This window comes from Shinella sp. HZN7 (assembly GCF_001652565.1).
In the GTDB taxonomy this organism is placed as follows: domain Bacteria; phylum Pseudomonadota; class Alphaproteobacteria; order Rhizobiales; family Rhizobiaceae; genus Shinella; species Shinella granuli.
On sequence record NZ_CP015736.1, the window covers coordinates 4,405,508 to 4,515,293 of the forward strand.

Annotated in this window: 111 protein-coding genes, 1 tRNA gene and 1 pseudogene (2 of these 113 cut by a window edge); 62 read left to right on the plus strand and 51 right to left on the minus strand. The window is 66.8% G+C overall.

Features of this window, described 5'->3' with window-relative positions; genetic code table 11:
* From shn_RS21085 to shn_RS21120, 8 genes are all read left to right on the plus strand, one after another.
* Positions 1-29: the final stretch of a prepilin peptidase gene (locus shn_RS21085; RefSeq protein WP_064332147.1), read on the plus strand. The gene continues 475 nt to the left of window position 1, outside the view; only the last 29 of its 504 coding nucleotides appear in the window; its start codon lies beyond the left edge, outside the window; the stop codon is at positions 27-29.
* Between the two features lie 192 nt (positions 30-221).
* The gene (gene cpaB, locus shn_RS21090) at positions 222-1,028 is read left to right on the plus strand and encodes a Flp pilus assembly protein CpaB (protein ID WP_064332148.1); all 807 of its coding nucleotides are present in this window, start codon (positions 222-224) and stop codon (positions 1,026-1,028) included.
* A gap of 14 nt (positions 1,029-1,042) precedes the next feature.
* Positions 1,043-2,590, plus strand: a complete 1,548-nt coding sequence (locus tag shn_RS21095) for a type II and III secretion system protein family protein (RefSeq protein WP_064332149.1) — start codon at positions 1,043-1,045, stop codon at positions 2,588-2,590.
* Between the two features lie 11 nt (positions 2,591-2,601).
* A complete protein-coding gene (locus shn_RS21100) occupies positions 2,602-3,318 on the plus strand; it encodes a CpaD family pilus assembly protein (protein ID WP_371328575.1) in 717 nt (238 codons plus the stop codon).
* 61 nt (positions 3,319-3,379) lie between these two features.
* Positions 3,380-4,663, plus strand: coding sequence for a CpaE family protein (locus shn_RS21105; protein WP_064332725.1), 1,284 nt, complete (start codon positions 3,380-3,382; stop codon positions 4,661-4,663).
* A gap of 36 nt (positions 4,664-4,699) precedes the next feature.
* Positions 4,700-6,172 carry a CpaF family protein gene (locus tag shn_RS21110; protein WP_064332151.1) on the plus strand — a complete coding sequence of 491 codons (1,473 nt, stop codon included), beginning with the start codon at positions 4,700-4,702 and terminating at the stop codon, positions 6,170-6,172.
* Between the two features lie 9 nt (positions 6,173-6,181).
* Positions 6,182-7,192, plus strand: coding sequence for a type II secretion system F family protein (locus tag shn_RS21115; RefSeq protein WP_064332152.1), 1,011 nt, complete (start codon positions 6,182-6,184; stop codon positions 7,190-7,192).
* A gap of 10 nt (positions 7,193-7,202) precedes the next feature.
* Complete coding sequence (locus shn_RS21120) at positions 7,203-8,186, plus strand: type II secretion system F family protein (RefSeq protein ID WP_064332153.1); 984 nt, start codon at positions 7,203-7,205, stop codon at positions 8,184-8,186.
* A gap of 136 nt (positions 8,187-8,322) precedes the next feature.
* Here shn_RS21120 and shn_RS21125 read toward each other — a convergent pair whose 3' ends face one another.
* Positions 8,323-9,138, minus strand: a complete 816-nt coding sequence (locus shn_RS21125) for a tetratricopeptide repeat protein (RefSeq protein ID WP_084438353.1) — start codon at positions 9,136-9,138, stop codon at positions 8,323-8,325.
* A gap of 135 nt (positions 9,139-9,273) precedes the next feature.
* Between shn_RS21125 and shn_RS21130 the strand changes: the two genes are divergently transcribed.
* The 3 genes from shn_RS21130 to shn_RS21140 all read left to right on the plus strand — a co-directional run bounded on the left by shn_RS21130 (position 9,274) and on the right by shn_RS21140 (position 11,987).
* Positions 9,274-10,665: a M17 family metallopeptidase gene (locus shn_RS21130; RefSeq protein WP_064332154.1), complete on the plus strand. Its 1,392-nt coding sequence runs from the start codon at positions 9,274-9,276 to the stop codon at positions 10,663-10,665.
* Between the two features lie 67 nt (positions 10,666-10,732).
* Positions 10,733-11,083, plus strand: coding sequence for a helix-turn-helix domain-containing protein (locus shn_RS21135; RefSeq protein WP_064332155.1), 351 nt, complete (start codon positions 10,733-10,735; stop codon positions 11,081-11,083).
* Between the two features lie 37 nt (positions 11,084-11,120).
* The gene (locus shn_RS21140) at positions 11,121-11,987 is read left to right on the plus strand and encodes an NlpC/P60 family protein (RefSeq protein WP_064332156.1); all 867 of its coding nucleotides are present in this window, start codon (positions 11,121-11,123) and stop codon (positions 11,985-11,987) included.
* A 37-nt stretch (positions 11,988-12,024) separates the two neighbouring features.
* Here shn_RS21140 and shn_RS21145 read toward each other — a convergent pair whose 3' ends face one another.
* From shn_RS21145 to shn_RS21165, 5 genes are all read right to left on the minus strand, one after another.
* The gene (locus shn_RS21145; protein WP_064332157.1) at positions 12,025-12,984 is read right to left on the minus strand and encodes a glyoxylate/hydroxypyruvate reductase A; all 960 of its coding nucleotides are present in this window, start codon (positions 12,982-12,984) and stop codon (positions 12,025-12,027) included.
* A gap of 11 nt (positions 12,985-12,995) precedes the next feature.
* Entirely contained in the window at positions 12,996-14,630 is a 1,635-nt protein-coding gene (locus shn_RS21150; protein WP_064332158.1) for an ABC transporter ATP-binding protein, read from the minus strand.
* On the minus strand, positions 14,627-15,766 hold the full coding sequence (locus tag shn_RS21155) for an ABC transporter permease (RefSeq protein WP_064332159.1): 1,140 nt from the start codon (positions 15,764-15,766) through the stop codon (positions 14,627-14,629). Before shn_RS21155 ends, shn_RS21150 begins: the two co-directional genes overlap by 4 nt.
* Positions 15,766-16,845, minus strand: a complete 1,080-nt coding sequence (locus tag shn_RS21160; protein ID WP_064332160.1) for a microcin C ABC transporter permease YejB — start codon at positions 16,843-16,845, stop codon at positions 15,766-15,768. The genes shn_RS21155 and shn_RS21160 overlap by 1 nt, the downstream gene beginning before the upstream one ends.
* A gap of 152 nt (positions 16,846-16,997) precedes the next feature.
* Positions 16,998-18,848: an extracellular solute-binding protein gene (locus tag shn_RS21165; protein ID WP_064332161.1), complete on the minus strand. Its 1,851-nt coding sequence runs from the start codon at positions 18,846-18,848 to the stop codon at positions 16,998-17,000.
* Between the two features lie 197 nt (positions 18,849-19,045).
* Between shn_RS21165 and mepA the strand changes: the two genes are divergently transcribed.
* From mepA to shn_RS21195, 6 genes are all read left to right on the plus strand, one after another.
* Positions 19,046-20,101 (plus strand): penicillin-insensitive murein endopeptidase, encoded by a 1,056-nt coding sequence (gene mepA, locus shn_RS21170; RefSeq protein ID WP_064332727.1) that lies wholly within the window; start codon positions 19,046-19,048, stop codon positions 20,099-20,101.
* 97 nt (positions 20,102-20,198) lie between these two features.
* The gene (locus shn_RS21175) at positions 20,199-20,579 is read left to right on the plus strand and encodes a methylglyoxal synthase (protein WP_064332162.1); all 381 of its coding nucleotides are present in this window, start codon (positions 20,199-20,201) and stop codon (positions 20,577-20,579) included.
* Between the two features lie 50 nt (positions 20,580-20,629).
* The gene (locus shn_RS21180; protein WP_064332163.1) at positions 20,630-21,655 is read left to right on the plus strand and encodes a glucokinase; all 1,026 of its coding nucleotides are present in this window, start codon (positions 20,630-20,632) and stop codon (positions 21,653-21,655) included.
* 120 nt (positions 21,656-21,775) lie between these two features.
* On the plus strand, positions 21,776-23,572 hold the full coding sequence (locus shn_RS21185) for an ABC transporter ATP-binding protein (RefSeq protein WP_064332164.1): 1,797 nt from the start codon (positions 21,776-21,778) through the stop codon (positions 23,570-23,572).
* A gap of 78 nt (positions 23,573-23,650) precedes the next feature.
* Complete coding sequence (dapB, locus tag shn_RS21190) at positions 23,651-24,469, plus strand: 4-hydroxy-tetrahydrodipicolinate reductase (RefSeq protein WP_064332728.1); 819 nt, start codon at positions 23,651-23,653, stop codon at positions 24,467-24,469.
* A gap of 84 nt (positions 24,470-24,553) precedes the next feature.
* Positions 24,554-25,189 (plus strand): 2,3-bisphosphoglycerate-dependent phosphoglycerate mutase, encoded by a 636-nt coding sequence (locus tag shn_RS21195; RefSeq protein ID WP_064332165.1) that lies wholly within the window; start codon positions 24,554-24,556, stop codon positions 25,187-25,189.
* A gap of 180 nt (positions 25,190-25,369) precedes the next feature.
* Here shn_RS21195 and shn_RS21200 read toward each other — a convergent pair whose 3' ends face one another.
* Positions 25,370-26,242 (minus strand): bifunctional helix-turn-helix domain-containing protein/methylated-DNA--[protein]-cysteine S-methyltransferase, encoded by an 873-nt coding sequence (locus tag shn_RS21200; protein ID WP_064332166.1) that lies wholly within the window; start codon positions 26,240-26,242, stop codon positions 25,370-25,372.
* A 71-nt stretch (positions 26,243-26,313) separates the two neighbouring features.
* A complete protein-coding gene (locus shn_RS21205; RefSeq protein ID WP_064332167.1) occupies positions 26,314-26,814 on the minus strand; it encodes a DUF2244 domain-containing protein in 501 nt (166 codons plus the stop codon).
* 76 nt (positions 26,815-26,890) lie between these two features.
* Here shn_RS21205 and nth point away from each other — a divergent pair, with 76 nt between their 5' ends.
* Positions 26,891-27,646 carry an endonuclease III gene (gene nth, locus shn_RS21210; RefSeq protein WP_064332168.1) on the plus strand — a complete coding sequence of 252 codons (756 nt, stop codon included), beginning with the start codon at positions 26,891-26,893 and terminating at the stop codon, positions 27,644-27,646.
* On the opposite strand, the gene shn_RS21215 is transcribed toward nth, so the two are convergent.
* Positions 27,636-28,211 carry a TetR/AcrR family transcriptional regulator gene (locus shn_RS21215; RefSeq protein WP_064332169.1) on the minus strand — a complete coding sequence of 192 codons (576 nt, stop codon included), beginning with the start codon at positions 28,209-28,211 and terminating at the stop codon, positions 27,636-27,638. The two genes, nth and shn_RS21215, sit on opposite strands and share 11 nt — an antisense overlap.
* Positions 28,212-28,350: 139 nt before the next feature.
* Between shn_RS21215 and shn_RS21220 the strand changes: the two genes are divergently transcribed.
* Positions 28,351-28,776 carry a VOC family protein gene (locus tag shn_RS21220; protein WP_064332170.1) on the plus strand — a complete coding sequence of 142 codons (426 nt, stop codon included), beginning with the start codon at positions 28,351-28,353 and terminating at the stop codon, positions 28,774-28,776.
* Here shn_RS21220 and shn_RS21225 read toward each other — a convergent pair.
* The gene (locus shn_RS21225; RefSeq protein ID WP_064332171.1) at positions 28,759-29,484 is read right to left on the minus strand and encodes a sulfate transporter family protein; all 726 of its coding nucleotides are present in this window, start codon (positions 29,482-29,484) and stop codon (positions 28,759-28,761) included. The genes shn_RS21220 and shn_RS21225 overlap by 18 nt on opposite strands.
* A 155-nt stretch (positions 29,485-29,639) precedes the next feature.
* Between shn_RS21225 and shn_RS21230 the strand changes: the two genes are divergently transcribed.
* Positions 29,640-31,679, plus strand: a complete 2,040-nt coding sequence (locus shn_RS21230) for a methyl-accepting chemotaxis protein (protein WP_064332172.1) — start codon at positions 29,640-29,642, stop codon at positions 31,677-31,679.
* 60 nt (positions 31,680-31,739) lie between these two features.
* Here the strand turns inward: shn_RS21230 and shn_RS21235 are convergent, their stop codons facing one another.
* Positions 31,740-32,456: a GntR family transcriptional regulator gene (locus tag shn_RS21235; RefSeq protein WP_084438218.1), complete on the minus strand. Its 717-nt coding sequence runs from the start codon at positions 32,454-32,456 to the stop codon at positions 31,740-31,742.
* Positions 32,457-32,646: 190 nt separating this feature from the next.
* Here shn_RS21235 and shn_RS21240 point away from each other — a divergent pair, with 190 nt between their 5' ends.
* A complete protein-coding gene (locus tag shn_RS21240) occupies positions 32,647-33,678 on the plus strand; it encodes a proline racemase family protein (RefSeq protein WP_064332174.1) in 1,032 nt (343 codons plus the stop codon).
* A gap of 5 nt (positions 33,679-33,683) precedes the next feature.
* On the opposite strand, the gene shn_RS21245 is transcribed toward shn_RS21240, so the two are convergent.
* Positions 33,684-34,304 carry a cupin domain-containing protein gene (locus shn_RS21245; protein ID WP_168168939.1) on the minus strand — a complete coding sequence of 207 codons (621 nt, stop codon included), beginning with the start codon at positions 34,302-34,304 and terminating at the stop codon, positions 33,684-33,686.
* Positions 34,305-34,528: 224 nt separating this feature from the next.
* On the opposite strand from shn_RS21245, the gene shn_RS21250 reads away from it, so the two are divergent.
* The 8 genes from shn_RS21250 (at position 34,529) to shn_RS21285 (ending at position 44,022) form a co-directional block, all read left to right on the plus strand.
* Positions 34,529-36,109, plus strand: a complete 1,581-nt coding sequence (locus shn_RS21250; protein WP_064332175.1) for an ABC transporter substrate-binding protein — start codon at positions 34,529-34,531, stop codon at positions 36,107-36,109.
* Positions 36,110-36,173: 64 nt separating this feature from the next.
* Positions 36,174-37,115, plus strand: coding sequence for an ABC transporter permease (locus shn_RS21255; RefSeq protein ID WP_064332176.1), 942 nt, complete (start codon positions 36,174-36,176; stop codon positions 37,113-37,115).
* The gene (locus shn_RS21260) at positions 37,112-37,978 is read left to right on the plus strand and encodes an ABC transporter permease (protein WP_064332177.1); all 867 of its coding nucleotides are present in this window, start codon (positions 37,112-37,114) and stop codon (positions 37,976-37,978) included. The genes shn_RS21255 and shn_RS21260 overlap by 4 nt, the downstream gene beginning before the upstream one ends.
* Before the next feature lies 1 nt (position 37,979).
* Positions 37,980-38,984 carry an ABC transporter ATP-binding protein gene (locus tag shn_RS21265; protein WP_245337335.1) on the plus strand — a complete coding sequence of 335 codons (1,005 nt, stop codon included), beginning with the start codon at positions 37,980-37,982 and terminating at the stop codon, positions 38,982-38,984.
* The gene (locus shn_RS21270) at positions 38,981-39,976 is read left to right on the plus strand and encodes an ABC transporter ATP-binding protein (protein WP_064332179.1); all 996 of its coding nucleotides are present in this window, start codon (positions 38,981-38,983) and stop codon (positions 39,974-39,976) included. The genes shn_RS21265 and shn_RS21270 overlap by 4 nt, the downstream gene beginning before the upstream one ends.
* A gap of 33 nt (positions 39,977-40,009) precedes the next feature.
* Positions 40,010-41,815 carry an aminopeptidase P family protein gene (locus tag shn_RS21275; protein ID WP_064332180.1) on the plus strand — a complete coding sequence of 602 codons (1,806 nt, stop codon included), beginning with the start codon at positions 40,010-40,012 and terminating at the stop codon, positions 41,813-41,815.
* A 255-nt stretch (positions 41,816-42,070) separates the two neighbouring features.
* The gene (locus tag shn_RS21280; protein ID WP_064332730.1) at positions 42,071-42,748 is read left to right on the plus strand and encodes a FadR/GntR family transcriptional regulator; all 678 of its coding nucleotides are present in this window, start codon (positions 42,071-42,073) and stop codon (positions 42,746-42,748) included.
* Positions 42,745-44,022: an MFS transporter gene (locus shn_RS21285; RefSeq protein ID WP_064332181.1), complete on the plus strand. Its 1,278-nt coding sequence runs from the start codon at positions 42,745-42,747 to the stop codon at positions 44,020-44,022. Before shn_RS21280 ends, shn_RS21285 begins: the two co-directional genes overlap by 4 nt.
* On the opposite strand, the gene shn_RS21290 is transcribed toward shn_RS21285, so the two are convergent.
* The 4 genes from shn_RS21290 to shn_RS21305 all read right to left on the minus strand — a co-directional run bounded on the left by shn_RS21290 (position 43,986) and on the right by shn_RS21305 (position 46,987).
* Positions 43,986-44,699 carry a 5-formyltetrahydrofolate cyclo-ligase gene (locus shn_RS21290; protein ID WP_064332182.1) on the minus strand — a complete coding sequence of 238 codons (714 nt, stop codon included), beginning with the start codon at positions 44,697-44,699 and terminating at the stop codon, positions 43,986-43,988. The two genes, shn_RS21285 and shn_RS21290, sit on opposite strands and share 37 nt — an antisense overlap.
* Before the next feature lie 47 nt (positions 44,700-44,746).
* A complete protein-coding gene (metB, locus tag shn_RS21295; RefSeq protein ID WP_064332183.1) occupies positions 44,747-45,913 on the minus strand; it encodes a cystathionine gamma-synthase in 1,167 nt (388 codons plus the stop codon).
* Positions 45,914-46,032: 119 nt separating this feature from the next.
* Entirely contained in the window at positions 46,033-46,380 is a 348-nt protein-coding gene (locus shn_RS21300; protein ID WP_064332184.1) for a DUF488 domain-containing protein, read from the minus strand.
* Complete coding sequence (locus shn_RS21305; protein ID WP_064332185.1) at positions 46,352-46,987, minus strand: carbonic anhydrase; 636 nt, start codon at positions 46,985-46,987, stop codon at positions 46,352-46,354. Before shn_RS21305 ends, shn_RS21300 begins: the two co-directional genes overlap by 29 nt.
* 360 nt (positions 46,988-47,347) lie before the next feature.
* Between shn_RS21305 and rnk the strand changes: the two genes are divergently transcribed.
* Positions 47,348-47,770, plus strand: coding sequence for a nucleoside diphosphate kinase regulator (gene rnk / locus shn_RS21310; protein ID WP_064332186.1), 423 nt, complete (start codon positions 47,348-47,350; stop codon positions 47,768-47,770).
* 178 nt (positions 47,771-47,948) lie between these two features.
* Positions 47,949-48,455, plus strand: a complete 507-nt coding sequence (locus shn_RS21315) for a hypothetical protein (protein ID WP_064332187.1) — start codon at positions 47,949-47,951, stop codon at positions 48,453-48,455.
* A gap of 17 nt (positions 48,456-48,472) precedes the next feature.
* Here the strand turns inward: shn_RS21315 and gdhA are convergent, their stop codons facing one another.
* Positions 48,473-49,828, minus strand: coding sequence for an NADP-specific glutamate dehydrogenase (gene gdhA, locus shn_RS21320; RefSeq protein WP_064332188.1), 1,356 nt, complete (start codon positions 49,826-49,828; stop codon positions 48,473-48,475).
* Between the two features lie 89 nt (positions 49,829-49,917).
* Positions 49,918-51,069 (minus strand): HPP family protein, encoded by a 1,152-nt coding sequence (locus tag shn_RS21325; RefSeq protein WP_084438222.1) that lies wholly within the window; start codon positions 51,067-51,069, stop codon positions 49,918-49,920.
* A 249-nt stretch (positions 51,070-51,318) separates the two neighbouring features.
* Here shn_RS21325 and shn_RS21330 point away from each other — a divergent pair, with 249 nt between their 5' ends.
* Complete coding sequence (locus shn_RS21330; RefSeq protein WP_064332189.1) at positions 51,319-51,762, plus strand: SRPBCC family protein; 444 nt, start codon at positions 51,319-51,321, stop codon at positions 51,760-51,762.
* A 41-nt stretch (positions 51,763-51,803) separates the two neighbouring features.
* Positions 51,804-52,283: a VOC family protein gene (locus shn_RS21335; protein ID WP_064332190.1), complete on the plus strand. Its 480-nt coding sequence runs from the start codon at positions 51,804-51,806 to the stop codon at positions 52,281-52,283.
* Between the two features lie 9 nt (positions 52,284-52,292).
* Here shn_RS21335 and shn_RS21340 read toward each other — a convergent pair whose 3' ends face one another.
* Positions 52,293-53,198 carry a LysR family transcriptional regulator gene (locus shn_RS21340; protein WP_064332732.1) on the minus strand — a complete coding sequence of 302 codons (906 nt, stop codon included), beginning with the start codon at positions 53,196-53,198 and terminating at the stop codon, positions 52,293-52,295.
* Between the two features lie 222 nt (positions 53,199-53,420).
* Between shn_RS21340 and shn_RS21345 the strand changes: the two genes are divergently transcribed.
* Positions 53,421-54,458 (plus strand): aldo/keto reductase, encoded by a 1,038-nt coding sequence (locus shn_RS21345; RefSeq protein WP_064332191.1) that lies wholly within the window; start codon positions 53,421-53,423, stop codon positions 54,456-54,458.
* Positions 54,459-54,461: 3 nt separating this feature from the next.
* Here the strand turns inward: shn_RS21345 and shn_RS21350 are convergent, their stop codons facing one another.
* On the minus strand, positions 54,462-55,076 hold the full coding sequence (locus shn_RS21350) for a TetR/AcrR family transcriptional regulator (protein WP_064332192.1): 615 nt from the start codon (positions 55,074-55,076) through the stop codon (positions 54,462-54,464).
* 126 nt (positions 55,077-55,202) lie between these two features.
* Here shn_RS21350 and shn_RS21355 point away from each other — a divergent pair, with 126 nt between their 5' ends.
* Positions 55,203-56,669 (plus strand): MFS transporter, encoded by a 1,467-nt coding sequence (locus tag shn_RS21355; RefSeq protein ID WP_064332193.1) that lies wholly within the window; start codon positions 55,203-55,205, stop codon positions 56,667-56,669.
* A gap of 281 nt (positions 56,670-56,950) precedes the next feature.
* Here the strand turns inward: shn_RS21355 and shn_RS21360 are convergent, their stop codons facing one another.
* Both shn_RS21360 and shn_RS21365 read right to left on the minus strand, forming a co-directional pair.
* Positions 56,951-57,520, minus strand: a complete 570-nt coding sequence (locus shn_RS21360; protein ID WP_145925975.1) for a hypothetical protein — start codon at positions 57,518-57,520, stop codon at positions 56,951-56,953.
* Positions 57,517-58,179 carry a calcium-binding protein gene (locus shn_RS21365; protein WP_064332195.1) on the minus strand — a complete coding sequence of 221 codons (663 nt, stop codon included), beginning with the start codon at positions 58,177-58,179 and terminating at the stop codon, positions 57,517-57,519. Before shn_RS21365 ends, shn_RS21360 begins: the two co-directional genes overlap by 4 nt.
* A 284-nt stretch (positions 58,180-58,463) precedes the next feature.
* Here shn_RS21365 and shn_RS36490 point away from each other — a divergent pair, with 284 nt between their 5' ends.
* The 3 genes from shn_RS36490 (at position 58,464) to shn_RS21375 (ending at position 59,633) form a co-directional block, all read left to right on the plus strand.
* On the plus strand, positions 58,464-58,640 hold the full coding sequence (locus tag shn_RS36490) for a hypothetical protein (RefSeq protein WP_168168940.1): 177 nt from the start codon (positions 58,464-58,466) through the stop codon (positions 58,638-58,640).
* Between the two features lie 245 nt (positions 58,641-58,885).
* Positions 58,886-59,194 carry a hypothetical protein gene (locus shn_RS21370; protein WP_064332196.1) on the plus strand — a complete coding sequence of 103 codons (309 nt, stop codon included), beginning with the start codon at positions 58,886-58,888 and terminating at the stop codon, positions 59,192-59,194.
* Between the two features lie 55 nt (positions 59,195-59,249).
* On the plus strand, positions 59,250-59,633 hold the full coding sequence (locus tag shn_RS21375; protein WP_133035434.1) for a hypothetical protein: 384 nt from the start codon (positions 59,250-59,252) through the stop codon (positions 59,631-59,633).
* Between the two features lie 795 nt (positions 59,634-60,428).
* Here shn_RS21375 and shn_RS21380 read toward each other — a convergent pair.
* Together shn_RS21380 and shn_RS21385 are read right to left on the minus strand one after the other, a co-directional pair.
* Positions 60,429-60,513: transfer RNA gene (locus tag shn_RS21380), tRNA-Leu, on the minus strand.
* 136 nt (positions 60,514-60,649) lie between these two features.
* Positions 60,650-62,080: a phosphomannomutase gene (locus shn_RS21385; RefSeq protein WP_064332198.1), complete on the minus strand. Its 1,431-nt coding sequence runs from the start codon at positions 62,078-62,080 to the stop codon at positions 60,650-60,652.
* Positions 62,081-62,207: 127 nt separating this feature from the next.
* Here shn_RS21385 and shn_RS21390 point away from each other — a divergent pair, with 127 nt between their 5' ends.
* Positions 62,208-62,585 carry a BA14K family protein gene (locus tag shn_RS21390; RefSeq protein ID WP_064332199.1) on the plus strand — a complete coding sequence of 126 codons (378 nt, stop codon included), beginning with the start codon at positions 62,208-62,210 and terminating at the stop codon, positions 62,583-62,585.
* 51 nt (positions 62,586-62,636) lie between these two features.
* Here the strand turns inward: shn_RS21390 and shn_RS21395 are convergent, their stop codons facing one another.
* Positions 62,637-62,933, minus strand: a complete 297-nt coding sequence (locus shn_RS21395; RefSeq protein ID WP_064332200.1) for a SelT/SelW/SelH family protein — start codon at positions 62,931-62,933, stop codon at positions 62,637-62,639.
* Between the two features lie 179 nt (positions 62,934-63,112).
* Between shn_RS21395 and shn_RS21400 the strand changes: the two genes are divergently transcribed.
* On the plus strand, positions 63,113-63,562 hold the full coding sequence (locus shn_RS21400; protein WP_064332201.1) for a DoxX family protein: 450 nt from the start codon (positions 63,113-63,115) through the stop codon (positions 63,560-63,562).
* Here the strand turns inward: shn_RS21400 and shn_RS21405 are convergent.
* On the minus strand, positions 63,553-63,948 hold the full coding sequence (locus shn_RS21405) for a response regulator transcription factor (RefSeq protein WP_145925977.1): 396 nt from the start codon (positions 63,946-63,948) through the stop codon (positions 63,553-63,555). The two genes, shn_RS21400 and shn_RS21405, sit on opposite strands and share 10 nt — an antisense overlap.
* A gap of 186 nt (positions 63,949-64,134) precedes the next feature.
* Between shn_RS21405 and shn_RS21410 the strand changes: the two genes are divergently transcribed.
* Positions 64,135-64,896 carry a Crp/Fnr family transcriptional regulator gene (locus tag shn_RS21410; RefSeq protein WP_064332733.1) on the plus strand — a complete coding sequence of 254 codons (762 nt, stop codon included), beginning with the start codon at positions 64,135-64,137 and terminating at the stop codon, positions 64,894-64,896.
* A 60-nt stretch (positions 64,897-64,956) separates the two neighbouring features.
* Here the strand turns inward: shn_RS21410 and pyrC are convergent, their stop codons facing one another.
* The 5 genes from pyrC to shn_RS21435 all read right to left on the minus strand — a co-directional run bounded on the left by pyrC (position 64,957) and on the right by shn_RS21435 (position 69,898).
* Positions 64,957-65,997, minus strand: coding sequence for a dihydroorotase (gene pyrC, locus shn_RS21415; RefSeq protein ID WP_064332203.1), 1,041 nt, complete (start codon positions 65,995-65,997; stop codon positions 64,957-64,959).
* A gap of 115 nt (positions 65,998-66,112) precedes the next feature.
* Positions 66,113-66,736: a nucleoside triphosphate hydrolase gene (locus shn_RS21420; protein ID WP_064332204.1), complete on the minus strand. Its 624-nt coding sequence runs from the start codon at positions 66,734-66,736 to the stop codon at positions 66,113-66,115.
* Positions 66,733-67,512, minus strand: a complete 780-nt coding sequence (locus shn_RS21425) for an ATP-binding cassette domain-containing protein (protein WP_064332205.1) — start codon at positions 67,510-67,512, stop codon at positions 66,733-66,735. Before shn_RS21425 ends, shn_RS21420 begins: the two co-directional genes overlap by 4 nt.
* The gene (locus shn_RS21430) at positions 67,512-68,612 is read right to left on the minus strand and encodes an ABC transporter permease (RefSeq protein ID WP_064332206.1); all 1,101 of its coding nucleotides are present in this window, start codon (positions 68,610-68,612) and stop codon (positions 67,512-67,514) included. Before shn_RS21430 ends, shn_RS21425 begins: the two co-directional genes overlap by 1 nt.
* Positions 68,613-68,872: 260 nt before the next feature.
* Positions 68,873-69,898, minus strand: a complete 1,026-nt coding sequence (locus shn_RS21435) for a sugar ABC transporter substrate-binding protein (RefSeq protein ID WP_064332207.1) — start codon at positions 69,896-69,898, stop codon at positions 68,873-68,875.
* Between the two features lie 286 nt (positions 69,899-70,184).
* Between shn_RS21435 and shn_RS21440 the strand changes: the two genes are divergently transcribed.
* The 4 genes from shn_RS21440 (at position 70,185) to shn_RS21450 (ending at position 72,968) form a co-directional block, all read left to right on the plus strand.
* Positions 70,185-71,414, plus strand: coding sequence for an ROK family transcriptional regulator (locus shn_RS21440; RefSeq protein WP_064332208.1), 1,230 nt, complete (start codon positions 70,185-70,187; stop codon positions 71,412-71,414).
* Entirely contained in the window at positions 71,415-71,843 is a 429-nt protein-coding gene (locus tag shn_RS21445; protein WP_064332209.1) for an RbsD/FucU family protein, read from the plus strand. It abuts the gene before it with no gap.
* A gap of 96 nt (positions 71,844-71,939) precedes the next feature.
* Positions 71,940-72,116, plus strand: coding sequence for a hypothetical protein (locus shn_RS36495; RefSeq protein ID WP_162853016.1), 177 nt, complete (start codon positions 71,940-71,942; stop codon positions 72,114-72,116).
* A 126-nt stretch (positions 72,117-72,242) separates the two neighbouring features.
* Positions 72,243-72,968, plus strand: coding sequence for a type 1 glutamine amidotransferase (locus tag shn_RS21450; protein WP_064332210.1), 726 nt, complete (start codon positions 72,243-72,245; stop codon positions 72,966-72,968).
* 13 nt (positions 72,969-72,981) lie between these two features.
* Here the strand turns inward: shn_RS21450 and shn_RS21455 are convergent, their stop codons facing one another.
* The gene (locus shn_RS21455) at positions 72,982-74,412 is read right to left on the minus strand and encodes a PLP-dependent aminotransferase family protein (protein WP_064332211.1); all 1,431 of its coding nucleotides are present in this window, start codon (positions 74,410-74,412) and stop codon (positions 72,982-72,984) included.
* 42 nt (positions 74,413-74,454) lie between these two features.
* On the opposite strand from shn_RS21455, the gene shn_RS21460 reads away from it, so the two are divergent.
* Positions 74,455-75,171, plus strand: coding sequence for a pyridoxamine 5'-phosphate oxidase family protein (locus shn_RS21460; protein WP_064332212.1), 717 nt, complete (start codon positions 74,455-74,457; stop codon positions 75,169-75,171).
* Positions 75,172-76,013: 842 nt separating this feature from the next.
* On the opposite strand, the gene lepA is transcribed toward shn_RS21460, so the two are convergent.
* Together lepA and shn_RS21470 are read right to left on the minus strand one after the other, a co-directional pair.
* Positions 76,014-77,846: a translation elongation factor 4 gene (lepA, locus tag shn_RS21465; RefSeq protein WP_064332213.1), complete on the minus strand. Its 1,833-nt coding sequence runs from the start codon at positions 77,844-77,846 to the stop codon at positions 76,014-76,016.
* A gap of 61 nt (positions 77,847-77,907) precedes the next feature.
* A complete protein-coding gene (locus shn_RS21470) occupies positions 77,908-79,158 on the minus strand; it encodes an MFS transporter (protein WP_064332214.1) in 1,251 nt (416 codons plus the stop codon).
* Positions 79,159-79,292: 134 nt separating this feature from the next.
* On the opposite strand from shn_RS21470, the gene shn_RS21475 reads away from it, so the two are divergent.
* Together shn_RS21475 and shn_RS21480 are read left to right on the plus strand one after the other, a co-directional pair.
* Positions 79,293-79,877 carry a helix-turn-helix domain-containing protein gene (locus shn_RS21475; RefSeq protein ID WP_371328576.1) on the plus strand — a complete coding sequence of 195 codons (585 nt, stop codon included), beginning with the start codon at positions 79,293-79,295 and terminating at the stop codon, positions 79,875-79,877.
* A 14-nt stretch (positions 79,878-79,891) separates the two neighbouring features.
* Entirely contained in the window at positions 79,892-80,428 is a 537-nt protein-coding gene (locus shn_RS21480) for a GNAT family N-acetyltransferase (RefSeq protein WP_064332215.1), read from the plus strand.
* Between the two features lie 67 nt (positions 80,429-80,495).
* Here shn_RS21480 and shn_RS21485 read toward each other — a convergent pair whose 3' ends face one another.
* Both shn_RS21485 and shn_RS21490 read right to left on the minus strand, forming a co-directional pair.
* On the minus strand, positions 80,496-81,113 hold the full coding sequence (locus shn_RS21485) for a transglutaminase-like cysteine peptidase (protein WP_064332216.1): 618 nt from the start codon (positions 81,111-81,113) through the stop codon (positions 80,496-80,498).
* A 108-nt stretch (positions 81,114-81,221) separates the two neighbouring features.
* Complete coding sequence (locus shn_RS21490; RefSeq protein ID WP_064332217.1) at positions 81,222-82,040, minus strand: carboxylesterase; 819 nt, start codon at positions 82,038-82,040, stop codon at positions 81,222-81,224.
* Between the two features lie 229 nt (positions 82,041-82,269).
* On the opposite strand from shn_RS21490, the gene infC reads away from it, so the two are divergent.
* From infC to pheT, 6 genes are all read left to right on the plus strand, one after another.
* A complete protein-coding gene (gene infC, locus shn_RS21495; protein ID WP_084438355.1) occupies positions 82,270-82,806 on the plus strand; it encodes a translation initiation factor IF-3 in 537 nt (178 codons plus the stop codon).
* A 218-nt stretch (positions 82,807-83,024) separates the two neighbouring features.
* Complete coding sequence (gene rpmI, locus shn_RS21500; protein WP_024270153.1) at positions 83,025-83,228, plus strand: 50S ribosomal protein L35; 204 nt, start codon at positions 83,025-83,027, stop codon at positions 83,226-83,228.
* Positions 83,229-83,267: 39 nt separating this feature from the next.
* Positions 83,268-83,672: a 50S ribosomal protein L20 gene (rplT, locus tag shn_RS21505; RefSeq protein ID WP_064332218.1), complete on the plus strand. Its 405-nt coding sequence runs from the start codon at positions 83,268-83,270 to the stop codon at positions 83,670-83,672.
* A gap of 100 nt (positions 83,673-83,772) precedes the next feature.
* Positions 83,773-84,636, plus strand: coding sequence for a hypothetical protein (locus shn_RS21510; RefSeq protein WP_064332219.1), 864 nt, complete (start codon positions 83,773-83,775; stop codon positions 84,634-84,636).
* Positions 84,629-85,711, plus strand: coding sequence for a phenylalanine--tRNA ligase subunit alpha (pheS, locus tag shn_RS21515; protein WP_064332220.1), 1,083 nt, complete (start codon positions 84,629-84,631; stop codon positions 85,709-85,711). The genes shn_RS21510 and pheS overlap by 8 nt, the downstream gene beginning before the upstream one ends.
* 22 nt (positions 85,712-85,733) lie before the next feature.
* Positions 85,734-88,160 (plus strand): phenylalanine--tRNA ligase subunit beta, encoded by a 2,427-nt coding sequence (gene pheT, locus shn_RS21520; RefSeq protein ID WP_064332221.1) that lies wholly within the window; start codon positions 85,734-85,736, stop codon positions 88,158-88,160.
* A 259-nt stretch (positions 88,161-88,419) separates the two neighbouring features.
* Here pheT and mbfA read toward each other — a convergent pair whose 3' ends face one another.
* The gene (mbfA, locus tag shn_RS21525) at positions 88,420-89,403 is read right to left on the minus strand and encodes an iron exporter MbfA (protein ID WP_064332222.1); all 984 of its coding nucleotides are present in this window, start codon (positions 89,401-89,403) and stop codon (positions 88,420-88,422) included.
* 221 nt (positions 89,404-89,624) lie between these two features.
* On the opposite strand from mbfA, the gene shn_RS21530 reads away from it, so the two are divergent.
* Positions 89,625-90,449, plus strand: a complete 825-nt coding sequence (locus shn_RS21530; protein WP_245337336.1) for a YiiX/YebB-like N1pC/P60 family cysteine hydrolase — start codon at positions 89,625-89,627, stop codon at positions 90,447-90,449.
* 27 nt (positions 90,450-90,476) lie between these two features.
* On the opposite strand, the gene shn_RS21535 is transcribed toward shn_RS21530, so the two are convergent.
* From shn_RS21535 to shn_RS21550, 4 genes are all read right to left on the minus strand, one after another.
* Positions 90,477-91,142, minus strand: a complete 666-nt coding sequence (locus tag shn_RS21535) for an OmpA family protein (protein ID WP_064332223.1) — start codon at positions 91,140-91,142, stop codon at positions 90,477-90,479.
* 74 nt (positions 91,143-91,216) lie between these two features.
* A complete protein-coding gene (locus tag shn_RS21540) occupies positions 91,217-92,122 on the minus strand; it encodes a DMT family transporter (protein ID WP_064332224.1) in 906 nt (301 codons plus the stop codon).
* A gap of 152 nt (positions 92,123-92,274) precedes the next feature.
* Positions 92,275-93,300 carry a histone deacetylase family protein gene (locus tag shn_RS21545; RefSeq protein ID WP_064332225.1) on the minus strand — a complete coding sequence of 342 codons (1,026 nt, stop codon included), beginning with the start codon at positions 93,298-93,300 and terminating at the stop codon, positions 92,275-92,277.
* Positions 93,301-93,452: 152 nt separating this feature from the next.
* Entirely contained in the window at positions 93,453-93,863 is a 411-nt protein-coding gene (locus shn_RS21550; protein WP_064332226.1) for a hypothetical protein, read from the minus strand.
* Positions 93,864-93,989: 126 nt separating this feature from the next.
* On the opposite strand from shn_RS21550, the gene shn_RS21555 reads away from it, so the two are divergent.
* Positions 93,990-94,790: a helix-turn-helix domain-containing protein gene (locus shn_RS21555; protein ID WP_064332227.1), complete on the plus strand. Its 801-nt coding sequence runs from the start codon at positions 93,990-93,992 to the stop codon at positions 94,788-94,790.
* Here shn_RS21555 and shn_RS21560 read toward each other — a convergent pair.
* Together shn_RS21560 and shn_RS21565 are read right to left on the minus strand one after the other, a co-directional pair.
* Positions 94,748-95,137, minus strand: coding sequence for a GtrA family protein (locus shn_RS21560; RefSeq protein WP_064332228.1), 390 nt, complete (start codon positions 95,135-95,137; stop codon positions 94,748-94,750). The two genes, shn_RS21555 and shn_RS21560, sit on opposite strands and share 43 nt — an antisense overlap.
* Before the next feature lie 27 nt (positions 95,138-95,164).
* Positions 95,165-96,132 (minus strand): annotated as a pseudogene (locus shn_RS21565) (glycosyltransferase); the annotation flags it as partial.
* A gap of 114 nt (positions 96,133-96,246) precedes the next feature.
* Here shn_RS21565 and shn_RS21570 point away from each other — a divergent pair.
* The 3 genes from shn_RS21570 to shn_RS21580 all read left to right on the plus strand — a co-directional run bounded on the left by shn_RS21570 (position 96,247) and on the right by shn_RS21580 (position 100,340).
* Positions 96,247-98,076, plus strand: coding sequence for a hypothetical protein (locus shn_RS21570; RefSeq protein WP_064332229.1), 1,830 nt, complete (start codon positions 96,247-96,249; stop codon positions 98,074-98,076).
* 79 nt (positions 98,077-98,155) lie between these two features.
* A complete protein-coding gene (xseA, locus tag shn_RS21575; protein ID WP_064332230.1) occupies positions 98,156-99,742 on the plus strand; it encodes an exodeoxyribonuclease VII large subunit in 1,587 nt (528 codons plus the stop codon).
* Positions 99,743-99,749: 7 nt separating this feature from the next.
* Entirely contained in the window at positions 99,750-100,340 is a 591-nt protein-coding gene (locus tag shn_RS21580; RefSeq protein ID WP_064332231.1) for an NAD(P)H-dependent oxidoreductase, read from the plus strand.
* A 59-nt stretch (positions 100,341-100,399) separates the two neighbouring features.
* On the opposite strand, the gene shn_RS21585 is transcribed toward shn_RS21580, so the two are convergent.
* Positions 100,400-100,882: a MarR family winged helix-turn-helix transcriptional regulator gene (locus shn_RS21585; protein ID WP_064332232.1), complete on the minus strand. Its 483-nt coding sequence runs from the start codon at positions 100,880-100,882 to the stop codon at positions 100,400-100,402.
* Between the two features lie 83 nt (positions 100,883-100,965).
* On the opposite strand from shn_RS21585, the gene shn_RS21590 reads away from it, so the two are divergent.
* On the plus strand, positions 100,966-101,880 hold the full coding sequence (locus shn_RS21590) for an EamA family transporter (protein ID WP_064332233.1): 915 nt from the start codon (positions 100,966-100,968) through the stop codon (positions 101,878-101,880).
* Here shn_RS21590 and shn_RS21595 read toward each other — a convergent pair.
* The 6 genes from shn_RS21595 to shn_RS21620 form a co-directional block, all read right to left on the minus strand.
* Entirely contained in the window at positions 101,831-102,619 is a 789-nt protein-coding gene (locus tag shn_RS21595) for a pyrroline-5-carboxylate reductase (RefSeq protein WP_064332234.1), read from the minus strand. The two genes, shn_RS21590 and shn_RS21595, sit on opposite strands and share 50 nt — an antisense overlap.
* On the minus strand, positions 102,616-103,869 hold the full coding sequence (locus shn_RS21600; protein WP_064332235.1) for an aminopeptidase: 1,254 nt from the start codon (positions 103,867-103,869) through the stop codon (positions 102,616-102,618). Before shn_RS21600 ends, shn_RS21595 begins: the two co-directional genes overlap by 4 nt.
* A 68-nt stretch (positions 103,870-103,937) precedes the next feature.
* The gene (ybaK, locus tag shn_RS21605) at positions 103,938-104,411 is read right to left on the minus strand and encodes a Cys-tRNA(Pro) deacylase (RefSeq protein WP_064332236.1); all 474 of its coding nucleotides are present in this window, start codon (positions 104,409-104,411) and stop codon (positions 103,938-103,940) included.
* Between the two features lie 278 nt (positions 104,412-104,689).
* Complete coding sequence (pcaF, locus tag shn_RS21610) at positions 104,690-105,895, minus strand: 3-oxoadipyl-CoA thiolase (protein ID WP_064332237.1); 1,206 nt, start codon at positions 105,893-105,895, stop codon at positions 104,690-104,692.
* Between the two features lie 54 nt (positions 105,896-105,949).
* Complete coding sequence (locus tag shn_RS21615; protein ID WP_064332238.1) at positions 105,950-106,639, minus strand: CoA transferase subunit B; 690 nt, start codon at positions 106,637-106,639, stop codon at positions 105,950-105,952.
* Complete coding sequence (locus shn_RS21620) at positions 106,636-107,343, minus strand: 3-oxoacid CoA-transferase subunit A (protein ID WP_064332239.1); 708 nt, start codon at positions 107,341-107,343, stop codon at positions 106,636-106,638. The genes shn_RS21615 and shn_RS21620 overlap by 4 nt, the downstream gene beginning before the upstream one ends.
* Positions 107,344-107,578: 235 nt before the next feature.
* Here shn_RS21620 and shn_RS21625 point away from each other — a divergent pair, with 235 nt between their 5' ends.
* Entirely contained in the window at positions 107,579-108,334 is a 756-nt protein-coding gene (locus shn_RS21625) for an IclR family transcriptional regulator (protein ID WP_064332240.1), read from the plus strand.
* A gap of 195 nt (positions 108,335-108,529) precedes the next feature.
* Positions 108,530-109,180, plus strand: coding sequence for a sulfite oxidase-like oxidoreductase (locus shn_RS21630; protein WP_064332241.1), 651 nt, complete (start codon positions 108,530-108,532; stop codon positions 109,178-109,180).
* Here shn_RS21630 and shn_RS21635 read toward each other — a convergent pair.
* Positions 109,165-109,786, minus strand: partial view of a helix-turn-helix domain-containing protein gene (locus tag shn_RS21635; protein ID WP_064332242.1) — the 3' portion only. Its footprint extends 263 nt past the window's final position; the window shows 622 of its 885 coding nt (coding positions 264-885); its start codon lies beyond the right edge, outside the window — the gene reads right to left on this strand; it ends in the stop codon at positions 109,165-109,167. The genes shn_RS21630 and shn_RS21635 overlap by 16 nt on opposite strands.

Consider the following 109,786-nt stretch of genomic DNA (forward strand, 5'->3'; position numbering starts at 1 on the left):
CGCCGCTGATGTTCGCGGCGCTCGGTTGAGCGGCTGCTGCCAAACTCGTTTTCATGGTCGTCCTGCCAGCCCCGGTTGAAGCGCCGGGGTTGATGCCTGTTCGCGATCCTTGCGCCGTTAGCCTCGCATTAACCATGCGCGTAAGGCGCTTATTAACCATAATTACACCATTGCCGGTCAATGTGGGCGGATAGGAAAGTCCGCAGCCCCAGGGAAACCACATGAGACCGGCGCGAATCATCATTCTGGCAGTGGCCGTCGTTTCGGCCGGCGTCGCAGGGCTTCTGGCCCTGAAGGTCGCCGGCGGGCGCGCGCCCGTTCAGACCGAAGCCGTCGTCGAGCGCGAGCCGACCGTCAGGGTGCTGGTCGCCAGGGAAAGCCTGCCGGTCGGCGCGCGCCTCAATCCGGAAACGATCGCCTGGGCGGCCTGGCCGGAAGGCTCGGTCGTCGAGGGGTTCATCACCGAGCAGAGCCGGCCGGATGCGATGGAGAGCCTCAACGGCGCCATCGCCCGCATGCCGATCTTCAACGGCGAACCGATCCGCCAGGAGAAGATCGCCGACGCGAGCAACCGCATCATGTCGTCGCTGCTGCCATCGGGCAAACGGGCGGTCGCGACGGAAATCTCGGTCGCCACGGGCGCCGGCGGCTTCATCCTGCCGAACGACCGCGTCGATGTCATCATGGTGCGCAAGAGCCCGGAAGGCTCCTACATAACCGAGACCGTGCTGTCGAACGTGCGCGTGCTCGCCATCGACCAGCAGATCCAGGAAAACGAGGACGGCTCGAAATCCGCCGTCGGCACCACCGCGACGCTGGAACTCACGCCCGACCAGACGAAGGTGATCGCCGTCGCCCAGCAGATGGCCGAGCGCCTGTCGCTGGCGCTGCGCAGCATCGCGGATGCCCAGGAAGCCGATACCGGCGCGGCCGACTACCTTCTCAGCGGCGGCGACGGCATGCCGATCATCCAGGTGATCAAGACCGGCGAAATCGTAAACGGCGGCGCGCCCGCAGCCCAGAAGTGACCAGGAGCTGACCCGTGTTTGGAATCACAAGGACTTTTCGGGCTTCTGTTGCCGGCGGGCTCAGCGTCTGCCTGGCGCTGTCCGGCCTGCCGGAGGTCGTGTTCAACGGCACGCCGGCGCTTGTCGCCGAAGCGGCGACCGCTTCCGTCATCCGCATCAACGACAGCGGCCCCGGCGCCCGCAAGGCGGTCAAGCTCGGCCTCAACAAGGCGATCGTGGTGGACCTGCCGACCGATGCGCACGATATCCTCGTCGCCGATCCGGGCAAGGCGGACGCGGTCACCCGCACCTCGCGCCGCATCTACCTCTTCGGCAAGGAAGTGGGCCAGACCAACATCTTCATCTTCGGGCCGGGCGGCGAGGAGATCGTCAGCATCGACCTCACGGTCGAGCGCGACATCGACGGGCTCCAGGCGAACCTGCGCCGCTTCATTCCCGACTCCGACATCCAGGTCGAGATCATGTCGGACAACATCGTGCTGAACGGCACCGTGCGCACCCCGCAGGACGCCAAGCGAGCCGAGGAGATCGCGGGAATCTTCCTGCGAGGCGGTGAGGCGACGACCCGCAACATCACGGCCCAGGGCAACAACGGCGATGCGGCGATCTTCGGCGAAGTGCGCCAGCGCTCCCAGGTCGTCAACATGCTCAAGATCGACGGCGAGGACCAGGTGACGCTGAAGATCACCGTGGCGGAAGTCAGCCGCCAGGTGCTCAAGCAACTCGGCTTCAACGGCTCCGCGCAGGGGTCGAATGCAGGCATCTCCTTCCGCAACCCGACCAATCTCGGCGGGGCTGCGGACTGGGTCTCCAACGGCGTCGCCTCCGGCACGATCGGCGGCCTCGCCCTTGCCAGCAGCATGAGCGCCATGGAACAGGCCGGCGTGATGCGGACCCTTGCCGAACCGAGCCTGACGGCGATTTCCGGCGAAGAGGCCCGCTTCTATGTCGGCGGCGATTTCCGCCTTCCGACCGAGCAGACGATCGATGGCGGCGACGACGGGGAAACGCCGACGGTCACCCGCAGCATTTCCCAGGTCGAATACGGCATCCGGCTGAATTTCCGCCCGGTCGTGCTGTCGCCCGGCCGCATCAGCCTGCGCGTCGAGACGGAGGTCTCCGAACCGACCTTCGAAGGATCGGCGACCTATGGCGGCCTCAATACCATTCCCGGCATGACGGTGCTCGGCATCCGGCGCCGCGAGGCCACGACGAGCGTCGAGCTGCCGTCGGGCGGATCGATCGTCATCGCCGGCCTCGTCAAGGACGATATCCGCCAGGCCGTCTCCGGCCTGCCGGGCCTGTCGAAGATCCCGATCTTCGGCACGCTGTTCCGCTCCAAGGACTTCGTGCGCAACGAGACGGAAATGGTCATCATCGCCACGCCCTATCTCGTGCGGCCCGTCGCGCGCACCGCGCTCCAGCGTCCGGACGACAATTTCAATGCGACCAACGATGCGGCGAGCTTCTTCCTCGGCAAGGTGAACAAGATCTACGGCCGCAAGGAACAAGCCGTGCCGGCGGGTAACTACCACGGCTCCATCGGCTTCATCTACAAGTGACGGGACGGGACATGCGCGACACGACCAGCAAGACTTGGCTCCCCGCAAGGAACCGCACCATGCACCAGACCCTGCCGATGCGCGCCGCGCTCGCGGCGACCCTCGTCCTGTCCGCCACCCTGCTTGCCGGTTGCGGCGCGCGGCCGGACAGGTCCGCCACGGCGTCGATCCCGGACGACTACCGCACGCGCCACCCGATCGTGCTGTCCGAGACCGCGCAGACGATGGACATTCCCGTCGCCATCGGCGACCGGGCGCTGACGATGGCGATGCGCGACAACATCCGCGGCTTTGCCGCCGACCATGCCGCAAAATCGCGCAGCGCCGTGCAGATCATGCTGCCGCGCGGCTCGGCCAATGCTGCGACGGCGAACAACCTGCGCAAGGATATCCGCACGACGCTGACGGTGGCGGGCGTGAAGCGCGACCAGTTGATCGAGACGAGCTATGATGCGAGCGGCTACGGCGCCAATGCGCCGATCCGGCTTGCCTTCTTCGCCATCACTGCCCAGACCGGCCCGTGCGGCCAATGGCCGGAAGATCTCGTCGTCAACACGATGGAGAACAGGAACTACCACAATTTCGGCTGCGCATCGCAGGCGAACCTTGCCGCCCAGATCGCCAATCCGATGGACCTCGTGCAGCCGCGCGGCATGACCGAGATCGATGCGGCACGGCGCTCCAATGTTATTGACGATTATCGCGATATCGGCCAACCGCCGCTCTGATCGACGGCTAGGGCAGGCACATATCCATCCGGTCCGCCGGACACCAGGAACGGGCATGACGATGAGCACAGTAGACTACACCATCGAGCGCGGGGGCGCAGCCGAGGCGGAGGAGACGGTCCGGTCCGCCGAACTGGAGGGCGTGCGCCCGCTGCCGCGCATCTCGGTCCATGCCTTCTGCGAAAGCGAGGCCATGCTGCGCACCATGGAGCGTTGCGGCCAGGACCGCCGCATGGCCAAGGTGAGCCTCCGGGTCTCCAGCGCCAGCATCGCGGCGGCGGCCAACATGTTCGCCTCGGCCCCGACGCCGAACCTTTTGATCCTGGAGACCTCGACGGAACCGCGCGGCATCATGGACGAGCTCGCCCCGCTCGCCGAGGTCTGCGATCCCAGCACCAAGGTCATCATCGTCGGCAGCTACAACGACATTCCGCTCTACCGCGACCTCATCCGCAACGGCATTTCCGAATACATGGTCGGCCCCGTCGGCATGGCCGAGATCCTCAACGCCATGTCGACGATCTTCGTCGATCCCGATGCCGAACCGCTCGGCCGCACCATCGCCTTCATCGGCGCCAAGGGCGGCGTGGGGTCCTCGACGATCGCGCACAATTGCGCCTTCGACATTTCGAGCCTCTTTCAGACGGAGGTGATCCTCGCCGACCTCGATCTGCCCTACGGCACGGCCAATATCGACTTCGACCAGGATCCGCCGCAGGGCATTTCCGAGGCGATCTACGCGCCGGAGCGGCTCGACGAGATGTTCCTCGACCGCCTGCTGACCAAGTGCTCCGAGCGCCTGTCGCTGCTTGCGGCGCCCTCCATGCTCGACCGCGCCTACGATCTCGAGCGCGGCTCCTTCCAGCCGATCGTCGAGGTGCTGCAGCGCAGCGCGCCGGTGACCGTGCTCGACGTGCCGCATGCCTGGTCGGAATGGACGCGCACGCTGCTGTCGGAGGTCGACGAGCTGGTGATCACCGCGGTGCCGGACCTTGCGAACCTGCGCAACACCAAGAACATGCTCGACGCCTTGAAGAAGCTTCGGCCGAACGACAAGCCGCCGCACCTGATCCTCAACCAGGTCGGCCTGCCGAAGCGGCCGGAGATCGCGACGGACGATTTCTGCGAACCGCTCGGCATCCAGCCGATCGCGGTCATTCCCTTCGACGCGCAGCTCTTCGGCACGGCCGCCAACAGCGGCCGCATGATCGCCGAGATGGACCGCAAGTCGCCGACGGCGGAGACCTTCTCGCAGATCGCCCATCTCGTGACGGGCCGCGCGACGATCAAGAAACCCAGAAAGACCGGCCTCGGCAATCTGCTCGGCCTCATCGGCAAGAAATAGGCCCGACGGGCGGCGCAACAGACTGGATGAAGTGGCATGTTCGGCAAACGCGGCAATGAAGGTTTCGGCAAGGGCGGCACGGCGGGCCAGGCGTTCCAGGCCACGCCGGCTCCCGTCACGACCGTGACGGCGGAGCGCCCGGTCGTGGCCGCGCCGCCGCCGCCCGCCCTCGAACCGGCCCCCGCCCCGGTGCCTGCGCCGGCTGCCGCCGTGCGCCGCCGTGCGCCGCGCACCGAAGACTATTACGACACGAAGAGCCAGGTCTTTTCCGCGCTCATCGACACGATCGACCTGTCGCAGCTCGCCAAGCTCGATACCGAGAGCGCGCGCGAGGAAATCCGCGACATCGTCAACGACATCATCACGATCAAGAATTTCGCGATGTCGATCTCCGAGCAGGAGGAACTGCTCGACGACATCTGCAACGACGTTCTCGGCTACGGTCCGCTGGAGCCGCTGCTGGCACGCGACGACATCGCCGACATCATGGTGAACGGCGCGGGCAAGACCTATATCGAAGTGGGCGGCAAGGTGCAGGAATCGGAGATCCGCTTCCGCGACAATGCCCAGCTCCTGTCGATCTGCCAGCGCATCGTCAGCCAGGTCGGCCGCCGCGTCGACGAATCGAGCCCGATCTGCGACGCCCGCCTGCCGGACGGCTCGCGCGTCAACGTCATCGCCCCGCCGCTCGCCATCGACGGCACGGCGCTCACCATCCGCAAGTTCAAGAAGGACAAGCTGACGCTCGACCAGCTCGTCCGCTTCGGCTCGATCACGCCGGAAGGCGCGGCGCTGCTCCAGATCATCGGCCGGGTGCGCTGCAACCTCGTCATCTCCGGCGGCACCGGCTCGGGCAAGACGACGCTGCTCAACTGCCTGACGAACTATATCGACCGGGACGAGCGCGTCATCACCTGCGAGGATTCGGCCGAACTCCAGCTCCAGCAGCCCCATGTCGTGCGCCTCGAAACCCGCCCGCCGAACATCGAGGGCGAGGGCGAGATCACCATGCGCGACCTCATCAAGAACTGCCTGCGCATGCGGCCCGAACGCATCATCGTCGGCGAAGTGCGCGGACCGGAGGTGTTCGACCTCCTCCAGGCGATGAACACCGGCCACGACGGCTCGATGGGCACGATCCACGCCAACACGCCGCGCGAATGCCTTTCCCGCATGGAATCGATGATCGCCATGGGCGGCTACACGCTGCCGGCCAAGACGGTGCGCGAGATCATCGCCGGCTCCATCGACATCATCATCCAGGCCTCGCGCCTGCGCGACGGTTCGCGCCGCATCACCCACATCACCGAGGTGGTCGGCATGGAAGGCGACGTCATCGTCACGCAGGACCTGATGCGCTTCGACATCCAGGGCGAGGACGCCAACGGGCGCCTCATCGGCAAGCACACGGGCACCGGCATCGGCAAGCCGCATTTCTGGGAGCGCGCCCGCTACTTCAACGAGGACAAGCGCCTGGCGGCAACGCTCGACGCGATGGAAAAGCCGTAAGGGGCCGGGATGTTCGGACTGGATATCACCATCGTCGCGATCTTCGCTTTGGCGGCCTTTTCCACCGCGGGCCTTGCCTATGGCCTGCTTTTCTCGCGCATCGAGGCGGCGAAGAAGACGGAAAGCCGCATGCGCCGCGTCCAGGCCGCCGAGACCGACCAGGGCAAGGCCAAGGCGGCGCGCGACCGCATGCAGGAACTGTCCAAGCGCCGCAAGTCCGTGCAGGATTCGCTGAAGGACCTGGAAAAGAAGCAGCAGGAACAGACCAAGCGCGTCGCCACCACGCTCAAGGCGAAGCTGGTCCAGGCCGGGCTTTCGATCAGCATCACGCAGTTCTACCTTCTCAGCGCCGCCGCCGGCATCTTCGTCTTCCTGCTGGCCCTTCTTGCCGGCTCAGGTCTTCTCGTCAGCGTCGGTGCCGCCTTCATCGCCGGCGTAGGCCTGCCGCGCTGGGTCGTCGGTTATCTCGTCAAGCGGCGGCTGAACAAGTTCCTCGAAGAGTTCCCCAACTCGCTCGACGTGATGACGCGCTCGATCAAGTCCGGCCTGCCGCTGACCGACGCGCTGCGCCTGATCGCCGCCGAAGGCCAGGAGCCGGTGCGCACCGAATTCCGCCGCCTGGTCGAGGCGCAGCAGGTCGGCCTCAGCGTGCCGGAAGCCTGCGCGCGCATGTTCACCAATATTCCCCTGCAGGAAGTCAACTTCTTCGCCATCGTCATCGCGATCCAGAGCCAGGCCGGCGGCAACCTGTCCGAAGCGCTCGGCAACCTCTCCCGGGTGCTGCGCGAACGGCGCAAGATGAGGGCCAAGGTGAATGCGCTGTCGATGGAGGCAAAGGCCTCGGCTGCCATCATCGGCGCCCTGCCGTTCATCGTCGCCTTCCTCGTCTACCTGACCTCGCCCAATTACATCATGATCCTGTTCCAGGATCCGCGCGGTCATCTCATTCTCGGCATTTCCGCCGTCTGGATGACCATCGGCATCGTCGTGATGCGCAACATGATCAACTTCGACATCTGAGGGGCAGGGCATGTCGGGACTCGTCACCACCCTTACCGATCCGGCGGTGTTGCTGCCGGCCTTCGTGATGATCGCGGTGCTCGCGACGGTCTACACGCTTGCCATTCCCTATCTCGACCGCGGCGACCTCGACAAGCGCATGAAGTCCGTGGCGCTGGAGCGCGAGCAGATGCGGGCACGCGAACGCGCCCGCATGAGCGCCGAGGCCTCCCAGAGCAAGGCCTCGCTGCGCGCCCAGCACAATACGTCCGTGCGCCAGGTCGTCGAACGGCTCAACCTGCGCGAGGCGCTGGTCGACGCCAACACGATGAACCGCCTGCGCCAGGCCGGCTACCGTTCGCAGAACGCGCTCAACATCTTCCTCTTCGCGCGCTTCGTCCTGCCCTTCGTCGTCGCCGCCGCCGCCGCCTTCTACATCTTCTTCCTCGGCTTCCTCGGCGACAAGCCGCTGCCGATGCGCGTCCTGGCGACGGTCGTCGCCGCCTATATCGGCTTCTACCTGCCGAACCTCTACATCTCCAACCGGGTGTCGAAGCGCCAGCTTTCGATCAAGCGCGCCTGGCCGGATGCGCTCGACCTCATGCTGATCTGCGTCGAATCCGGTATTTCCATCGAGGTCGCCTTCAAGCGCGTGGCCGACGAGATCGCCATGGCCTCGCCGGAACTGGCCGAGGAGCTGGTGCTGACCAATGCGGAACTCTCCTTCCTCCAGGAGCGCCGTGCGGCCTATGAAAACCTCGGCACGCGCGTCGGCCTCGATACGGTGAAATCCGTGACGCAGGCCCTCATCCAGGCCGAGCGCTACGGCACGCCGCTCGCCCAGGCGCTGCGCGTGCTCGCCCAGGAATGCCGCGACCAGCGCATGAACGAGGCGGAGAAGAAGGCCGCCGCCCTGCCGCCGAAGCTGACCGTGCCGATGATCCTGTTCTTCCTGCCCGTGCTCGTCGCCGTCATCCTCGGCCCCGCCGGCATCCAGGTCGCCGACCGTTTCTGAAGAGACCCGCAGACCGATCAAAAAGCGCCCCGGTCGAGATATCGGCCGGGGCGAGGTCGTGCTTGGGAGCCAAGTGTCGATAGTTTCAGCAAAACTGTGCGGCGGTTTTGCGTCCGCGCGCATCGGGGAGAAAAGATCAGTTGGTATTGCCGCTATCGTCCGCGGCGAGCTTCTTCCAGGCGTTCTGCTGGGTCAGCATCGAGCGCAGATAGGCGACGTTCGCCTCGGCCTGCTCGGAGGTCAGCTCGCGGCGGGCGATGGTCTCCGCCTCTTGGAAGCGGCCCTGGAGGCCGACGGCGAGCGCCAGGTTCTGCCGTACGCCGCTGTCGGCGCCGGGCTGCGCGGCGGCGGAGCGCAGGTAGGTCTCAGCGGTCTTCAGGTCCTTCGCCAGGAGATAGGACATGCCGAGATTGGACAGGACCGAAGGCTCGTTCGGATTGATGTCGAGCGCCTCGCGGTAGCGCCCGCGCGCCTCGCCGGCGCGGCCGAGCTGGTCGAGGATGGCGCCTTCGGCCGATTTCAGCCGCCAGTCCGGCCGGTCCGGCGTCTGCGCGCGCAGGATCGTGCTCAGCGCCTGTTCGAGCTGGCCGGCGGCGGCCTGCGCCTTGCCATAGGCGGCGAGCACCTCGCGGTCGCTCGGATTGCTGATGGCGACCTGCTGCATGACGGCGAGCGCCTGGTCGTTGCGTCCGGTCATGCGCAGCACATTGGCATAGTTCATGCCGATGGTGCGGTCCTTCGGGTTCTTCTCGTAGGCCCGGCCGATCGTTTCGGCGGCCCCCCGCAGTTCCGTCGCATTCATCTCGGACACCGGCTTGGTCATTTTCGGAATGGAGCCGGTCGTGATGTTGCTCTTGCCCGCACAGCCCGCCACCGCCACCGCGATGGCAAGACATGCTGCGCCTTTCAAAAACCCAGCGCGAAGTGACGTACGCGTGACGGAAGCGGCCATGATCTGTCCCCGAAGCGATTCCCGCATGTCGCGGCGGTCAAGGAATCACGCCGCAATCTCCGCTCCAGCAATAATCTGTTAACCCTAACAGAGTGTTAATCGCCTGATTCTCAAGCCCTGCCCAAAGGTTCCGCCATGGCCCCCTTCCAGTTCATCGACCGGCCCTCTCCCTTCAACACGAAGAACGGCAAGACGCTGCCGATCTTCGCGATCACGCCGGCCCATATCGAGACCGGCACGATCGACCCGATCGCGCTCGACTGGGCGAGGAAGGCTGGCTTCAAGGCGGAATCCGGGGCGCTGCTGATGGTGCCGACGGCGGACGGCCATCTGGGCGGCGCGCTCTTCGGCCTCGGCAGGAACCCGTCCGATGCGCCCTTCCTGACAGGCAAGCTCGCCCGCACGCTGCCGGCCGGCGACTGGCATATCGAAACCGCCCCGCTGACGGCCAACCGCCTGGCGCTCGGCTACGGCCTCGGCAGCTACCGCTTCGAGCGCTACAAGGCCTCCGCCTCGGAAGCCCCGACCCTGCTCATCCCTGGTGATGCCGACGCAACAGACATCAAGCGTCAGCTTGCCGGCGTCTTCCTCGCTCGCGACCTCATCAACACGCCGACCAACGACATGGGCCCCGAAGCGCTGGAGGACGTTTTCCGCGCGCTCGGCGAACACTACAAGGCGAAGGTCTCCGTCATCACCGGCGATGATCTGCTGAAGGAGAACTTCCCGCTCATCCACACGGTCGGCCGCGCCGCCGCGCAGGCGCCGCGCCTGCTCGAACTCACCTGGGGCAAGAAAGGCCACAAGCGCGTGACGCTCGTCGGCAAGGGCGTGTGCTTCGATACCGGCGGCCTCGACATCAAGCCGGCCTCGTCCATGCTTTTGATGAAGAAGGACATGGGCGGTGCGGCGAACGTCATGGGCCTCGCGCTGATGATCATGGACGCCAAGCTGAAGGTGGAGCTGCGCGTGCTCCTGCCGGTCGTCGAGAACGCGATCTCGGCGAACGCCTTCCGCCCCGGCGATATCTACAGGAGCCGCAAGGGCCTCACCGTCCAGATCGACAATACCGACGCCGAAGGTCGCCTGATCCTTGCCGATGCGCTCGCCTATGCGGACGAGGACGAGGCCGACCTCATCATCGACATGGCGACGCTGACGGGCGCCGCCCGCGTTGCGCTCGGCCCGGACCTGCCGCCCTTCTTCACCGACGACGAGGACCTCGCGCACGACCTTACCGAGGCAAGCCTGACGGTGGACGACCCGATGTGGCGCATGCCGCTCTACATGGGCTACGACAAGGACGTTTCCGCCCGTATCGCCGACCTCACCAACGCCCCCTCGGGCGGCATGGCGGGCTCGATCACCGCTGCGCTGTTCCTCAAGCGCTTCGTCACCCGCAACAAGCGCTGGGCGCATTTCGACATCTACGGCTGGGCGCAGGCCGAGCGGCCGCATTCGCCCGTCGGCGGCGAGGCGCAGGCCATCCGCGCGCTCTACCATCACCTGCGCAAGGCGGCGGCCTGAGCGGCGGCTTTTCTTCCGGGAAACGATACGGTATCGTAACGAAAATGCCGTCCTGCCCGGAGACGCCGTGCCGCTAGATCTGACCCCATCGCAGGCGCTCGGCCTCTGGCACGCGGTGACGCTGCAGCAGGTCCACGAGGATGGGCGCGACCTGACCTTGCGCCAACTGGCGATCCTGCTGGAGATCTACCTCGTGCCACCGCCGCATACGGTGCGGGGGCTGGCGGCCAAGCTGGGCGTGACCAAGCCGGTGATCACCCGGGCGCTCGACACGATGGGCGAGCAGGGCCTCGTCACCCGCATGCGCGACGACCGCGATCGCCGCAACGTCATCATCAAGCGCACCGTGGACGGCGCGCTCTATCTCGAACGCCTCGGCGATCTCATCATCGCCCGGGGCCGCGCGCAAAACCCCTGAACCGGCCCCCCTGAACCGGCCCCGTGAGACCAGATCCATGAACGCCCTGCCAGACCGCCGTCTCAACGCCTTCCGACCGGACCTTGCCGAGGAGGCCCTGCGCGGCACCGTTGCGGCCGCGCACTATGTCACGGGCACGCCGGCCGTCGTGGCGCAGCCCGTCGCCGCGCTGCGCCCCCGGCCGGATGCCGCCGCCGGCATCGATACCGAGCTCCTGTTCGGCGAGGGCGTGCGCGTGCTCGACCGGGCGGAGGGCTGGGCCTGGGTGAAATCCGATTTCGACGGGTATGTCGGCTACCTGCCGGAGGCGGCGCTCGATGCGGATGGCCCTGCGGCGACCCCTGCAGCGACCCATGTCGTCGCCGTGCCGCGCACCTTCGCCTATTCCGGCCCGGATCTGCGCACGCCCGCCGCCTTCGCCCTGTCGATCGGTAGCCGGGTAACGGTTGTCGGCGAGAGCGAGACGCGCGGCACCCGCTACCTGACGCTCGCCGGCGGCCAGTCGGTCGTTGCCGGTCATTGCCTTGCGATCGGGGAGCGGGCAGGGGACGACTATGTCGCCATCGCCGCCCGGTTCCTGGAGACGCCCTATCTGTGGGGCGGCCGCTCGGGCTTCGGCCTCGACTGCTCGGCCCTGGTGCAGCTTTCGATGATGATGACGGGCCGCGCCGTGCCGCGCGACAGCGACATGCAGGCCGGCGGCCTCGGCACGCCGATCGAGCGCGCCGCGCTTCGCCGCGGCGACCTCGTCTTCTGGAAAGGCCATGTGGCGATCATGGAAGACGAGGCGACCATCATCCACGCCAATGGCCACACGATGAGCGTGGCGCGCGAGGGGCTGGATGCGGCCATCGAGCGCATCGGCTGGCTCTACGCGCAGCCGACCGGCTATCGCCGGCCCTGACGCGCGCCGGGCCGCGCCGGCCGGCGCAAGCGGGCTCTCAATATCCTGCGCTGCGGTCGACCAGATGCTCCAGCGGCCTGCCGCTTTCGAGCCGTTCGATCTGCGCCGCGACGTGGCGGAAGAGCGCGGCGACATCCGATGCCGCCGAGGCATGCGGCGTCATGAACACCTTGTCCATCTCCCAGAACGGACTTTCGAGTGGCAGCGGCTCCTGCTCGAAGACGTCGAGCGAGGCGCCGTGCAGCGTGCCGTCGTTGAGGGAGGCGACGATATCGGCCTCCACCTGGCTGCCGCCACGCCCGGCATTGATGAAGACCGGGGCGCCGAACGGGCCCTTGCGGCTGAGGCGGGTGAAGAGGCCCGTATTGTAGATGCCCTTCGTCTCCGGCGTCAGCGGCAGGAGGCCGACGAGGATGTCGGTCCTGCCGAGGAAGGCGTCGAGGCCTGCCTCGTCGAACGTCTCGAAGCCCTCCACCTTGCGGCCGCTCTTCGACCAGCCGATGACGTTGAAGCCGAGCATCTTCAGCTTCCTGGCGGAATCCTGCCCGAGCACGCCGAAACCCATGATGCCGACGGTCAGGTCCTTCGCTTCCGGCTGGGCGAGCTCGCGCCAGATGCGCTTTTCCCGCTGCGCCTCATACGCCTGGTGCTGGCGCAGGTGCAGGAGGCACTGCATCACCACCCACTCGCTCATGCGCGTCGTCAGCGTCTCGTCGACGAAGCGCACGAGCGGCACGTTGGGCAGGCCCGGCAGCGTCAGCACATGGTCGACGCCCGCGCCGCCGGAAAACACCACCTTCAGGTCCTTCGCCCGCGAGAAGAGATCGGCGCCCGGCTTCCAGACCACGGCATAGTCGATGCCGGAGAGGTCGCGGTTGCGGTTTGCCGGATGCACGAGATTGATCACCTCGCGGTCCGCAAAGGCGCCCTTCAGCGCGGCGGCGACCTGTTCCTGGTCGAATTTCAGGTCGATGATGACGGGGCTTTTCGTCTGCATGCTGGTTCCTGCTACTGACGGATGCTCTCGCTGCGGACCGCTTCGAGATTGAAGGCAGCGGCCATCAGCGCCTTGGTATAGGCTTCGTGCGGCCGTTCGATGATGTCCCTGGCCGACCCCTTCTCCACCACCTGCCCGCCGCGCATGACGATGATGTCGTTGGCGAGCGCGCGCACGACCTTGAGGTCATGGCTGATGAAGAGATAGGCGAGGTTGTGCTTGGCCTGCAGGTCGCGCAGGAGCTCCACCACCTGCGCCTGCACGCTCATGTCGAGCGCCGAGGTCGGTTCGTCGAGCATGACGAATTCCGGCTTCAGCACCATGGCGCGGGCGATCGCGATGCGCTGGCGCTGGCCGCCGGAGAATTCGTGCGGGTAGCGCCAGCGGGTCGTGGGATCGAGGCCGGTCTCCTCCAGCGCGGCGGCGACGCGGCGGTCGCGCTCCGCCTCGGAGAGCGACGGCTCATGGACTTTCAGGCCCTCTGCGACGATATCGGCGACCGACATGCGCGGCGAGAGCGAACCGAAGGGATCCTGGAAGACGATCTGCATGCGTCGGCGCAAGGGCCGCATCTCGCTGAAGGAATGGCCGGCAATATCCTGCCCGACGAAGGCGATGCGGCCCTTCGAGGCGATGAGCCGCGTCAGTGCGAGGCCGAGTGTCGTCTTGCCGGAGCCGGATTCGCCCACCACGCCGAGCGTGTGGCCGGCGCGCAGCGTGACGTCGATGCCGTCGACCGCCTTCACATGATCGACGACGCGGCGCAGGAAGCCCGCCTTGATCGGGAACCAGACCTTGACGTCCTGCGCCTCGATGACGATGGGCTGGCTGTCGTCGCCCGGGCGCGGCTCGCCCTTGGGCTCGGCGGCGAGCAGGTGGCGGGTATAGGCGTGCTGCGGGTTGGAGAAGATCTCCTCCACCGGACCGGTCTCGACGATCTTGCCCTTGGTCATCACGCAGACCCGGTCGGCGAACTTGCGGACGATGCCGAGGTCGTGGGTGATGAAGAGCATGGACATGCCATGCTCTTCCTTCAGCGACTTCAGGAGCTCCAGGATCTGCGCCTGCACGGTGACGTCGAGCGCGGTGGTCGGCTCGTCGGCGATCAGCAGCTCCGGGCGGTTGGCGAGCGCCATGGCGATCATCACGCGCTGGCGCTGGCCGCCGGAAAGCTCGTGCGGATAGGCGGCGAGGCGCTTTTCCGGCTCGCGGATGCCGACCTGGTTGAGCAGTTCGAGGATTTTGGCGCGCGCGGCCGGGCCCTCGATGTCCTGGTGCAGCTTCAGGATCTCGCCGATCTGCCGCTCGATGGAGTGCAGCGGATTGAGCGAGGTCATCGGCTCCTGGAAGATCATCGTGATGTCGTTGCCGCGCACGTTCCGCAGCGTCGTATCGGACGCCTTCAAGAGGTCCTTGCCGTTGAAATGGACCTCGCCGGAGGGGTGGCTGGCGGCCGGGTAGGGCAGCAGCTTCAGGATCGAGTTCGCCGTCACGGACTTGCCGGAGCCGGATTCGCCGACAAGCGCCACGACCTCGCCGCGGCGGATGTCGAAGGAGACGCGGTCGACGGCGAGCGTGGTGTTGCCGCCCTGGTGGAAGGCGACGGAGAGGTCGCGGACGGACAGGATGGTTTCGGGAGCGCTCACCGGAAGGTCTTCCTCGGATCGAAGGCGTCGCGCGTCGCTTCGCCGACGAAGATCAGCAGCGACAGCATGACGGACATGACGACGAAGGCGGTGAGGCCGAGCCACGGCGCCTGGAGATTGTTCTTGCCCTGCGCGACCAGTTCCCCGAGCGAGGGCGAGCCCGGCGGCATGCCGAAGCCGAGGAAATCGAGCGAGGTGAGCGTGGTGATCGAGCCCGACAGGATGAAGGGCAGGAAGGTCAGCGTCGCCACCATGGCGTTCGGCAGGAGGTGCCGGTACATGATCGTCGCATTGCCGACGCCGAGCGCACGGGCCGCCCGCACATACTCGAAATTCCGCGCGCGCAAGAATTCGGCGCGCACCACGCCGACGAAGCCGACCCAGGAGAAGAGCAGCATGATGCCGAGCAGGATCCAGAAGCCCGGCGGCAGGATGGCGGCGATGATCAGCAGGATGTAGAGCACCGGCATCGAGGACCAGATCTCGATGAAGCGCTGCATCAGGAGGTCCGTCCAGCCGCCGAAATAGCCCTGCACGGCGCCGGCCGTCACGCCGACGATCGCCGAGGCGATGGTGAGCACGAGGCCGAACAGCACGGAGATGCGGAAGCCGTAGATGACGCGGGCGAGCACGTCGCGCGCCTGGTCGTCGGTGCCGAGCCAGTTGAGGTTGGCGAGCGTGCAGTTCGGGTCATCGGCGCCGCCCGGATAGCCGGCGCACCGCTCTTCCCCGGCCATCAGCCAGAAGGGCTTCGTCGGCGCGGAATGCGGGATGTTGGAATTCGTCGTGTTGTAGGAATAGCGGATCGGCGGCCAGATCATCCAGCCATTGGCCTCGATCTCTTCCGTGATGAAGTCCGAGCGATAGTCCGTCTCGGCAAGGAAGCCGCCGAACTTCTCCTCCGGGTAATCGACAAGGACGGGAACGAGGATCTCGCCCTTGTAGGAGGCAAGGACCGGCCGGTCGTTGGCGATGAACTCGGCGAACAGGCTGAGGATGAAGATGACGAGAAAGATCCACAGCGACCAGTAGCCGCGGCGGTTCGCCTTGAAGTTCTCCCAGCGGCGCAGGTTCGTCGGGTTGAGCAGGCCTTTCCTCGGCGGGGCGATCGGCGTTGTCTCCGTGACGGCGCTCATCACACGTCCCTCCGCTCGAAATCGATGCGCGGGTCGACCCAGGTGTAGATGAGGTCGGAGATGAGGCTGACGACGAGGCCCATCAGCGAGAAGATGAACAGCGTCGCGAAGACGATCGGATAGTCGCGCCGCACGATGGAATCATAGCCGAGGCGGCCGAGGCCATCGAGCGAGAAGATATATTCGATGAGCAGCGAGCCGGTGAAGAAGGCCGAGATGAAGGCGCCGGGGAAGCCGGCGATGATGATCAGCATGGCGTTGCGGAAGACATGGCCGTAAAGCACCTGCCGCTCGTTGAGACCCTTCGCACGGGCGGTGGTGACATATTGTTTCTTGATCTCGTCGATGAACGAGTTCTTCGTCAGGAGCGTCGTCGTGGCGAAGGCGGACAGCAGCAGCGTGATCAGCGGCAGCGTCATGTGCCACATGTAGTCGAGCGGTTTCTGCCACCAGGCGAGGCTGTCGAAATTGTCCGAGACGATGCCGCGCAGCGGGAACCAGTCGAGGAAGGAGCCGCCGGCGAAGAGCACGATCAGGAGGATGCCGAAGAGGAAGCTCGGCACGGCGTAACCGATGATGATGATGCCCGAGGTCCACACGTCGAAGGCCGAGCCGTCCTTCACCGCCTTGCGGATGCCGAGCGGGATGGAGATGGCGTAGGAGAAGACGAGGATCCACACGCCGAGCGAGATGGAGACCGGCATCTTCTGGGCGATCAGGTCGACCACGGAGGTGTTGCGGAAGAAGCTCTCGCCGAAATCGAAGCGCAGATAGTCCCACATCATGGTGAAGAAGCGTTCGAGCGGCGGCTTGTCGAAGCCGAACTGCTTTTCCAGCTTGGCGATGAATTCCGGATCGAGGCCGCGCGCGCCGCGATAGGCGCTGTCCTGCCCGACATCCTGCAAAACGTCGCCGCCACCGCCGGAGAGGCGGTCGCCGGAACTCTGGCTGGTGAGGTCGGAAATCACCTGCTCGACCGGGCCGCCCGGGGCGAACTGCACGATCGCGAAGGAAATCGCCATGATGCCGAAGATCGTCGGGATCATCAGCAGGATGCGTCGCAGGATATAGGCGCCCATCAGCGATTACCCGCTGCAGCCGGTTGCCGGTCTTCTCGTCTTGGCGCAGTCCCGTCGGTCAAGCCCAAACCTTCCTTCTGCCGCCGCTTCGCGCGGCGGTGATTCGTCATCGCTATATGGAGCCGAGGACGCCGCACGGCGCAAGCCCCGGCTCATTTCGCGGCATTCTTCGACCACCAGACATCGGGAAAACCGAGGCTGTAATAGGGCAGCTCCGCCGGGCGGGCGAGGTGGTTCCAATAGGCGACCTGCTGGGATTTGGAATAGAACATCGGCACCAGAAAGTGATGGGCGAGCAGGACGCGGTCGAGCGCATGGGTCGTCGCCACCAGTTCGGCGCGGTTCGGCGCGAAGACGATGCGGCGGATCAGTTCGTCGATCGCGGGATCGGCGATGCCGGCATAGTTTTTCGAGCCCTGCTGGTCGACGGAGGCCGAGCCCCAATAATCGCTCTGCTCGTTGCCCGGCACCAGCGTCTGCGCCCAGATGCCGTAGATCATGTCATAGTCGAAGGCGCGCACGCGGTTGGTGTATTGCGAGGCGTCCACCGTGCGGATGCGGGCGTCGATGCCGATGTCGGTGAGGCTCTTGACGTAGGGCAGGACGGTGCGCTCCTGCGAAGGATTGGAGAGCAGGATCTCGATGCCGAAGGGCTCGCCCGTCTTGACGTTCGTCATCTTCCGGTTCTTGAGCTCGTAGCCCGCCTCCTTGAAGAGCATCATGGCCTTGCGCAGGTTCTCGCGCGTCTTCTGCGGGTCGCCGGCGACGGGATTGGTGTAGGGCGTGGTGAAGACGGCGGGCGGGACCTTGTCCTTCAGCTCTTCGAGGATTTCCTTTTCGCGCCCTTCCGGCAGGCCGGAGGAGGCCAGCTCGGTGCCCCAGAAATAGCTGTCGATGCGGTTGAGCCTGCCATAGGCGAGGTTCTTGTTGAGGCTTTCGAAGTCGTAGGCGTAGTTCAATGCCTCGCGCACCCGCTGGTCCTTGAACCGCTCGCGGCGCAGGTTCGGCACGAAGGCCTGCATGATGCCGACGGCACGCAGCGGGTTTTCGATCTCCTCGCGCACGATGCGGCCGTCCTTCACCGCCGGAAAATCATAGGCCGTCATCCAGTGGCTGGAGCTGTTGTCGCGGTAGAAGTCGACATTGCCGGCGCGGAAGGCCTCGAACTCCACGTTCCGGTCGCCGAAGAACGTATAGCTGATCACGCCGAAATTGTTCTGGCCGACATTCACGTTGAGGTCCTTGGCCCAATAGTCGTCGCGCCGCTCGAAGCGGATCGAGCCGCCCGCCTGGAAGGAGGCGATCCTGTAAGGCCCCGAGCCCATGACGGGCTCCAGCGTCGTGCGGCCGATGTCGCGCTTGTTGCCCTTGGCGTCCGTTCCTTCCCACCAGTGCTTCGGCACGATCGGGAACTGGCCGAGAATGTTGGGGAGCTCCTGGTTGTTCTTCTCGTCGAAGCGGAAGGTGACGTCGCGTTCGCCGGTCTTCTCCGCGGAAATCACATGGCGGTAGTAGTTGGCAAGAAGCGGATTGTGCTCCTTCGACTTGTCGAAGGAGAAGATCACGTCCTCGGGCGTCACCGGCTGGCCGTCGGCCCACGTCGCCTCCGGGCGCAGGCGGAAGGTGGCGTAGGCGATGTCGTCGGGATAGGAGACGGCCTCGGCGAGCAGGCCGTAGGAGGCGGTGATCTCGTCGTCGGCGGATTTCAGCAGCGTGTCGAAGACAAGCGACGTGACGCCGGTCGCGGCCTCGCCCTTCGAGAGAATGGGATTGAAGGTGTCGAATGTGCCGGTCTCGGACAGTTTCAGTTCGCCGCCCTTCGGCGCGTCCGGATTGACATAGTCGAAGCGATCGAAGTCGCCCGGGCGCTTCAATTCGCCGATGGTCGAGATGCCGGTGCGCCAGACGGGCTCCTTCGCCTCCTGGGCCCTTGCACCGCTCGCGGCCGCCAGCGACAGGGCGAGGGCGATGGTGAACACGATTTTCCCGGAGGCTGCCTGCATGCCGAAATCCCTTTCGTTTCGTTTGCCGAAGCGTGAACCAGAGAATAGGCAAAATCCGGGCAAATGACAGGTCTGCCATGAAAGGGGCGGTTTTTGGCGTGCCTATTCCGGGCGACGATTCACTTCCGCGAAAGGATGATCCCTTAACCTTTCGTCAGCGATTGCGATTTTCAGACCGGACGACGCCCGTGCATTCCATGCTTTCCCGATTGACCACCTGCCTTCTTGCCGCCGGACTTGCGCTGACCGCGCTTGCCGGGCCGCTTGCCGCCGAGGAGCGGCCGGCCAAGGAACTGTTCGGCGCCAAGCGCCTGCCGGCCAGGATGGCGGCGAGCCCCTATGGCTCCTATGCCAAGGGCTGCATTGCCGGCGCGGTGGCGATCCCGACGGACGGCCCGGCCTGGCAGGCCATGCGCCTGTCGCGCAACCGGCGCTGGGGGCATCCCGACATGATCGCGCTCATCGAACAGTTTTCGCAGGATGCGCAGAAGCTCGGCTGGCCGGGGCTGCTGCTCGGCGATATTTCCCAGCCGCGCGGCGGGCCGATGCTGTCGGGCCATGCCTCGCACCAGGTCGGGCTCGATGCCGACATCTGGTTCACGCCCATGCCCGACCGCCGGCTTTCGGCCGAGGAGCGCGAAAAGCTGCCCTTCACCTCCATGCTCGACAAGAGCAAGTTTCTGACCGTCGATTCGCGCCGCTGGACGTCTACGCACGCGCGGCTGGTCATGAAGGCGGCGAGCTACCCGCAGGTCGAGCGCGTCTTCGTCAACCCGGCCATCAAGAAGAAGCTGTGCGAGACCTGGCAGGGCGACCGCGCGCTGCTCGGCAAGGTGCGGCCGATCTACGGCCATGACGAGCACTTCCATATCCGCATCAAGTGCCCGGAAGGCGCGGTCGGCTGCAAGCCGCAGGCCCGCGTGCCGGCCGGCGACGGCTGCGATCAGTCGCTCGCCTGGTGGTTCACCAAGGAGCCGTGGGCAAAGCCCACGCCGAAGAAGGACGCCAAGCCGGTCAAGCCCTGGTACGTCAAGATGTCGGACCTGCCCAAGGCCTGCGGCACGGTGCTCGCCAGCGCCTCGCCCGCCTCCGAGCAGGAGGTGACCTACCGGGGCAATGGCGGTGTTTCCTCCACCGCGCTCGCCTTCTCCGGCGGCGGCGAGAGCCCGGCAGCCTCCATCGAATCGGTGATCGCCGCCGACACGACGCTGCCGGCCATCGTGCCGATCCCGATCCCGCGGCCGTTCCAGTAGCGCTGCATAGCCCCGTGCCTGCCAAGCCGGGGCTTTTCAAGCCACCACCGCTTTTGTATAAGGCGTTCAAATCGATTTAAAATCGCAGGGAACGCCCATGTCGCGCCAGAAATGCATCGCGCTCATCGCGCATGACGAGAAGAAGGACGACATGGCCGCCTTCGCGCGGCAGAACGAGAAGGTGCTGGCGCAGGCGAAGATCGTCGCGACCGGCACGACGGGCGGCCGGGTGCTGGAGGCCTGCCCGGGCCTCGACGTCACCCGCCTCAAGAGCGGCCCGCTCGGCGGCGACCAGCAGATCGGCGCGCTGATCGCGACGGGCGAGGTCGATCTCCTCATCTTCTTCGTCGACCCGCTGACCCCCATGCCGCACGATGTCGACGTCAAGGCGCTGATGCGGCTCGCCATCGTCTACGACATTCCGATGGCGCTGAACCGCGCGACGGCCGAACATCTGCTCGACTTTGCCGCCGTTTGACGGCACGTTCACCGGAAACCACCTCCACGCGAAATGAACGGGACAGCCTGATGGTACGGCCGAACGACAGCGAAACGAACTTCCCCTTTCCCATCCTGATCGGCGATATCGGCGGCACCAATGCGCGCTTTGCGCTGCTGGTCGATGCCTTCGCCGAGCCGAAGCAGTTCCCGATCGTCCAGACGGCCGATTTCAAGAATATCGATGACGCGCTCCAGCAATGCATCCTCGACACGACCTCGGTGCAGCCGCGTTCGGCCATCCTCGCACTCGCCGGCCCCATCGAGGGCGACGAGGTGCCGCTGACCAATTGCCCCTGGGTGGTGCGCCCGCGCGACATGATCGCCAATCTCGGCTTCGACGAGGTGCTGCTCGTCAACGATTTCGAGGCGCAGGCGCTCGCCGTCGCCTCGCTCGATGAGGGCGACCGCGAGAAGATCGGCCCCGGCACCGAGCGGCAGGCCGCCTCGCGCACTGTGCTCGGCCCCGGCACGGGGCTCGGCGTCGCCGGCCTCGTCTATGCGCGGCATAGCTGGATCCCGGTCCCAGGGGAGGGCGGCCATGTGGATGTCGGCCCGCGCAGCGAGCGCGACCACCAGATCTGGCCCTTCCTGGAGCCGATCGAGGGCCGCATCTCCGCCGAGCAACTGCTGTGCGGCCGCGGCATCATGAACATCTACCATGCCGTTTCGGCCGCCGACGGCGTCGATGCCCCGCTCGAAACCCCGGCGGACGTCACCTCCAAGGCCTTGGCCCAGGAGGACCGCGCGGCGATCGAGACCGTCTCGCTGTTCTCCACCTATCTCGGCCGCGTCGCCGGCGACATGGCGATGATCTTCATGGCCAAGGGCGGCGTGTTCCTGGCCGGCGGCATCTCGCAGAAGATCCTCCCCGCCCTGCGCGGGCCGGAATTCCGTGCCGCCTTCGAGGACAAGGCGCCGCACAGCGCGCTTTTGAAGACGATCCCGACCTATGTGGTCACCCATCCGGTCGCAGCCCTTGCCGGTCTTTCCGCCTTCGCCCGCATGCCGGACCGCTTTGGTGTTGCAACCGAGGGACGCCACTGGAAAAGGTGAAGCCTCCGCCGGCGCTTCGCCGCGCCCCGGACTCGCCAAAGAGGGGCCGAGCCCCTATAGAGCGGGTCCAGCGCGGCACATCCTCCCGGTGCCGCAGGACCGTGCAGGAAAGTCAGTTTATTGGCCGATAAGAGTCGAACCGAGCGCCCACACGTCAGCTCCGACACCGTCGCCACCGTGCTCAAGCGCATCATCGCCGAAAACGGCCGCGAGCACGTCCGTGGCTATATTCTGGCCATCCTCTGCCTCGCCGTCGTCGCCGGCACGACGGGTTTTACCGCCTGGATCATGGAATCGGTGGTCAACGAGGCCTTCGCCAACAAGCGCGCCGACCTCGTCGCCCTCATCTGCGGCTCGATCTTCATCGCCTTCGTGCTGCGCGGCTTCGCCACCTATTACCAGGCCGTCATCCTGTCGAAGATCGGCAACAACATCGTCGCGCGCTATCAGCGCCGGCTCTATTCGCACCTGATGGCGCTCAGCGTCGGCTATTTCAACGAATCGCGCTCGGCCTATCTCGCCGCCCAGATCAGCCAGAACGTCACCGGCATCCGCGATGTCCTGAACATGACGGTGACGTCGGTCGCGCGTGACTTCCTGACGCTCGTCGCCCTCATCGGCGTGATGATCTCCAAGGACTGGCTGCTGACGCTGATCGTCTTCGTCGTCGCCCCGCCGCTCCTGATCGGCCTGCGCTACGTCTCCAGGCGCCTGCGCAGCGCCACGCGCGAATCCGTCGAGCTCAACAGCCATGTGCTCGGCGCCATGCAGGAGACGATCCAGGGCATCGCCATCGTCAAGGCCTTCACCATGGAGGCGCAGCTTAAGACCAAGGTCGAGGGCATCATCGACCGGGCCGAAAGCCGCTCCAACCGCATCGCGCGGCTGACCGAACGCACCGCGCCGATGACCGAGACCTTCGCCGGTGCGGCGATTGCCGGCGTGCTCGCCTATGCGGCCTATCGCTCGATCTATGGCGGCGTGCTGCCGGGCGCCTTCTTCTCCTTCGTCACGGCGCTGCTGATGGCCTACGACCCGGCAAAGCGCCTCGCCCGCCTGCAGGTCTCGCTGGAGCGCGCGGTCGTCAATGCCCGCATGATCTACGAGGTCCTCGACCTGAAGCCGCGCCAGGCCGACCGGCCGGATGCAAAGCCTCTCGTCGTTTCCGATGCCACGATCACCTTCCGGGGCGTGCGCTTCGGCTATTCGGAAAACGAGGCGATCCTCAAGGGCGTGAGCTTCATCGCCGAGGGTGGCCGCACGACGGCGCTCGTCGGGCCGTCCGGCGCCGGCAAGTCGACGGTCATCAACCTCATCCCGCGCTTCTACGATCCGGAAGAGGGCGAGATCCTCATCGACGGGCAGGACATCGCCCATGTGACGAAACAGTCGCTGCGCAACGCCATCGCCTATGTCTCCCAGCAGCCCTATCTCTTCGAGGGCACGATCCGCGACAATATCCGCTACGGCCGCCCCGATGCGACGGATGCGGAGATCGAGGAGGCGGCGCGCCATGCCTATGCGCATGATTTCATCCTCGCCCAGCCGCTCGGCTACGACACGCCCGTCGGCGAGAACGGCGTGACGCTTTCCGGCGGCCAGCGCCAGCGGCTGTCGATCGCCCGTGCGCTGGTGCGGGGTGCGCCGATCCTCCTGCTCGACGAGGCGACCTCGGCGCTCGACACGGAATCCGAGCAGGCGGTGCAGAAGGCGCTCGACGAGGCGATGAGCGGGCGCACCGTGGTCGTCATCGCGCATCGGCTCTCCACCATCGTGCGGGCCGACAAGATCATCGTCATGCAGGGCGGAACGGTCGCCGAAGAGGGCACGCACGAGGCGCTTGCGAGCCGGGAGAACGGTCTCTACGCTCGCCTCAACAGCCTCCAGGCACCCGCCGCTGGCAGCACGGGCAAATAGGTCGCTCCAAAAGGGTGACCTTGCGGAAAGACAGGAACGGGAGCGCGCCGGCGCTCCGCAGAAGGGATGGAACGGGACATGAGCGGCAACGCAATGAAGCTGGTCGTCGTGGGGGCGGCGGGCCGCATGGGCCAGACGCTGATCCGCACGATCCACGCGATCGAGGGCGCGGCGGTCTTCGCGGCGGTCGAGCGCGAAGGCTCGCCCTTCATCGGCCGTGATGTGGGAGAGCTTGCCGGCCTCGGGCCGATCGGCGTTCCCGTCACCGACAAGCCGCTCGAAGCCTTCGTCGCGGCGGAGGGCGTCCTGGATTTCACGGCACCTGCCGCAACGATCGAATTTGCCGGCCTCGCCGCGCAGGCGCGCATCGTGCATGTCATCGGCACCACCGGCTGCTCGCCGGCCGATGACGAGAAGATCAAGGCCGCCGCCCGCCATGCCCGCATCGTCAAGTCCGGCAATATGAGCCTCGGCGTCAACCTGCTCGGCGTCCTCACCGAGACCGCCGCCCGCGCGCTCGGCCCCGGCGACTGGGATATCGAGGTGTTGGAAATGCACCACAAGCACAAGGTCGATGCGCCCTCGGGCACCGCGCTGCTGCTCGGCAATGCGGCCGCGAAGGGTCGCGGCATTTCGCTTGCCGACCATTCGGTGCGCGTGCGCGACGGCCATACCGGGCCGCGCCCCGCGGGCTCGATCGGCTTTGCCACGCTGCGCGGCGGCTCGGTCATCGGCGAGCATTCGGTGATGCTGGCCGGCGAGGGCGAGATCGTGACCCTGTCGCACAGCGCGACGGACCGCTCGATCTTCGCCCGCGGTGCCGTGCAGGCGGCGCTCTGGGCGCGCGACAGGAAGCCCGGCCTCTATTCCATGCTCGACGTGCTCGGGCTCAACTGATCTTTTCTTTCTTTTTCGCATCGGTTTATCCGAAAACCGGTATCCACTTTTCGGAACGATGCTAACCCTCAGGAGACAGACCATATGAGCGGAACTCTCGTCCTCGTTCGCCACGGCCAGAGCGAATGGAACCTGAAAAACCTCTTCACCGGCTGGCGCGATCCGGACCTGACGGAGCTCGGCGTCGAGGAGGCCAAGACCGGCGGCAAGGCGATCGCCGAGACCGGCATCAAGTTCGATGTCGCGTTTACCTCCGATCTTTCCCGCGCGCAGAAGACGCTGTCGCTCATCCTCGACGAGATCGGCCAGCCCGGCCTGGAGACGATCCGCGACCAGGCGCTGAACGAGCGCGATTACGGCGACCTCTCGGGCCTCAACAAGGACGATGCCCGTGCCAAGTGGGGCGAGGAGCAGGTGCATATCTGGCGCCGCTCCTATGACGTGCCGCCGCCGGGCGGCGAGAGCCTGCGCGACACCGGCGCGCGCGTCTGGCCCTACTATCTCACGGAAATCCTGCCCCGCGTGCTGCGCGGCGAGAAGGTGCTCGTCGCCGCCCACGGCAATTCGCTGCGTTCGCTGGTGATGGTGCTCGACAAGCTGACGAAGGAAGAAATCCTGAAGCTCAACCTCGCCACCGGCGTGCCGATGGTCTACGTGCTGAACGCGGATTCGACGGTGAAGTCGAAGGACGTGCTCGGGGACATGTCCGGCGCGCACTGAGCGCTGTCCTTTGACCCCTTCCGGCCGGCAGGGCCCCTCATCCGCCTGCCGGCACCTTCTCCCCGCAAGCGGGGAGAAGGGGATATGCCGCATCGGCTTGCTAAAACAACAGCGTGGTGTGGGGCACGTCCCCTCTCCCCGCCTGCGGGGAGAGGGTTAGGGTGAGGGGCAGCCCGCTCATCAGGCCTTGCCCGATTCCCAGCCCAGCATCGCGCGCTTGCGCGTCAGGCCCCAGTGGTAGCCCGTCAGCGCCCCGCTCTTGCCGAGCGCCCGGTGGCAGGGCACGACGAAGGAGATGGGGTTGCGGCCGACGGCGGCGCCGACGGCGCGCGAGGCGGTCGGCTGGCCGAGCTTTTCGGCGATCGACGAATAGGTGACCGCGCAGCCCATCGGAATGCGCAAGAGCGCTTCCCAGACGCGGACCTGGAAATCCGAGCCGATCAGCACGACGCGCAGCGGCGCCTTGGAATCCCAGCGCTTCGGATCGAAGATGCGTTCCGCATAGGCGGCGGTCGCCTCGCGGTCTTCCACATAATGCGCGTTCGGCCAGCGCGAGGACATGTCCTCGAAAGCGTCCATGCCGTCGGCCTCGTCGGTGAAGGCAAGGCCGGCAAGGCCGCGGTCGGTGATCATGACGAGCGCCCCGCCGAAGGGCGAGGGGTGCAGGCCGTAGCGGATCGTCAGGCCCGCGCCGCGCGCCTTCCATTCGCCGGGCGACATCGCCTCGTGCGTGACGAAGAGGTCGTGCAGGCGGCCGGGGCCGGAAAGGCCGACCTCGAAGCTCGTCTCGAGCAGCGGCAGTTCCTCCTGGCGCAGCAGCCGCTTGGCATGGTCGAGCGTCACCGCCTGCAGGAAGGCCTTCGGCGAGAGGCCGGCCCAGCGGGTGAAGGTCTTCTGCAACTGCGTCGGCGACTGGTCGAGCCGGCCGGCGATTTCATCGAGGCCCGGCTGTTCGCGGTAATCCTCGGTGATGAGCTCGATGACCCGGCGGACGGTCGTGTAGTCGTCGCCCTCGGGCGTGATGTCGGTCTTCAGGGTTGCGGCAATGTTCATCGTTCTTCTCCTGTGCCGCCAGAAAAGCACGCCCCCGCCGCGCCCGCCACCCGATTCCTGCGAGAACCGCCCTAGTAACCGCGCTTCACGCGGGCGAGCGCGCCGGAAAAGGCCGAGGCGAAACGCTCGCGGTCGTCGAGCGGCAGGAAGGTGCCGACATCCGTCTCACGGCCGTTGCCGCGCACATGCATGGCGGTGATGCCGATCTTCGCCTTGCGCGAGACGAGGAAGCGCGCCCAGAACGGGTTGAAGACGTGCTCGGTCTCGCGGCCCGACGGGCTGATCTTGCGGATCGAGATGTTGGTGCGCGAGAGAAAGACCACCTCGCGGGCCTTCGCCGCCCGGTTGTTCAGCCAGAAGGCGCCGAAGAGCACGAGGAAATCGAGACCGAAGAACAGGACGACCGGCCAGGCGCCGGAGATCATGAAAACGGCCATGTGGGCAAAGCTGAGCGCGCCCGTAATGAGGAAGAAGATGCGGTGGCCGCTCTGCCCGAGCGACCGGTAGGGGTGCAGTTCGGCGGAAAAGACCGGCAGGTCGTTCATCGCGATGTCGGCGTTGCCTTGCGTCATGGGGCATGACTATAAGCAAGTCGCGCAAAACTGTGTAGCGGTTTTGCGGCGATGACATGCGTCCTGCGGAAGCACCATGGAAAACGGAACGATCAAGAAGAAAGCGGCGCCCCGGCGCAAGGCGCCGGCGCGGCCGAAGAGCCTCTATTCGCAGGACGAGCTGAAGGAGATCTTCCGGCGCTTCTCCATCCAGCGGCCGGAGCCGAAGGGCGAGCTGGAGCATGTCAATCCGTTCACGCTCGTCGTCGCCGTGGCGCTGTCCGCCCAGGCGACGGATGCCGGCGTCAACAAGGCGACCCGTGCGCTCTTCAAGGTCGCCGACACGCCGGAAAAGATGCTGGCGCTCGGCGAGGAGAAGGTCCGCGACTACATCAAGACGATCGGCCTTTACCGCAACAAGGCGAAGAACGTCATCGCGCTCAGCCAGATGCTCGTCGACCGCTTCGGCGGCGAGGTGCCGCGCACCCGCGAGGAGCTGGTCATGCTGCCCGGCGTCGGGCGCAAGACGGCGAATGTGGTGCTGTCCATGGCCTTCGGCGAGGCGACGCTGGCGGTCGACACGCATATCTTCCGCATCGCCAATCGCCTCCGCCTCGCGCCCGGCAAGACGCCGGACGAGGTGGAGGACCGGCTGATCCGCATCATCCCGGACGAATATCTCTACCACGCGCACCACTGGCTGATCCTGCACGGGCGGTACTGTTGCAAGGCGCGCAGGCCGGAATGCGAGCACTGTATCATCGCCGATCTGTGCAAGTCGCCGGAAAAGACCTGCGACGTGCCGGCACCGCTCGTGGAGCTGCCGCCGCAGCTTTTCGGCCCTACGCCCTGACGAGCCCGTCCAGCAGGCTGGCGACCGCGTCCTCATAGGCCTTGCGGTCCGCGCCCGTCTCGATGGCGATCGCCGCGCGGTCGAAGGCGGCGGAGATGAGGTCCGTCAGGGCCTGCAGCCTTGCTGCGTCCACGCCCTTGCCGATGAGGTCGGAAAGCCCTGCCTTCAGCGTGCCCTCGGCATTGTCCCGGTCGATCGCGCCGGCGCCCTCGAAACCGAGCACGGCGGGGGCCTCGAGCAGCAGCAGGCGCGTGCGGCCGGGCACCGCCATCGCATCGAAATAGGCGGCGGCGCCTGATAGCAGCGCCTCGCGCGGCGAGCCGGCGGGCAGCGAGACCGTGTCGATATGGGCGGCGACGGCCGCCGCTTCGCGCTCCAGCGTGGCGCGGAACAGCGCCTTCTTGTCCTCGAAATGGTGATAGAGCGCGCCGCGCGTCACCCCGGCCTCTGCCACGATGTCGGGCGTCGCCGTGTCCGCATATCCCCTGTCCACGAAAAGCCGCCGGGCCGCCTCGATCAGCGCGAGGCGGGTCGCTTCCGTGCGCTCCTTGTTGCTGCGTGCCATTTTTCCCCTTTACATACAATCAGAATGTATGTTAATTGATAGAAACATGCAGATTGTATGTTTATTGCGCCGGCAAATCCAGCAAAACCCTGCATGGTTTGCCGTCCGACATGTGGAAAACGCAAAAAGGAGCAACCCGATGAAGACGACCAGCTATTATCCAGTGATCATGACCGACGACGTGGCGGGCACCGCCGCCTTCTTCGAAAAGCACTTCCGCTTCGAGGCCCTCTTCACCAGCGACTGGTACATCCATCTCCAGTCCAGCGAGGACGAGAAGGTGACGCTCGCCGTGCTCGACGGCAGCCACGAGACGATCCCGGCCGTCGGCCGCGGCAAGGTTTCCGGCCTGTTGCTGAACTTCGAGGTGGAGGACGTCGATGCGGTCTATGAGGCGGTGCGCGCCGCCGGCCTGCCGATCCTGCGCGACATCCGCGACGAGGACTTCGGCCAGCGCCACTTCATCACCGCCGATCCGAACGGCGTGATGATCGACGTGATCACGCCGATCCCGCCGAATGCCGATTATGCGGCCCTGTACGACGCGTCAGTTCTGCCGCAGTGAAAAGCCGGGGTCCTTGCCGCTCAGCGCCTTGTGGAGATGCACCATGAGGCCGGCGGCAAAGAGCGGCGTCAGCAGGTTGACGATCGGGATCGCCAGGAAGGCGGCAATGAGCAGGCCGGCGATCAGCACCGTCGCGGCGTGCTTGGCCCGGAACAGGCGCGCCTCCGCCGGCGGGCGGTGGCGCATCGCCGCGAATTCGAAGAATTCCCGGCCGAGCAGGTAGCCGTTGACCAGGAAGAAGGCGACGAGGTTGACGCCGGGAATGAACAGCAGGAAGAGGGCGAGAAGGTTGCCGAGGATGACGATGCCGAGGAACTTGACCGAGCCGGCGATCGCCTGGCCGAGCGGCAGCGCCTGGCCGGCAGCCTGTCCGGGATAGTCGCGCTTCTCGATGACCTCGGCGACGTCGTCGAGGAAGAAGCCGGCGATGATCGCCGTCACCGGCGCGAGCAGGAGGGCAAGCCCGAGCGCGAGGCCGATGCTGGCGAGGATGCCGAAGACGAAGGTGAGCCAGCCCGCCCATTCCGGCAGGTCGGGCATCACCATGCCCTGCAGGAAGGGCCAGGCGAAGGCGGTGAAGGTTTCCCGAAGGCCGAACCACAGGACGATGAGCGCGAGAAGGGTGAGCCCGATGACCTTCCAGAACACGCCCCGTGTCTCGGGGGCGAAGAGATTGGCGAGCGAAAGGCGGGCGGCGTTGAGGATCATCGAAAACTCCTGTTCGTTCCCGCATGTAGGATGTGGAAAAGCGGCCGGCAAGGCAGGAGGTCGGAGCCGCGCATTAAGCCTGCGTTAAACGACCGCTCCTACACTTCTGCGCACCCGCACGAAGCCGGGTCGTCGAAGACTATCAGGGAATTGTCATGCGTAATGTCCGGATCAGCAGGCTCCTGCCCGCGCTCTTCGTCCTCATGGTCGTGCTGGGCGCCCTGCAAGGCGCCGTCGCCTTCCGCTCCCTCTCGGCGATGACCGGCCATATCGAGCGCATCGGCGCCGAGCGCATGCCCGAGATGAGCCGCATCCTGCAGCTCAGCCACGCCTTCGCCGAGCTCAACGCGACCTATTCGGAGCACCTGCTCTCGATGGATCCCGACGAGATCGGCCGCATCGAGGCGCGCATCAAGGAGCGCGCCGACGCCTTTGCCGGCATGGTCGACAGCTATGGCGCGGCCAACAGCGGCAATGCGGCAGCCGCTGCGGAAATCGACGGCATCAAGGCGACACTGAAGACCTATCTCGACGATTCCGCAAAACTCATCCAGTTCTCCGCCATCGCCGCCAAGGGGCCGGCGCTGGAAGTCTACAAGGGGCCGATGCAGGCGAGCGCCGATGCGATCAGCGCTTCGCTGAACGACCTCGTCGCCAGCACCCGGAAGGTGACGGACGAGACGATCCTCTCGGCCCGCGGCGAGGAAGGCTCGGCCTTCGCGCTCACCTGGGCATCGCTTGCCATCTCCATGGGCCTGGCGATCGCCGCGATCTTCCTCGTCAACCGCCGCGTCGTCAGGCCGCTCACCGGCCTTGCCGGCGCGATGAAGAAGCTGGCCGACGGCGATGCCGCCGTCACCATCCCGCATGCCGATCGCAAGGACGAGATCGGCGAGATGGCCGGCACCGTCGCCGTCTTCCGCGACAATGCCGCCGAGCGCCAGCGCCTGGAGCGCCAGGGCGACGACGACCGCCGCCGGGCCGAGGGCGAGCGCCAGGCGCGCGAGGCCGAGCGCACCCGCGACAGCGGCCGCGTGCAGGAGGCCGTCGCCAGCCTTGCCGATGCGCTCGGCAGGCTTGCCAGCGGCGACATGACCTGCCGCATCGAAAAACCCTTCGACGGCGACCTCGACCGGCTGCGCGAGGATTTCAACGCCTCCGTCTCGCGCCTCAGCGATGCGCTGCGCGAGGTCGGTGAGAATGCCCGTGCGATCGACGCCGGCGCCAGCCAGATCCGCGCCGCGGCCGACGATCTCTCGCGCCGCACCGAGCAGCAGGCCGCCTCCGTCGAGGAGACCGCCGCCGCGCTCGAAGAGATCACCACCACCGTGAAGGATTCCACCCGGCGGGCGGAGGAGGCGGGCCAGCTCGTCGCGCGCACCCGCTCGGGCGCGGAAAAATCCGGCGAGATCGTGCGCCGTGCCGTCTCGGCCATGCAGGAGATCGAGAAGTCCTCCAGCGAGATCACCAGCATCATCGGCGTCATCGACGAGATCGCCTTCCAGACCAACCTCCTTGCCCTCAATGCGGGTGTGGAAGCGGCCCGGGCGGGCGAGGCGGGCAAGGGCTTTGCGGTCGTGGCGCAGGAGGTGCGCGAGCTCGCCCAGCGCTCGGCCAAGGCCGCCAAGGAGATCAAGGCGCTGATCACCACCTCGGGCGAGCAGGTGCGCTCCGGCGTCTCCCTCGTCGACGATACGGGCCGCGCACTGCAGGCGATCGTCACCGAGGTGCAGGAGATCAACGGCCACGTCCAGGCGATCGTCGAGGCGGCGCGCGAACAGTCGACCGGCCTCCAGGAGATCAACACCGCCGTCAATGCGATGGACCAGGGCACGCAGAAGAACGCCGCCATGGTGGAGGAGACGACCGCCGCGAGCCACGGCCTTGCCTCCGAGGTGCAGGCGCTCAACGCGCTGATCGGCCGCTTCAATGTCGGCGGCAGCGCAGCCGCCGGCCGCACCGTGCACGCGCCGCACCTGCATGTCGTGTCGTCCGCCACGCCCTCGGCTCCCTCGCCCGCAGCGCCCGCCCCGGCGGCACTGGCCCGCAAGTCGCCCGGCCAGTGGAACGTCAAGCCCGCCACCGGCGGTTCGCGCCCCGTCGCCTCGCCGGCCCTGGCGCTCAGCGAAAAGCTGGCCGGCGCCCTCGGCGTGCGGCAGGACAAGGGGAATGACGGGGACTGGGAAGAGTTTTGACGAGAGGCGGTGCCGGCGGTTCCCGCTCGCGCCGCGCCGGTTTTCCAGCCGATAGGATAGTCAAGGGCAGGCGCCGCGGACGGACGAATGGCCGGCCGGGAAGCCTTCCGCTCGGCCACGCTGCTCCCGCAGGAACGTCATCAGCGATCGGCCGGCATCGAGGATGTGGTCGCGCGTCAGCCGTGAGGCGAGGTCCGCGTCGCCCTGTTCGCAGGCGGCAAGGATCGCCTCGTGCTCGCGTCCGGCGCGCGGCACGCCGTTGGTGAAGGATAGCTGGGCGCGCAGGTAGCGGTCGATGCGGTCGAGCGAGGAGCGCACGTTCTGCAGGTAATACGGCCGGCGCGAGGCCTCGTAGAGGCTGTAATGGAAGTTGCGGTTGATCTCGCCCCAGCGGTGCGGGTCGGTCTCCCGGTCGAAGGCGTCGCAATGGCGCCGCGCCTTTTCCAGCGCCTCCCGGTCGAGATTGGGCACGGCGAGGCGGATGACCTCCGCCTCGATCAGCGCGCGGAACTCGAAGATCTCCTCGATCTCTTCGATCGACAGGCCGGCCACCACGGCGCCCTTGTAGCGCTGGGTGGTGATGAGGCCGTGCTGCTCCAGCCGTGACAGGGCCTCGCGCACGGGGATGCGGCTGATGTTGAACATCTGCGCGATCTGGTCCTGCCGAAGGTTCTCGCCTTCGGCAAGGTCGCCCTCGATGATCGCCTTGCGCAGGGCCTCATAGACGATGTCCGCCGCCGAAGCGGCCTGCCTGACATCGACGGCAGCAAATTTCATCACGTCGCACCCCGGTGGAATGAAGCGATCGGTCATAGGTCGAAACCGGGAGCGGGGCAACAGAGCCCCGCCGCGGCGACGTCATGCAAAACACGATTGTATATTGGATCCAATTTTTCTATGAAACGATATCGCGGTCGGCAAGGCAAGCCCGCTCGCGCCGAAACAGCCTGAAATCGGAGAAAGCACCATGCGCAGCAGCAAGGTCATCCACATCGTTTCCTGCCACGCCGAGGGCGAGGTGGGCGACGTCATCGTCGGGGGCGTGGCCCCGCCGCCCGGCAAGACGCTGTGGGAGCAGCGCAAATTCATCGCCGAGGACAAGACCCTGCGCAATTTCGTGCTGAACGAGCCGCGCGGCGGCGTGTTCCGCCACATCAACCTGCTCGTGCCGCCGAAGGATCCGCGCGCCACCATGGGCTTCATCATCATGGAGCCGGAGGACACGCCGCCGATGTCCGGCTCCAACTCGATCTGCGTCTCCACCGTGCTGCTCGACAGCGGCATCGTGCCCATGGTCGAGCCGGAGACCCGCATGGTGCTGGAGGCACCGGGCGGGCTGGTGAATGTCGTCGCCACCTGCCGCAACGGCAAGGCCGAGCGCATCACCGTCACCAACGTGCCCTCCTTTGCCGACAAGCTGGATGTGAAGCTGGAGGTGGAAGGCCTCGGCACGCTCACCGTCGACACCGCCTATGGCGGCGACAGCTTCGTCTTCGCCGATGCCCGCGCGCTTGGCTTTGCCGTGACGCCGGACGAGGCGCGGGAACTGGCCGAGACCGGCATCCGCATCACCAAGGCGGCCAACGAGCAGCTCGGCTTCACCCATCCGGAAAACCCGGAATGGAACCACATCTCCTTCTGCCAGCTGACGCTGCCGGTGGAGGAGCGCGACGGCGCGCTGCACGGCCGCAACACGGTCGTCATCCAGCCGGCCAAGCTCGACCGTTCGCCGACCGGCACCGGCTGCTCAGCCCGCATGGCCCTGCTGCATGCGCGCGGCCAGATCAGGCTCGGCCAGAGCTTCTCCGGCTATTCGATCCTCGATTCGCGCTTCGATTGCCGCATCGTCGGCGAAACCACGGTCGGCGGCCGCCCGGCCATCGTGCCGGAGATCTCCGGCCGCGCCTGGATCACCGGCACCAGCCAGGTCATGCTCGATCCCGATGATCCGTGGCCGGCGGGCTACCGCCTCGCCGACACCTGGCCGCGCAAGCAGTAAGGCGGTCAGTCCTCCTTGATGATCCGGGTCGTGCCGACCCAGAGTTCACGCGCCGGGCCCTTGCCGATGTTGCGGGCCCGGTGCGGCAGTTTCGAGGGGAAGTGCAGCGTGTCGCCGGCCTTCAGGTGATAGTCCCTGCCGTCGACCTCGTAGAGGATCTCGCCCTCGATCAGATAGATGAAGTCCTCGCCCTCATGGCTCGTCAGCTCGGAGACGTAGCCTTCCGGGATCTGGGTGATGCAGCCGTTCAGCATGGCGCCGGGAAAGCCGCGTTCGAGCAGTTCATAGACCCGGTCCTTCGTCGCCACGTTGTAGCCGGGCCGCTCGCCGGCATGGGAGACCATGGAATGCTCGTGCCGCGGCGGCTGCGACAGGAAGGTGTCGACGCTGGTGCCGAGCGCGTTGGCGACGTTGTAGAGCGAGATCAGCGAGGGCGTCGAAATCCCGCGTTCGATCTGGCTGATGAAGCCCTCGGTCAGGCCCGCCTCCAGCGCCACCTGCTTCATCGTCTTGCCGATCGCTTTGCGGCGCTGGCGCAGCATCTGGCCGAGCGCGGCGGGCGCGGGCATGTCGCTGCCGCTTCCTTCGGCATCGCTGGCGGGCATCTTGTCGTCGTCGAGGGTCATCGTGGCTTTCCGCTTGACTTGCATCGCATGATGGACTTTAGTTTGGCTAAAGTCGGTTGCGCAAGCCCGTGAGCCTATCGCGCCTGCGGCCGGTTTTTAAGGGGGATCAACACGAACGTCTGCGTTTTCATGCCGGAGAGGGGCGCACTCTGTCCGAAAGAATTGGATCCAATATCCAAAAATGCAGGCACCCGGCCTCGCCGGGACTATCGAGGAGGAATGACATGACGCCTTTGCTGCCACTTTTCCTGGGCGCGGCCCTCGGCCTTGCCGCCGCGACCTCGGCGCTCGCCATCGAGCGCGGCGGCTCGATGAGCTTTGCCCGCTATGACGATTCGGCGATCATCGACCCTGTTTATGCCGACCGGAATCCCGACCTGTGGATGATCAGCGCCTTCTACGAAACGCTGCTGCGCAACGGTCCGGATGGTTCCATCGTGCCCGGCCTTGCCGAAAGCCACGCGGTTTCCCCCGACGGCAAGACGATCACGCTGACCTTGCGGGACGGCCTCAGGTTCTCCGATGGCTCGCCGATCACCGGGGAGGATGTCGTCTTCTCGCTCGACCGGGCGCGCAATCCCGATCTCGGCCCCTGGGCCGGCCTGCTCGGCTCGGTCGAAAGCGTGACGGCCGAGGGCGACACCGTCACCCTCGCGCTGAAGCAGCCCGATCCGACCATCCTCTCCATCCTTGCGACCTTCAACACCGGCATCATGCCGAAGGCGGCCTTCGAGAAGGCGGCGGGCGCGACGGACCAGGAGAAGGCGCAGGCCTTCTTCGCGGGCGGCCCCGTCACCTCGGGCCCCTTCATGCTGAAGAGCCGCGTGCAGGGCGCCAGCATGAGCTTTGCCCGCAACCCGAACTACTGGCGCCCCGGCGAGGACGGCAAGCCGCTGCCCTATCTCGACGCGGTCGACTTCACCGTCATCCCCGATGATGCGACGCGCATCCTGAAGCTGCAGGCCGGAGAGGTCGACGCGGCCGAATTCATCCCCTTCGCCCGCGTCGGTGAGCTCGGTGCCGATCCGGATCTCAAGATGGAGCTCTTTCCCTCGACGCGCATCGTCTATGCGCCGATCAACACGCGCGAGACGCGCGCCGACGGGGCGAAGAACCCGCTGGCCGACGTGAAGGTGCGCCAGGCGCTGAACTATGCGACGAACAAGGACGTGCTGATCAAGCTGGTCACCTTCGGCACCGGCAAGCCGATGACCTCGCTGATGTCGGCCGCGACGCAGCTTCATTACGGCCCCGAGCCGCTCTATCCCTATGATCCGGAAAAGGCCAGGGCCCTGCTCGGCGAGGCCGGCCTTTCCGGCGGCTTCGAGGTGAAGCTGACGACGCTTGCCGGCAGCGCCGACGATGCCACGCTCTTCACCGCGCTCCAGCAGATGTGGGCGCCGCTCGGCATCGATCTCACGGTCGAGCAGGTCGACAACCCGACGCGTGGCGAGAAGAACCGCTCCGGCGCCTTCGACATCCACACCTACGGCTGGGCGAATGACTTGAACGACCCGGCGCAGGTCACCGGCTGGCTCGGTTACTACAAGCAGCGGCAGGCCGTCGGCACCGGCTGGAACAATGCGGAGTTCAACGACCTCTTCGAAAAGTCGAATTCCGAGGTCGATCCGGAAAAGCGCAAGGGCGAGTACAAGCGCATGCAGGAGATCTATGCGCAGGAGGCGCCGCTGCTCTTCCTCTTCGAGACGCCCTTTGCCGTCGCCGTCTCGCGCTCCATCGAGGGCTACGTGCAGACCCCGCTCGGCGCGAACGATTTTTCGGAAGCCTGGCGCGCCAGAAAGTGACAACCGCTTGAACGTCGCCTGCCCATGCCCTCGGGCGTTCGGCAGGCGGCCTGAGGTTCCTCCCATGCCTTCGCTTTCCTATCTTCTGGCGCGGCTGGTGCAGATCATCCCCACCTTCCTCCTGGTGATGGTCTTCATCTTCCTCATCGTGCGCCTCCTGCCGGGCGATCCGGCCATCGCCATGGCCGAGGCCAAGGCGACCGATGCGCAGATCGAGCAGATCCGCCGCAATCTCGGTCTCGACCAGCCGCTGCCGGTGCAGTTCGCCGTCTTCGTCAAGAACACGCTGACGGGCGATCTCGGCCGCTCGATCATGCTGAAGGCGCCGGTCACCGAGGTCATCCTCGCCCGCCTGCCGACGACGATCTTCCTGGCGCTCTATTCCGTCGTGCTCGCGATCTGTCTTGCCGGGCCGCTCGCCTTCCTCGCTGCGGCCCGGGCCAATGGCGCGGCCGACATCGCGATCCGCAGCGTCTTCCAGGTGGGCCTGTCGATGCCGGTCTTCTATATCGGCCTTCTGCTCCTGACGGTGCTCGCCGCAAAGCTCCGTCTCTTTCCCGTCGGCGGCTACGGCACGAGTTTCCTCGACAATCTCTACCACCTCATCCTGCCGGCGCTTTCCGTCGCGCTCTACACGTCGGCGATCATCCTTCGAAACCTGCGCGCCTCGCTGATCGAGGTGCTGGATGCCGACTATGTCCAGTTCGCGAGAGCCAAGGGTCTTTCCCCGCGCATCGTCATGACGCGCCATGTGCTGCGCAACGCCATGGTCTCCACCGTCACCCTCTTGGGCCTGTCCATCGGCAATCTGATGAGCGGCACGCTGGTGACCGAGACGGTCTTTGCCGTGCCGGGCGTCGGCCGGCTGATGCTGGAGGCGATCTTTGCGCGCGACTATCCGCTGATCCAGGGCCTGACGCTCACCTTCGCCGTGCTCGTTTCCGTCGTCTTCCTCCTGACGGATGTCGTGCAGTCCTGGCTCGATCCGAGGCTTCGCCAGTCATGAGCGCCGTCACCCTTCCCGCCGCAAGGCCGTCCCGGCTCAAGGCCTTCCTCGCCCGCGCCTTCGCCAAGCCCGCCTTCGTCACCGGCTTTGCCATCCTCGCCCTGTCGCTGGCGCTCGCCCTCTTCCCCGGGGTCCTCGCGCCCTACGACCCGCTCGCCTTCGATCTCGACGCGATCCAGCAGGGCCCGAGCCTCGCCCATCCCTTCGGCACCGACAATTTCGGCCGCGACATGCTCTCGCGCGTCATCTGGGCCTATTCGGTCGACATGCAGATGGCCTTCTTCGCCACCGTCTTCGCGCTCCTCATCGGCGTCACCACCGGCGCCTTCGTCGGCTATTACGGCGGCATCGCGGACATGATCTTCGGCCGCTGCGTCGATGCCATCATCACCTTTCCCTTCCTGGTCCTGGTCATCGCCATCGTCGCCATGCTCGGGCCCGGCCTCGTCAACATGTATGTGGCGATCACCGCCGTGAACTGGGTCTATTATGCCCGGCTGACGCGGGCGGAGATCATGGCGCAGAAGGCAAACGACTATGCCGCCGCCGGCCGTGTACTCGGCTATTCCGACACCCGCATCATCTTCCGCCACCTGCTGCCCAACGCCATTTCCCCCGTCATCGTCTACTGGATGACCGACATGGCGCTCGCCATCCTGCTCGGCTCCTCGCTCGGCTATCTCGGCCTCGGCGCCCAGCCGCCGGCCGCCGAATGGGGCGTGCTGATTGCCGAAGGCCGCAACTTCCTGATGACCGCCTGGTGGATGAGCCTTACGCCCGGCATCGCCATCGTCGTCACCGGCCTCGGCTTCAGCCTGCTCGGCGATGCGCTGGCGGACCTGCTTCGCCCGAAAGGACGCTGACATGGAAAAACCGGTCGTTCTTGCGGTGCGCGACCTGCGCACCGAATTCGGTCCTGCCGCGCACCCGCTCGTCGCCGTCGATGGCATCTCCTTCGAGGTCCGCGAAGGCGAGATCCTCGGCCTCGTCGGGGAATCCGGCTCGGGCAAGAGCATCACGCTGCGCTCGATCCTCGGCATCGTGCAGCCGCGCGGCCGGGTCTTCGGGCAAATCCTCTGGAAGGGCCGCGACCTTGCCGCGCTCGACGAGACGCGCCTGCGGGCCGTGCGCGGGCGGGAGATCGCCATGATCTTCCAGGAGCCGATGTCCTCCCTCAACCCGTTGCTGACGGTCGGCCTGCAGATCGAGGAAAATCTCGTCGCCCATACGGATCTCGATGCCCGCGCCCGCAAGGCGCGCGCCGTCGAGCTGCTCGACATGGTCGGCATTCCCGCCGCGCGCAGCCGGCTCGGCGATTATCCGCACGAATTTTCCGGCGGCATGCGCCAGCGGGTGATGATCGCCATCGCGCTCGCCTCCAATCCGCGCCTGCTTCTCGCCGACGAGCCGACGACGGCGCTCGACGTGACGATCCAGGACCAGATCCTGCGCCTCATCCAGTCGCTTGCCGAAGAGCTCGGCATGGCGATGATTCTCGTCACCCATGACATGGCCGTCGTGGCGGAGACCTGCGACCGCGTCGCGGTCATGTATGGCGGGCGGCTCTTCGAGACCGGACAGACGGCGGCGGTGATCGGGGATGCCCGCCACCCCTATACGCTCGGTCTCCTGCGTTCCATTCCGCGCGACGTGCCGCCGCGCACGCCGCTCTATTCCATTCCCGGCGCGCCGCCTGCGCTCTCCGCCATGCCGGCGGGATGCGCCTTCACGGCGCGCTGCCCGGTCGCCGGATCCGATTGCCGGGATGCCCGGCCCCCTCTTGCCGCGCTTTCGGGTGGCAGGCGTGTCGCCTGCCACCGGCTCCCCGAGGCCGCGGCCTTTTTCTCCGCACGGGAGGCGGCCCGATGAGCCTTGCCCCACTTCTCTCCATCCGCGATCTCTCGATGAGGTTCACCAAACCCCGTTCGCTCGCCGATGCCGTCGCACGACGGCCGCGGAAGGTCGTCTCGGCGCTGAACGGCGTCGAGCTCGACGTCATGCCCGGCGAGACGCTCGGCATCGTCGGCGAATCGGGCTGCGGCAAGTCCACGCTCGCCCGCTGCATCGCCGGCCTCAACCGGCCGACGGCGGGGGATATCCTCTTCGAGGGCGAGAGCGTCGTCGGCCTTAGGGGCGCAAGGCGGCGGGCCTACAATCGCCGCGTCCAGATGATGTTCCAGGACCCCTATACCTCGCTCAATCCGCGCATGACGGTGCGTGATGCGCTGGAGGAGGCGATCACCGTGCACGGCATGCGCAGCGGCGCGGCGGTCGGCCGGCGCGTCGAGGAACTGCTCGATCTCGTGCGCCTGCCCGAGGGGGCGGCGGACAAGTATCCGCACGAATTTTCCGGCGGCCAGCGCCAGCGCATCGGCATTGCCCGTGCGCTGGCGCTGGAGCCCACCTGCCTCGTCGCCGACGAGCTGGTCTCCGCGCTCGATGTCTCCGTGCAGGCGCAGGTCGTCAACCTCCTGATGGAGCTGCAGGACACGCTCGGCCTGACGGTGCTCTTCGTCGCGCACGACCTCCGGCTCGTCCGCCACGTCTCGCACCGCGTCGCCGTCATCTATCTCGGCGCCATCGTCGAGATCGGTCCGTCCGGTCCGCTTTTCGCCAATTCCGTGCATCCCTATTCCCGCGCGCTGCTCGCCGCCGCGCCCTCGCTCGATCCCGCAAAGCGACGGCGCAAGCCTGCCATCGCCGGCGAATTGCCCTCGCCGCTCGACGTGCCGCCGGGCTGTCCCTTCCACCTGCGCTGCCCGCATGCCGGCGAGATCTGCCGTCGCGAGAAGCCGGCGCTCCGGCCGGCCGGCGCCGGCCTGGCGGCCTGTCATTTCGCCGAAGCGCTGCCGGGCGCCTGAAATCCCTTACCATCGCAATCCAAGGACAATGCCATGATCCCGAAATCCCGGCCGCCGGCCGTAGGCCCCGTCGCCGCCCTTCGCGCAAGACTCGCCGAAGAGGGGCTCGACGGTTATGTCGTGCCGCGTTTCGACGAGCACCAGGGCGAATATTGCGCCGCCCATGACAACCGTCTTGCCCATGTCACCGGCTTCACCGGCTCGGCGGGCGTCGCCATCGTCATGCGCGACCGCGCGGCGATCTTCGTCGACGGCCGCTACCAGGTGCAGGTGCGCGAGGAGATCGACCCGGAGCTGTTCTCCGTCGAGCATTTCTACGATGCGCCGCTGAAGGACTGGCTGGCGAGGAACCTGCGCCCCGGCGAGCGCGTCGGCTTCAACGCCATGCTGCTGCCTTCCACCTGGGATGCCGAGTGCCAGGCCTCCGCCGAGGCCGCGGGCGCCCACTGGGTGCCGGTCGCGGGCGATCTCGTCGATGCGGTCTGGGCCGACCAGCCGGAACGCCCGCTCGGCAAGATCACGGCCTTTCCGCTTTCCCGCGCGGGCGAGACGGTGGCCGGGAAGAAAGGGCGCATCGCCGCCATGCTGGCGAAGGAGGGCGCGGATTTCCTCGTCGAGACCCAGCCGGACAACATCGCCTGGTTCCTCAACGTGCGCGGCAGCGATGTCGCCTTCAATCCCATGCCGCAGTCCTTCCTGATCTTCGACCGCGCCGGCACCGTCGAATGGCTGGTCGACCACCGCAAGCTGCCGAACGACCTTGCCGATTTCGAGCTCGATGGCGTGACCATGGCCGCGCCGGAAATGCTGCTGGAGCGTGCCCGCGCCGCCGCCCCCGGCCGCACCCTGCTGCTCGATCCGGCCTTCGCGCCGTCGGCCGTCGCCCATGCGGTGCGGGCGGCGGGCGGCACGGTGCGGCTCGCCCGCAGCCCCGTCACGCTCGCCAAGATGATCAAGAACCCGGTCGAGCTCGCCGGCTTTCGCGATTGCCACCGGCTCGACGGGGCGGCCTGGATCCGCTTCCTCGCCTGGCTGGAACGGCATGCCGCCGCGCGCGCGGCCGGCGGCCGGCCGGTAACGGAACTGGAGGCGGAGGAACGCATCCTCGCCTTCCGGCAGATGTCCGGGACCTTCGTCGAGCCGAGCTTCCGCTCCATCTCGGCTGCCGCCGGCCACGCCGCCATGTGCCACTATGCGGCAAGCGCCGCGAGCAATGCGCCGATCACCGCCAGGGGCGTCTATCTCCTCGATTCCGGCGGCCAGTACCTTTCGGGCACGACGGACGCCACGCGCACCACCGCGATCGCGCCTGTGAGCGACGAGGTGCGACGCAGCTACACCGCCGTGCTGAAGGGTTTCATCTCGATGATGTCGCTGAGATTTCCCGCCGGCACCTGCGGCCATCATGTCGATGCCTTCGCCCGCCGCCCGCTCTGGGACCTCGGCCTCGACTACGATCACGGCACCGGCCACGGCGTCGGTCATTTCCTCTCGGTGCACGAGCAGCCGCAGCGCTTCGACCGCCGCATCAACGAGATCGTGCTCGCGCCCGGCATGGTGACGACCATCGAACCTGGCTATTACAAGGCCGGCGAATACGGCATCCGCATCGAGAATCAGGTGGAAGTGGTGGCCGATACGGACGGCTTCCTGCGATTCCGCACGCTGACGCTGGTGCCGATCGACCTGCGCCTTGCCGATCTCGCTTGCCTGACGGAGGCCGAGCGCCGCTGGCTGGACGCCTACCACGCCGAGGTCGCCGCGGCGATGGACGGCCTGCTGGAGCCCGAGGCCGCCGAATGGCTTGCGGCCCGCACGGCACCCATTGTAGCCGGCTAAGGGTTCCGTCTGTCGTATTTCGTCAGCCGGTTTGTGAAAAGGGGTAGGGGGCAGAAGAGAGACCCATTCTGCCTGCTGGCATCTACCCCACGAGGGAGAAGGCTGGCAGCCTGCTTTTCTCGACAAGAGTGCCGCAGGTTAAGCCCCTCCTCCTGTGGGGAGGGGTTTCAGGCAGACGTGTTTGCCGATTTCCTTTGACTACCACATGGAAGAGAGCTAGTCATAAAGTCATCCGATGACTTTATGACTGATATCATGCACCCCCTCAACAAGACCAATCTCGCCGATACCGCCGTCGAGGCGATCCGCACCGAAATCCTGGAGCGCCGCTGGGCGGTGGGCCAGAAGCTGCCGAACGAGGCGACGCTCTCGGCCATGCTCTCCGTCAGCCGCGGCACGGTGCGCGAGGCGGTGCGCGTCCTTGCCGCGCAGGGCTATCTCGAGACGCGGCAGGGCTCCGGCACCTATGTGCTCTCGACAGCCGATACCGCGCGCCCGCTCGGCATGGCCCGGCGCGCGGGCCTGCGCGACCAGTTCGAGGCGCGCATGGCGCTGGATGCGGAGGCCGCGCGGCTTGCGGCGCTGCGCCACACGCCGGCCGTCATCGCCGGCCTTCGGGCCCTGCTTGCCGCCCGCGGTCCATACGCGGAAAACGACAGGGCGGATTTCATCGCCCGCGATTTCGCCTTCCACCAGGCCGTGATCGCCGCCTCGCAGAATGCGGTGCTGATCGGCATGTACGATTTCTTCTCCACGCTCATTGCCGAAACCATCGAGGCGACCCTCGGCCAGGACCTGCCGGAACCCGACATGGCCGCCCATGTCGCCATCGTCGATGCCATCGAGAGCGGTGATCCGGATGCCGCCGATGCCGCCGTCCGCCGCTTCATGGCGCCGGTCCTGTCCGCCCTCGATCGGTTGCTGATGTCATGACCCATCTTGCCGAGAACGATCCCGGCGCGATCGACCTGATCGACGCCGAAGCCGACAGCGTGCCGGCGCCCGCGCCGCACCGGCCGAAGGCCGCCGCCGCGCGCTTCCTGCTCGGCGCCAGCCTCGTGCTCATCGCCTTCAACCTGCGGCCGGTCTTTTCCAGCGCCTCGGCGCTGCTGCCGGAAATCCGCGACACGCTCGGCCTTTCGGCCACCGGCGCCAGCCTCCTGACGACGCTGCCCGTCGTCTGCCTCGGCCTGTTCTCGCCGCTGGCGCCGCGCCTTGCCCAGCGCATCGGCACGGAGCGCACGCTGCTCCTCGTCGTCTTCCTCCTGGCGCTCGGTACGGCGCTGCGCGGCCTTTCCTCCGTTCCGCTGCTCTTCCTCGGCACGGCGCTCGCCGGCGCCTGCATCGCGGTCGGCAACGTGCTGCTGCCCGGCCTCGTCAAGCGCGATTTCCCCGACAAGGCGGCGCTGATGACCGGCTGGTACACGATGGCGCTCTGCGCGGGCGCGGCGAGCGCGGCCGGCCTGACGCTGCCGATCGAGCACATGCTCGGCGGCTCGCTCGACGGGGCGCTTGCGGTCTGGGCGCTGCCGGCGCTCGTCGTCGGCTTCCTGTGGCTGCCGCAGGTGCTGGCGATGCGCAAGCAGGCCGCGCGCACCGGCTTCCGGGTCGAGGGGCTGTGGCGCGACAGGCTGGCCTGGCAGGTCACGCTCTTCATGGGCCTGCAATCGGCGCTCGCCTATTGCGTCTTCGGCTGGCTGGTGCCGATCCTGCGCGAACGCGGTCTCGATGGCGTCACCGCCGGGGCCATCGTGTCGGTCTCCGTCATGGTGCAGGCCGCGTCCTGCCTCGTCGCGCCGCATATCGCCGTGCGCGGCAGGGACCAGCGGCTGATCAACGTCGTGCTCTGCGGCCTGGCCGTCGTCGCCCTTCTCGGCCTGCTCTTCGCGCCGCTTTCCACGGTCTGGATCTGGGCGGTGCTGCAGGGCATCGGGCAGGGCGGGCTGATCGCGGTGGCGCTCACCGTCATCGTGCTGCGCACGCGCGATCCGCATGTGGCAGCGCATCTGTCCGGCATGGCGCAATGCGTCGGCTATCTGCTCGCCGCCATCGGCCCGCTGATCGTCGGGCTCATCCGCGGCTGGACCGGCAGCTTCGCCTGGAGCGCCGTGCTCTTCGTGCTGCTCGGCCTCGGCGCGGCGGTCAACGGCTGGTTCGCCGGCCGGGCGCTCTACGTCAAGGCGCGCACGGTGGAAACCTCCGCCTGAGGCGCGGGGCGCACGGCGCCGGTTTCCGTCACGATCAGGTCCATCGCGATGTCGTGCAGTTGCGGATAGATCGTCCGAAGACGCGCGGCGCTGTAGCCGAGGCCGATGACGCGCGGCCGGGCCGGCATGGTTGCCAGCGTCCGGTCGAAGAAACCGCCGCCATAGCCGAGCCGGTAGCAGGCGGCATCGTAGCCGACGACCGGCGAAAGCACGATATCGGGCAGGACGCGGTTACGCTCGGCCGGTATCGGGATGTTCCAGACACCGCGGGAAAGCGGATCGCCCGCCTGCCAGAGATGGAATTCCAGCGGCCGACCCTTCTCGACGACGACCGGCAGCGCCGTGCGCCCGCCCCGCTTGGCGATTTTGGCAAGCAGCGGCCGCAGGTCCGGCTCGCCGCGGAAGGGCCAGTAGGCGCTGACGATGCGTTCCTTAACGTCGCCGATCTCGGCCAGGATGCCGGCGGCGATCGTCTCGCTTTGGCGTGCCCGCATCTCGGCCGGCACGGCGAGGCGCGCGGCGATCAGGCGTTCGCGTTCGTTTCTGCGCCAGCGGTCGACATCCGTCCAGGCCTGCCGGTCGAGCGGGCCGGGCAGGCCCGTGTAGCGGGGATCGACCTCGTGCATGAAGCAGGCCGGCGAGGCGAAGGTGGCGGGAATGTCGTCATCGGCCTCCATCATGTCCTCCCTTTCGACAGTGCAGGGCGATTGCGAATGAAAACACTTCAACAGCCCGAAAGACCGGCTTCGAGCCCGGCCAGCAGGTCGTCGGCATGTTCGAGCCCGACGGAAAGCCGCAGCAGTCCGTCGCCGATGCCGGCCTTGCCGCGCGCTTCCGCCCCCATGTCGGCATGGGTCATGGTGGCGGGATGGGCGACGAGGCTTTCGACGCCGCCGAGCGATTCGGCGAAGGTGAAGCAGCGCACCCCCTTCACGAAGGCCCGCACCGCCGGAACGCCACCGGCAAGCTCGAAGCTCATCATCGCGCCGAATCCCTGCTGCTGGCGCGCGGCGAGCGCGTGGTCCGGATGGTCGGCAAGGCCCGGATAGTGCACGCGGGAAACGGCGGGATGCGCGCAAAGCCGCTCGGCGATCGCCATGGCATTGCGCTCCTGCCCCGCCATGCGGGCAAAGAGGGTCCTCAGCCCGCGCAGCGTCAGCCAGGAATCGAAGGGCGCGGCCGTCGCGCCGGTCACGTTGGCCCAGTGCTTCAGGCCGCGCGCCTCCTCCGCATCGGCGGCGATCACCGCGCCGGCAATCACGTCCGAATGGCCGTTGAGGAATTTCGTCGTCGAATGCAGCACATAGTCGGCGCCGAGCGACAGCGGTTTCTGCAAGGCGGGCGAGAGGAAGGTGTTGTCGACGGCGACGCGCGCGCCCGCGGCCTTCGCCAGCGCGGCAAGGGCGGCTATGTCCACCACGCGCATCAGCGGGTTGCTCGGGGTCTCGATCAGCACCAGCGCCGGGTGATCCCAGAGTGTCGCCTTGAAGGCATTGAGGTCCGACTGGTCCACCAGCCGCAGCGAGAGCTGGCCGAGCGCGGCGCGCGCCTTGAGCAGGCGCATCGTGCCGCCGTAGCAGTCGTGCGGCGCCAGCACCAGGCTGCCGGCCGCAAGCCGCCCGACAAGAAGATCGACGGCCGCCATGCCGCTCGGCGTCATTACCGCGCCGGCCCCGCCCTCCAGCCTGCTGATGGCATCCGCCAGGAGATCGCGCGTCGGATTGCCGACGCGGCCATAGTCATAGGCGCGCGGCGTGTCGAAATCCGCAAATTCGTAGGTGGTGGAAAGGTAGAGGGGCGGGGCCACCGCGCCGAAGGCGGCGTCGCTCGCAACGCCATGCGCCGCGGCAACGGTTTCCGGTTGAACCTCGATCGCCGTTCGCTCGGACATCGATGCCTGCTCCTCATGTTACGAGGAGAAAATGGCCGGCTTGCCGGTCCGTGACAAATGAATTCTCTTGCAGCCTGCCAGCAAGAATCTTGCAGTCATCGCCGGAAGGGGCGGAGGCCCTAGATCCCGTTCCTCAGCACATCGGCCAGCACGGCCGCATGGTTGAAATCCCGGTTGCGCGAGCCGTAGAGCAGCGTGACCGTGCCGGCGGCGATGCGTTCTCTGAGGTCCTCCAGCGCCGGATTGCCCTGCAGCTCCTCCCGGTAGCGTGCCTGGAATTCCGGCCAGCGCTCCGACTTGTGGTCGAACCATTTGCGCAGGGCGGAAGAGGGCGCCACATCCTTCATCCAGAGGTCGAAGCCGGCCTTCTCCTTGGAAAGGCCGCGCGGCCAGAGCCGGTCGACGAGGATGCGTGTCCCGTCCGCCGGATCGGGTTCGTCATAGATGCGCTTGATCTCCACCGGCATGGGCTTGCCCTCCCTGGCCACCTTTCACCGTACATTTGAGATCAGAAAGCAGCCCGTCCTTCAAGCCGTAGACCCAGCCGTGGATGGAAACGTCGCGGCCGGCCTGCCAGGCTGCCTGGAGGGTGGGCGTGCGGGCAAGCCGCTCCACCTGCGCGTCGATCGAGGCCTCGCAGAGCCGGTCGAGGTCGGCATCGCTCCAGGGCGTGCATTCCCGGCATGCGAAGCGCCGGTCCGCCACGTCGCGGACCGGCTGCAGCCAATGGTCGATGAGGCCGAAGCGCTCGCCGCTGACGGCGGCGCGGATGCCGCCGCAGCCATAGTGCCCGCAGATGATGATGTGCCTCACCCCGAGCTGGTGCACGGCATATTCGACCACGGACAGCATGTTGAGATCGGCCGGATGGATGAGGTTGGCGACATTGCGGTGCACGAAGACCTCGCCCGGCTCCAGCCCGGCGATCACATTGGCCGGCACGCGGCTGTCGGAACAGCCGATCCACAGATAGTCCGGCTGCTGCAGATTGGCGAGGCGGTCGAAATAGTCGGCCTTCTCGGCCTTGCGCTCGGCGGACCAGGTTTTGTTCCGGGTGAAAAGGTCCTCGATCATGACATGGCTCCTGCGTGTGGGGATGAGGCGTTCTCCGCCCCAACCTGGCGTCTGTCAAATCGCCAGACCGTCGCAGGGGCGACGTTCGGCCGCGCCGCGGCGGTCCGGCTTGACTTTGCCCGCGCCCTCAAGCCATCATGGCAGCATGACCACGACGCAATCCATCGCCCGGTTCTTGAAACGGTTGTTTCCTCTCGCAGGACACTAGCCCCTCGGCTTGGTCGCGTCGCGCCCCGGCCGTGGGGCAATAGCGGTTTCGTTTCTGCACGAAAACCGCGCCGGAAAAGCGCGACATTCCCCCTGAACTTCGATTTTCCGCGTGCCCGCCGGGCCGCGAAGACCCTGCGCCGTGAGGTTTCCATGACCAAGACCAAGGCCATCCGTCCGCCTGCCATCACCATTGCCCGCTCCGAACACGCGCGCCTGTCGAACCTTGCCGACATGCTGGCCGAGCGCGACCCGCACGCCGCCGAACAGCTCGCCGTCGAGCTCGACCGCGCCAAGGTCGTCGACGACGCCCGCATGGCGCCCGGCATCATGCGCATGGGCTCGGTCGCCGAGTTCCGCATCGACGACGAGCCGCCGCAGACCGCCGAGCTCGTCTTCCCGAAGGATGCCGACATTTCCCGCCAGCGCATCTCCGTGCTGACGCCGGTCGGCGCGGCCCTGCTCGGCCTTTCGGCCGGCCAGTCGATCGAATGGGCCGCGCGCGACGGCAAGGTGCGGCGCCTCAGCGTCATCGCCGTGCATGCGGCGGTGCCGGATGCGGCCGAGGCCTCCTGAGGGTATCTGCCGTGAAGTTCCTGTCCTTCTTCCAGTCCGGGCGCATCGGAGGCTGCCTCGTCGCAGGATCGTGACCCCCTGTGCCGCAGGTGCGGCCAGGGGGCGTCTCCACCATGGGTTTTCAGGCCGCGCTTGCGCGCGGGCAGGATGGAGAATGGCTATGGGACGGGATCCCGCTATGCTCACGGCAAGAGATGGATATGTTCTGGAAAAGATGCTGCGCGACTGGCCGCCGCTGACGCAGGAATGGCTGGCGCTGTTGAAGCGCAAGCTGTCGGGTGGCCTCCTGCCGGCCGGGGCGCGCATCCCCGCCGATCTCGCGATGATCGATGCGCGCGTGACGTTCCGCTGCGAAAGCGGGCTCAGCGATACCCGCACGCTGTGCCTGCCAGGCACCTATGCGCCGGGCAGCGCCTTCCTGCCGGTCACGACCTTCTACGGCCTTGCCTTGCTCGGCCTGCGCGAAGGCCAGGCGATGACCTTTGACCGGCCGGAGGGCCGGCGCGACTGGATCGTCCTGGAAAAGGTGCTGTTCCAGCCGGCAGCCGGCGGCGCCGTGCCGGAAGCGCCGGCAGAAGCGGTCCGCGCGCCCTTCCGGGTCATCGCCGGCGGCCTCACCGAGCGCGCCTTCACGGCGGCCAATGAAAACGGCCCCGGACAGGGTCCGGGGCCGTCGGCTGCCTGAGGCGCGGCGAAGGGCGATCAGATGACGCCCTGCGCGCGCATGGCTTCGGCGACGCGCGTGAAGCCGGCAATGTTGGCGCCGAGCACGTAGTTGCCCTTGGCGCCATATTCCTCCGCCGTTTCGGCGCAGCGGTCGTGGATGCCCTGCATGATCTGGCCGAGCCGTTCGCGCGCCGTCTCGAAGCTCCAGCTGTCGCGGCTGGCATTCTGCTGCATTTCCAGCGCCGAGGTGGCGACGCCCCCGGCATTCGCCGCCTTGCCGGGGCCGAAGAGCACGCCCGATTCCTGGAAGGTCCGCACGGCTTCCGGCGTCGAGGGCATGTTGGCGCCCTCGGCGACGGCGATGACGCCGTTCTTGACCAGCGTCTTGGCGTCCTTGCCGGAAAGCTCGTTCTGCGTGGCGCAGGGCAGCGCCACGTCGCAGGGCACGTCCCAGATCGAGCCCTTGCCGGCCGGGATGAAATGCACGCCGGCCGTCTTGGCGCGGGCATATTCGGACAGGCGCTCGCGGCGCACTTCCTTGATCTCCTTGACGAGCGAAAGGTCGATGCCCTCTTCATCATGGATGTAGCCGCTGCTGTCCGAGCAGGCGACGACCCTCGCGCCATACTTGATGGCCTGCTCCATGGCGTAGATCGCCACATTGCCTGAGCCCGAGACGGTGACCCGCTTGCCCTCGAAATCGGTGCCCCTGGTGGAGAGCATGGCCCGGGTGAAATAGACCGCGCCATAGCCGGTCGCTTCCTTGCGCACCAGCGAGCCGCCATAGCTCAGCCCCTTGCCGGTGAAGACGCCGGCCTCGAAGCGGTTGGTCAGGCGCTTGTACTGGCCGAACATCCAGCCGATCTCGCGGCCGCTGACGCCGATGTCGCCGGCCGGCACGTCGGTGTGCTCGCCGAGATGGCGGTGGAGCTCCGTCATGAAGGACTGGCAGAAGCGCATGATCTCGCCATCCGAGCGGCCCTTCGGGTCGAAATCCGAGCCGCCCTTGCCGCCGCCGATCGGCAGGCCCGTCAGCGCGTTCTTGAAGATCTGCTCGAAGCCGAGGAACTTGATGATGCCGAGATTGACGGACGGGTGGAAGCGCAGGCCTCCCTTGTAGGGTCCCAGCGCCGAGTTGAACTGCACGCGGAAGCCGCGGTTGATCTGCACCTGGCCCCTGTCGTCGACCCACGGCACGCGGAAGATGATCTGGCGCTCCGGCTCGCAGATGCGCTCGATCAGCGCATCCGTCAGGTAGTCGGGATGTTTGGAGACGACGAGCCCGAGGCTTTCCAGGACCTCGCGCACGGCCTGGTGGAATTCCGGTTCGGCAGGATTGCGCTGCAGCACCTGGGCAAGGATCGGTTCAAGCTTCTCGTCGACGGTCGCCATGGCGACACTCCTTTCGTCTCGGTCTCACATCTCTTGGAAAGGCCGCCGGTCTGGCGCCGGCAGGCTCGGGTGACATCGTCCGGGCATGGTCAGATGCCCTGCCCGTGGCCGCCCATCAGGCCCGTCGGGCCGGTCTGGGAGAGGCTTTTCGCGAGCGTGGCCAGAAGATCGGTCTGGGAAATGATGCCCACCACACGGCGCTCCTCGTCCACGACGACGACGGCATGGATGGAACCGTCCGTCAGCCGCGGCAGGAGGCCGATGGCCGGGTCCGAGGGGCGGGCGGTCGCCGCCTCGGAGACGGGCAGATGGGCGTTCGGCGCCATGGCGGCCAGTTCCCGCAGCCCCACGGTGCCGAGAAGGCGCCGGTCGGCGTCGAGCACGGGCAGCGTGCGGATGTCGTGATCGAGCAGGAGGCTGCGGGCCTCGTCGGCCGTCGCATCGCGCGCCACCGTCACCACGTCGCGCGACATGATGTCGGCCGAGGTCAGGTCGCCGCGCTGGCGCAGCAGGGCCTGCTGTTCGACCTGGCGCAGCAGCGTGTCGAGGTCGGCGCGGCTGATGTCCAGCGTCTCGTTGAGGCTGGCGATGGCGGCGTCGATGTCCTCGGTGTTGAAGCCGACGCGGAAGGCGGCCGGCGGATCGGCGGTCTTGTGCGTGTTGACGGGCGTAATCGTCTGGCGGTGCGGATATTGCCGCCCGGCCAGCCGGTGGAAGATCATGCCGAGCGCCACGAGGATCAGCGAGTTGATCGCGATCGGCACGAGCGGAAACCAGAAACCCGCCCGGCTGACCGCCGCCCCGCCGATAACGGCGGTGAGCGCGGCCGCCCCGCCGGGAGGATGCAGCGACCGGGTCAGCGACATGACGAGGATCGCCAGCGCCACGGCAAGGCCGATGGCGATGGCCGGATCCTTCACCAGCGTGGTGACGGTGACGCCGACAAAGGCGGAGATCGTGTTGCCGCCGACGATCGACCAGGGCTGGGCGAGGGGACTGGCGGGCACGGCGAAGAGCAGGACCGCGGAGGCGCCGATGGGCGCGACGATCAGCGGCAGATGCGGATCCTGCCCCATGACGAAGCCGCAGACGAGCCCGGTGAGGCAGATGCCGATCAGGGCCCCGAGGCAGCCGATCAGCCGCTCCTTGAGCGTGGCGCCGGCAAGAATCGGTGCGAACAGTCGAAATTTGGACAGTTTGCCCGTTCTGTGGGCATCGTGTTGAGGCGGGGCCACGATGATCCTGACCGTAAAAAGGCAGATGATTATTTTGCAGGCTTATGTGCCTATCGCGCGCATGACGCAAGGGCGCAGCCGGAAGATTCTGTTTTGCCGGAAGGGAAGCGAAACGGCCCTGGTCGCGCACCGATGGCAAACTTGTTCCGACGTCATGTCGGACTCCCCCTGCTTCGTTCGTCTTAACTGCATCGGGCGGCGATTGGCTGTCCGCGAATCGAACAAACCGATGAAACCGAACCACAGGAGAACACCATGCCCAGCACGATCCGCCTGCACCGCGTCATCGCCGTCAAGCCCGACAAGCTCTATCGCGCGTTCCTCGAACCGGACGCGGTGGCAAGCTGGCTTCCGCCCTACGGGTTCCTCTGCTCCGTCCATGAGCTTGATGCGCAGGCCGGCGGCCGTCACCGGATGTCGTTCCGGAACTTCACGACAGGCGAGAGCCACTTTTTCGGCGGCACCTATCTGGAACTCGTCCCGGGCGAGCGCCTCGTCTACACCGACAGCTTCGACGATCCCAACCTGCCGGGCGAGATGAAGGTCACGGTGGAGCTGAAGGCCGTCTCGGTCGGCACGGAAGTGAACATCGAGCAGCAGGGCGTGCCGGACATCATCCCCGCCGAGGCCTGCTATCTCGGCTGGCAGGACTCGCTGGACAAGCTCACGAAGCTCGTCGTGCCCGAGATCAACCAGTAGCCACGGCGCTTGGACCGGAAGGAAAAGGAAAGGAAAAGCAGATGACGATCGCCAAGAACACCATATGCCTCTGGTACGAGAAGGATGCCGAGGCCGCGGCCAATTTCTACGCCGAGACGTTTCCCGACAGCTTCGTGGGCGCGGTCCACCGCGCGCCCAGCGACTTCCCGTCCGGCAAGGCCGGCGACGTGCTGACGGTCGATTTCACTGTCGCCGGCATTCCCTGCATCGGCCTCAATGGCGGACCTGTTTTCAAGCACAGCGAAGCCTTCTCGTTCCAGATCGCCACGGACGATCAGGAGGAGACGGACCGCTACTGGAACGCCATCGTCGGCAATGGCGGCGAGGAGAGCGTGTGCGGCTGGTGCAAGGACAAATGGGGCATCTCCTGGCAGATCACCCCACGCACGCTGACCGAGGCGATGGCCGCCGGCGGCGATGAAGCCAAACGCGTCTTCGAGGCGATGATGGAGATGAAGAAGATCGACGTCGCCGCGATCGAGGCGGCCCGGCGCGGCTGACGCGCCGGATCAGGACACCTTTCCATGGTCCGTGAGAAAGTCGAGCAACGCCCGGACGCGTGAGGGAAGCGGGCCGCCCTGGCCGACATGGACGGCATGGAAAGCCTCCTTCCCGCCGGCATCGAGATGGTGGAGGACCGCCACCAGCCGTCCGGCGGCGATGTCTTCCCGCACGGTGAAGGCGGCAAGGCGGGCGAGGCCGGCGCCGGCCAGCGCCAGATGGCGCAGGCCCTCGCCGTCGCTCGCCTGCACGCGGCCCGTCGCCGGCACGACGATGGTCTCGCCGTCTTCCCGGAGCGGCCAGCCGTCGACCGCGCGGGCATAACCGAAGCCGAGGCGATTGTGCCGTTCGAGATCGGCGATGGAGCGCGGCTCGCCGCAGCGTTCCAGATAGGACGGCGCGGCAACGATGATCAGTGCCGTCTCGCCGAGCTTGCGCGCGACGAGGCTGGAACTTTTCAGCGGCCCGGCCCGGATCGCGACATCGGTGCGCTCCGCCAGAAGGTCGACCACCGCGTCCGTTTGAACGATATCGAGCGTGACGCCCGGATGGAGTCCCAGAAACGCCGGCAGCGCGGGCGCGAGGATGTGGTTGAAGTAGGAGGCGCTGGTATTGACGCGGACGCGCCCCACCGCCTGTTCGCCGGCGCCGGCCACCCGTTCCGCATCCTCCAGATCGGCAAGAATGCGCGTCGCCCGCTCATAGAAGGCGCAGCCTTCCGGCGTGAGCTGGAGCTGGCGTGTCGAACGGTTGAGCAGCCGCGCGCCGAGCCGGGATTCCAGCCGCGCGATCAGCTTGCTGACCGCCGAGGGCGTCATGCGCTCGGCACGCGCGGCAGGCGAGAAGCCGCCGAGCTCGACCACGCGCACGAACACTTCCATCTCCCCGGACCGGTTGTGATGCGGGCTTCCCATGTCCTGCCAGATCCTTTCCAGAACTTCGCCCGGCAGGCCGCTGAATTTTCGAGTGCCGGCTCCATGGGCATTCATTAAATTCAATTCATGAATGCTGTTCCCAAGCGCAGGCTACTTCATCCAATAAGCAGCGTCTATCTTCCAGGCAAGGAAACATCATCGAGGCGGGCAAGCATGCCCGCTGACGCCCGCCTGCAATCCCCTTCCCTAAGGAGCTTCCTCATGGACTATCGCCCCCTCGGCAAATCCGGCCTCAAGGTGCCGGTCCTCAGTTTCGGCGCGGGCACCTTCGGTGGCGCCGGCCCGCTGTTCGGCAATTGGGGCAATTCGGATGCCGCCGAAGCCCGGCACCTCGTGGACATCTGTCTGGAAGCCGGCGTCAACCTGTTCGACACGGCCGACGTCTATTCCAACGGCGCTTCGGAAGCCGTGCTTGGCGAAGCGATCAAGGGCCGGCGCGATGCGGTGCTGATCTCGACCAAGACCGGCCTGCCGATGGGCGACGGCCCGAACGACGCGGGCTCCTCCCGCTTCCGGCTGATCCGGGCCGTCGAGGATGCGCTGCGCCGCCTCCAAACCGACTATATCGACCTTTTGCAACTGCACGCCTTCGACGCCGGCACGCCGGTCGAGGAAGTGCTTTCGACGCTCGATACGCTGGTGCGCGCCGGCAAGGTCCGCTATGTCGGCGTCTCCAATTTCTCCGGCTGGCAGATCATGAAATCGCTGGCCGTCGCCGACCGCCATGGCTGGCCGCGTTATGTCGCCAATCAGGTCTACTACTCGCTGGTCGGGCGCGACTATGAATGGGATCTGATGCCGTTGGGCGCGGATCAGGGCCTTGGCGCGATGGTCTGGAGTCCGCTCGGCTGGGGACGCCTGACCGGGAAGATCCGGCGCGGAACGCCGTTGCCCGAGGGCAGCCGCCTGCACGAGACCGCCGGCTTCGGCCCGCCGGTGGAGGACGAGCATCTCTATCGCGTTGTCGATGCGCTCGACGCCATAGCCGAGGAAACCGGCAAGACAGTGCCGCAAGTCGCGCTCAACTGGCTGCTGCAGCGCCCGACCGTCTCCTCGGTCATCGTCGGCGCGCGCAACGAGGAACAGCTTCGCCAGAACCTCGGCGCGGTCGGCTGGAGCCTGACACCAGAGCAGGTGGCAAGGCTGGACGAAGCCAGCGCCGTCACCGCGCCCTATCCCCATTTCCCCTATCGCCGGCAGGAGGGCTTTGCGCGGCTCGATCCGCCGATAGCCGGCTAACGGTTATCCACGGCTCCTGGCGATCATCGCCACGATGACCTCATACAGTTCGGCCTGTGCCTGCTCGACCGTGATCTCGCCCGTTGCGGCCGCATGGGACAAGGCGTCGGCCGCACCGAGCATCGCCCAGAAGCCGGATTGCAGGATGCCCTTTTGCCCCGTGAACGGGGCCAGGGCCTTCCGGCATTTTTCGATGAACACCAGTTGATAATCGCGTTTCACCGCCTCCAGCTCGGGGGAGCCGGCAAGCCCGGCCAGCACGCCGGGGATCTCGCGACCCTGGACAAGCACACATTCGACATAGGACGAGGCGATGACCCGCGCCGTTCCTTCCAGGGTCGGTTCGCGGGCCTCGAGCGCGGCGTCGATCACCGCCGTCTGCTGCGCGTCGAAATCCTGATAGAGCGCGGTCAGCAAGCCGTTGCGCGTGCCGAAATGGTCGTAGATCACCGGCTTGGTGACACCGGCCTCCTCCGCCATGCGCGGCAGCGTCAGCGCGTCGGTGCCTTCCTCGCGCGCGAGCCGCCACGCCACATCGAGGAGCTGGCGCTGCCGCTGCTCGCGGCTGAGGCGAACGCGCTTCGCGGCGATCTGACCGTCATCGGGCATGCTTGACATCTCTATATACCAAAAGTAACTTACCAAAAGTATATAGAAGAGACCCTTCCAACGCAACCACTCGCCGGCCTTGCCCGGCGAACGAAGCGGCACGCCTGCGCGCCGCTCGCAGAGGATCCGTGCCCGATGACCGATATGACACTTCCCCGCTCCGTGGATCGAAACGCATGGCTCGGCCTCATGGCCGTGCTGCCGCTCGTCCTGCTCGTCGCCATGGACGGCTCTATTCTCTATCTCGCCATGCCGCACGTCACCTCCGCGCTGCGGCCGACCGCCGACCAGGCGCTCTGGATTCTCGACATCTACGGCTTCGTGGTCGGTTCGCTGCTGATCGCCTTCGGCAATATCGGCGATCGCTACGGGCGGCTCAAGCTCATCATGGCCGGCGCGGTGATCTTCGGCGTAGGATCGCTCGGCGCGGCCTGGTCGCAATCGCCGTCGATGCTGATCGCCGCACGGGCCCTCATGGGGTTGGGCGGCGCGACCCTGCTGCCGTCCGGCCTTGCCATCGTCAGCGCCCTGTTTCCCGATCCGCGTCTGCGCGCGCGGGCCATCGGCATCTTCGCGGCGACGTTCGCGGCCGGGTTTGCCGTCGGTCCCCTTATCGGCGGCATGCTGCTCCGCCAGTTCGCGTGGGGCGTCGTCTTCCTCATCAACGTCCCGGTCGTGCTCGCCTTCCTGATCGTCGCGCCGATCCTGCTGCGCGAGGTGCGCTCGACAACGTACGGCCGGATCGACCTGCCGAGCCTCCTGCTGTCGTTCATCGGCATCCTGCTGTTCACATGGTCGCTCAAGACCGCCGCGGCCGAAGGCCTTACGGCGATGCAGCCGGCAGGCGGGATCATCGGTATCCTCGCCCTCGCGCTGTTCCTGCGCCGGCAGACCCGCATCGACTACCCGCTGCTCGATCTTAGCCTGTTCCGGGATCGCATTTTCTCCATAGCGATCCTGACCGGCCTTCTGTCCCTCGTGGTCTGGTCCGCAGCCAGCTACCTGTCCGGCATCTACCTGCAAACGGTGCTCGGCTTCGACGTGTTCACGACCGCGCTGCTCACGCTGCCGGGAGCCATCGTGCTGACCGCGACCTGCGTGGGCACCGCGCGTATCGTGGAGTGGATCGGCCGCAAGGCGGCGCTCGTGGCGACGCATCTGCTCATCAGCGCCGGCGTCTTCATGCTGCTGCTCACCAGCGCCGAGGCCGGCGTCGCGGCCTTCATCGCCTCGACGGTCATCGCCGGCATCGGCTACGGGCTGTCGTTCAGCCTCGTCGCCGAGGTCGCGGTGTCGGCGGTTCCGGCCGAGCGGGCCGGCGCGGCCGGATCGATCGCGGAAACCAGCAACGAGTTGGGCAATGCACTCGGCATCACCCTGCTCGGATCGCTGGCGGCCCTCAGCTTCCGCCTATTCGGCCCCGGCGTGGCGGGCACGCTCAATGAAACGCTCGATCATGCGGGCATCGCCCCGGAAGCCGCGGCGCAAGCCAGGGAAGCCTTCCTCGCCGGCCTGCATATCGCGGTCGGCGCCGGCGGTCTGCTGACGCTGATCGCCGGTATCGTCGCGTGGCTCTGGCTGCCGAGAAAGCTGCCGGAATGAAGCCCGGCCAGCGCCAATGACGACCGACGGCTTGCCGGCCTCAGGCAGTCTTCTTGCCTTCGGGGCCAAACTGGCCCGGCACCTTCCAAACCCGCGCGACAATGACCATGTGACAGTCCACATCATGGCTTCGTCAGCAACGATCTCGTCGAGTCATTCGCCGAGTGCGAAGCGATTGCACAGGGTATCGGTCGGTGGGATCCGAAGACCCAGACGCACATGAGCGCGCTTCCTGCAAAACAAGCATCCCCGCGCCAAGGAGCGTCACTGGCATTTACCGCCTATGCTCGCTCCAGATAAATCTGGCAGTTCTGACGGCTTGCTTTGCCGGTGATTGTGTTCCCGTCGATTTGGACGATGTAGTCGTAGGTATCGGCCCGCGCGGTGACTATGGCGTAGGAGTTTAGCGTGTCCTGGGTGGGCAGCGGGCTTATTTGTGCCTCGTCCGTCCCGCGTGCCGCGCCGCTATAGCTCCATTTTCCTTTCCCGATACGGCCGTATTGTTCCTCGACGGAAAAGGTGATGGTAAACTGGCGTCGTCCGCATGCGACGGTGCCCAGCCACGTGCCGATCAGATCGGTATTTCGGTCTGAAACCTCTTCCTTGGCCCTGGCGCCGCGCAGCCTTGCAAGCTCAGCCTCCAGTTCCCGTATGATAGCGCGCAGCCGGTTGATCTCCTGTTGTGGGTCATCCTGGCTTGTCCTGGGGCCGCCCGGACCGCTTGCATCGAAATCCTGCGTGAAACCTTGTGCCGTTCCGACTGCGGCGACAAGGCCGATGATTTGGCAGATGGCGCAAGAGCGTTTGAATATCAATGGGAGACGGGAGTTAATCGTCCTGGAACCGTTCATGCAATGATGAACCAATCCGAACTGACGTCGGCCATGTCGATGCCCTTTAGGGTGACCGAGCCACCTTCGGAGAGATCGAGCACTGCGGAGCCAGCCTTGTTCTCGCTGACCGTATATGTTTGCCCGCGAAGGTCGATGAGGTCTGTACCGGCCTTGAAGTCGCGGATTGTATCGTTACCCTCCCTCTTGCCAAATATGAAGGTATCCGCGCCTGTGCCACCTGAAAGTGTGTCGTCATTACCCCCACCTCTCAGAGAGTCATTTCCGGTCCCGCCGGACAGGATGTCCCGCCCCTTGTCGCCGAAGAGTTTGTCATCCCCGGCATCCCCCTTGATGGCGTCGTTGCCAGCCCCACCTTCCAGCTTGTCGTTCTCTGCTCCGCCGGAAAGCTTGTCGTTGCCGGCATCTCCCTTGATTACGTCGCGGCCGCTCCCGCCTTTGATGTTGTCGTTGCCGGCATTACCGTGAAGCTTATCGTCACCGCTGCCCCCGTCGATGTTGTCGTTGCCCTTTCCGCCTTTAACAACGTCGTCGCCGCCTCGGGCTCGGATGATGTCGTTGCCACCGCCGCCCTCGAGCCGATCGTCATCTTCCGTGCCTTGAATATTTTTGCCTTTTGCTCTGACAAGCTCCAGGACTTCATTCCACAACGTTGACATTACCGCCTCCCCGCGATCGAAAAATCGACCTGGGAAGGTAGAGCAGACGTTATGAAACAGTCAGTTGGGCAAGGGGCGTATCCCGGCATCCATTCGACGTAGCAGCCGATGGTATCGAGGTGAACCGCACGACAACGAGCAAATTCTTCGCTGAAGTATCGAGCCCGCGCTTCCCACCTAACCAATTTTCTTCTTCAGCCCATTCGGTCGAGCGCGCCAGAGGCGCCTCGCATCGGGGAACAATGCTGGCAGCGGGCGGTTGGTGTGTCAGAAAGGAGACTGCCATGGCCAGTGACCCGAAGGACCCGAAGAAGCCCCTGGAAGTTCCCCCAGAAGAGACACCAGACTCTTTGCCCGATATTCCGGAGCGCCCGATTGAAGAGCCCGGGCCGGATGTCGTGCCCGAAGAGGCCCCGGACATTACGCCCGTGCCGGGTGAGGAAGTGCCATCGAAAATGTGATGCCGCCTGGATCTCCGGCATGCTCGGCGTTCTAAGTTCCCCACCCGGAGGGTACCTCTCTCCGGCCGCCCATGGGGGGCGCTCGCGCATGCCGGCGGAAATCCTCTCCTTTCTCAACCGTGCGGTATTGTCGTCGTGTGGTTTGAGAGACCGGCTTCTATAGGCGTCCGTCGCACTCTTGCCTTTGGCCATGGCCTGCGGCAAATCTCTCGTGCCGGCATTTTCAGGACTGGCATTGGATACCCATGAGCGACAAAATCTTCGACACACTGACCGGCATGTACTTCACGGTCGACGACCTCGATGGAAGCTATGGCACCGGGCAGGTTATCCGCCTTGCTGCCGAGAGCATCTATTTCGTGCGCTTCGACGGCAATGAAGTGGCGCTTCCTTTGGAACTCGTGTCCCTTGGCGAGATGCTGGAGACCACGGAGGAAGGCTACAAACTCTGGCGGTTCTTCGACACGATCGAGGAAAGGGACAAGTGGATCGAATGGCTTGATGCCCCATCGAAGCCGCGCGTCATCTCGCTCGTGAAGCCGACCAAGGAATAATCTCGACTCCCGCGGTCACACGTTCCATTCTTCCCTGGTCGAACAGGGGGAGGTGTTGCGTCATGGCTCGGCAGATTGCGCTTTGCTTCGTCATCGGCGTCGTTGCCTACGCCTGCTTCTGGATGGCGTGGCATTGGTTTTAAGGGAGGCCGCCATCTCGCCCTACGGCAAAGGGCGGATGCCTCGCCTCCTTCTTCAGGCGCTCCGCTGGGTGTATGCTCGGTCGATGGAAAGCCTCTCTCGATTTCACCTGGGCCAGGACGAGAATGGCGCTTGGCACGTTGTAGACGCCAAGCGCGGTGGGCCTGCTGAAATCCAGGTCGACGGGAAGTTCTATCTTCTCTGGGGCATATCCAAGGTTGAAGCTGAGAATTGGTCCCTACTGCTCAACCAGATCATCCAGCTTCATGGCGAGAGGCAGGACGGACAAACTCGTTGACTAGCCAGCAGGAGCGCACCGGTAAGCCGGACCCGTGTGCTCGACTTTGAAGAGCATCTTCTCGACCTCTGCGGCGTTGAGCCTGGGTTGCAGCCTTCGTTTCGCTTCGTCTACGAAAACCTGATCCGGCACGTCGGATACGGTCGTATAGATCGGGACAAGAGCCAACAGTTCACGCCCCGGATGATCTCGATAAGCCCTTACGACTGATAGGTTCGTCATTTCGTTCCCCTACGTCTAGAACGGCAGTGCACCACCTGTCTGCATCGTAAACGCGTGGCGGTAAGAGCTTATTCGAGCGCAGGGGAGCTTCGCCTTCCAGTGTTGCCCTATAGTCACATAATGGAGTCTTGCGACCAGTACGCGTGCGCGAGGGGGAAGCCCTCGGTGCGAAGGCAAGAATTTTCGGAGGCCGTAAAAGGGCGGGAACCGGTTGGTCCGGTATCAATATGCGAGGGCGGGCGGCATATGCCGCATCAATGGGCGAAACAAATTACGGGTTGCGCAAGGACGATTTCCGATTGCAATGGCGTGTTGACGTGAAGGAACGCCAATCGTCACCACTAAGGCCGCCCGAGGCCTATTGCAGTCCCTTTAGGGATGATTCGCCCTATCTGGCAATCCCGGACAAGCGTGACAAAAGCTCATCAAGGCCAAGCCTGAATGCTCGCCGCCTCGGTAACGAAACTGCAAGCAGTGTCCTGTCGTAATCTTCTAGGGGGGGCTAAAAGGTGGACTGGCCAAGTTGGTAGCGTGCCTGTCCAATTGCATTCATGCGCATTTCTGCGTTTGGAATGGTGCCCAGAAGAGGACTCGAACCTCCACGCCTCGCGGCACAGGTACCTGAAACCTGCGCGTCTACCAATTCCGCCATCTGGGCGACGGAGAGGCATGTAGAAGGACCGCTCGCCGGTGTCAACAGGCTTTTTGAAGTTTTCGCAACAGCTTGGCAAAAACTGTCTTTTCCACGAAAGCCGGCGGCGGTTTTGTGGGGAGAGGCGGGGCGGGGGAAAGGCTCAGTGGCTCACGGCCCAGGCGCGGATCCGTTCCAGCCCGGCCGCAAGCAGGCGCGCGGCGGCGGCCTCGCTCTGCGCTTCCACGTAGCAGCGCATTTCCGGCGCGTTGCCGGAGGGGCGGAAATGGATGACGCTGCCGTCCTCCAGCGTGACGCGCAGCCCGTCGATGTCGCTCACTTTCGTCGGAACGCCGATCGGCGCGAGGAAGGCGGCCAGCGGTCCGGCGCCCGAGCGCAGGTCCGCCATCAGGGCCGCGCTGGTCTCCACCGGCATGTTCTCCAGGCGGTCGCTGGCCGCGGCCGGCAGGGCGAAGCCGGCGGCGATCGCCGAAAGCGGCCGCCCTTCCGCCGCCGCGAGCGCCAGCACGGCGAGCACCGGCATCAGGCTGTCGCGCGTGGGCAGCGCGGCGAGCGTGTGGCCGTTCACGGCAAAGGGGGTCGCCGTCAGCGTGCCGCCATTGGCCTCGAAGCCGGCGACCGCCGTCCCGCCGGCCGCGACCGCCGCACTCATGGCGGCGATCACGAAGGGCGAGCCGACCCGGGTGCGCAGCACCGTGCCGGAAACGGCGGCCTCGATGCCCGAATTGGAGGTGACGGGTGTCGCGATCGTCGTGGCGCCGAGGAAGCGGCTGGCGATGAGGCCGACGAGGTCGCCGCGCAGGGGCGTGCCGGTCTCGTCAGTGACGAGCGGCCGGTCGCCGTCGCCGTCGGCGGAGATGATGGCGGCAAGCCCGTGCTGCACGGCCCAATCCCGCAGCAGGGCGATCGTTTCCGCGGAGACGGCCTCCGTGTCGACGGGAATGAAGCGCTCCGAGCGGCCGAGCGAAACGACATCCGCGCCGTAATGGGCGAGCACGGAAACGAAGAGGTCGCGCGCCACCGTCGAATGCTGGTAGACGCCGATGCGAAGGCCGGCCAGCGCCCGCTCGGGCAACAGCGTGCGGTTGCGTGCGGTGTAGAGCGCCATGGCGGCGTCATGAAGGTCGTCGGCGGTTTCCGGCGTGGCGGGAAGGTCCGTGCCTTCGTTGCGAATCGCCGCCGCGGCCGCGGTGATGGCGGCCTCGTCCGCCTTGTCGATCTCGCCGTCCGGCCGGTAGAACTTGATGCCGTTACGGTCGGCGGGAATGTGCGAGCCGGTCACCATCAGGCAGGCCGCCTTGCGGGCAAGGCCGAGCAGGGCGAGCGCCGGCGTCGGCAGCGTGCCGCAGTCGCGCGGGCAAAGGCCGGCCTTGCGGAGGGCCGCGATCGCGATGGCCGCGATGGCCGGGCTGGAAGGGCGGAAATCACGGCCGATCAGGATCTCGTCGCCCTGCCGCGCCCTGCCGGCGGCCAGCAGATGGCGGGCAAAGGCGGTGGCATAAAGTGCGGTGGCCGGCCCTTCGAGATCCACGGAGAGGCCGCGCAGGCCGCTGGTTCCGAATTTCAGGCTCATGCGGTCACCCCATGTCTCTTGCCGTCCGGTCCTGTGAACGGTGCGACATGAATAAAACAAAATGCGTGAACGTAATGCAAAGCAGGGACGTGACAGGGAAAAATCCCGCCAGAACAGTGAGGATCACATGTCGAAGATTCAAAATCTCGTTTTCGGTTGCGTGATGGGGATTGCCTCCGCGATCGCGCCCATGGGGGCGGCCCAGGCCGTCCCGCTCGCCGTGCCGGATATGAAGGTAGACACGAAAAGCGACGTCACCAAGGCGCAGGTGCAGTTCTGCTATGGCTACGGCTGCGACCGCCGTTACTATCGCCGCCACTATCGCCCGAACTACAGCTATGAGCGTCGCTACTATCGCCCGCGCTACGAGCGGCCGCGCTACTATGGCGGGAACCGGTCGCATGTGAACTGGTGCGCCAACCGGTACCGCACCTACGACCCCTACACCAACCGCTACCATGCCGGCGGCGGCGTCTATCGCCTGTGCTATTCGCCCTATCGCTAGGCACGGCCGCGATCCCAGGCGGACGGCGGGCTTCGGCCCGCCGTTCCCGTTTCAGCCCTGGTCGGCGACGCGGTCCGTGTGGCCGAGGTCCCGGCCCGGCTCGATGATGTCGCGCACGCGCTGCTTCAGCTCCTTCGGCCCGGGAAAGCCGCCATCGCGCTTGCGCTCCCAGACCAGCGCCTCGCCGACGCGGATCTCGAAATTGCCGCCGGTACCGGGAATGAGCGCCACCTCGCCGAGCCCGTCGGAAAAGGTTGAAAGCAGCTCCTGCGCCATCCAGCCGGCGCGCAGCAGCCAGTTGCACTGGGTACAGTAGAGAATCGAAACGCGCGGCTTTTCCCCGGACATGGTCACCTCCTGGTCGATGGCGAAAGCATATAGCAGCGGCGCCCTCTTGGCACGCGCCCGCTCGCGGTCCTCTCACAGAATTGTCAACTCAATTCATCATGTTTTGTTGGCGGACATCTTGTCGCAGCCGGATTCCTGAAGGAGACGTGGTGCACTGCAACATCCTCACAGGAGATCCCATGACAGAGCTTGCCACCCATCGCCCCCGCCTCATCATTCCCTCGCTCGGCGGCCTCTATGCGGCGCTCGGTGAAAGCGCGGAAACGATCCTGCGCGTCGCCGCCGGCCTGCTGCTCGTGACGCACGGCTACGGCAAGATCCTCAACCCCTTCGGCGCCGCCGGCATGGTGGAAAGCCTCGGCTTCTATCCCGGCGCCTTCTGGTCGCCGCTGCTCGCCGCCACCGAATTCTTCGGCGGCATCCTGATCGCCATCGGCCTCTTCACGCGCCCCGCCGCCTTTGCGGCGATGATCGTTCTTGCCGTCACCGTCTACTTCCACGGCATCGTGCAGGCCGAGGGCCTGATGGGCGCGGAGAAGTCCATCCTGTGGACGCTGATCATGTTCTACTTCGTGATCCGCGGGGCCAACGGCCATTCGGTCGACGCCAAGCTTGGCCGTCAGTTCTGATCCGTTTCCGGCGGTTGCGGCCTCGGCCGCAACCGCGCCTTGACGCGTGCGACGAGCGTCTCGGCGTCATGCGGCTTCATGACGACGGGAATGACCTCGAAACCCTCGACGCCGTCGCGATGGATGTCGCCGACGGTGGTGAAGAGAAGCGGCACGCCCTTTTCCACCAGCCGTTCGATCTGCGGCGTGATCTGCGTGGCATCGAGCGGCACGTCGAGCAGGCAGAGGTCGATATCGGCCAGCGCGGCCGTGTCCCACTGGGCGAGCTGTTCGGGCCGCACCAGGGTCGTCCGGCAAGGCAGTGCCGCCTTGATCAGATATTCCGCGTCGAGCGCAATCAGGAACTCGCGTTCGGCGATCAGGATGTGCGGAAGTGAATGGCTCATGGCGCCGGACTCCTTGTCCATATGGAGCCGCCGGGAGGGGCGATTCAGGAGGCGGACTGTGGGCCTGCACCCCGGGAGTGTCATTTAAAAAAGACATAGTGCCGGTGCGATGGAACAACGGCGCATGCGCGACGTTTTGCGCCTCAGCCCACGGGGATGGGCAGGATCAAAACCGGCGGGGGCATGATGGCGGGTGGTGCGGCGGTCAATCAGCAATCCAAATGGCGCACGCCCTGTCAGCAATGTCCCCTGCGCAGCCTTTCGACCTTCCGGGATTTTTCGGCAAGGGAGCTGGACTTCGTCTCGCAGTTCAAGAGCGGCGAGCTCTCCAGCGAACGCGGCGCGACGATCCTCGTCGAGGGCATGCACAGCGCCCATCTCTTCACCGTGCTGTCGGGCTGGGCCTTCCGCTACAAGCTGCTGCCCGACGGGCGCCGGCAGATCATGAACTATCTTATGCCCGGCGATCTCATCGGCCTTCAGGGAAGCCTGATGGGCGAGATGGACCATTCCGTCGAGGCGCTGACGCCGGTCACGCTCTGCGTCTTCGAGCGCTCGAAGCTGGAGCGGCTGTTCGAGCGTCATGCCTCGCTGGCCTACGACCTCACCTGGATCGCCGCGCACGAGGAGCGCATCCTCGACGAACACCTGCTCAGCGTCGGCCGGCGCTCGGCGCTGGAGCGCACGGCCTATCTGCTCTCCTTCATCCACCAGCGCGCCCATTCGGCGGGCGTCAATGGCGGGCGGCGGGTCATTCCGATCACCCAGCAGCATGTCGCCGATACGCTCGGCCTCTCGCTCGTGCACACCAACAAGACGCTGCGCAAGCTCGCCGACCGTGGGCTGATGCGCTGGCAGGACAAGGGCTGCGAAATCCTCGATAGCGACGGTCTTCTGGCGCTGGCCGGCTGGGAGGGGCTGAAGAAGCAGCCCCGTCCTTTCATCTGACCCTTCCTGCCCGCGCAGGTCCCGGCAGGCAAGACCGCCGTGCACGTTCGCTGGAATGGCTCAGGCGACGTCCCAGTGCAGCGGGAACATCGGGTCGAACACCGTCACCGGCCCCGCGCCCGTCTCGATCTTCGCCGGGAAGGCGACGGGTTCCGCCCGCCTGACGAGGCGGATCGTTTCTTCGTTGGCCGGCAGGCCATACCAGGCGGGTCCGTTCAGCGAGGCGAAGGCCTCGAGCCGGGTGAGCGCGCCTTCCTCCTCGAAGACATGGGCAAGGCAGCTCATCGTGTTGATCGAGGTGTAGATGCCGGCGCAGCCGCAGGCGCATTCCTTCAGCGGATCGACATGCGGTGCCGAATCGGTGCCGAGGAAGAAACGCCCGTCGCCCGAGGTGGCGGCGGCGCGCAGCGCCAGCCGGTGCTCCTCGCGCTTGGCGACGGGCAGGCAATAGTAGTGTGGCTTGATGCCGCCGACGAGGATGGCGTTGCGGTTGATGATCAGGTGATGCGTGGTGATCGAGCCGGCGAGATTGGCCTTCGACGCCTTGATGTAGTCGACGCCGTTCTTCGTCGTCACATGCTCCATGGTGACGCGCAGTTCCGGCAGGCGCTGGCGCAAGGGGTCGAGCACGGTCTCGATGAACACGGCCTCGCGGTCGAAGATGTCGACGTCCGGCGTCGTCACCTCGCCATGGACGCAGAGCGTCAGGCCGATCTTCGCCATGCGCTCCAGCACGGGCATCGCCTTGTCCATGTCGCGCACGCCGCCATGGGAATTGGTCGTCGCGCCGGCCGGGTAGAGCTTGACGGCGCGGATCAGGCCGCTTTCATAGCCGGCTTCGACGTCGTCGGGGTCGGTATGCTCGGTGAGGTAGAGCGTCATCAGCGGCTCGAACCGGTCGCCCTTGGGCAGGGCGGCGAGGATGCGGTCGCGATAGGCGGCGGCGTCCGTGGTGGTCACGACCGGCGGCACGAGGTTTGGCATGATGATCGCGCGGGCGAAATGCCGGCTGGTGTCGCCGATCACGCCTTCGAGCATCGCCCCGTCGCGCAGGTGCAGGTGCCAGTCGTCCGGCCGGCGGATGGTGAGTTCTGTGGTCATCGGCGTTGCTCCCGCCCTTGGCTTTGCGGCAATCCCGGATGCAAAACGCTCAGGCATTCTTGCCGGAATTGCTCCGCGGCTGCGATAGCATCCGCGGGGCGCAACGACAATCGTTTCAGAAGATGTCGATGGTGAGGTCCGCGGGGCGGGAATTCTCCAGGATGCGCTTTCCGTTCGGCAGGTCGTTGCCGTAGAGCTTGCGCTGGATCTCGTCTTCCGGCAGCCCATAGCCGAGCCAGCGCCGGCGCAGCCGCTCCTCCAGCACCGCATAGGGCGGGCCGACGAAGATGGTGACGTCGAATTTCCCTTCGAGCCGGTCCCAGGGCGCGTCCTTCAGCAGCAGGTAGTTGCCTTCCGCGAGGATGAAGCGCGTATCGGCCGGGATGGCACGGGCCGCGTTGATGGCGATCTCGCGCGATCGATCGAAGACCGGGACGAGGACTTCGTCCTGTGCCCTTTTCAGGGCCTCGACGATGTCGATGAAGCCGCGGGCGTCGAAGGTTTCGGGTGCACCCTTGCGCGGCAGGAGGCCGCGTTCGGCGAGAATGCCGTTGTCCATGTGAAAGCCGTCCATCGGCAGGATTTCCGCCGTCTCGCCGCGGGCGAGAAGCCTTTCCCTGACGGCTTCGACCAGCGTCGACTTGCCGGCGCCCGGAGGGCCGGCAATGCCGAGCAAGACGCGGCGCGCGTTTTGCGCGCGCCGCAGAAGATCGTCCACGATTGTTTCGACCGTTGTCATGCCGCGACGGCCTCGGCGGGCAGTTTCGCGCCGGTCATGAAGGCGACGGCGTCGGACATGGTGTAGTCCTTCGGGTTGATGACCGTCAGCCGCCGGCCGAGCCGGTGGATGTGGATGCGGTCCGCCACCTCGAAGACATGCGGCATGTTGTGCGAGATCAGCACGATCGGAATGCCGCGCCGGCGCACGTCGAGGATGAGTTCCAGGACGCGCCGGCTCTCCTTGACGCCGAGCGCCGCCGTCGGCTCGTCGAGGATGATCACTTTCGAACCGAAGGCGGCAGCCCGCGCCACGGCGACCCCCTGGCGCTGGCCGCCGGACAAGGTCTCCACCGCCTGGTTGATGTTCTGGATCGTCATCAGCCCGAGTTCGGAGAGCTTGTCGCGGGCGAACTTCTCCATCGCCGTGCGGTCGAGCTTGCGGAACCACTGGCCCATGACGCCGGGCTTCCTGATCTCGCGGCCGAGGAACATGTTGTCGGCGATCGAGAGGGCAGGCGAGAGCGCGAGGTTCTGGTAGACGGTCTCGATGCCGGCGCTGCGCGCCTCGATCGGCGAGCGGAAATGCACCGGCTGGCCTTCCAGGCGGATTTCGCCCTCGTCCGGCGTGATGGCGCCGGAGATCGCCTTGATCATCGAGGACTTGCCCGCGCCGTTGTCGCCGATCACGGCGAGGATCTCGCCGGGATAGAGGTCGAAGTCCGCTTGGTCGAGGGCGGTGACGCGGCCGTAGCGCTTGACGAGACCGCGGGCGGTGAGAATGGGTTCGAGAGCCATCAGCCTGCTACCTTTCTGATCCACTGGTCGATTGCGACGGCCGAGATGATGAGGACGCCGATCAGGAGATAGGTCCATTGCGGGTCCGTGCCGATGAGGCGAAGACCGAGCGAGAAGACGCCGACGATCAGCGCCCCGAAGATCATGCCGAGGATCGAGCCGCGCCCGCCGAACAGCGAGAGGCCGCCGATCACCACGGCGGTGATCGATTCGATGTTGGCGAACTGCCCCGCCGTCGGCGAGACCGAGCCGATGCGGCCGATGAGCGCCCAGCCGGCGAGCGCGCAGATGAGGCCGGACAGCGTGTAGACCGAGACCAGCATGCGCTTGACGTTGACGCCGGCCAGCTCCGCCGCGTCCGGATCGTCGCCGACCGCATAGACATGGCGGCCCCAGGCGGTGTGGTTCAGCACGTACCAGAGCAGCGCCACCAGCAGCACCATGGCGATGACGCCGTAGGTGAAGACCGCGCCGCCGAAGCGGATGTTGTTGCCGAAGAACTGCAGGAGCGGGGCCTGCGCGGAGATGTCCTGCGAGCGGATGGTCTCGTTGGCCGAATAGAGGAAGTTCGAGGCGAGGATGATCTGCCACATGCCGAGCGTGACGATGAAGGGCGGCAGCTTCATGCGGGCGACGAGCAGGCCGTTGATATAGCCGCAGAACGCGCCGCAGGCGAGGCCGCACAGGACGGCGAGCGACGGCGGCAGGCCGTAGCGGAAGGTGAACTGGCCCATCACGACGGACGAGAGCACCATGATCGCACCGACCGACAGGTCGATGCCGGCCGTCAGGATGACCAGCGTCTGCGCCGCGCCGACGATGCCGACGATAGCCACCTGCTGGAGGATGAGCGTCATCGTGAAGGCGGAGAAGAACTTTCCGCCGAGGATGATGCCGAATACCGCCACCGAGAGCACGAGCACGATCAGCGGCACCGCGGAGGGGCTGCCGTGCAGGAAATGCTGGAATTTCTGGACGGGCGTCTTGTCGTGCGTATCGAAGGAGGCGACCTGGGTCGCGCTGCCGGACAGCACCTTCTCGAATTCCTGCGAGGGTTGCGAGGGCTGGGCGCCCTGCGAGACCGTCGATGTCTCACTCATGATCTTTTCCTCCCCTTCCGGCGCCGACCGTCGCGGCTGACCGGATGAAATGGTGCATGGACGCATCGCTGGGGCGCCTTGCGCACCTGCCGCCATCTGCGGGCGGTCTCCTCCCCGGGCGGTGCCGGCTTTCGCCGCAGCCTGGGGATGAAAGGTGCCCATGTCTTGTTGCGAATGTCAAAGCAGGGCCGGTCTTCGCCGCGACCCGATCCGCGTCCAAAGCGGAAAGCCGGCCCGGTCAAGCCGGGCCGGCGGGGGCATCAGCCCCAGCACTTGTCCTTGCCGGCCTTGGTGTCGATGGACTCGACGCCGTCTGCCGGCTTGTCCGTCACGAGCGTCACGCCCGTGTCGAAGAAGTCCTTGCCTTCGGTGGCCTTCGGCTTCTCGCCGCTGTCGGCGAAGGTCTTGATGGCCTCGATGCCGAGGGCGGCCATCATCAGCGGGTACTGCTGCGAGGTGGCGCCGATGACGCCGTCCGCGACGTTCTGCACGCCCGGGCAACCGCCGTCGACGGAAACGATCAGCACGTCGCCTTCCTTGCCGACGGCCTTCAGCGCTTCATAGGCGCCGGCAGCGGCCGGTTCGTTGATCGTGTGCACGACGTTGATGGACGGATCCTTCTGGAGAAGGTTCTCCATGGCGGTGCGGCCGCCCTCCTCGTTGCCGTTGGTCACGTCGTGGCCGACGATGCGGGCATCGTCCTCGTCGCCGATCTTGGAAATGTCCTTCACGTCGATGCCGAAGCCCTTCATGAAGCCCTGGTTGCGCAGCACGTCGACCGAAGGCTGCGAGGGCGTCAGGTTGAGGAAGGCGATCTTGGCGTCCTTGGCGGCATCGCCGAGCGACGCGGCGGCCCACTTGCCGATCAGCTCGCCGGCGAGCAGGTTGTCGGTGGCGAAGGTCATGTCGGCGCTGTCGAGCGGCTCCAGCGGCGTGTCGAGCGCGATGACGAGCAGGCCCGCATCCCGCGCCTTCTGCACGGAGGGAACGATGCCCTTCGTGTCGGACGCGGCGATCAGGATGCCCTTCGCGCCGTCGGCGATGCAGGTCTCGATCGCGGCGACCTGGCTTTCCGAATCGCCGTCGATCTTGCCGGCATAGGCCTTCAGCGTCACGCCGAGTTCCTTGGCCTTCGCTTCGGCGCCTTCCTTCATCTTGACGAAGAAGGGGTTGGTGTCGGTCTTGGTGATCAGGCAGGCGGTGGTGTCGGCGGCGGCGGCCGGCGTGGAAAAGGCGACGCCGAGTGCAAGCGCGCCGAGAGCGGCGGAAATGATGGTTTTCTTCATGGTATCCTCCCAAGGACGAAACGGGATACGCCCCTCTCCTGGGGCGATCCGGTCGCAGGGCGGCGGGCAGGTCCTCTGCCGGCCGATCCTTGCTTCCGTCTTCAAGAGAACACCAAAAGAAATGCCTGTCAATAAATAAATCGAATTGAATTATTAATTCGATGTGGCATGCTGCAGGGAAAGAACGGGCGAAAGCCCCGCTGCGCGTTTCCGGTGGAAGAGCGGATCGCCAGCCGATAAGAGGACCGGAAGGGCGCGGGCGCCCGGTCCGGCACGGGAGGAGACGATGATCAGAAAGGACGCGACGGCACATGCCGTGCCGGCCGAAATCCTCGATCCGAGCGGGGGCGCGAACCAGGTGCGCGTCCGGGCCTATAACGAACGCCTGGTCATGTCGCTGGTGCGCCGGCACGGTAGCCTGTCGAAGGCCGAGATCGCCCGGCGCAGCGGCCTTTCCGCCCAGACCGTCACCGTCATCATGCGCGCGCTGGAGGCGGAGGGGCTTTTGATGCGCGGCGAGCCGATGCGCGGCAAGGTCGGCCAGCCCTCCGTGCCCATGCGGCTCAATCCCGATGCGGTCTATTCCTTCGGCCTGAAGATCGGCCGCCGCAGCGCCGATCTCGTCATGATGGATTTCGTCGGCGGCATCCGCCGCCGGGCGCGCCGCACCTATCCCTATCCCATGCCCGGCCCGCTGCTTTCCTTCGTCGAGGAGGGCCTGGCCGAGCTGGAAGCCGCGATCACGCCGGAGGAGCGCGCCCGCATCGCCGGCTTCGGCGTCGCCGCCCCCTTCGAACTGTGGAGCTGGGCGAGCGAAGTGGGCGCACCGCAGGCCGACATGGACCAGTGGCGCGGCGTCGACCTGGAGGCGGAGATCGCAAGCCGCGTGCCTTACCCGGTCGCGCTCCAGAACGACGCGACGAGCGCCTGCGCGGCCGAGCTCGTCTTCGGCCTCGGCCCGCAATATCCCGATTTCCTCTATCTCTTCATCGGCTCCTTCATCGGCGGCGGCGTGGTGCTGAATTCGGCGCTCTTCACCGGCCGCACCGGCACGGCGGGCGCCATCGGCCCCCTGCCCGTGCAGGGCCGCGACGGCGAGACGGTGCAGCTCCTGAAGATCGCCTCGATCTACCGCCTGGAGAACCTGCTGCGCGAGCACGGCATCGATCCGAAGCCGCTCTGGTATTCGCCGGACGGATGGATCGATTTCGGCGCGCCGCTCGCGATCTGGATCGAGGACATGGCCGCCGCGCTCGCCCAGGCCGTCGTCGCCTCCGCCTCCGTCATCGACTTCTCCGCCGTCATCATCGACGGCGGCTTTCCCGCCTGGGTGCGCGAGCGCGTGGTCGCGGCGACGCAGGCCGCCGTCGCCCGCCTCGACCTCCAGGGCGTCACCCTGCCCGAGATCGTCGAGGGCGCGGTCGGCAGCGCCGCACGCTCGATCGGCGGGGCCAGCCTGCCGCTCTTCTCCCGCTATCTTCCGGACCAGAACGTCCTCTTCAAGGAGCTTGCCTGAATGCTGAAAGGTCTCGACCCCATCCTGGGCCCGGAACTGCTCGCGACGCTGCGCGCCATGGGCCACGGCGACGAGATCGCCCTCGTCGACGGCAACTATCCGGGCGTCGAGCATGCCCGCCGCCTCATCCGCCTCGACGGCGTGCCGCTCGTCCCCGTGCTGAATGCCGTGCTCTCGGTGCTGCCGATCGACGATTTCGTCGAGGAGGCGATCTTCCGCTCCACCTTCCGCCAGGAGCGCGACACGCTGGAGCCCGTGCACCGCGAGATCATCGACTGCTGCGCCCGCCATGCGCCGGATCGCGCGGTCGTGCCGCTCGTCGGCGCCGATTTCTACGGCCGCGTGCGCGCCGCCCATACGCTGGTGCAGACCAGCGAGCCGCGGCTCTATGCCAATGTCATCCTGCGCAAGGGCGTCATCTATCCCTGACCCTGTTTCCCGCGGAACAGCGCGGGGCGGGGGGATGTGAGACCTTCTGATCACCGGATGAGAGAGGCTCATCCCCAACCGATCAGGAGAGACCCCATGCGCAAGATCATCGTTTCCGCCACCGTCGCCCTCGTTGCCGCCGTTTCCTTCGCCGCCCCCTCGCAGGCCGGCTCCTACAGCTACGGTTACGAGCCCGCCTGCTTCATCAAGAAGGTCAAGGCCTACGACTATTACGGCAACGTCGTCATCAAGAAGATCCGCGTCTGCCATTGATCCCTCTTCTTCGTCGATCCTCCCCGCCTTGCCCGGCTCGAAAGAGCCGGGTTCTTTCTGTTTGGCCCTTGAATGAAGGGGAGGGCCGTGTTTGTCTCGCGTCATATCGAAGAACGGGAGTATCGCATGCGCGTGCTGGTGGTGGAAAACGACAGGGTGACCTTGCTGGGGCAGATCGGCATCGCTCTTGACGAGGCGGGCGCCGAGATCGACCTGTGCCGCCCCCATGCCGGCGACATCATCCCGGCGGATGACGCGGCCCACGATGCCATCGTCGTCATGGGCGGCCCGCAGAACGCCCGCGACGACGAGCGCCACGGCTACCTGCCGGCGCTCGCCGCGCTGATGCGCCGCTTTGGCGATGCGGACAAGTCGGTGCTCGGCGTCTGCCTCGGCAGCCAGCTTCTCGCCCGGGCCTATGGCGCGGAGAACCTGATCGGCGCGGCGCCGGAATTCGGCTGGTGCACGGTGGCGCTGACGACGGACGGCGCCGGCGATCCGGTCCTGTCGGCGGCGGCCGGCGCGTTCCCGATCTTCCAGTGGCACAGCGACACGTTCACGCTGCCGGACAAGGCCGTGCGCCTGGCCACCAATGGTGCCGCCGAGAACCAGGCCTTCCGCATCGGCCGCGCCACCTACGGCACCCAGTTCCATTTCGAGGCGAGCCGCGCGGTGGTGGACGGCTGGGCGGAGACCTTCCCGCAGCTCATCGAGACGCTCCAGCCCGGCTGGCTCGCACGGCGCGCCGCCCTGGCCGACGAGAACGGCCCGCGCGCCGACGCCACGGGCCTTGCCATCGCGCGGGCCTGGGTGGCGACGATCGCCGCCGCCGCAACCCGCCGGGTCGCCTGAAGCGGATACGGCCTTAGAACCCGGACAGCGCCGCCGCGAATCGCGATGCGGCGGCCTTGAGGATTTCCGGGGCGAAGCCGGAAAAGCCGATGACCAGGCCCTGCCGCGGCGGATTGGTGACGGCCATGGCCGAGAGCGCCCGCACGCCGAGCCCGGCGCGCGCGGCAATCTCCACCGCATCCGTATCGGCAAGCGCGGCCGGCAGGCCGGCGACGAGGTGCAGGCCCTGGTCCGGCACGCCGACCGAAAGCGCGCCGGTCGTCGAGAGCCCGGCCACCAGCGCGTCGCGTGCCGCCTGCGCCTGCCGCCGGGCGCGGCGCAGATGCGCGGCGAAGTGGCCCTCGCGGATGAGGTCGGTGAGGGCGGCCTCGGCCAGCGTCGGCGGGCTGCGGTCGCTGCGGCCGCGCAGCGCCACGACCGCGTCGAGCAGCGGATCGGGAATGACGGCATAACCGAGCCTGAGGCCCGGGAAGAGCACCTTGGAGAAGGTGCCGAGATAGATCACGCGCCCGCTGTCATCCATGCCCTGCATGGCGGCGAGCGGCGGCCCGGCGAAGCGGAACTCGCTGTCATAGTCGTCCTCGATGATCCAGCCGCCGGTCTCCCGCGCCCAGTCGATCAGGGCGAGCCGCCGGCGCATGCTCATGGTCACGCCGAGCGGGAACTGGTGCGACGGCGTGACATAGACGGCGCGGGCGCCCGGTGCCGCCAGGGCGATATCCGCCCCCTCGCCGTCGACGGCAAGGCCGCAGAGCGCCAGGCCGTTGCCGGAAAAGGCCGCCCGGGCGCTCGGATAGCACGGGTCCTCGATCATCACCCGGTCGCCCGGCGCCAGCGCGCTGCGGATGACGAGGTCGATGCCCTGCTGCGTGCCCGTCGTGATGACGATCGAGCGCGCCGCGCAGCGCACGCCGCGCGCCTGCCGGAGATAGGCGGCGACCGCCTGGCGCAGCGCTTCGCCGCCGCGCGGATCGCCATAGTGGAAGTGCTCCGGGCCCGGCCGGGCGAGATGGCGCGCCAGCAGCGTGCGGAACTGTTTCAGCGTGCGTGCGTCGGCCATGGCGACGCCGAGCGTGCCGGGCAGCGGCATTGTCGGGGCGCTCTTCTCCCGCTCGACCGGTTCCGTCGGCTTCAGCGTCGGCACCCGGTCGGCAACGAAGGTGCCGGCCCCGGTGCGGGCGACCGCGAAGCCCTCGGCGATCAGCGTCTCGAAGGCGGCGACCACGCTGCCGCGCGAGGTCTTCAGCCGCTGCGCGAGGTCCCGCGTCGGCGGCAGCTTGCTGCCGGGTGGAATGTCGCCCGCCTCGATCAGCCGCCGCAGTTCGCGGTAGAGCGCCGGCGTGCGCCGGCCCGCCGCCGGGAGAACGGGAACGAGCGAGGACCAGTCCGGCAGAATGGTCCGGATTTTTTGCTCGGAATTGGTGCTTTTTCGATCCAATGCCATGGCGCACCATGGCGGCCTCTCCTTTGAAAGGCAAGCCCGCAGATGAGCACCGAGACCGCCGCCTATCCCGTCACCCCGCGCAACCGCGTCAAGCGCATGCACGAGCGCGGCAGCTACGACCGCGAAAGCGTCCATGCCATTCTCGACGCCGCCATGCTCTGTCACGTCGCCTATGTCATCGACGGCCAGCCCTATGCGACGCCCACCCTCTTCTGGCGCAGGGGCGATACGCTCTACTGGCACGGTTCCTCCGCCAGCCGCATGCTGCGGCACCTGAAGGCCGGCACGCCCGCCTGCCTCACCGTCGCCCATCTCGACGGGCTGGTGCTCGCCCGCTCCGGCTTCAACCATTCGGCCAATTACCGCTCCGCCATGTGCTTCGGCACGGCGCGGCTCGTCGAGGACCCGGCGGAGAAGATCGAGGCGATGCGCGACGTCGTCGACCGCTTCTATCCGGGCCGCAGCGCGCTGCTGCGCCCCATCACGCCGCAGGAGGCCAAGGCGACGACGATCGTCGCCATGCCGATCGACGAGGCGGCGGCCAAGGTGCGCGCCAAGGGCGTCGGCGACGACGAGGCGGATTTCGCCCTGCCGATCTGGGCCGGCGTCATCCCCGTCACCACCGTGCTCGGCCCCGCCGAGACCTGTCACCGGCTGGTGCCTGGCGTGGAGAAACCCGAAACGCTGGCGATCTTCCCCGAGGGCGGCCGGCTGGACGCCGCGCTGCGGACGGGACAGCAGCGCTACGAGGATGCCTGAAGTCCATGCGCCATGGTCCACGCGGCGGATTTCGCCCGTGGGGTTGTCAAAGAGCATCGGACGGGGCGCTGGAAGCTGCCTCATCTGAAAAATTGTATCTGCGGCACCTTTCAGCGCCCCGTTCGGCGGTTTTTGCCCGCGACTGCGGTCCCTCTGCAAGGGCCGGGGCCGTGGATGCCTGTCGCCGGTTTCCGGGATGGGCGGCTCCGTTTTGGCATCCGCAATCGCGCGCCATGGCGATTGCGGACGGAAAGGCGCTCTCGCACCCTTCCCGGAGAGGCTTCACCCCGGCGGACGATGCCGACGCATCCGCCGGACCCGGCCCCCTTGTGTGCCGCACAGGCACGCCCGGCGCGCCGTCCGGGGCATGAAACGGCAGGGTCGGTCCGACGCCCCGCCGCTTCCCCCGTGTCGCCGGAGGGAGACCATTTTCCGCAGGCCCTTGCGGTGCGGGCTCACGTCCTTCCCCCGCCACAAGCGCCGGCCCCGCCTCACTGCCACGCCTGGCAGCGTATCCGTGGCGGGACGGGAGGATTGTAGGCACGGAATTGGTGGGCGGGGAAATTGGGCGTGTTTTTCGGGGAGGAGAGGGCGTGCCGTGCGGATGGATCCTCGGGTCAAGCCCGAGGATGACGACAGAAGGGAAGGGGGCGGGCTAAGGCAGCGGTTCCGCATGCCGTACCGTTCAATGGGGTCCCGGGCTTTTCCTCCCCTCCGTCATCCTCGGGCTTGACCCGAGGATCCACCCGCACGGCACGCCCTCTCCTCCAATCGCCAGAAAGCCCCGGATGCGGGGGCATCCGGGGCTTTCGTGTTCTGTCACGGGGCGGTGGCGCCGGCCTTTATTCGTCGCCCATCTTGAGCGCGGCGATGAAGGCTTCCTGCGGGATCTCCACCTTGCCGAACTGGCGCATGCGCTTCTTGCCGGCCTTCTGCTTTTCGAGCAGCTTGCGCTTGCGGGTGGCGTCGCCCCCGTAGCACTTGGCGGTCACGTCCTTGCGCAGCGCCGAGATGGTCTCGCGGGCGATCACGTTGCCGCCGATGGCGGCCTGGATCGGGATCTTGAACATGTGCTTCGGGATCAGCTCCTTGAGCTTCTCGCACATTTCGCGGCCGCGCTTTTCGGCGGCCATGCGGTGCACCATCATGGAGAGCGCGTCGACCGGCTCGCCGTTGACGAGGATCGACATCTTCACCAGGTTGCCTTCCTTGTGGTCGGTGATCTGGTAGTCGAAGGAGGCATAACCCTTGGAGATCGACTTCAGGCGGTCGTAGAAGTCGAAGACGACCTCGTTGAGCGGCAGGTCGTAGGTGAGCATGGCGCGCGTGCCGACATAGGTCAGCTCGATCTGGATGCCGCGGCGGTCCTGGCAGAGCTTCAGGATGCCGCCGAGATAGTCGTCCGGCGTCAGGATGGTCGCGCGGATCCACGGCTCGTGGATTTCCGAGATCTTCACGACGTCGGGCATGTCGGCCGGGTTGTGCAGCTCGCGCTCGGAACCGTCGGTCATGAAGAGCTTGTAGACGACCGAGGGGGCCGTCGCGATGAGGTCGAGGTCGAACTCGCGCTCCAGGCGCTCCTGGATGATCTCGAGGTGCAGCAGGCCGAGGAAGCCGCAGCGGAAGCCGAAGCCGAGCGCGGCGGAGCTTTCCATTTCGAAGGAGAACGAGGCGTCGTTGAGGCGCAGCTTGCCCATCGCCGAGCGCAGGTCCTCGAAATCGGCGGCATCGACCGGGAAGAGGCCGCAGAACACCACCGGCTGGGCCGGCTTGAAGCCCGGCAGGGCCTTTGCCGTCGGGCGCTTGTCCTCGGTGATCGTGTCGCCGACGCGGGTATCGGCCACTTCCTTGATCGAGGCGGTGATGAAGCCGATCTCGCCCGGGCCGAGGGAATCCATCGCCACCATCTTCGGCGTCAGCACGCCGACGCGCTCGATCGTGTATTTCGCGTCCGTGCCCATCATGCGGATGGTCTGGCCCTTGCTGATGCGGCCTTCGATGACGCGCACGAGAACCATGACGCCGAGATAGGTGTCGTACCAGCTATCGACGAGCAGCGCCTTCAGCGGGGCCTTCTCGCCGCCTTCGCTCTTCGGCGCGGGCAGGCGCTGGACGATGGCTTCGAGCACGTCCGGAATGCCGAGGCCGGTCTTGGCCGAGATCAGCACGGCGTCGGAGGCATCGATGCCGATCACCTCCTCGATCTGCTCCTTGATGCGGTCGGGCTCGGCGGCCGGCAGGTCGATCTTGTTGAGCACCGTCACGAGCTCGTGGTTGTTGTCGATCGCCTGGTAGACATTGGCGAGCGTCTGGGCCTCCACGCCCTGGGACGCGTCGACGACGAGCAGCGAACCCTCGCAGGCCGACAGCGAGCGCGAGACCTCGTAGGCGAAGTCGACATGGCCGGGCGTGTCGATGAGGTTCAGCACATAGGTCTCGCCGTCCTTGGCCTTGTAGTGCAGGCGCACGGTCTGGGCCTTGATGGTGATGCCGCGCTCGCGCTCGATATCCATGTTGTCGAGGACCTGTTCCGACATCTCGCGGTCGGCAAGGCCGCCGGTCGACTGGATCAGCCGGTCGGCGAGCGTCGACTTGCCGTGGTCGATATGGGCCACGATGGAGAAGTTGCGGATATGGTCGAGGGGCGTCGAAGTGTTGGTGCTCATGCGCGCCATATAGCAGCGGGGAAGATTCCCGCAAAGCGGTAAATGAAGGGTTTCGTGCGCGCGAACGCCGCTATTCCGGGGCTTTTTCGCCTTCGACGAGCGCGCCGGCATTCGGCACCTGGGCGCTTCGGATCTCGAAGGTCTCCCGCGCCTCCGGCGGCACCGTCTCGCGCAGCCGCAGCCGCTGGGCGACGAAGGCGGCATAGGCGAGCGCCACGGCCATGGCGGCATAGATGAAGGTCTTCGGGCCGAAGACGGGCGTCAGCGCCGTCACGGCCAGCGGAACCAGCGTCGCCGAGGTCGACCAGGCGACGAGCAGCGTCGAGGCGAGGGGCACGAAGTCCTCCGGGTCGGTCCGGTCGTTGGCATGGGCATTGGCGATCGAATAGACGCTCTCGACGGCGCCCGCCCAGAGCGCGAAGACGATCATGAGGATGACGAAGGCCTGGAAGGAGACGAAGAGGGCGACGACCGCGGTGCCCGCGATCAGCAGGCAGGTGGCGATCAGCACGATGCGCCGGTCGATGCGGTCGGAGAGCGTGCCGAGCGGGTATTGCACGAAGATGAGGCCGAACTGCATGACGAACATCAGGAGCGCGACATCCGCCTGGCCGACCTTGTTGGTGGCGGCGTAGATCGGGGTAAAACCCTGCACCACCATGGAAAGGCCGCCGGCGGCCAGCACGCCGATCAGCGCGACCGGCGAATTGCGCCAGGCCATGGCGAAATCGACGCTGACCCGGGCGGGCGCCGGCGGGGTGGGCAGCTTCGTGAGGCCGATCGGCAGCAGCGCGATCGTGGTGACGAAGATGGTGACGAGCGGGGCGAGGTTGCCGTCCGCCGGCATGCGGCCGAACAGCCAGGCGCCGACGCCGAGCCCCAGCACATAGGCCATGTAGAAGAAGGACATGGCCTTGCCGCGCCAGCGGTTGTCGCTGGCATGGTTCAGCCAGCTCTGGGCGATGATGAAGTTCGCGTTGCCGGCCACGCCGTAGAGGCCGCGGGCGAGGATCCACAGGATCGGGTTGACGCCGAGCGCGACGAGGAAGGCGGCGATGATGACCAGCGCCAGCGAGCAGGAAAAGGCGCGGGCATGGCCGACGCGGCGGATGACCGGACCGGCGATGACGCAGCCGACCAGCCCGCCGAAGGCGATGGCCGTGACGGCCGCGCCCGGCGTCCAGGAGGGCGCACCGGCCTGCGACAGAACATAAGGCACATAGGCCAGCATGATGCCGTTGCCGATGGCGACGAAGGTCATCGAAACGACGATGGCGGTGATGGAAAAGAGCGAGGACGCCCGTTGTGCTTCACCCGTCATCCGCCCGCCCTCCGAATCTCGCTGCGGCACCTTATCCGGCGGGAGGATGTCGCATTGTCGCCGGAGCGGCATGGCCGGAAAATATTTTCGGGAAGGGTTTGCCCGTTGACTCCATTATGAGAGAGAATTATTCCATGATAATGGAAAAAGTGATCGACCCTCTGGAAAACGCCATCGGCGACCGGGTCCGGCTGCTGCGCGTGGCGCGCGGCCAGACGCTGGACGACCTTGCCGGGGCCTCCGGCGTCAGCCGGGCGATGATCTCGCGCATCGAGCGCGGCGAGGCGAGCCCGACGGCGCAACTGCTTTCGCGGCTCTGCGCGGCACTGGACCTGACGCTCTCCGCCTTCTTCGCCTTCTCTGATCAGGCGGGCGATCCCCTGTCGCGGCGCGAAGACCAGGTGGTCTGGCGGGATCCCGAGACGGGCTACCAGCGCCGCGCCGTCTCGGCGCCGAACACGGCCTCGCGCGTCGAGGTGATCGAGGTGACGTTTCCGCCGGGCGCGCGCATCGCCTATCCGCCGGAAACGGCCAAGGCGGGCATGACGCAGCATGTCTGGCTGTTCGCAGGCCGCCTGCGCATGACCCTTCGCGAGACGGTGCATGACCTGCGGCCCGGCGACTGCCTCTATATGAGCATCACCGAGGGCCATGTCTTCGAGAATCCCGGCGACGCGCCGGCGCATTATGCCGTGGTGCTGGACCGCGGCCGACCCTGAGCCATGAGGACGAGATGAGCGAGATCAGGCTGCTGGATGCCGACGAAACCCGGGCCCGGATGGGCGAACTGGCGGATGTGCTGGCCGATTGCGTGACCGGCGGGGCCTCCGTCGGCTTCATGGCGCCCTATGGGCCGGCCGATGCGCTGCCCTTCTGGCAGGACGTGGCGGCGGCGGTCGGCGAGGGGGCGACGCTGCTCTTTGCCGCCGAGCGGGCGGGGCGCATCGTCGGCACGGTGCAGGTCGGCATCCGCCAGATGCCGAACCAGCCGCACCGGGCGGACGTGAAGAAGCTGCTCGTCATGGAAAGCGAGCGCGGCCGCGGCATCGCCCGCGCGCTGATGGCCGTCGCCGAGGCGGAAGCCGCCCGGCGCGGCAAGACCGTGCTGGTGCTCGACACGGCCACCGGCAGCCCCGCCGAAACCGTCTACGAGCGCCTCGGCTGGCAGCGCGCCGGCGTCATCCCCGACTATGCGCTCTATCCGGACGGCCGCTTCTGCGCGACGACCTTCTTCTACAAGCGGATCGGCGAGGCGGCCCTGGCGGCGTGACGGCTGCGGAAAAGACAAAGGCCGCGGATCGCTCCGCGGCCCTCGCAGTCCCCCTGCGAAACGTGTCTTACTGGCCGACCGACGACACCATGACGGCATCGCCGTTTTCGATCGAGACCCAGCGGCCGGCGTGGAACGAGGCCTGGCGCTTCAGGTAGCGGTAGGGCGTTTCCGTCCAGAGCTTGACGTCGTTGTTGAGGTTGTCGAGGACGAAGTCGCCCTGCGTGGTGCGCAGCGTCAGCACGGCATGGCCTTCGCCGTCCGGCTTGCGCACGACGGTGATCAGCAGGTCGCCGGCGGCAAAGCCCTTCTCGATCAGCTTCTTGCGCTTGAGCAGCACGTAGTCCTCGCAGTCGCCCGCGCCGTCCGGATAGGACCAGACCTCGTCCTTGCCGTAGAGGTCCTTGTCGGTCATCGGCGTGACGGCACGGTTGATGCCGGCATTGATCTCGCGCACCACCGTCCAGCCGTATGCCGTCACCTTGGCGGCCGCCTGGCCGCGCACGCCGGCGCGGCACTCCGAAGCGTTGGTCTGACAGAATTCGTAATGGCCGATCGGCTGGGACGTGATGCCGCCGGTCTGCATGGTCAGTGCCGAAGCCGGCGCGGTGAAAGCCGAGGAAGAAGAGACGAGGAGGGCGAGAACCGCCGCAACCCCAGCCTTCGCACCAATCATTCGTGCCATGAAACGTCCCCTAATCGTTAACAAAGAGTTAACGGTCAGGTGGGGCCTTCGTCAATCATGAGAATTGGCGATGCGGGAATATGGTTAAAATGTGATCCGGCCGGGGCCTCATTGCCCGCGGGCGAGGGCTTCCGCCGCCTCGAGGATCTTGGCGATGTCCTGCGGGCGCGACAGGCGGTGGTCGCCGTCGCGGATCATGGTCAGCACCACGTCGTCGCCGGAAAGGTGCTCCATCAGGCGCACCGCATGGCCATAGGGCACGTCCGGGTCGGCCATGCCCTGCAGGATATGCACGGGGCAGCCGGTCTCGATCGCGCCGGTCAGCACGCGGTTGTCGCGGCCGTCCTCGATGAGCTTTTTCGTGTAGATGTTCGGGTCGGGGCCGTAGGGCGTCGGCTCCTCGAACTGGCCGCGCTCGGCCAGCGCCGTGCGCTCGGCCTCCGTCAGGTTCGGCTCGATCAGCTCCGAGGTGAAGTCCGGCGCCGGCGCGATGAGCACCACGCCGGCAATCTCGATGCCGCCGCGCCGGGCAAGCTCGGCGACGGCGCGCAGCGCGATCCACCCGCCCATCGAGGAGCCGACGAGCACGGCGCGGCGCGTGCCGAGCGTCCCTGCCGCGTGGTCGACCACCGCGAGCGCCTCCTCCAGCCAGCGCGAGATCGTGCCGTCGACGAAGGCGCCGCCCGAGGCGCCGTGGCCGGAATAGTCGAAGCGCACGCAGCCGGTGCCGAGGCGGGCGGCAAGCCCGGCCAGCTCCACCGCCTTGGTGCCGGTCATGTCGGAGCGGTAGCCGCCGAGCCAGACGAAATGGGCGAGCGTATTGCCGGCGGCGGGCGGCTGCAGCGAAAGCGCGATCCGCCGCGCATCGCCGCCTTCGCCGACGGTGATGAAATCCGCCCCGCTTCCATTGCCGTTCGTCGTCGCCATGCCTATCTCCTGTCCTGCGTCCCGGCCGCAAAACCGCCTGCCTGCCGGCTTTTTCCCGCAAGCTAGACCAGATTCGCGCGTGCAAGGACAGGTGGTGATTTTTTCCGCGCGGCATGCTATTGACTTCGCAAGCGCGATCAACACATTGCCGGAAAACGCCGCCAGGCGGGCAATCGGCCCGGTCGACGCAGATCCATACCTATCGAAACAGTTCGAGGAGAACACGACCATTCGCAGACCCTTTAAAGCGGAAGCCCCCGTCAAGGACGGCCCGCGCTCCAACAAGGAAATCCGGATTCCCCGGGTTCAGCTCATCGACGCCGAAGGCACCAACCACGGCATCGTTCCCACCGATCAGGCGCTCCGCATGGCCGAAGAAGCCGGCCTCGATCTCGTGGAGATTTCGCCGAACTCCGAACCGCCCGTCTGCAAGATCCTTGACCTGGGCAAGCTGAAATACGCCAACCAGAAGAAGGCGGCCGAAGCGCGCAAGAAGCAGAAGATCGTCGAGATCAAGGAAATCAAGATGCGCCCGAACATCGACACCCATGACTATGAGGTGAAGATGAAGGCGATGAACCGCTTCTTCGACGAAGGCGACAAGGTCAAGGTGACGCTGAAGTTCCGCGGCCGCGAAATGGCCCACCAGGAACTCGGCATGAAGCTGCTGATGCAGGTCAAGGAAGACACGCAGACCATCGCCAAGGTGGAAGCCGAGCCGAAGCTCGAAGGCCGCCAGATGATGATGGTGCTCGCCCCGCGGTGATCGCGACCCCATGACCACCGGATCGAAGCCGCCTTTCGGGGCGGCTTTTCCGTTTCTGCCCGCCGGATATTGCAATTCGCGGATTCCGGTTGCGCTTTTGGGGGACATCGGTTACAAGCCGCCGTCCGAACGGTCCGGCAGGGCATGCCGTGGCCGTTCTTTACGCTGGAGCCGTGCATCGTCACGCGGCTCGAATTCAAGAAGAATGGAGTAGCAAAATGCCCAAGATGAAGACGAAGTCGTCTGCCAAGAAGCGGTTCAAGATCACCGCGACCGGCAAGGTCGTCGCTGCCGCTGCCGGCAAGCGCCACGGCATGATCAAGCGTACCAACAAGTTCATTCGCGACGCGCGCGGCACCATGGTGCTGGCCGAGCCCGATGGCAAGAAGGTCATCAAGAACTACCTGCCGAACGGTCTCTGAGACTCGTCGAGCAATTTGATACGTTAAGGAGATCATGACATGGCACGTGTAAAACGCGGCGTAACCTCCCACGCCAAGCACAAGAAGACGCTGAAGGCAGCCAAGGGCTTCTACGGCCGCCGCAAGAACACCATCCGCGCCGCCAAGGCCGCGGTTGATCGTTCCAAGCAGTTCGCCTACCGCGACCGCAAGGTCAACAAGCGCAATTTCCGCGCGCTCTGGATCCAGCGCATCAACGCTGCCGTCCGCGAGCACGGCCTGACCTATGGCCGCTTCATCGACGGCCTCAACAAGGCCGGCATCGAAGTCGACCGCAAGGTTCTGTCCGACATGGCGATCCATGAGACCGCAGCGTTCGGCGCGCTCGTCGCAGCCGCCAAGAAGGCGCTGGAATACCTCAAGGACGCCGGCACGAAGAACGAGTTTGAAGCCGCCGTCAACTGACCGGCGCTTCCACAACCAAAACATCGTTTCGTTGTGAAACCCGCGCCGGGGAACCGGTGCGGGTTTTTGCTTATGGACCGGCCTTACCGAAGGACTGGAGATGGATGGCAGGCTGAACGATCTTTCCGCGATCCCGGACGCGACCCCCAAGGATATCGAGACGCTTCTCGCCGTCCTTGCCCGTGGTGCGCGCCGTATCGAGCGCGTGGAGATGTCGTTCGGCACCGTCTGGATCAAGCGTTACGGCACGGAGCGGCCCATCGTCTGGTCGCGCGCGCAAAACGCTCTCGCCCATCTGTTTCGCAAACCCTTCCTGCGGGCCTCGCCGCGGCTCGGCAGGACGGCGATGGTCGACCGCGAGGTGCGGCGGATCGCGGCCTTCGCGGCCGAGGGCCTGCCGGTGCCGACGGTGCTTTACCGCTCCGACAGCGCGCTCGTCCTGTCCGATGCCGGCCCGACGGTCAGCGCCCGGCTGAGGACGCTGAAGACGGCCGATCCGGCCGGCCACGAGGATCTGCTCGTCGCCTGCGCAGCCGAGCTCGGCGCCTTGCACGCAAGGAAGCTCTGCCACGGGCGTCCGCACCCGCGCGATCTCTTCCTTGAAGGCGGCCGGATCGGCTACATGGATTTCGAGGAGGAGCCGGAGGCGGCCATGCCGCTGCCCGCCGCCCAGGCGCGCGACCTCTGGCTCCTGTTTCTCCAGCTCGTGCCGAGCGCGCTGGAGGGCGAGACGACCGCCGGCCGGGCCCTGTCCGCCTGGCAGGAGAGCGCCCCCGGCGATGCGCTCTCCGAACTCTGTCTTCTCGTGGCGTTCCTCGCCAAGTTTTTATGGCTCACCCGATTGATCGGGCGCGTGCACATGGGTAGTGATCTGCGGCGCTTCCTCGCCGCAACCCGCTATCTGTCGCAGGTTCTCCTGGCCCCCCGCCCGGCCGATGCAAGCAAAGCAGGTAAAGATGACTGAACTCGATACACTGGAACATGGCCTCCTTTCCGCCGTTGCCGCGGCCTCCGACGAGGCGGCGATCGAAGCCGTGCGCCTCGGTGCGCTCGGCAAGAAGGGCTCCGTCTCCGAACTCCTGAAGACGCTCGGCACCATGTCGCCGGAAGAGCGCCAGACGCGCGGCGCGGCGATCAACGCGCTGAAGACCCGCGTCACCGACGCGATCACCGCGCGCAAGTCGGCGCTGCGCGACGCCGCCATCGAGGCGCGCCTTGCCGCCGAGACGGTGGATGTCAGCCTGCCGGTGCGCTCCTCGCCCGCCGAGCGCGGCCGCATCCATCCGATCAGCCAGATCGTCGACGAGATCACCGCGATCTTCGCCGACATGGGCTTCTCCATCGCCGAAGGTCCCGATATCGAGACGGACTACTACAATTTCACGGCGCTGAACTTCCCGGAAGGCCACCCGGCCCGCGAGATGCACGACACGTTCTTCTTCCCCGCGGATGAGAACGGCGAGCGCAAGGTGCTGCGCACGCACACCTCGCCCGTGCAGGTGCGCACCATGGAGGCGCAGAAGCCGCCGATCCGCATCATCATCCCGGGCAAGACCTACCGGCAGGATTCGGACGCCACCCATTCGCCGATGTTCCACCAGGTCGAGGGCCTCGTGGTCGACAGGACGGCGAATGTCGCCAACATGCGCTGGGTGCTGGAGGAGTTCTGCAAGGCCTTCTTCGAGGTCGACAGCGTCACCATGCGCTTCCGCCCGTCCTTCTTCCCCTTCACGGAGCCGTCCTTCGAGGTCGACATCCAGTGCGACCGCTCGGGCCCGATCGTCAAGTTCGGCGAGGGCACGGACTGGATGGAGATCCTCGGCTGCGGCATGGTGCACCCGAACGTGCTGCGCGCCGGCGGGCTCGATCCGGACGAATACCAGGGCTTTGCCTGGGGCATGGGCCTCGACCGCATCGCCATGCTGAAATACGGCATGCCTGACCTGCGCGACTTCTTCAACGCCGACGTCCGCTGGCTGAGCCACTACGGTTTCCGCCCGCTCGACATGCCGACCCTGTTCGGCGGCCTCAGCGCGTAACCGGCATCCAAGGAGAAAGATCATGAAATTCACCCTCTCCTGGCTGAAGGACCATCTCGACACCGACGCCACGCTCGAAGAGATCTGCGCGAAGTTGACGGCGATCGGCCTCGAAGTGGAGGATGTCGACGACAAGGCGGCCTTCAAGCCCTTCGTCATCGCGAAGGTCGTTTCGGCCGAGCAGCATCCGAACGCCGACAAGCTGCGCGTTCTGATGGTCGACACCGGCAAGGGCGATCCCATCCAGGTCGTCTGCGGCGCGCCGAACGCGCGCACCGGCCTTGTCGGCGCCTTCGCGGCGCCCGGCACCTATGTGCCCGGCATCGACGTGACGCTCGCCGTCGGCACCATCCGCGGCGTCGAGAGCCGCGGCATGATGTGCTCGGAAAAGGAGCTGCAGATCTCCGACGACCATGATGGCATCATCGACCTGCCGGCCGATGCGCCCGTGGGCACGAGCTATGCCGCCTATGCCGGCCTCGACGACCCGGTCATCGAGATCAACCTGACGCCGAACCGCCCGGACTGCACGAGCATTTTCGGCATTGCCCGCGATCTTGCGGCTGCCGGCCTCGGCACGCTCAAGGCCGCGAAGGCGCCGTCCTTCAAGGTCGAGGGCGAGACGCCGGTCAAGGTCAGGCTGGAACTCGGCGGTGACGATCACCTGTGCCCGGGTTTTGCGCTCCGGCTCGTGCGCGGCGTGAAGAACGGCCCGAGCCCGCGCTGGATGCAGCAGCGGCTTCTCGCCATCGGCCTTCGCCCGATCAACGCGCTCGTCGACATCACCAACTACATGACCTTCGACCAGGGCCGCCCGCTGCACGTCTTCGATGCGGCCAAGGTGAAGGGAAACCTCGTCGTGCGCCGCGCGGCGGAAGGCGAGACGGTGCTGGCGCTCGACACGCGCGAATACACGCTGAACCCGTCCAACGTCGTCATCGCAGACGATGACGGCGTCGAATCGATCGGCGGCATCATGGGCGGCGAGCATTCGGGCTGCGACGAGAACACCGTCGACGTGCTGATCGAATCGGCGCTCTGGGACCCGATGAACATCGCCAAGACCGGCCGCGCGCACGGCATCATCACCGATGCGCGCTACCGCTTCGAGCGCGGCGTCGACCCGCAATACATGGTGCCCGGCCTCGAACGCGCCACCGAGCTGGTGCTGGAGCTCTGCGGCGGCGTGGCCGCCAGGGCCGACGTCGTCGGCTACAAGGGCTTTTCGACCAAGATCGTCGATTTCCCCTTCTCCGAGGTCAAGCGCCTGACGGGCCTTGACGTCTCCCCGGAAGAGAGCGTGGACATCCTGACGCGCCTCGGCTTCACCGTCACGGGCGCGGGCGAGCGCGTCTCCGTCGCGGTGCCCTCCTGGCGTCCCGATGTCGAGGGCAAGGCGGATCTCGTGGAAGAGGTCATGCGCATCCACGGCGTCGACAATATCAAGCCGGCGCCGCTCGAAAGCCATGGTGCCGTCAACGGCCGCATCCTGACCACGCTGCAGATCCGCTCGCGCCTTGCCAAGCGCGCGCTCGCCGCGCGCGGCATGCTGGAGGCCGTCACCTGGTCCTTCATCCCGAAGGCCCATGCGGAGCTCTTCGGCGGCGGCGCAGCCTCGCTGGCGCTCTCCAACCCGATCGCGTCGGACATGTCGGACATGCGCCCCTCGCTGCTGCCGGGCCTCATCGCCGCCGCGCAGCGCAATGCCGACAAGGGGCATAGTGACGTCGCGCTCTTCGAGGTCTCCGGCACCTATGAGAACGACCGGCCCGAAGGGCAGCGCCGCGTCGCCGGCGGCGTGCGCCGCGGCACGGCCTCGCTCGCCGGTTCCGGCCGCCTCTGGTCGAACGCCGCCAAGGGCGGCGGCAAGCCGGTCGACGTCTATGACGCCAAGGCCGACGCGCTTGCCGTCATCGAGGCCTGCGGCCTGCCGATGGGCAATGTGCAGATCGAGCCCGGCGCGCCCGGCTGGTATCATCCGGGCCGGTCCGGCACGATCAAGATGGGGCCGAAGATCGTGCTCGGATATTTCGGCGAGTTCCATCCGAAGGCGCTCGGCGCGCTCGACGTCTCCGGCGCGCTCTGCGGCTTCGAGATCTTCGTCGACGCCATGCCGGACCCGAAGAGGAAGGCCACCCGCACCAAGCCGGCGCTCGACCTTTCGCCCTTCCAGGCCGTCAGGCGCGACTTCGCCTTCGTCGTCGACAAGACGGTGGAAGCGGGCGCCATCGTGCGCGCGGCGACGGGCGCCGACCGCAAGCTGATCGCCGCCGTCAATGTCTTCGACGTCTTCGAGGGCGCGTCGCTCGGCGAAGGCAAGAAGTCGGTCGCCATCGAGGTCGTCTTCCAGCCGACCGACAAGACGCTGACCGACGAGGATTTCGAGGCGCTCACCGCCAGGATCGTCGGCAATGTCGCCAAGACCACGGGCGGCACGCTGCGCGCCTGACCGGGACAGGAGCGGGGCGGCGACGCCCCGCTTGCCAGTTCATGAGCGTCGGTCGCATTTTGTGAACGGACCGTCGCCTGCCCGTGGATTGAAGATTGGTTAGCAAGACCTTAATTTCCTTGCCGGGAGGTATAGAGGTCGACATGGATTCTGCTGCCAATCTCCTGCCGCTCGCCATCATGGGCGTCGGCGTCTATCTTTTCTTCCGCTGGGTGGTGCGCGACATGAACCGCCCGACAGGCCGGTAGAACTTTTCCCCTTACGCATTGCCGATCAGCACGCCCGCGGCCAGGACGAGGCTGCCGCCGAGCACGACCTGCAGAACGGCGCGGAAGAACGGCGTTTCCATATAGCGGTTCTGGATGAAGGCGATCGCCCAGAGTTCCACGAAGACGACGAAGACGGCGATGGTCGTCGCCAGCATGAAGTTCGGGATGAGATAGGGCAAAGCATGGCCGAGGCCGCCCAAGGCCGTCATGATGCCCGAGGCAAGGCCGCGCTTGACCGGCGAGCCGCGGCCGGAGAGCTTGCCGTCGTCATGCGCCGCTTCGGTGAAGCCCATGGAGATGCCCGCGCCGACCGAGGCCGAGAGGCCGACGAGGAAGGTCTGCCAGGTATCCTGCGTGGCGAAGGCGGCGGCGAAGATCGGCGCGAGCGTCGAGACCGAGCCGTCCATCAGGCCGGCTAGGCCCGGCTGCACGTAGGTCAGCACGAATTGCCGCCGCGCCGTCTGGTCCTCCTCCGCCCTCACGTCGGTGGGCGTGTGCTGCTCGCCGAGCCGGCGGGCGAGCGATTCATGGGATTTTTCCGCCAGCGCCAGGTCGCCGAGCAGTTTTCGCGTGGCCGCGTCCTGCGTGCGCGAGGCGGCGGCGAGATAGAAGCGGTGCGCGGCCTCCTCCATCGCCTCGGCCTGGGCTCGGATCGCCTCGATCGGCATGTTCGCGATCAGCCAGTCCGGCTTGCGCTCCGGGAAATCGCGCACATATTCGCGCCGCACCAGCGGGATGCGGTCGCCGAAGCGCGCCACATGGCGATCGATCAGCATCTGGCGGTGATGGCTCTCCTCCTCCGCCATCTCCTCGAAGATGCGGGCGGAATGCGGATAGGCATCGCGCAGCGCATCGGCATAGGCAAGATAGATGCGCCCGTCATCCTCTTCCGAGGAGATGGCGAGGGCGAGGATTTCCTGTTCGCTGAGGGATTCGAGGCTGCGCTTGCCGGGGCGGAGAAGGCGGGAGAACATCGGCGACAATCCAGTTTAGAATAATTCTAAATATAGGATCGAAGCCGCTCCGGTCAACCTCGACAGGATGTCGCGCGTAAGGCTAGAGTGGCCGAAGCCGGGAGCGATTCCAGCAAAAGTGCGAAGCGGTTTTGCGTCCGGAATTGCGTAAAAACAAACAGATGGAGCGTTTTCGCGATTCGGGGAAAAGCGGAAACGATCCACACTGCGAAGGACGTGACGTGACCGCCGGATTGAAGCCGCTTAACGCAAGCCGCGACACGCTGCTCGATCGCATCGGCCGCCGTTTCGCCGACAAGCTGCAAAGCCAGACCTCCGGCTACGAGCCCTACACGCCCTCCGACCCCGAAACGCTGGCGCGCACGCTGCGGCCCGGCGACGTGCTGCTGGTGGAGGGCAACCAGAAGGTCTCCGCGGCGATCAAGTACCTGACGCAGTCGACATGGTCCCATGCCGCGCTCTTCGTCGGCGACGAGGTGCCGCTGACGCTGGACCAGGCGGCGCTGCCCGCCACGCAGCGCCCGCAGCTCATCGAGGTCAATCTCGGCGAGGGCTGCGTCGCCGTGCCGCTCACCAAGTACCGCACCTACAACACGCGCATCTGCCGTCCGGTCGGGCTGACGCCGGAGGATCGCGACACGCTCATCGCCTTCATGGTCTCGCGCCTCGGCCTGAAATACGATCTGAAGAACATCACGGACATGCTGCGCTACTTCCTGCCGACGCCGCCCGTGCCGGTGCGCTGGCGCCGCCGCCTGATCGCCTTCGGCTCAGGCGATCCGACGCGGGCGATCTGCTCGACGCTGATCGCGGAGGCCTTCGAGACGATCCGCTATCCGATCCTGCCGGACATCACGCGCGCGCCGGGCCATGCGGCGGCGACCTCGACCTATTCGCGCGAGGAGATCCTGCATATCCGCCATCATTCGCTCTATACGCCGCGCGACTTCGATCTCTCGCCCTATTTCGAGATCGTCAAGCCGACCTTGAAATACGGTTTCGACTACAAGCGGCTGGAATGGGCGCCGGGCCGCGAAGGGCCGTGACGGCCCCGCGCGCGACCCCCTGACGGATCAGCCCTGCTTGAGCGGCGAGATGGCGATCTCGACGCGGCGGTTCTGCGCGCGGCCCATTTCCGAGGCGTTGGAGGCGATCGGGCGTTCCAGGCCGTAGCCCATCGCCGACATGCGGCGCGGATCGACGCCGCGGCCGGCCAGATAGTTGGCGACCGAGTTGGCGCGGCGGTTGGAGAGATCCATGTTGTAGCCGGCATTGCCGACCGAATCGGTATGGCCGTCGACGTCGATCAGCGTCTTGTTGAACTTGCGCAAGACGAGCGCGACCGAATCGAGCGTCGGATAGAACGGCGGGATCACCTGGTCCTGGTCGGTGGCGAAGGTGACGTTCGACGGCATGTTGAGGATGATGCGGTCGCCCATGCGCGTGACCGAAACGCCGGTGCCCTGAAGCTGGGCGCGCAGCTCGGCTTCCTGGTTGTCCATGTAGTTGCCGATGGCGCCGCCGGCCAGCGCGCCGACGCCGGCGCCGATCAGCGCGGCATTGCGGCGCTGCACCGGATTGTTGCCGATCAGGAGGCCGGCAACCGCGCCGACGCCCGCGCCGATCGCAGCGCCCCCGGCCGTGTTCGAGACCTTCTGCTCGCCCGTATAGGGATCCGTCGTCGTGCAGGCGGAAAGGTAGGTCGCGGCGAGCGCGACGAGCGCAACTTTCTTGTACATGGAGTGTCCCCGGAAACGTCGATGATTCTGCTTCAACCTAGCGATTGCGGCAGGAACATGAAAGAGGCTCGCTTTCAGGCGGTTTTCCCCTCGCCTTCGCCGTTTGCGCTGGACGTGACACCCGCGCTTGCCGCCACCACCAGCGCCGTGCCGAGCATCTGCAGGGACGTCATCGGCTGGCTGAGCACGAGGAAGCCGGCGAGCGCGCCGAGCGCCGGCTCCAGGCTCATCAGGATACCGAAGGCCGACATCGGCATGCGGCGCAGCGCGGTCATCTCCAGCGCATAGGGCAGGAGCGGCACGAGCACGGCGAGGCCGAGGATCATGCCGAGCCCTTCCGGGTTCAGCGCCTCGGCGGCGCGCGGCAGGCCGAAGGGGGCCGCGACGATGGCCGCGAAGATCAGCGACATGGAGAGCCCTTCGAGCCCCCTGAACGCCGCGCCGGTCTTCTTCATGAGGATGATGTAGGTGCCCCAGCCGATGCCGGCACCGCAGGCAAACAGCATGCCCATGGGATCGCCGACCCAGCCCGCGCCGTCATGCGACAGCAGCACGACGCCGATGAAGGCCGCGCCGGGCCAGATCAACCGCCAGCCCGCGCCGAGCGACCAGGTGGCGACCGCCAGCGGTCCGAGGAATTCGATGGCGACGGCAAGGCCGAGCGGGATGCGGTGGATCGCCGCGAAGAAGCAGAGTGTCATTGCCGCCATGGTGGCGCCGAGCAGCATGGCGCTCTTCCACTGGTCGCGGCTGTAGGAGCGCATCGGCGGACGCACGATCAAGGCCAGGATCGCCGCCGCCATGACGAGGCGCAGGAATGTCGTGGTCGAGGGGCCATAGGCATCGATCGCGGCCGCCGAGAAAGCCGAGCCGAACTGGATGCTCGACATCGAGCCGAAGCATAGCAGGACGCCCGTGAGGAGCCCCGCATTGCCCGAGCCCGAAAGCCCGCCGCCCGTCGCTGTCCGTTGGTCGGCCATGATAAGCCCTCCCGGTGCTCTAGATTCTTGTTTTTACCGCATTATCCGATGCCAAAGCGGCTTCGCTTCGGCTGGAAATGCTCTAGAGGAGGGGGCGTCACGCGGCAAATGGATAATCGTGACGCCTTGCTTCAGGAAAATTGATGCTGGCCTCAGCCGGCAATGCCCTTCAGCGTGTTGGCAACGTTGAGGCCGATCTCCGGCACGCCGTAGCCGCCTTCCATGACGACGAGCACCGGCACGCCGCTGGCTGCGACCGCCCGTCCCATCGTGATGTAGTCCGGCGAGGTCAGCTTGAAGAAGGAGATCGGGTCCTTCTCGAACGTATCGACGCCGAGCGAGAGCACGATGACCTCGGCACCGAAGGCTGAAATGCGCTTCAGGGCATCGGTGAGCGCCGCCTCCCAGACGGAAAAGGGCGTGCCGGGCGGCATCGGATAGTTCTGCGTCGTGCCTTCGCCGGCGCCCTTGCCGGTCTCTTCGGCATAGCCGAGGAAATGCGGGAAGGCTTCGGCCGGATCGCCGTGCAGCGAGGCGAAATAGACGTCGCCGCGCTCGTAGAAAATGTCCTGCGTGCCGTTGCCGTGGTGGAAGTCGACGTCGAGCACGGCGACCTTCTTCGCGCCCTTGTCGAGGAAGCGCTGGGCGGCGACGGCGGCGTTGTTGATGAAGCAGTAGCCGCCGAAACTGTCGATGCCGGCATGGTGGCCCGGCGGACGGCAGAGCGCGAAGGCGGCCTTCGCGCCGTCGGCGACGATGTCGGCCGCGGTCACCGCGCTCTGCATGGCGGAGACGGCCGCTTCCCAGGTGCCGGGCGAGATCGCCGTTTCCGTGGCATTGCAATAATAGCCGAGCAGGCCGTCGATCTGGGTGGGGATGCGCGGCGAGGTGCGGCGCACGGGGAACGAGGTGGCGATGGCCTCGCCCCTGTAGCCGGCGGCCTTCCATTTTTCCCAGGCCCCTTCCAGGAAGGAAAGGTAGCCGGCGTCATGCACCTTCAGCGCGGTCTCGAGCCCGTGGCGTTCCGGCGCGGAAACGTCGGTGAAGCCGGCATCCTTGACCGCCGCCAGGATCCATTCCGCCCGGAACGGCGCCTCGAAGGGCGGCACCAGCTCGCCGCCGTAAAGCTCGCTGCGAGCGTTCCTGAGCTTGTGGTCCTCGGAAAAGATAACGCGCATGAAAGGCTCCCCGTGTTCAATCGGGCGTGACGGTAGTGCATTTTCCGGGCAAGGGGAATCTCCCCCAGGTGATAGATGGCGCGTTGCGCGGGGGCTGGAACGGCAGCGCCCCCGCTTTCGGCGGGGGCGAGGGGGATGGGGCATCGGTGCGGTCAGGCAAGCGCGGCGCGCTGCTGCCGGCCAAGGCCGATCTGCTTGAGGAGCATGATGTCGGCGACCGCCACGGCGGCGAGCGCGATGAGGCCCATGCCGGCGAAGGTCAGCCCGCCGCTGGCGAAGACGAGGACGGCGAGGCTGCCGATGAGCCAGGCCGTATCGCCGGCGATGGCGATCCGGACGGCGGCGGGCGAGGGCCGCACCTGCCGGCCGACGGCGACGTGGAAGACGCCCCAGACGACGAAGAAGGCGGCGAAGCCGTGGAGGACGGCCGGCGTCGCATGCGGGCCGACGATGGCGCCGACCGGGCCCGGCAGGGTGAAGAGGACGGCGGCCACGGCGAGCGAGAAGACGCCGTCGAAGAGCATGATGGATTTCAGCAGGTTGCGGTTGAGGGTAGCGAACATTTCGGGCTCCTTTCGTTTCGATGCAGCGATCCTGCCGGGGCCGGCGGCGTAAACCAATTACCTTGGAGGTAATGGAAATCATGCCGCGCTTCCTGTTGAGTGCGGATAACGAAAAGGGAGGACCGCATGGAATTCGGCGAGCATCTCAAGGAATGGCGCAGCCACCGGCGCATGAGCCAGCTTGAGCTGGCAAGCGAGGCCGGCATTTCCGCCCGCCATCTCTCCTTCCTCGAAACCGGCCGTTCGCGTCCCTCGGAAGGCATGATCCTTCGCCTCTCCGCCGTGCTCGACATCCCCGCGCGCGACCAGGGCATGCTGTTTTCCGCGGCCGGCTTCCGCCCGCGCTTCGCGACGGCGCCGGCCGCCAGCCTTGCCGCCTTTCCGCCGGCCGTGGCGGAGGCGATCGGCCTCATCCTCGCGCGGCACGATCCCTATCCGGGCGTCGTCTTCGACCATGAATACAACGTGCTCACCGCCAACCAGGCCTTTCTCGGCCTTGCCGGCATGGCGGGCATCGCGGTTGCGCCGGGCGACAATTTCCTCGATGCCTATCTCGGCCCGACACCGCTGCGCTCGATCGTCGTCAACTGGGCGCAATCGGCGGCCGACCTCGTGCACCGCATCCGCGCCGAGGCCTGGCTGCAGGGCCCGCGCAGCCCGCTTTCGAAGCGCATCGAAAGGCTGGCCGCCGCCGCGGACATCCAGGCCGCTCTGGAGGCCTTTCCGGAGACGGATCGGCTGCCGATCCTGCCGATCGAGATGAAGATCGGGGCAAAGCGCTTCAACTGGATCACCACGCTCACCTCCTTCGGCTCGGCGCAGGACGCGCTGGTGCAGGGCGTGCTGATCGAGAGCTTCTTCCCGGCGGATGCCGGGACGCGCGCTCACTTCGAAGGCGAGGAGGGGCCGAAGACGAAGCGGGAATAGCCGAGGAAGGACCAGAGCATCGCGATGGCCGAGGCGATGGCGAGCGCGAAGACCGGCCAGAGCGCCGGGAAGGCGAGGACGATCGCCGAATAGACCGCATAGTTGATGAGCGCGGCGCCGATCCCGACGCCGCCATAGCGCGCGCCCTCCGCCGCAAGGCTGCGGTCGCTGCGGCCGAAGGTGAAGGTGCGATTCAGCCAGAAGGTGAAGAGCATGGCCGCCGCGATGGCGCCGATCCGCGCGACGAGCGGGCCGAGCGGGGTCGTGTGAAGGAGAAGCGCAAGCACGCCGGCATCGACGAGGAAGCCGGCGCCGCCGGCGACCGCGAAGAGCAGCAGGCGCTTCATGCGGCGCGCGAGGGCACCGCCGCCTTGTCCGAGGCGCGCGTGCGGTGCCGGTAGCCGGTATGGCCGGCGGACTGGTTCATGTAGTGGATGCGCAGCTGCTCGGCTCTGGCGCGTGCCAGGGAATCGAGGATGAGGCCGGCGGAGAAGACGAGGAACGAGATCATCATCAGGGCGAGCGAGAAGACCCAGGTCGGCATGCGCTCGACGAGGCCGGTGTGGAAATAGGCCGCCAGGACCGGCGCCATGAAGGTGAGGCTCGCCGCCATGAAGAGGCTGCTGATCGTGCCGAAGAACACGAAGGGCCGCGTCTCCTTCATCAGCATGGCGAACATCCAGAGGATCTTCGCGCCGTCCCCGAAGGTCGAGAGCTTCGAATGCGAGCCCTCCGGCCGGCGGCCGTAGTCGAGCTCCAGTTCGGCGATCGGCATGCGCAGCCGCGAGGCGTGCACTGACATTTCCGTCTCGATCTCGAAGCCGCCGGAAACGGCCGGGAAGCTCTTGGCGAACCGGCGCGAGAAGGCGCGGTAGCCGGAGAAGATGTCGGAGAAATCGTTGCCGAACAGCGAGCGGAAGAGGGTGTTGAAGATGCGGTTGCCGAAGGCGTGGCCCTGCCGGCCGGCATCGGCCCGCACGCCGCGGCGCGTGCCGACCACCATGTCGGCGCCCTCGGTGATCAGCGTGCGGATGAGTTCGGCCGCGTCGGAGGCGGCATAGGTGCCGTCGCCGTCGGCCATGATGTAGATGTCGGCCTCGATGTCGGAGAACATGCGGCGCACCACATTGCCCTTGCCCTGGCGGCGCTCGCGCACGACGGTCGCGCCGGCCAGCGCCGCGCGCAGCGCGGTCGAATCGGTGGAGTTGTTGTCGTAGACATAGATACGGGCGGACGGCAGCGCGGCGCGAAAGCCGGTGACGACGTCGCCGATCGTCTGCGCCTCGTTGTAGCAGGGCAGCAGCACGGCGATCTCAAGGTCTTCCATCAAGGCGTCCGTCATGGCGGCGCGTTCTCCCGGTACGGGCCTCCTCATGCGACCCACGGTTTTACTATTTCTTGAGAAGGTTAAGGCTAGGTTTCGGCTGGCTTCCAATGATGGACGAAGGGGCGAAACGTGTCGAAATCCATGCCTGTGGCCCTGTCGTTCGCGACCGGGGAGGTGCCTGCCGGGCGCTGCGGGATGACCTGGCGCGTGCTCGCCCTCTACAGCCTCCTGACGATCGCGCTGCTGCTCGCCCTGTCGCTGCCCTTTGCGACCGACTATGTCGGGGTCGACAATGACGACAGGATGCGCCTCGTCGTGGTGCGCGACCTCCTGGCCGGGCAGAGCTGGTTCGACACGACCCAGTATCGCCTCGGCCTTGCCGGCGGCACGTTCATGCACTGGTCGCGCTTCATCGACCTGCCGATCGCCAACCTGATCAGCTTCTTCTCGCTCTTCGCCGGGCAGCGGCAGGCCGAGGCCCTGGCGCTTGCCGTCTGGCCGTCGTTCCTCGTCGTGCCGGTGCTTTTCGGTGCGGGGCTTGCCGGCTACCGGCTCGGCGGCACCATGGCGATGCATGCGACGCTGGTCCTGACCGTCATTCTCATTCTCTCGCTGAACCGCTTCCAGCCCGGCTCGATCGACCATCACAATGTCCAGATCGCCCTGGTCGCCGGCATTGCGGCGATGCTGCTCTCCCCCGCCATGCGGGCGCGCGACCATGCCGTCGCCGGTATGCTCGCCGGCTTCGCCATTGCCATCGGTGCGGAAACGACGCCGCTGATCGGCGCCGTCTGCCTTGTCGTCGCCCTGCGCTGGGCCTGGCATGGCCGCGCCTTCCGCGATGCGGCCACCGCCTACGGTCTCGCGCTCGCCGTGACGGTGACCGCCGCCTTCTTCTCCACCGTCGCGCCGTCCCGCTATGCGCAGGTGACCTGCGACAGCCTCTCCTACGGTTTCTACGCATTGGCGACACTCGGCGGCGGCACGCTGTTCCTCACGGCCGCGCTGGCGAGCGCCTGGTCGTTCCGCGGCCGGCTGGCCGCCCTTGCGGGTGCCGGGGGCATCGTCGCCGTCGCGGTGCTCCTGATTGCGCCCGGATGCCTCGCCAACCCGCTCGCCACGCTCGATCCGCTGCTGAAGACCTTCTGGCTCGACATGGTCATCGAGGCCCAGTCGGCGATCGCCCAGTTCCGTCTCGACCCCGCGTCGATCGGCAGTTTCTACGCCACGGGCCTTCTCGCCATCATCGTCTGCGCCAGGAGCGTCCATCGCCGCGAGGCCGCCGAGGCGCACCTGATCCTGCTTGCGCTGCTGGTCGTCGCCTTTGCCGTCTCGCTCATCCAGATCCGCGGCTCGATCTTCGTCTATGTGCTCGCCGCCATTGCGCTCGGCCGGATGATCGCCGGCCTGCGCGCGGCCGCCAATGCCGAGCCGAAGAACCTGAAGCTGGGCCTGGTCTTCGCCGGCCTGACGCTTGCCTCGACGCCTGCCACCTGGGCGCTTGCCGGCGCCCTCGTGCCCGGCCATTCGGGCACCGTGCTGCGCGCCGAGCTTGCCGGCGGGGCAAAGCTGCCCGCCTGCACCGACGAAGCCGTGCTGGCGCCGCTTGCCCGCGAGCCGGCCGGCGTGGTGGCCGCCGTTTCGGACCTCGGCACGTCGATCCTGCGCTTCAGCGACCACCGCGTGCTCTCGGCGCCCTATCACCGCAACCAGGGCGGCATGCTGACGCAACTGCATATCGGCCTGTCCAATCCCCGCCAGGCCGAGGCGTTCCTGCGCGGTGCCGGCGTGACGCTGCTCGCCTTCTGCCCGGGCAATACCGAAACGCAGCTTCTTGCCGATGCGGAGCCGGAAGGGCTCTATGCGGGCCTCCTGAAGGGCGACGTGCCGGCCTATCTCGAACCGGTCGACGATGCGCAAGGGGGCGTGCTGCGCCTCTACCGGGTGAAGCCGGAATAGGCAAAAAACCGCATAGCGGGCTGGGGATGCCGGCGGCGGCACCCTGTCATCCGCCGGCAAACGCACTACACTTTGCCGCATGAGCTTTTTCCCCGAGACTGATTCGCCCAGCAATCTTGCCGAATATTCGGTGTCGGAGCTTTCCGGCTCCATCAAGCGCACGGTCGAGCAGGCCTTCGACCAGGTGCGCGTGCGCGGCGAGATCTCCGGCTATCGCGGCCCGCATTCCTCGGGCCATGCCTATTTCTCGCTGAAGGACGATCGCGCGCGCATCGACGCGGTGATCTGGAAGGGCAGCTTCTCGCGCCTGCGCTTCAAGCCGGAGGAGGGCATGGAGGTGATCGCGACGGGCAAGATCACCACCTTCCCCGGCTCCTCGAAATACCAGATCGTCATCGAGGCGCTGGAGCCGGCCGGCGCCGGCGCGCTGATGGCGCTGCTCGAGGAGCGCCGCCGCAAGCTCGCCGCCGAAGGCCTCTTCGATGCCGGGCGCAAGAGGCCGCTGCCGTTCCTGCCGAAGGTGATCGGCGTCGTCACCTCGCCGACGGGCGCCGTCATCCGTGACATCCTGCACCGCATCGCCGACCGCTTCCCGGTCCATGTCGTCGTCTGGCCGGTCAAGGTCCAGGGCGAAGGCTCGGGGCAGGAGGTCGCCGCGGCCATCGAGGGCTTCAACGCTTTTGCGTCCGGCGGGCCGGTGCCGCGGCCGGACGTGCTGATCGTCGCGCGCGGCGGCGGCAGCCTGGAGGACCTCTGGAGCTTCAACGACGAGATCGTCGTGCGCGCCGCGGCCGCCTCGACGATCCCGCTCATTTCCGCCGTCGGCCACGAGACGGACTGGACGCTGATCGACCACGCCGCCGACCGCCGTGCGCCGACGCCGACGGGGGCTGCCGAAATGGCGGTGCCGGTGAAGGCCGATCTCGATGCGGAACTCGCCTCGCTCACCGCGCGCCTGCGCGGCGCCACGGCGCGCCAGATGGACAGCCGCCGGCAGGGCGTTCGCGCGCTCGCCCGGGCGCTGCCCTCGCTCGACCAGCTCCTCGCGCTGCCGCGCCGCCGGTTCGACGAGGCGGCGGCGGGCCTTGGCCGCGGCCTGCAGATGAACACGGCGGGCAAGCGCCGCGCCTTCGAGCGCACGGCGGCGCATCTGCGGCCCGACATGCTGCTCACCCGCATCGCCGAGCGCCGCCAGCGCGTCGCCGACCGCCTGCAGCGCGCCGAGCGCATCGTCGAGCGCCGGCTCGACCAGCTCCGCGCGCGCCTTGCCGCCTTCGATGTCTCGCTGCGCGCAACGCCCGCCCGCATCGCCGCGCAGACCGGCCGGGCGCGCGACCGCCTGTCGGGCCTTGCGCTGCGCGCCGAAAGCGCGCTCGCCGGCGATCTCGCCCGCCGCCGCGCCCTCCTGCAGGCGCAGGACCGCATGCTGCAATCGCTCTCCTACCGCAACGTGCTGAAGCGCGGCTACGCGCTGGTGCGCGACGAGGAAGGCGCGCCGGTGAAGGGCGCCGTCGGCCTCGGCCCCGGCCGCGCCATCGCCATCGAGTTCGCCGACGGCACGATCGACGCCGTCACCGGGGCGGGCGGCGGCACGCCGCCGCGCAGGAAGGCGGGGAAGGGCGAGGCGGAGGAGAAGCCCGCGCCCCGCCAGGGCTCGCTGTTCTGAGGCCGGCATGCGCATCCTGCTCGTGCTCGCCCATCCGCTGGAGGAAAGTTTCGCCGCAAGCGTCGCCGACACGGTGCGGCGGCGGCTGGAGGCGAACGGCCATGCGGTCGATCTGCTCGACCTCTACCGCGAGGGCTTCGACCCGCGCCTGACGCCGTCCGAACGCGCCCGCTACTTCGAACCGGGCTACGACCCGTCCGACGCCGAACCCTTCGTCTCCCGCCTGAAGGAGGCGGAGGGGCTGGTGCTCGTCTTTCCGCAATGGTGGTTCAACTTCCCGGCCATCCTGAAGGGCTTCTTCGACCGGGTGTTCGCGCCCGGCGTCGCCTTCGAGAACGATCCGGCCGGCGGGCGCATCCAGCCGCGGCTCGGCAATATCCGCCTCTTCTGGGCCTTCACCACGACCGGTTCGCCCTGGTGGGTGGTGCATCTCTACATGGGCAATCCGGTGAAGCGGCTCCTGAAGCGCGGCATCGCCGCCTTCTGCGCCAAGGGCCTCGATTTCAGAATGGTGAGCCTGCACGACATGGACCGCGCGAGCGAGGAAAAACGCAAGGCGCATCTTGCGCGGGTCGAGCGGCTCGTCGGCCGCATCTGACCGGGAGCAATTCCAGCAAAGGTGCGAAGCGGTCCTGCGTCGAGAAAAGCGGATATGCGCTATTCGAACGCGGCGAGGAACTTTCGCAACAGGCCGTCCAGCGCCGCGCGCTCGTCCGTGCCGAGCGCCTCCAGCAGGCGATGCTGGTTCTCCACATGGGTCGTCACCGCCGCATCGACCAGCGCAAAGCCCTTCGGCGTCAGCGCGATGATGACGCTGCGCCGGTCCTCGGGATTGTGCGCGCGTTCGATGAGGCCCGCCTTTTCGAGCTGGTCGAGCCGGTTGGTCATCGTGCCCGAGCTGACCATGGTGGTGGCGAGCAGGTCGCCCGGCGAAAGCCGATAGGGCGGGCCGGCGCGGCGCAGGGTCGCCAGCACGTCGAAGCTGGCGGAATTCAGCCCGTGCGCCGCCAGCGCCTTCTCGATTTCCCGGGCAAGATGGGTGCGCAGCCGCGCGAGGCGGCCGAGCAGGCCCATCGGCTCGACGTCGAGGTCCGGCCGTTCCTGCTTCCACTGCGCGAGAATTCTGTCGACGTGATCCATGGGCGGACTTAACGGCGCCATTGTCTTGACGTCAAGATAAAATGATATATCTTGAAGTCAAGATTCTTTGTTTGGAGATAATCATGTCCCGCGCCTCCGACATCCTGCTCACCGCGAGCGCCCCGGCCATCTGGGGCAGCACCTACATCGTCACCACCGAGTTCCTGCCGGCCGGCTATCCGCTCACCGTCGCCATGCTGCGCGCGCTGCCGGCGGGGCTTCTGCTGCTTCTCCTCGTCCGGCGCCTGCCCCAGGGCATCTGGTGGCCGCGGACCGTCCTGCTCGGCGCGCTGAACTTCTCGTTCTTCTGGGCGATGCTGTTCGTCTCGGCCTATCGCCTGCCGGGCGGCGTCGCCGCGACGGTCGGCGCCATCCAGCCGCTGATCGTGCTCGGGCTCTCCCGCGCCGTCATCGGCACGGCGGTGCGGCCGCTCGCCGTCTTCGCCGGCCTTGCCGGCATCGGCGGGGTGGCGCTGCTGGTGCTGACGCCGTCGGCGGCCCTGGATCCGGTCGGTATCGCCGCGGGCCTTGCCGGCGCGGTCGCCATGGCCTTCGGCACGGTGCTGTCGCACCATTGGAAGCCGCCGGTGCCGCCGCTCACCTTCACCGCCTGGCAGCTCACCGCGGGCGGCCTGCTGCTGGTGCCGGTGGCGCTCTGGTTCGAGCCGGCTCTGCCGGCGCCGACGGCGGAAAACCTGCTCGGTTTCCTCTATCTCGGCCTGATCGGCGCGGCGCTCACCTATATCGTCTGGTTCCGCGGCCTGGCGCGGCTCGACCCGGCGACGATCGCGCCGCTCGGCTTCCTGAGCCCGCTCGTCGCCGTCGTGCTCGGCTGGGTGCTGCTCGGGCAGGATCTCGGCCTCTTGCAGGTCGCCGGCATGGTGGTGGTGCTTGGAAGCGTCTGGCTCAGCCAGCGGGCCCAGGCCGCCCGCCCTGCGCCGGCCGGGATCAGTCCGCGCCGTCCTGCGCCCGCCGGCGCGCAGCCGTCAGCCCGCTGAAGACGGCATGGGCGAGATCGGCGTCGATCATCGCGGAAAGGCCGGCCGCCGTGGTGCCATGGTACTCCATGAACAGTTCCACGATATCGGCCGGCGTGTCGCTGACGCTCGCCATCTGCGTGGCGGCGCCGAGGAAGAGCTGGCGCACCGCAAGGACCGCCGTCTCCGGGCCGATGCCCGCTTCGATCGCATGGCGGATCATCGCATCCGCCATCAGCGCCGGAAAGGCCGCACCCGATCCTGTGAGCGCGGTGAAATAGTCGAGCTCCTGCTCGTCGGTGATGAAATGCGGCCGGCCCGAGGCGGCAAAGAAGCGCCGCGCGAAGTCCATTTCCGCTTCGCGCACGTCGTCGGTCATGCACCAGGGCGTGAAGGAGAGGCGCTGCTCGGCGCAGGCATTCGGCATCGCCCGCACGATGCGCCGGGCGCCGAACCGGTCGCCGATTTCCTCCACCGTCACCCCCGCCATGACGGAGATGACGAAGCGCCCGCGCAGGTCGACGTCGATCTCGTCGAGATCGCCGGGGCGGACGGACAGGACGACAGTGTCGCAGGCGTCGACGAGGATCGCATTGTCCGTCGTCATGTGCACGCCCGGCCAGGCCTCGAAGCCTGAAATATTGCCCGAGCGCGAGGAGAGCACGAGGTCGGCCGGCATGACGAGGCGGTCGGCCAGCACCGGCCGGAGCAGGGCCCCGGCCAGCCATCCGCCGCCACCGATCACGCCGAGATGGCTCATGCCCACTCGCCGGCGCGCATGACGGGCGCGCGGCTGCCGTCGGCGCGCACGCCGTCTATGTCCACCTTGTCCGAGCCGATCATCCAGTCGATATGGATGAGGCTTTCATTGCCGCCCTGCGCGCGGATCTGATCCGGCGTCAGGCTCGCGCCGTTAAGGAAGCATTTCGAATAGCACTGGCCGAGCGCGATATGGCAGGAGGCGTTCTCGTCGAACAGCGTGTTGTAGAAGAGGATGCCGCTCGCCGAGATCGGTGAGGAATGCGGCACGAGGGCCACCTCGCCGAGCCGGCGCGCGCCTTCGTCGGTGTCCAGCACCTTGTTCAGCACCGCCTCGCCCTTCGATGCCTTCGCCTCGACGATCCGGCCGCTCTCGAACCGCACCTGGATATCGTCGATCAGCATGCCCTGGTGGGAGAGCGGCTTGGTGGAGGAGACATGGCCCTCGACGCGCAGGGCATGCGGCGTGGTGAAGACCTCTTCCGTCGGGATGTTCGGGTTGCAGGTGATGCCGTTCTTGGCCGTCGAGGCGCCGCCGTGCCATTCGTGGCCGTCCGCCAGCCCCACGGTGAGGTCCGTGCCCGGCCCCTTGAAGTGCAGCGCGGAAAAACGCTCGCCGTTCAGCCAGGCCGAGCGTTTGGCAAGGCCGGCATTGTGCGCCGCCCAGGCGGCGACGGGATCGGCGACATCGACGCGCGAGGCGGCGAAGATGGCGTTGGCGAGCTTTTCGACCGCCACGTCTTCCGGGTCGTTCGGGAACACCTGCCGCGCCCAGGACGGGTTCGGATAGGAGACGATGTTCCAGTTGATGTCGAAATTGGCGATCTTCTCCAGCGCCGGCTTGTAGGCCGTGGAATTCGCCTTGTTGGCGCGGGCGACCTTGGCCGGGTCTTCATTGGAGAGCAGCATCGGGTTGTCGCCGGCAATGGCAAGGCGCGCGGCGCCGTTGGCATAGGCCTTGGCCATGCCCTCGTAGAGCCAGTCGCTGGCCCGGTCGAAGCTTTCGTCCGGCGCATGGTGGTAGCGGGCGAGCGTCGCCTCCTCGTCGGCATAGAAGGTGCTGACGAGGCCGGCGCCGGCCTTGTAGGCGTGCTTGGTGATGAGGCGGGCGAGCGGCAGGGCGGCGATGGGCGCCGTCATCACGAGATCCTGCCCCTTCTGGAGCTGAAGGCCGACGCGCACGGCGACTTCGGCGAGCTTGTCGAGCTTTTGCGGATCGACGGCGGGGGCGGAATTGGCGGGATAGGTCATGGCATGCCTGTCTGTTCTCTTCGGATGAAGGGAACTTAGTGTGCCCGGCGCCGAAAGAGAAGGCGCAATCAGGCGATGACGGCTGCGGCGATCGCCTTCAGCGCCGCCAGCGCGTCGCGCGGGGCAAGGCGCACCTGCAGGCCGCGCTGCCCGCCGTTCATGTAGACTTGGTCATGGACCAGCGCCGCCTCCTCGATCGCGGCCGGCACCGGCTTCTTCTGGCCGAACGGGCTGATGCCGCCGACGACGAAGCCCGTCAGCCGTTCGGCATCCGCCGGCTTCATCATGTTGGCCGACTTGCCCTTGAAGGCGCTCGCCAGCTTCTTCATGCTGACCTCGCGGTCCGACGGCACGATGACGCAGACCGGCCTGCCGTCCACCTCCGCCATCAGCGTCTTCAGCACCCGGCCCGGATCCTCCCCCAGCGCCTCGGCCGCCTGGATGCCGACGCGGTCGGCATCGGGGTCGTAGTCGTAGGTATGGACGGTGAAGGAAACGCCGGCCCTGGCGAGGGCCTGGGTGGCGCGGGTGGTCTTGGACATGGTGGACCCGTCATCGATGCGAAAAATACGGTCCGCATGGGTGCAGGAGCGCGGGGGTGCTGTCAATGTTCGATTGTCGTGGGGAAGGCGCTTCGTCAGTGGCCATGGGCCGAGACTCTGTCGAGACGCTGTTTCCTGGCGCAGCCCCTCATCCGGCACCCCCTTCTCCCCGCGAGCGGGGAGAAGGGGGTGCCGCGACGGTTTCCCGGCTGTCTTTCGTTGCGTGGGGCACGTTCCCTCTCCCCGCTCGCGGGGAGAGGGCTAGGATGAGGGGCAGCTCACGCCCTTTCGAGCGCAACGGCGATGCCCTGTCCGACGCCGATGCACATGGTCGAGAGCGAGCGCGTCTTGCCGGTCAGTTGCAGTTCGAGCGCGGCCGTACCGGTGATGCGCGCGCCGGACATGCCGAGGGGGTGGCCGAGGGCGATGGCGCCGCCGTTCGGATTGACGTGCTCCGCGTCCTCGGCGATGCCGAGTGCGCGGAGCGTCGCAAGGCCCTGGGAGGCGAAGGCTTCGTTAAGCTCTATCACGTCGAAGTCGGCGGGGGTGAGGCCGAGCCGGGCGCACAGGCGCTCGGTGGCTGCGACCGGACCGATGCCCATGATGCGCGGCGGAACGCCGGCCATGGCGCCGCCGAGGATGCGGGCGATGGGGGTGAGGCCGTATTTCCTGGCCGCCGCTTCCGAGGCGATGACGAGCGCCGCCGCGCCGTCATTGACGCCCGACGCATTGCCCGCCGTCACCGTGCCGCCTTCCTTGCGGAAGGGCGTCCCCAGCTTGGCGAGGGCTTCGATGGTGGTTGCGCGCGGATGCTCGTCCCTCTCCACCACGACCGGATCGCCCTTCCGCTGCGGGATGGTGACGGGTGTGATCTCCTTCGCCAGCCGGCCGTTTTCCTGCGCCGCGGCGGCTTTCGCCTGCGAGCGCACCGCGAAGGCGTCCTGGTCCTCGCGGGAGACCTTGAAGTCTTCGGCGACGTTCTCGCCTGTCTCGGGCATGGAATCGACGCCGTACTGTTTCTTCATCAGCGGATTGACGAAGCGCCAGCCGATCGTGGTGTCGTAGATCTCGGCATTCCGCGAGAAGGCGGTCTCCGCCTTGGGCATGACGAAGGGCGCGCGGCTCATGCTTTCCACGCCGCCGGCGACGATCAGTTCCGCCTCGCCGGCCTTGATCGCGCGGGCGGCGGCGATGACGGCGTCCATGCCGGAGCCGCAGAGGCGGTTGATCGTCGTGCCGGAGACGGAAACGGGAAGGCCGGCCAGCAGGGACGACATGCGCGCGACATTGCGGTTGTCCTCGCCGGCCTGGTTGGCGCAGCCGAAGATGACGTCGTCGACCGCTTCCCAGTCGATGCCGGCATTGCGCGCCATCAACGCCTTCAGCGGAACGGCGCCGAGATCGTCGGCACGGACGGAGGAGAGCGAACCGCCGAAACGGCCGATGGGCGTGCGGATATAGTCGCAGATATAGGCGTCAGACATGGTCTTCCTCTCAAGCAATTCCAGCAACGGTGTGGTCCGGAATTGCGCAATGTTTCAGAGTTCCGGCACGACGAGATCGGCGATATCGCCGTCGACATGCAGCTTGGCGCCGGTCATCGCCTGCAACTCCTCGAACGTCATGCCCAGCAGCTTCTCGCGCAGCACGAAGCGTCCGCCCTCGACGTCGACGACGGCATGGCTGGTATAGATGCGGGTGATGCAGCCGACGCCCGTCAGCGGAAAGGTGCAGCGCTCGACCAGCTTCGGCTCGCCGTTCCTGGTGACGTGCTCGGTGATGACCACCACCTGTTTCGCGCCGTGTACGAGATCCATCGCCCCGCCGACGGCGGGCACGCCCTTGGAGCCGACGCGCCAGTTGGCGAGGTCGCCGTTTTCCGCCACCTGGTAGGCGCCGAGGATGGCGACGTCGAGATGGCCGCCGCGCACCATGGCGAAGCTGTCGGCATGGTGGAAGAAGGCCGAGCCCGGCTTCAGCGTCACGGCCTTCTTGCCGGCATTGATCAGGTCCCAGTCCTCCTCGCCTTCGGGCGGCGCCTCGCCGAAATCGAGGATGCCGTTCTCCGTATGGAAGATCGCCGCGCGGCCTTCCGGCTGGTAGCGGGCGACCATTTCGGGAAAGCCGATGCCGAGGTTCACATAGGCGCCGTCGAAGATGTCCTGCGCGGCGCGCCAGGCGATCTGGGCGTTGGAGAGTTTTATGTCTTCGCGGGTGTCGATAGTCATGCGTAGGCCACTCCTGCGCGGATGAGGTCTTCTTCCTGCTTGGGATCTGCGACTTCGATGACGCCGTCGACGAAGATGCCGGGGGTGACGACCTGTTCCGGGTCGATGCCGCCGGGTTTCACCAGCCGGCTCACCTGCACGATGGTCTTGGCCGCCGCCATGCACATCAGCGGGCTGAAATTGCGGGCGGCCTTGTTGTAGGTGAGGTTGCCGTTGATATCGCCGACATGCGCCTTGATCAGCGCGACATCCGCCTTCAGCCAGCGTTCCTGCACATACATGCGACCGTCGAACTCGGCGACCGGCTTGCCCTTGGCGAGCTCCGTGCCGTAGCTCGTCGGCGTGTAGAAGGCGGGGATGCCGGCGCCGCCGGCGCGGATGCGCTCGGCGAGCGTGCCCTGCGGCACCAGCTCCAGCTCGATCTCGCCGGCAAGATACTTGTCCGTGAAGGCGCGTGGATCGGTGGAGCGTGGGAAGGAGCAGATCATCTTCCTGACCATGCCCGCGTCGATCATCGCGGCGATGCCGATGCGGCCGTTGCCGGCATTGTTGTTGATGACGGTGAGGTTCTTCGGCCCCCTGTCGATCAGGGCGTGGATCAGTTCGATCGGCGCGCCCGAGCCGCCGAAACCGCCGATCATGACAGTGGCGCCATCGCCGATGCCCGATACGGCCTCCGCCAGACTGTTGAGGGTCTTGTCCATGCAAAATCTCCCGTTGTCGGCAGCAGAGGTAAATCCAAACGGGAAAACCGGCAATCATTTTGTGCGATATTTGACTTTTGTTCAAATAACGCACAAAATGGGCAAGGAAGTTACGGATGCGGTCCGTCGCTCACCCCACGCTCCTCGGCCTTGAGCGGAGGAAAGGGCGGAGGCAGAACGGCGGCGGCATCGCGGCCTGCACAAGCCGAGCCGGCCGGCCGATGAGGAGACAGCAATGCGGGAAACGGATTTCGTCGGCGGGTTCGCCAAGGGGCTGGCGGTCATCGAGGCCTTCGGGGAGGTGAAGCCCCGCCTCACCATCACGGATGTCTCCAAGGAGACCGGCCTCGACCGGGCGACGGCGCGGCGCTGCCTGCTGACGCTGGCCGAGCTCGGTTATGCCGCCTATGACGGCAAGTTCTTCGAGCTGACGCCGAAGATCCTGCGTCTTGGCCATGCCTATCTCTCGGCGACGCCCCTGCCGCGGCTGGTGCAGCCCTATCTCGACCAGCTCTCGGAGAAAGTCGGCCAGAGCGCCTCCGTTTCCGTGCTGGACGGGGTGGAGATCGTCTATGTGGCGCGGGCGGCGCAGAAGCGGGTCATGTCGATCAACCTGACGCCGGGCTCGCGCCTGCCGGCCTATTGCGCCTCGATGGGCCGCGTGCTCCTGGCGGCGCTTCCGGAAGCGGAGGCGCGGGCGATCGTCGAGGCCTCCGACCGCAAGGCGAACACCCCCTACACGAAGACGGAGCCGGAGGCGCTGATGGAGGAATTTGCCAGGGTGCGGCAGAACGGTTTCGCGCTGATCGACCAGGAGCTGGAGATCGGGCTGCGTTCCATCGCCGTGCCGCTGGAAAATGCCCGTGGCCGCGTCGTCGCCGCGCTCAATATCGGCGCCCCGGCGGCCCATGCCTCGGCGGAGGACATGGTGACGCGCTACCTGCCGGCAATGCGCGAGGTGCAGGCGGCGCTGCGGCCGGTGCTCGCCTAACGCATTTCCGGCCGAAGCGATGCCGCTTCGGCGTTGGATAATGCGGTAAAAGCCAGAAGCTGGAGCATTGCCGGCAAACGTGCGCAGCGTTTCGGGGCTGCCCTTGCGCGGATGTGCCAACCGGGCTTGCCGGGTGCCGATCTTGACAGACGCAAGGGCGCGGCCCCACCTTTTGCACTGCAGCAGGAGGCCGCCATGCGCGACGACGACAGCAAGCTCACCCGCACGAAACGCCGCTGGGCGGACGAGGGCAGGTTCCTCACGGGGCGTGTTTCCCGGCCCGGGACCGACCGCCTGCCGCCGGGCCAGCATCTCGTGACGAACTGGCCGGTGCTCGATCTCGGCCAGCAGCCGGTGATCCGCCCGGAAAGCTGGCGGCTCGGTGTGAAGGGCGGCGCGGAAAACCCGCAATCCTTCGGCTGGGCGGAGTTCCTGGCGCTGCCGCAGAGCCAAAGACTTTCCGATATCCATTGCGTGACCACCTGGTCGCGCTACGACAACCGCTGGGAAGGCGTCGCCACCCGCGACCTGCTCGACCGCGTCATGCCGCGGCCGGAGGCGAATTTCGTCATGCTGACGAGCTATGACGGCTATACGACAAACCTGCCGCTTGCCGATTTCGCCGTCGAGGACGCCATCCTCGCCACCCATTGGGAGGGCCGGCCGCTTTCCGTCGAGCATGGCGGGCCGATGCGCCTCGTCGTGCCGCATCTCTATTTCTGGAAGAGCGCCAAGTGGCTGACCCGCATCGATTTCCTGCCCGGTGACCAGGCGGGTTTCTGGGAGCGCAACGGCTATCACATGCGCGGCGACCCCTGGGCCGAGGAGCGCTATTCCGACGCCTGAGCGGAAAGCCGCGCCCGTTCCCGCAGCCGCCAGGCGCGCGGCGTCTCGCCCGTCTCGCGCAGGAAGTAGCGGGAAAAATAGGCGGGGTCGGCAAAACCGAGGCCAAGCGCGATCTCCTGCGCCGGCGCCTCGGTGAAGACGAGTTCGCGCTTCGCCTCGTCGATCAGCTTGCGGCCGATATAGGCGTGGGCCGTCAGGCCCGTCGCGGCCTTGACGATGCGGTTGAGATGCGTCGGCGAGATGCCGAGTTCGCCGGCATAGAAGCCGGCCGGCTTCTGGCCGCGGAAATGCTGCTGGATCAGGCCGTTGAGGTGCTCCATGCGCCGTGCCGCCTCGCCGGCGTCGTCTGCCGTCTCGCCCCGGCTCCAGAGCCGTGCGGCAAGCGTCAGCACCGAAACCAGATAGGCCTGCATCAGGTCGGTGCGCCCGCTTCGCCGCGTCGTCCACTCGGCGGCAAGCCGACCGAGCGTCGAAAGCAGGAAGGCGCCGTCCGCATCGCCGGGATCGAGCGGCGTCACGCGCGGCTCGGAAACGAAGCGCCCGGCCTCGCCGGCAAGGCGCAGATGCGAGGCGAGCAGGGTGAAGACATAGCCGTCGACATCGCGG

What these genes read in the sequence shown, in the direction of transcription:
- cpaB (WP_064332148.1), top strand. Translation starts at nt 222, where the DNA reads ATGAGACCGGCGCGAATCATCATTCTGGCAGTGGCCGTCGTTTCGGCC.
- shn_RS21100 (WP_371328575.1), top strand. Translation starts at nt 2,602, where the DNA reads ATGCGCGACACGACCAGCAAGACTTGGCTCCCCGCAAGGAACCGCACC.
- shn_RS21105 (WP_064332725.1), top strand. Translation starts at nt 3,380, where the DNA reads ATGAGCACAGTAGACTACACCATCGAGCGCGGGGGCGCAGCCGAGGCG.
- shn_RS21110 (WP_064332151.1), top strand. Translation starts at nt 4,700, where the DNA reads ATGTTCGGCAAACGCGGCAATGAAGGTTTCGGCAAGGGCGGCACGGCG.
- shn_RS21115 (WP_064332152.1), top strand. Translation starts at nt 6,182, where the DNA reads ATGTTCGGACTGGATATCACCATCGTCGCGATCTTCGCTTTGGCGGCC.
- shn_RS21120 (WP_064332153.1), top strand. Translation starts at nt 7,203, where the DNA reads ATGTCGGGACTCGTCACCACCCTTACCGATCCGGCGGTGTTGCTGCCG.
- shn_RS21125 (WP_084438353.1), bottom strand. Translation starts at nt 9,138, where the DNA reads ATGGCCGCTTCCGTCACGCGTACGTCACTTCGCGCTGGGTTTTTGAAA.
- shn_RS21130 (WP_064332154.1), top strand. Translation starts at nt 9,274, where the DNA reads ATGGCCCCCTTCCAGTTCATCGACCGGCCCTCTCCCTTCAACACGAAG.
- shn_RS21140 (WP_064332156.1), top strand. Translation starts at nt 11,121, where the DNA reads ATGAACGCCCTGCCAGACCGCCGTCTCAACGCCTTCCGACCGGACCTT.
- shn_RS21145 (WP_064332157.1), bottom strand. Translation starts at nt 12,984, where the DNA reads ATGCAGACGAAAAGCCCCGTCATCATCGACCTGAAATTCGACCAGGAA.
- shn_RS21155 (WP_064332159.1), bottom strand. Translation starts at nt 15,766, where the DNA reads ATGAGCGCCGTCACGGAGACAACGCCGATCGCCCCGCCGAGGAAAGGC.
- shn_RS21160 (WP_064332160.1), bottom strand. Translation starts at nt 16,845, where the DNA reads ATGGGCGCCTATATCCTGCGACGCATCCTGCTGATGATCCCGACGATC.
- shn_RS21165 (WP_064332161.1), bottom strand. Translation starts at nt 18,848, where the DNA reads ATGCAGGCAGCCTCCGGGAAAATCGTGTTCACCATCGCCCTCGCCCTG.
- mepA (WP_064332727.1), top strand. Translation starts at nt 19,046, where the DNA reads ATGCTTTCCCGATTGACCACCTGCCTTCTTGCCGCCGGACTTGCGCTG.
- shn_RS21175 (WP_064332162.1), top strand. Translation starts at nt 20,199, where the DNA reads ATGTCGCGCCAGAAATGCATCGCGCTCATCGCGCATGACGAGAAGAAG.
- shn_RS21180 (WP_064332163.1), top strand. Translation starts at nt 20,630, where the DNA reads ATGGTACGGCCGAACGACAGCGAAACGAACTTCCCCTTTCCCATCCTG.
- dapB (WP_064332728.1), top strand. Translation starts at nt 23,651, where the DNA reads ATGAGCGGCAACGCAATGAAGCTGGTCGTCGTGGGGGCGGCGGGCCGC.
- shn_RS21195 (WP_064332165.1), top strand. Translation starts at nt 24,554, where the DNA reads ATGAGCGGAACTCTCGTCCTCGTTCGCCACGGCCAGAGCGAATGGAAC.
- shn_RS21200 (WP_064332166.1), bottom strand. Translation starts at nt 26,242, where the DNA reads ATGAACATTGCCGCAACCCTGAAGACCGACATCACGCCCGAGGGCGAC.
- shn_RS21205 (WP_064332167.1), bottom strand. Translation starts at nt 26,814, where the DNA reads ATGACGCAAGGCAACGCCGACATCGCGATGAACGACCTGCCGGTCTTT.
- nth (WP_064332168.1), top strand. Translation starts at nt 26,891, where the DNA reads ATGGAAAACGGAACGATCAAGAAGAAAGCGGCGCCCCGGCGCAAGGCG.
- shn_RS21215 (WP_064332169.1), bottom strand. Translation starts at nt 28,211, where the DNA reads ATGGCACGCAGCAACAAGGAGCGCACGGAAGCGACCCGCCTCGCGCTG.
- shn_RS21220 (WP_064332170.1), top strand. Translation starts at nt 28,351, where the DNA reads ATGAAGACGACCAGCTATTATCCAGTGATCATGACCGACGACGTGGCG.
- shn_RS21225 (WP_064332171.1), bottom strand. Translation starts at nt 29,484, where the DNA reads ATGATCCTCAACGCCGCCCGCCTTTCGCTCGCCAATCTCTTCGCCCCC.
- shn_RS21230 (WP_064332172.1), top strand. Translation starts at nt 29,640, where the DNA reads ATGCGTAATGTCCGGATCAGCAGGCTCCTGCCCGCGCTCTTCGTCCTC.
- shn_RS21235 (WP_084438218.1), bottom strand. Translation starts at nt 32,456, where the DNA reads ATGAAATTTGCTGCCGTCGATGTCAGGCAGGCCGCTTCGGCGGCGGAC.
- shn_RS21240 (WP_064332174.1), top strand. Translation starts at nt 32,647, where the DNA reads ATGCGCAGCAGCAAGGTCATCCACATCGTTTCCTGCCACGCCGAGGGC.
- shn_RS21245 (WP_168168939.1), bottom strand. Translation starts at nt 34,304, where the DNA reads ATGACCCTCGACGACGACAAGATGCCCGCCAGCGATGCCGAAGGAAGC.
- shn_RS21250 (WP_064332175.1), top strand. Translation starts at nt 34,529, where the DNA reads ATGACGCCTTTGCTGCCACTTTTCCTGGGCGCGGCCCTCGGCCTTGCC.
- shn_RS21255 (WP_064332176.1), top strand. Translation starts at nt 36,174, where the DNA reads ATGCCTTCGCTTTCCTATCTTCTGGCGCGGCTGGTGCAGATCATCCCC.
- shn_RS21260 (WP_064332177.1), top strand. Translation starts at nt 37,112, where the DNA reads ATGAGCGCCGTCACCCTTCCCGCCGCAAGGCCGTCCCGGCTCAAGGCC.
- shn_RS21265 (WP_245337335.1), top strand. Translation starts at nt 37,980, where the DNA reads ATGGAAAAACCGGTCGTTCTTGCGGTGCGCGACCTGCGCACCGAATTC.
- shn_RS21270 (WP_064332179.1), top strand. Translation starts at nt 38,981, where the DNA reads ATGAGCCTTGCCCCACTTCTCTCCATCCGCGATCTCTCGATGAGGTTC.
- shn_RS21275 (WP_064332180.1), top strand. Translation starts at nt 40,010, where the DNA reads ATGATCCCGAAATCCCGGCCGCCGGCCGTAGGCCCCGTCGCCGCCCTT.
- shn_RS21280 (WP_064332730.1), top strand. Translation starts at nt 42,071, where the DNA reads ATGCACCCCCTCAACAAGACCAATCTCGCCGATACCGCCGTCGAGGCG.
- shn_RS21285 (WP_064332181.1), top strand. Translation starts at nt 42,745, where the DNA reads ATGACCCATCTTGCCGAGAACGATCCCGGCGCGATCGACCTGATCGAC.
- shn_RS21290 (WP_064332182.1), bottom strand. Translation starts at nt 44,699, where the DNA reads ATGGAGGCCGATGACGACATTCCCGCCACCTTCGCCTCGCCGGCCTGC.
- metB (WP_064332183.1), bottom strand. Translation starts at nt 45,913, where the DNA reads ATGTCCGAGCGAACGGCGATCGAGGTTCAACCGGAAACCGTTGCCGCG.
- shn_RS21300 (WP_064332184.1), bottom strand. Translation starts at nt 46,380, where the DNA reads ATGCCGGTGGAGATCAAGCGCATCTATGACGAACCCGATCCGGCGGAC.
- shn_RS21305 (WP_064332185.1), bottom strand. Translation starts at nt 46,987, where the DNA reads ATGATCGAGGACCTTTTCACCCGGAACAAAACCTGGTCCGCCGAGCGC.
- rnk (WP_064332186.1), top strand. Translation starts at nt 47,348, where the DNA reads ATGACCAAGACCAAGGCCATCCGTCCGCCTGCCATCACCATTGCCCGC.
- shn_RS21315 (WP_064332187.1), top strand. Translation starts at nt 47,949, where the DNA reads ATGCTCACGGCAAGAGATGGATATGTTCTGGAAAAGATGCTGCGCGAC.
- gdhA (WP_064332188.1), bottom strand. Translation starts at nt 49,828, where the DNA reads ATGGCGACCGTCGACGAGAAGCTTGAACCGATCCTTGCCCAGGTGCTG.
- shn_RS21330 (WP_064332189.1), top strand. Translation starts at nt 51,319, where the DNA reads ATGCCCAGCACGATCCGCCTGCACCGCGTCATCGCCGTCAAGCCCGAC.
- shn_RS21335 (WP_064332190.1), top strand. Translation starts at nt 51,804, where the DNA reads ATGACGATCGCCAAGAACACCATATGCCTCTGGTACGAGAAGGATGCC.
- shn_RS21340 (WP_064332732.1), bottom strand. Translation starts at nt 53,198, where the DNA reads ATGGGAAGCCCGCATCACAACCGGTCCGGGGAGATGGAAGTGTTCGTG.
- shn_RS21345 (WP_064332191.1), top strand. Translation starts at nt 53,421, where the DNA reads ATGGACTATCGCCCCCTCGGCAAATCCGGCCTCAAGGTGCCGGTCCTC.
- shn_RS21350 (WP_064332192.1), bottom strand. Translation starts at nt 55,076, where the DNA reads ATGTCAAGCATGCCCGATGACGGTCAGATCGCCGCGAAGCGCGTTCGC.
- shn_RS21355 (WP_064332193.1), top strand. Translation starts at nt 55,203, where the DNA reads ATGACCGATATGACACTTCCCCGCTCCGTGGATCGAAACGCATGGCTC.
- shn_RS21360 (WP_145925975.1), bottom strand. Translation starts at nt 57,520, where the DNA reads ATGAACGGTTCCAGGACGATTAACTCCCGTCTCCCATTGATATTCAAA.
- shn_RS21365 (WP_064332195.1), bottom strand. Translation starts at nt 58,179, where the DNA reads ATGTCAACGTTGTGGAATGAAGTCCTGGAGCTTGTCAGAGCAAAAGGC.
- shn_RS36490 (WP_168168940.1), top strand. Translation starts at nt 58,464, where the DNA reads ATGGCCAGTGACCCGAAGGACCCGAAGAAGCCCCTGGAAGTTCCCCCA.
- shn_RS21370 (WP_064332196.1), top strand. Translation starts at nt 58,886, where the DNA reads ATGAGCGACAAAATCTTCGACACACTGACCGGCATGTACTTCACGGTC.
- shn_RS21385 (WP_064332198.1), bottom strand. Translation starts at nt 62,080, where the DNA reads ATGAGCCTGAAATTCGGAACCAGCGGCCTGCGCGGCCTCTCCGTGGAT.
- shn_RS21390 (WP_064332199.1), top strand. Translation starts at nt 62,208, where the DNA reads ATGTCGAAGATTCAAAATCTCGTTTTCGGTTGCGTGATGGGGATTGCC.
- shn_RS21395 (WP_064332200.1), bottom strand. Translation starts at nt 62,933, where the DNA reads ATGTCCGGGGAAAAGCCGCGCGTTTCGATTCTCTACTGTACCCAGTGC.
- shn_RS21400 (WP_064332201.1), top strand. Translation starts at nt 63,113, where the DNA reads ATGACAGAGCTTGCCACCCATCGCCCCCGCCTCATCATTCCCTCGCTC.
- shn_RS21405 (WP_145925977.1), bottom strand. Translation starts at nt 63,948, where the DNA reads ATGAGCCATTCACTTCCGCACATCCTGATCGCCGAACGCGAGTTCCTG.
- shn_RS21410 (WP_064332733.1), top strand. Translation starts at nt 64,135, where the DNA reads ATGGCGGGTGGTGCGGCGGTCAATCAGCAATCCAAATGGCGCACGCCC.
- pyrC (WP_064332203.1), bottom strand. Translation starts at nt 65,997, where the DNA reads ATGACCACAGAACTCACCATCCGCCGGCCGGACGACTGGCACCTGCAC.
- shn_RS21420 (WP_064332204.1), bottom strand. Translation starts at nt 66,736, where the DNA reads ATGACAACGGTCGAAACAATCGTGGACGATCTTCTGCGGCGCGCGCAA.
- shn_RS21425 (WP_064332205.1), bottom strand. Translation starts at nt 67,512, where the DNA reads ATGGCTCTCGAACCCATTCTCACCGCCCGCGGTCTCGTCAAGCGCTAC.
- shn_RS21430 (WP_064332206.1), bottom strand. Translation starts at nt 68,612, where the DNA reads ATGAGTGAGACATCGACGGTCTCGCAGGGCGCCCAGCCCTCGCAACCC.
- shn_RS21435 (WP_064332207.1), bottom strand. Translation starts at nt 69,898, where the DNA reads ATGAAGAAAACCATCATTTCCGCCGCTCTCGGCGCGCTTGCACTCGGC.
- shn_RS21440 (WP_064332208.1), top strand. Translation starts at nt 70,185, where the DNA reads ATGATCAGAAAGGACGCGACGGCACATGCCGTGCCGGCCGAAATCCTC.
- shn_RS21445 (WP_064332209.1), top strand. Translation starts at nt 71,415, where the DNA reads ATGCTGAAAGGTCTCGACCCCATCCTGGGCCCGGAACTGCTCGCGACG.
- shn_RS36495 (WP_162853016.1), top strand. Translation starts at nt 71,940, where the DNA reads ATGCGCAAGATCATCGTTTCCGCCACCGTCGCCCTCGTTGCCGCCGTT.
- shn_RS21450 (WP_064332210.1), top strand. Translation starts at nt 72,243, where the DNA reads ATGCGCGTGCTGGTGGTGGAAAACGACAGGGTGACCTTGCTGGGGCAG.
- shn_RS21455 (WP_064332211.1), bottom strand. Translation starts at nt 74,412, where the DNA reads ATGGCATTGGATCGAAAAAGCACCAATTCCGAGCAAAAAATCCGGACC.
- shn_RS21460 (WP_064332212.1), top strand. Translation starts at nt 74,455, where the DNA reads ATGAGCACCGAGACCGCCGCCTATCCCGTCACCCCGCGCAACCGCGTC.
- lepA (WP_064332213.1), bottom strand. Translation starts at nt 77,846, where the DNA reads ATGGCGCGCATGAGCACCAACACTTCGACGCCCCTCGACCATATCCGC.
- shn_RS21470 (WP_064332214.1), bottom strand. Translation starts at nt 79,158, where the DNA reads ATGACGGGTGAAGCACAACGGGCGTCCTCGCTCTTTTCCATCACCGCC.
- shn_RS21475 (WP_371328576.1), top strand. Translation starts at nt 79,293, where the DNA reads ATGATAATGGAAAAAGTGATCGACCCTCTGGAAAACGCCATCGGCGAC.
- shn_RS21480 (WP_064332215.1), top strand. Translation starts at nt 79,892, where the DNA reads ATGAGCGAGATCAGGCTGCTGGATGCCGACGAAACCCGGGCCCGGATG.
- shn_RS21485 (WP_064332216.1), bottom strand. Translation starts at nt 81,113, where the DNA reads ATGGCACGAATGATTGGTGCGAAGGCTGGGGTTGCGGCGGTTCTCGCC.
- shn_RS21490 (WP_064332217.1), bottom strand. Translation starts at nt 82,040, where the DNA reads ATGGCGACGACGAACGGCAATGGAAGCGGGGCGGATTTCATCACCGTC.
- rpmI (WP_024270153.1), top strand. Translation starts at nt 83,025, where the DNA reads ATGCCCAAGATGAAGACGAAGTCGTCTGCCAAGAAGCGGTTCAAGATC.
- rplT (WP_064332218.1), top strand. Translation starts at nt 83,268, where the DNA reads ATGGCACGTGTAAAACGCGGCGTAACCTCCCACGCCAAGCACAAGAAG.
- shn_RS21510 (WP_064332219.1), top strand. Translation starts at nt 83,773, where the DNA reads ATGGATGGCAGGCTGAACGATCTTTCCGCGATCCCGGACGCGACCCCC.
- pheS (WP_064332220.1), top strand. Translation starts at nt 84,629, where the DNA reads ATGACTGAACTCGATACACTGGAACATGGCCTCCTTTCCGCCGTTGCC.
- pheT (WP_064332221.1), top strand. Translation starts at nt 85,734, where the DNA reads ATGAAATTCACCCTCTCCTGGCTGAAGGACCATCTCGACACCGACGCC.
- mbfA (WP_064332222.1), bottom strand. Translation starts at nt 89,403, where the DNA reads ATGTTCTCCCGCCTTCTCCGCCCCGGCAAGCGCAGCCTCGAATCCCTC.
- shn_RS21535 (WP_064332223.1), bottom strand. Translation starts at nt 91,142, where the DNA reads ATGTACAAGAAAGTTGCGCTCGTCGCGCTCGCCGCGACCTACCTTTCC.
- shn_RS21540 (WP_064332224.1), bottom strand. Translation starts at nt 92,122, where the DNA reads ATGGCCGACCAACGGACAGCGACGGGCGGCGGGCTTTCGGGCTCGGGC.
- shn_RS21545 (WP_064332225.1), bottom strand. Translation starts at nt 93,300, where the DNA reads ATGCGCGTTATCTTTTCCGAGGACCACAAGCTCAGGAACGCTCGCAGC.
- shn_RS21550 (WP_064332226.1), bottom strand. Translation starts at nt 93,863, where the DNA reads ATGTTCGCTACCCTCAACCGCAACCTGCTGAAATCCATCATGCTCTTC.
- shn_RS21555 (WP_064332227.1), top strand. Translation starts at nt 93,990, where the DNA reads ATGGAATTCGGCGAGCATCTCAAGGAATGGCGCAGCCACCGGCGCATG.
- shn_RS21560 (WP_064332228.1), bottom strand. Translation starts at nt 95,137, where the DNA reads ATGAAGCGCCTGCTGCTCTTCGCGGTCGCCGGCGGCGCCGGCTTCCTC.
- xseA (WP_064332230.1), top strand. Translation starts at nt 98,156, where the DNA reads ATGAGCTTTTTCCCCGAGACTGATTCGCCCAGCAATCTTGCCGAATAT.
- shn_RS21580 (WP_064332231.1), top strand. Translation starts at nt 99,750, where the DNA reads ATGCGCATCCTGCTCGTGCTCGCCCATCCGCTGGAGGAAAGTTTCGCC.
- shn_RS21585 (WP_064332232.1), bottom strand. Translation starts at nt 100,882, where the DNA reads ATGGATCACGTCGACAGAATTCTCGCGCAGTGGAAGCAGGAACGGCCG.
- shn_RS21590 (WP_064332233.1), top strand. Translation starts at nt 100,966, where the DNA reads ATGTCCCGCGCCTCCGACATCCTGCTCACCGCGAGCGCCCCGGCCATC.
- shn_RS21595 (WP_064332234.1), bottom strand. Translation starts at nt 102,619, where the DNA reads ATGAGCCATCTCGGCGTGATCGGTGGCGGCGGATGGCTGGCCGGGGCC.
- shn_RS21600 (WP_064332235.1), bottom strand. Translation starts at nt 103,869, where the DNA reads ATGACCTATCCCGCCAATTCCGCCCCCGCCGTCGATCCGCAAAAGCTC.
- ybaK (WP_064332236.1), bottom strand. Translation starts at nt 104,411, where the DNA reads ATGTCCAAGACCACCCGCGCCACCCAGGCCCTCGCCAGGGCCGGCGTT.
- pcaF (WP_064332237.1), bottom strand. Translation starts at nt 105,895, where the DNA reads ATGTCTGACGCCTATATCTGCGACTATATCCGCACGCCCATCGGCCGT.
- shn_RS21615 (WP_064332238.1), bottom strand. Translation starts at nt 106,639, where the DNA reads ATGACTATCGACACCCGCGAAGACATAAAACTCTCCAACGCCCAGATC.
- shn_RS21620 (WP_064332239.1), bottom strand. Translation starts at nt 107,343, where the DNA reads ATGGACAAGACCCTCAACAGTCTGGCGGAGGCCGTATCGGGCATCGGC.
- shn_RS21625 (WP_064332240.1), top strand. Translation starts at nt 107,579, where the DNA reads ATGCGGGAAACGGATTTCGTCGGCGGGTTCGCCAAGGGGCTGGCGGTC.
- shn_RS21630 (WP_064332241.1), top strand. Translation starts at nt 108,530, where the DNA reads ATGCGCGACGACGACAGCAAGCTCACCCGCACGAAACGCCGCTGGGCG.